This window comes from Marinobacter sp. CHS3-4 (assembly GCF_030053415.1).
Lineage (GTDB): Bacteria > Pseudomonadota > Gammaproteobacteria > Pseudomonadales > Oleiphilaceae > Marinobacter.
Genome location: NZ_JASGBJ010000002.1, coordinates 921,448 through 1,036,790 on the forward strand (window position 1 = coordinate 921,448; position 115,343 = coordinate 1,036,790).

A 115,343-nucleotide genomic window follows, 5' to 3' on the forward strand; every position below is an offset into this window, starting at 1 on the left:
GGGCGCATTATAAAGAGGCGGCCTGCCATGTCAACGATTTTTCTGAAAAAACTTCGGCGATGTCCGCCTGTTCACATGGCATCAACCATCGCGTCCTTGCCCTGCGCGGTTTTGCGGTATTCGATGGGCGTCATCCCCGACCAGCGTTTGAAGGCACGATAAAAAGTACTGGGTTCCGAGAACCCCGTGAGATAGACAATCTCATCAATGGATTCGTCGGTTGTCGCCAGCAGCTGACGAGCCAGCCGGTAACGAAAATCCGCCAGTACCTGGTTAAAACTGGTCTCTGCTTCTGTCAGACGAGTACGCAGGGTTCTGGATTTGATACCCAGGCGCTCGGCCACCGAATCCAGGGTGACTTCGCCGCTGTCCAGCAGCTCGGCCACAATGCGCTCCACCTGCCCCACAATGTCTTTTTTCTCCAGCCGGGCCACCTGCTCGCTGGCAAAGCGCTCGTGCAGGTCCAGCAGTTCTGGCTCGGCGTGAGGCGATGGGTGTGCCAGGAAATTGGCCGGGAAGTACAGGCGGTTCTCTTTGGCCCCAAACACCACGTCACAACCCAGAATGTCCTGAACGTGATCCTTGCCCCGCTGCCGGTCGTGCTCGAATTCAATCCGTGACGGGTAGAAGCGGTCTTCGGTGATGGATTTGAAAAACGTGATCAGGCCCTGAACAAAGCATTCATTGAAGTGCTGAAGACGGCTGACTTCATCCGACGCGGTATCCAGGACCATGCAGGCCTCTTCGCCTTCGATGAAGAAGTCGGTCTTGGCGGCGTCGCTGAGGAGACGCTGATAGTTCTGAGCACGGCGCAGGCCCTCACCGAAGGTGGGGCTGCTTAGAAACAGATACTCAAGAACCTGACCATTATAGGCCGGGAGCAGCTGGCCAAGATGCAGGCCAACATCGGGGTCGCCAGAGACATCTTCAACCACTTGCCAGAAATACAGTTGCGCACTGTGGGGCGTTCGCAGTTGCTCGGTGTATACGTAATCTTCGTCTACTCCAAGCCGGGCAAAGATGGCGTCGGTATCGATACCTTTTTTCTTCATGGCTCGATAAATCAGGCGCAGCATTACGCCGGCATCGCGAAGTTCCTGCATAGCATCCCGCTTTATAGTTGTTAATGAATCGGCTTGGCCGGCGCAACATGCTGCACTGCAAGCCAGGTCAATGCTCATGCTGGCCGGGTTTGCCAGACTATGAGACCTTGTTCTCAAGTTACCCGTAATTAGAGCATATCAGGCCACTGTCGCACAGGTGTACAAGGAGCTGTAACAAAATGACTCAGAACGCAAAATACCATAATCAACCACCGGGGCTGCTTTCGATGTACGGCAAGGCGCTGCTGCCCAAGCGGGAACAGTCTGAAATCACCAAGCTGCCAGACGTTTCAGCCCAGCTGATCGGTGTCACAACCGGCGGCGGCGATCTGAAGCAATACCGTAAGGTATGCGGCTTTGCCCCCACGCGCGCCGTGCCTGCCACCTGGCCACACATCCTGGCGTTTCCGCTTCACCTGAAGGTGTTGACCGACCCGAGCATTCCCTTCCCTTTGCTGGGCCTGGTGCACCTGCGCAACCGCATTGTGCAGCACCGTCCCATTGGCGAGGGCGAAATGCTGGATCTGGATGTCCGTCTTGGCGAGGCGGTCAGAACGTCGAAGGGGCTGGAGTTTGATCTGATTACCGAGGCTCGATCAGCCGGGCGCCTGGTGTGGGAGGAAAACAGCACGACGCTGTTCCGCCAGCCGGAGCGGGACAACGGCAGCTCCCGCAAGCAGCCGCCGGAACTGGCAAAGTACGCCAACAGCGTCGACATCGATGTGCCGGAATCCACCGGGCGTCAGTACGCCGGTGTTTCCGGAGACCGCAACCCGATTCACCTGTATCCGCTGACCGCCAAGCTGTTCGGGTTTCCGCGGGCCATTGCCCATGGCATGTGGAGCAAAGCGCGGGTTCTGGCGCATCTGGAACAGCAGCAGGCATGGAAAAGCGGTGCCTTTGCGATGCATTGCGACTTCAAAAAGCCGCTGTTTCTGCCGGGCCAGGCTGTGTTGAACTGGGAGTCGGCCAAGAAGGGCCTGAACTACCAGTTGCTGAACGGCAAAGGCACGGCGCCGCATCTGAGCGGCCACGTGGAATGGCTGGATTAAACGCCGGAATCAGACCTCGACCGCTTCCGTCTTGGCGGCGGGCAAGGTGAAGAAGAAGCAGGCGCCTGGTGTTTCTGGCCGCTGATAGCCAATCTCGCCACCTTGCGCCTGAATCAGCGAGCGACACATCGGCAACCCGATGCCCATGCCGTCTGCCTTGGTGGTGAAAAACGGCAGGAACAGTTTGGCTTCGTCTTCGTCGGCCAGGCCGGTGCCGGAATCCGTCACCTCTACCCGCACGAACTTGCTGTCTGGCATGGTCACATTGACCCTGACCGGCTCGGACGATTGGGCACTGCGGGTGGCCTCCAGGGCATTGCGAATCAGGTTCAGGGCAACTTGCTGCACCTGAACCGGGTCTGCGTAGACTTCCTGAACATTGTCGGCCACCGTGACCTCAACGCCACCCTCGTTATTACGAATGTCCACTTCCGCAAACTGACGGGTATCTTCCAGCAAGCTGGTCAGCGACAACACTTCTTTGCCGGCGGCCGGTTTTTTCATGAATCCGCGGATACGGCGAATCACTTCACTGGCCCGATGAGACTGGGCTTCGATCTTTTCCAGAGTTTCCGCCAGCAACGGCAAATCCGGTTCGTCTTTGGAGATCATCCGCTTGGCGACGCGGGCGTAATTGGTGATAGCCGTCAGCGGCTGGTTTACTTCGTGGGCGACCCCGGCGGCCATTTCCCCCATGGTGGTCAGGCGGGAGACATGGGCCAGCTGGTCCCGTTGCTCCTGAACCATCGTGCGGGCATCGTCCAGGGCCTTTTCGTTTTCAAGCTCGGCGGTGATATCGCTGAACACCACAACAGCGCCGTACAGCTCATCGCCTTCCCGTTTGGGGGTTGAACAATACTCGGCGGGGAACCGGGTGCCATCAGCGCGCAGCATTTCCACACCACGCTGTTTCTCGGCCAGGCCCTGACAACAGGTCGCGTGGGCCGGCAAGTCGTCCAGTTTCTGCTCCGGGCGACCGAAATGCAGCTCGAAGAAGTTCTTGCCGATCAGCTCGTCAGCAGAGCTTCTGACGATCGTGGCCGCTGCCGGGTTGGCAAAGATAATGCGGCCTTCTTTGTTCAGGCCGTAGATGCCTTCGCTGATGGAATTCAGGATGCGGGCCTGATCGCTTTCAAGCTGCCGGTTACGGGCCTGAAGCTCACGTTCCAGCCGTGTCACCTGGGCGTGTGTTTTCACCCGGGCAATGACTTCCTGGGCCTGAAACGGCTTGGAGATATAGTCAGCACCGCCCAGGGAGAAGCCGCGCACTTTGGCGCCTACATCGTCCAGGGCAGACAGGAAGACCACGGCGCAGTCTGCGGTCACCGGGTCGGCTTTCAGGCGTTCGCACACCTGATAGCCGTCCAGCTCCGGCATCATGATATCCAGCAGAATCACTTCGGGTGTATGACGATGAGCAAGGTCCAGTGCCTTCTCACCGTCATTGGCGATCAAGAGGCGATAACCCTTGTCTTTCAGGGTTTCGTAGAGCACTTTCAGGTTCTGAGGGTTGTCATCAACAAGCAGAACCGTGATGTTTGTAATCTCCTGAGCAGGGTCAGTCATAGAACCTTGGCCGGTTGCGAGGATGTAACCATCATGCCGCCGGGATTACCGCGCGTCGATACGGTCCTTTACGGACAGAATCATGCGCACCAGATGCGCCAGGGAATGGGTGCCCATCTTGTGCATCACGCGGGAGCGGTGAATTTCCACCGTGCGCTGGCTGATTTCCAGCTCGATGGCAATCACCTTGTTGGCCTGCCCTTCAATCATTCGATCCATGATTTCATGCTCGCGGGGGGTCAGGCTCTTCACGCGGCGCAGGATTTCCTGCTTTTCGCCCAGCGTTTTGCGCTGTTCGATGTCCTGCTGCAACGCCGCCTCGATTTTCTCCAGCAGCGCTTCTTCCCGGTAGGGCTTCTGGATGAAGTCCACAGCGCCTTCTTTCATGGCATCCACAGCCATGGGAACGTCACCATGGCCGGTGACGAAAATGATGGGCAGGATGGAATGCTTGTCGTTCAGTTTCTTCTGCAGCTCCATTCCATCCATACCGGGCATACGAATATCGAGCACGATGCAGCCGGCCATGTCGTCAGAATAGTCTTTCAGAAACGCATTGGCGTTGTCGTAAGTCTTTACGGGCTTGCCGTCCGATTTCAGCAGCAACTCCAGTGAATCCCGCACTGCTTCGTCGTCTTCAACTACGTAAACCGTTTGCTGACTGTCCGTCATGGTTTCTGCTTCTCCTGTTCATGGCGCTCGTGTTCCTGGCGCTCGTGCTCTCGCATGTTTTCAAGCCGTTGCTGAATCATGCCAAAGACGCTCTGTTTTGGATAACGACCTTTCGCGTTTGCCTTGCCCGCCGGTTTGCCCAGCAACAGGGAAATGGCTTCTTCGGCGTGGGTAACAGAGTACACCGAGAACTGCCCATTGCGCACGGCCTGAACAACTTCCTCGTCCAGCATCAGGTTCTGAACATTGGTGGCAGGCACGATCACGCCTTGCGTGCCCGTGAATTCACCGGTCAGCCTGCAGGTAGCAAAGAACCCTTCCACCTTTTCGTTCACGCCACCAATGGGCTGAACTTCACCAAACTGGTTGACCGAGCCGGTCAATGCAAGATCCTGACGCACCGGCAGACCAGACAGCGCCGACACCAGGGCGCACATTTCCGCCAGCGAGGCACTGTCGCCATCGACTTCACCATAATTCTGCTCCATGGTCAGACTGGCCGACAGGTGCATGGGGTCGGTCACGGCAAAGCGGGAGGACAGCCAGGAGCTCAGAATCATCACCCCTTTGGAGTGGAGGTTGCCGCCCAGCTTTACGTCGCGCTCGATGTCCATCACACCGCCATCGCCATAGTAGCAGGTGGCCGTGATGCGGTTGGACAAACCAAATTCAAAACCGCCAGTCGATAATACGGACAGCGCATTGACCTGGCCCACACAGCTGCCCGAGGTGGATACCAGCGTTGTGCCATCGCGAATCGAATCGTAGAACTGATCCCTGATGCGGCTGCTTCGGTAACGGGCGCTTTCCAGTGCCTGATCCACGTGGCTGTTCTCGATCAGTTTGGCTTTGGCCTGCCGCGCCCAGAAATCCGATTCCCGCAGCAGATTGGCAATGTCTGCCGCATGCAAGGACAGCCTGTCCTGATGGTCTGCCATGCGCGCGCTGTGTTCTATGATGCGGGCGACCGCACGGTTGCTGCAGTGCAGCAGTTTTTTCTCTTCCACCAGGCTGGCAATGAACTTTGAATATAGAAGCTGGCTATCGTCCGTGCGCATCATTTCGTTTTCAAAATCGGCGGTCACCCGGAACAGCTCTGCGAATTCGGAATCGTATTCCTGCAGCAGCATCCAGGTCTCGCGGTCGCCAAACAGCACAATCTTGACGTCCAGCGGGATTTCCTCCGGCTCCAACGAGATGGTGCCAGACAGCGTCAGCTCCCGCTCGAGAGAGTTTATCTGCAGAGACCGTGACCGCAGCGCACGTTTGAGGCCGTCCCACACGAACGGCTGCTCCAGCACCTTGATGGCGTCCATCAGCAGATAGCCACCGTTGGCGCGGTGAATGCTGCCGGGGCGAATCAGTGAAAAGTCGGTAAAGACAGACCCTTTGAAGGTCACATTTTCCACATAACCAAACAGGTTGTGGTAGGTGGGGTTGTCTTCCACCACCACGGGCACCTCTTCCGTCTTCTGATGCACCAGCACATTCACCAGATATCGGCGGGGGGTTTTCTTGTCCAGAGAGGCGTAGGCGATAGCCGCCTGTTCCTCGTTCTCTTCCAGAAAGATGTCCAGGCTGTCGACCAGGTCTTTGCGAACCCCTTCCAGGTAGGTGACGACGTCTGGCTGATCGCTGTATTTGCTCACCAATTCGTCGATCTGGTGGCCGGAAATGCCATGCAGGGTCTCTTCGTTCAGGGCCTGCTGCGCCTCGGCGTATTCCTGTTCCCAGTCCGCGACCTTGCGAAGCGCCTGGCGGAGTTTTTTCTCCAGCTTGTTGATCTCGGCTTCGAATTTGTCTCGCTGTTCCTGCGTCAGGGCCTGGAAAGACTCCGCCGTGTGGGGCTCGTCGCCGTTCATGGCCACCAGCCGGTAGCCGCCGGGCGTGGTGATGTTCAGGCTGACTTTCTTTTTCTTCGCCTGGGCGCCGATCTTTTCCAGCTCTTCTTCCTGCCGTTGGGCAAACTCGCCCTTTAGCTGCTCGGCGCGCTCCAGGAAGCTGTCGCTGTCAAACGTCTGAGGCACCATCTTCATCAGGCGACTCATCAGCTTGTCCATGTCCTGCTTCAGCTCATTGCCCTTGCCCGCCGGCAGCTTGAGCACTTTGGGCACGCGAGGCTCTTCAAAGTTGGCCACGTAGCACCAGTCGTGGATCTGGTGTTCAAGATCAGCATGATGCTCAAGATAGCGAAGCATCATGGTGCGCTTGCCCAATCCGGGCCGGCCTACTGCGTAGACGTTGTAGCCACCGTGCGGCATCGCCAGAGCAAAGCTGACCGCTGACTGGGCGCGATTCTGGCCGACGATTTCCTCAAGGGGCTCCAGCTGCCGGGTGGTTCTGAATGGCAGGTCTTTCAATACACAGGCTTTGTATAACTGGTTAAGAGACAGTGGCTTCAAGATGGGGTCCTGTAGCTAGGGAAAACCAAACAATAATGGCCGATCATTGTAGAATCTGGGGGGGAGTCTGTCGCGCCTATTGCTTATGAAAGGCTAAAGATTGGGCGCATTGTGCCGTTATTTTAATCAAATGGTTTCATCTTTATCAGGACAGAAGCACTCAAGGAAACTCTAAAATGGACATTTACCGCAATCAGCCCCATGGCATATCGGTGCTGGAATCCATTCGCAAGCAGGGAACCCAGCGTACGCCCGCCGCCGAGGAATCGTCGGCCCCGCCGCGTCGGCCCTTGAATGACAGGCGCCTTCAGCCGGACCGTCGTCGTGCCCAGAGAGACTTTCAGGGCCCGGACCGTCGCAGGAACCGCAGCCGCCGCAGCACTGGTTTGCTGCACCCGCGCACACGAAAACCCGCGCCTATCGAAGACCGGCGTGGTCAGATTTTGACTACTCAGGCCTGATTTGCCTATTGAACACGGTGCAAATCAGACCACACTCTAGTGATAAATCCATCACATTTTAACGAATGGTCATTTTTCAGGCAGTTATTTGCCTACTAGACTTTGTTGCCCCAGCAGGAAAATGGGACAACAAAAAAGTACGCTCGGTATGGATGGAAACCAACGATCTATGAGTGATTCCACAAGCTGCGAAACAAGTGATCGCAGGATAAAAGACCGCTATACCGCCACCTGCCTTAAAGTAGAGCTGCAGGAGCGTGGTTTTTTTGGTCGTGGAAAGAATTCGACTGCGGTGACCTGCCTTGATATGAACCGTTACGGCATGGCCGTGCTCTGCCCACGCCCCGTGGAGCCAGGTGCTCGCCTGTTCTTGAGCTTTGACGGCAAGTACATCCGCGAATCGCGGGTGGCCGCCCGGGTCGTTACCTGCCAACCGTTTCAGACCGGATACCGGGTCAGCATCCAATTCAGTTACTGCTTCGAGAGAAAAGGCTACTCCCGCACCGTAGACAACGCCCTGTCACGCATTGAAGGCTTCTACAACCGCTACGCGGGCTGACGCAGCCACCTGAACTGCCTATATACTGGGTCATTATCTGAATTTTTGGAGTCAGACCTGGCATGGCGTTCAACATTGTATTCCCGATCTTTCCCGGCATTACCCAATTGGATTTCACCGGTGCGGCCCAGATGCTGACTTATGTACCTGATGTTCAGCTGTGCGTGGTCACAGAGCATGGCGAGCCGGTTGAAACAGACTCAGGTTTCGATTTGATGCCACGATTCAGCTTTGGCAACTGCCCAAAGGCCGATATGGTCTGTGTGCCCGGCGGCGCAGGCGTGTTTGAAGCGGTCAATAACGACGCGCTGGTTGAATTTGTGGCCGATCAATGCCGAAACGCCCGGTACATCACGTCTGTTTGCACCGGCGCTTTCATTCTGGGTGCGGCCGGACAACTGGAGGGCAAGAAGGCGACCACTCACTGGGGCTACACCTCTGCGCTTGAGCAATGCGGGGCGACGTTTACCGAGGGGCGCGTTGTGATCGACGGCAATCTGATCACCGCTGGTGGCGTCACCTCCGGTATTGATTTCAGCCTGGCGGTCATTGGTGAAGTCTGGGATGACACCCTGGCCAAATCGATACAACTGCGCATGGAGTACAACCCCCACCCTCCGTTTGTGGGCGGTCACCCATCCCTGAGCGAACCCGGGGTGCTTGCTAAAGTTCAACCTTTCTACGACAAGGCCCTGGCCAGAATGCAGGAAGCTCTGTCCGCAAGAAAATCACGGCTGAACTGATTCGATATCCCTAGAAGAGGCCGGCATCCAGGCTGGCCGCCATGGTCATCCCCAGCTCTTCGCACTGGCTTTCGAATTCATCCCGATAGTCACCGCGACAGATCAGCGGTTCCTGTGCCAGGCGCCAGCGTAATCCTGTGGTGATGGACTCGATGGCCCGATGGGTGCCCGTGCCGTCGAGGCCGGCACGAATGTAATAAGCGAAGGGAAGTGCCTCAGTTTCCTCGATAACGCTGTAGTAGGTTCGATCGAAAAAATCCTTCAAAGCCCCATTCATGTAACCCAGGTTTTCGGTGGTTCCCAGTATGATGGCATCGCAGGCAAGCACATCCTCCGGCCCCGCATCCAATGGCGCCAGCACCTTCACCTCCACCTGTTCAATATCCTCATGCTGTGCGCCCCGGGCAACCGCATCCCGGAGCTTCTGGGTGTTGGGAGAGGGTGCATGAGCGACAATCAGTAGTTGCTTGGTGTCCGCCATAATCAAACTTCAACCTTCCAAAACCGTCACGACGATGAGCTTGTCTCAAGCTCCTTTCGCAACATGAACTTCTGAATTTTGCCGGTGGACGTGGTCGGCAACGGGCCGAACACGACTTTCTTGGGCACTTTGAAACGGCTAATTTTCTCGCTGCAGAAGCTAATCAAATCGCTTTCCGTCAGGTCGCTGCCCGCGCGCAGCTGAACAAAAGCCGCCGGCACCTCTCCCCACTTCTGATCCTCCATGGCCACCACGGCGGCCAGTTCAACGTCGGCATGGCGCTGAATGGCTTCTTCCACTTCCAACGACGAGATATTCTCGCCACCGGAAATGATCACGTCTTTCAGCCGGTCGCGAATTTTCAGATAACCGTCCGCTTCCACCACCGCCAGGTCGCCGGAGTGGAACCAGCCCCCGGCAAAAGCCTCCTGGGTGGCTTGCTCATTGCGCAGGTATCCCTTCATCACAATGTTGCCCCGGAACATAACCTCGCCCATGGTTTTACCGTCCGGCGGAACCGGCTCCATGGTGGATGGGTCAAGAACCGCCACACCCTCTTCCAGTGGGTAGGTCACTCCCTGGCGACCGTTCAGACGCACGCGTTCTTCCAGAGTGCATTGCTCCCACTCTTCCTGTTTGGCGCAAACTGTCGCAGGGCCATAGGTTTCCGTCAGGCCGTAGACGTGGGTGAGTTCAACACCGATCTTCTCCATCCTTTCAAACACCGAGGCCGGCGGCGCAGCACCCGCAATCAATCCAGACACAGGGTGATCGAAAACCTCACCTGCTGCGATGGCAGCGTCAGCGATGGTGGCGTGAACCACCGGCGCGCCGCAGTAATGGCTGACCTTATGTTGCCGGATCAGTTTGAGAATCTGACCCGCATCCACCCGCCGCAAGCAGACACTGGTGCCACCGATGGCTGCCATGGTCCAGGGAAAGCACCAGCCGTTGCAATGGAACATGGGCAGCGTCCACAAATAAGTCACATTCCGGGGCAGGCTCCACGACAACACATTGCTGACGGCGTTCAGGTAGGCACCGCGATGATGGGTAACCACGCCCTTGGGCTTGCCGGTTGTGCCGGAGGTGTATCCCAGGGCAATGGCGTCCCATTCGTCCTCCGGTAACTGCCAGTTCTGTGACTCCGGCTGCTTTGCCAGAAGTGCTTCGTATTCCAGGTCGCCCAGCCTTCTTTCATCGCCCTGGCTGGCATCCGGTACATTGATAATGACGGGCGCCTCGCCCTCCATCATCGACAGCGCCTTTTCAGCCACATCGCAGAATTCCGTATCAACCAGCACCAAGCGCGAGCGGCTGTGATCGAGAATGTAGGCAACGGTGGCCGGGTCCAGGCGAATATTAATGGCGTTGAGCACCGCCCCGACCATTGGCACGGCAAAATGCGCTTCGAAAATGGCCGGGACATTGGGCAGCAACACCGCAACGGTGTCGCCACGGGAGATACCGAAACTCTGCAACACGGAGGCAAGGCGACAACATCGGGAATAGGTCTGTTGCCAGCTATAACACTCATCGTTATAGATCACGGCCGGTTTGTTGGGATAAACGGCGGCAGCACGTCGAATAAAACTCAATGGCGACAAAGGCACATAGTTGGCCGCATTCTGATCCAACCCTACGTCGAACTGGCAGGTATCGCTCATCACCTCGCCCTCCTACTGTTCGGTCCCAGACCCAGGCGCTAATGGCCCGGCTGCTCCCAGGTGGGTTTACGTTTCTCGAGAAACGCATCAATGCCCTCGCCAACGTCGGGGGTCATCATGTTGTCGGCCATCACATTGCCTGCCAATTCATAGGCTTCCGCCAGCGTCATTTGGCGCTGCTTGTGGAACATGGCCTTGCCATAGCGTATGGCAGACGGGCTTTTGGCAAGAATCTTCTCAACCTTCTCTGCCACGGCAGCATCCAACTCAGAGTCGTCGACCACACCGCTCAACAACCCCCAGTCGAATGCGGTGTCTGCGTCAATAAAGTCGGCGGTCACCAGCATGTCGAAGGCGCGCTTTGCACTCACGTTCCGAGACAGGGCAACTGCGGGCGTCGAACAAAACAGGCCGACGTTGATGCCGGAAACCGCGAAACTGGCCGAACGCCCGGCAATGGCGAGATCACAGCTGGCCACCAACTGGCATCCTGCTGCTGTGGCCATACCCTGGACTTTTGCAATCACCGGCACGGGCAGGTTGACCAGGCTCTGCATCACCCGACTGCAATGCCGGAACAGGGATTGGTAATACCCGTGATCCGGATGCGCCCGCATCTCTTTTAAATCATGCCCGGCGCAAAACCCTTTCCCATTGGCCGCGATCACAACGCAACGCACCGCCGGATCTTCAGCAATGCTGTCCAATTGGTCCTGCAATGCCGTCAGCAAGGTTTCGGAAAGCGTATTGAATTTTTTCGGGCGATTGAGGGTCAGATAAACGGCACCACCTTCGTCTTTGCGAAGTAGCTCGTTTTCAACGGCGCTCACGTCATTCATAGGTCGTCTCCGCCATGTATCGTTTCAACACACCTGATTCAGGCTAATTGCTACAAAGATAGTTGATCATCGCGGCGATGTTGATCGAATAACAGACAAAATTATTGCGGGCTACAAGTAGAGAGCGGGCTATGAATCTGGGATGCGGGAAGGGAATCCGGCCCTGCCCCAACATCACAGGATGAGGTCAGGCGCAGGGCCGTGGAGGAAGGTTTTAGAGCAGCTCTTCGTTCGCCTCTTCAGGCGCCTTTTCTGCTGCTGCTTCTTTACTGACAGGCTTGGGCATCAGCTTATCCCGAACGCTGGTCTCAATCTCGTTGGCCAGATCCAGGTTTTCTTCCAGGAACTTGCAGGCGTTCGCCTTACCCTGGCCAATCTTGTCACCTTTGTAGGCGTACCAGGCGCCGGACTTGTCCACAAAGCCTTCTTTCACACCCATGTCCAGCACTTCGGCCATGTGGTAAATGCCCTTGCCGTACATAATCTGGAATTCCGCCTGTTTGAACGGCGGCGACACTTTGTTTTTGACCACCTTCACCCGGGTTTCGTTACCCACCACTTCGTCGCCATCCTTCACCGAACCGATACGGCGAATATCCAGTCGAACGGAGCAGTAAAATTTCAGCGCGTTGCCACCGGTGGTGGTTTCGGGGCTGCCGAACATGACGCCGATCTTCATCCGGATCTGGTTGATGAACACCAACAGGCAATTGGCGTGTTTGACGTTACCGGTCAGCTTACGCAACGCCTGTGACATCAGGCGGGCCTGCAAGCCAACGTGGCTGTCGCCCATCTCGCCTTCAATTTCCGCCTTCGGCGTCAGAGCGGCCACCGAGTCGACAATGATGACATCCACGGCGTTGGAGCGAACCAGCATGTCGGCAATTTCCAGAGCCTGCTCACCGGTGTCTGGCTGTGATACCAGCAGCTCGTCCACGTTCACGCCCAGCTTTTCAGCGTAGATCGGATCCAGCGCGTGCTCTGCGTCTACGAAGGCGCAGGTCTTGCCATCTTTCTGTGCTTCGGCAATCACCTGCAGAGTCAGGGTTGTCTTACCGGAACTCTCAGGGCCGTAGATCTCAACAATACGACCGTAGGGTAAACCGCCAATACCCAGAGCCACATCCAGCCCGAGGGAGCCGGTAGAGACCGCAGGAAGTGCTTCGCGGGGCTGATCCCCCATCTTCATAACGGCGCCTTTGCCGAATTGACGTTCAATCTGGCTGAGCGCAGCGTTAAGCGCTTTTTTGCGGTTATCTTCCATTGTTCAATACCCTCATCTGTACAGCGTTGCCTGTATATTTAAACAGTATTAAAACACAAGCCAAACCGAAGGCCAACCCCTGCATTCAACGAACGGCCAGATAGGCCTCTACCCCCTGCAGAGCGAACAGCACAGCCTGGCGCCGAACCTCGTCGCGGTCGCCGCTGAAGTGCTCCACAACGGCTTCTGTGTCTGACGGGGAATTACCCCAGGCAAACCACACAGTACCGACCGGTTTGTCTTCCGTGCCGCCATCCGGGCCCGCTACGCCACTGATCGAAACGGCCACGTCCGCCCCCGTGGTGGCCAGTGCGCCTGCCACCATTTCGCGCACCACTGGCTCGCTGACGGCTCCATGGTTCTCCAGAGACGCTTCGGTTACCCCCAACAATTCCCGCTTGGCGTCGTTGCTGTAGGTCACCAGGCCGGCCAGTGTGTAAGCCGATGAACCGGCCCGGTCGGTCAACACTTTGGCAACCCAACCGCCGGTACAGCTCTCGGCCGTGGCAATCGTCTGCTTGCGGTCGATCAGTACTCTTGCAAGACTGTCTGCGGCTTCACGTAACTCTTCATCGGTGAGTGACATAAGGCTCTCTTCACCCCCTTCCGTTTCATCATGGCGAGTATTTTCTTACAATCGCTGCCTTTACTGAAAGACTTTCACCCCAAGACCTGGACCCGGAACCACTCATGTCAGCAGCCCAGACCGATCTGACCCAGCATACGCCCATGATGCGGCAGTACCTCAAGATCAAGGGCGAGCACCCCAACGAGCTGGTGTTCTACCGCATGGGTGACTTCTATGAGCTGTTCTACGACGACGCACGCAAGGCCGCCGAGTTGATGGACATTACGCTGACCGCCCGCGGCCAGTCAGGTGGCAGCCCGATACCCATGGCCGGTATCCCGTACCATTCCGCTGAGGGTTACATTGCACGTCTGGTTCGGGCTGGTCAATCCATCGCCATTTGTGAGCAAATTGGCGATCCGGCGACCAGCAAGGGGCCGGTTGAGCGGCAGGTAGTGCGGATTGTTACCCCCGGCACCCTGAGTGACGATGCGTTTCTGGAAGACCGCCGCGACAACTTGCTGGTCGCCATTTATAACCGTCAGGAGCGCTTCGGTTTTGCGTCACTGGACATTTCCAGCGGCCGTTTTACGGTTTCCGAACTCGACGATATGGAAGGTCTGCAGGGCGAACTTCAACGCCTGCGCCCGGCTGAGATCCTGATCAGTGAGGATTTCCCGTTCCAGGAAGTTCTGGAAGGGTACAGCGGCATTCGCCGCCAGGGCCCCTGGCTGTTCGAATCGGACACCGCCCATAGAGTGCTGACTCAACAGTTTCAGGTTCGCGACCTGACCGGTTTCGGCTGCGACGACCTCACGCTGGCCATCTGTGCCGCAGGTTGCCTGCTGCAATACGCCAAAGAAACGCAGCGCACGGCCCTGCCCCATATTCGCAAAATCCGCCGTGAACGCCGCGAAGAGGCGGTGATCATGGACGCCGCCAGCCGCAGAAACCTGGAAATTGACACCAACCTGATGGGCGGCACCCAGCACACTCTTGCCTGGGTGATGGATAAAACCGCGACCGCCATGGGTGGCCGTCAACTGAGGCGATGGCTGAACCGGCCGCTGCGCGACGTGAGTATTGTGGAGCAACGTCAGCAGGCTGTGTCTGCGCTGCTCGACGGATTCCACTACGAACCTGTACACGACCTTTTGAAAGCCGTCGGCGATATCGAACGTGTGCTGTCCCGCGTGGCCCTTCGCTCCGCCCGACCACGGGATCTTGCACGCCTGCGGGATGCGTTTCAGGTTCTGCCGGATCTTCAGAAAGCCCTGACACCGGTTAATTCCCATCAGATCGTTAAACTGGCGACCACCATCAGCGAGTATCCGGAACTGGCCGATAGGCTGGAGCGGGCAATCATCGATAACCCGCCTGTGGTGATTCGTGACGGTGGCGTGATTCGCGAGGGTTTTGACGAAGAACTGGACGAGTTGCGCAACATCAGCGAGAACGCCGGGCAGTTTCTGCTGGATGTGGAAACCCGCGAGCGCGAACGCACCGGCATTACCACCCTGAAAGTCGGCTACAACCGTGTGCACGGTTATTACATCGAAATCACCCGGGCCCAATCTGGCCAGGCGCCGGCAGACTACATTCGCCGCCAGACCCTGAAGAACGCCGAGCGTTTTATTACGCCCGAACTCAAGGAATTTGAAGACAAGGCTCTGAGCGCCAAAAGCCGCGCCCTGGCCCGGGAAAAAGCCCTCTACGACGAAGTGCTGGAAACCGTGGCCGAACAATTGGCGCCACTGCAGGATGCCGCTCAGGCACTGGCCGAACTGGACGTGCTCAGCAATTTCGCCGAGCGAGCCACCAGCCTGCGATTCAACCCGCCGGAATTCAGCGAATCACCCGGCTTTGATATTGAAGAAGGCCGGCACCCGGTGGTGGAACAACTACTGAGCGACCCGTTCGTACCCAACGATCTGCTGATGGACGACCAGCGCCGCATGCTTGTCATTACCGGCCCGAACATGGGCGGTAAATCGACCTACATGCGCCAGGCGGCACTGATCGCACTGCTGGCCTACACCGGGAGCTTTGTACCGGCAAATCGCGTAGTCATCGGGCCGGTGGATCGCATTTTCACACGCATGGGCTCGTCGGATGACATTGCAGGCGGTCGGTCTACCTTCATGGTGGAAATGACCGAAACCGCCAACATTCTTCACAACGCCACCGAGCACAGCCTGGTGTTAATGGACGAAGTAGGCCGTGGCACCAGCACCTTTGACGGGCTGTCGCTGGCCTGGGCCACAGCGGAGCACCTGGCCAAGCAGATTCGCTGTTACACGCTGTTTGCCACGCATTACTTTGAGCTGACGCAACTGGCCGACGAACTGACCCACGCAGTCAACGTGCACCTGACCGCCACCGAGCACGATGACACCATCGTGTTCCTGCACAATGTGCATGATGGCCCGGCCAGCCAGAGTTACGGCCTGCAGGTCGCCAAACTGGCAGGCGTACCGCAGGATGTCATTCGCCACGCCAAGGAGCAGCTGGCGCACCTGGAAGGAAATGCCACACCCACGGCGCCCATGCGGCAAACCAGCCAGGCGCCTTCAAACCCAGCACCGTCTACCTCGCCTGCGGCGATGCAGGGCGACATGTTTTCGGCCCTGGAGCCCAGTAAAGTCGAAGAGGCGCTCTCAAAGCTGGACCTGGATGACCTGACGCCAAGAGAAGCACTGAACCGGCTTTACGAACTGAGAGAGCTGCTGGGGAGCAGATAAGCCCTTCCAGCGCTTGCGGTACTGCGGGGGCCTCCCTACAATATCGCGCAATTATTCTTACACTGATGAGACTGATGACTGAATCAGGGGACTGACCATGACCTTTGTCGTTACTGATAACTGCATTAAGTGCAAATACACGGACTGCGTAGAAGTTTGCCCGGTAGACTGCTTCTATGAAGGGCCCAACTTCCTGGTAATCGATCCTGATGAGTGCATCGACTGCGCCCTGTGCGAGCCAGAATGCCCTGCGGAAGCCATATTCTCGGAAGACGAATTACCGGCAGGCCAGGAGCAGTTTATCGAGATCAACGCGGATCTTGCGGGTAAGTGGGAAAACATCACCGAGAAGAAAGACCCGCTGCCAGACGCAGAAGAGTGGGACGGCAAACCGGATAAGCTGCAATATCTGGAGCGCTAAGCCGGCCCGTCCAACCCCAGCTTGAGGCCAATTGCAACGAAAAAGCCGCCCGTCAGTCCGCTGAGGGCGCGCTTCACACCCTGCCCCACCTCAAGCTGGCTGGATTTTAGTATCAGACCCGCCACTGTGCACTGCCAGATCATCGCGATTACAAAATGAAGCCCCGCCAGGAACATTGACTGCAAGAACGCAGAGCCCGCCGGATCGATAAACTGTGGCAGCAACGCCATGTAGAAGAGCGCGGTTTTCGGATTCAGAAGATTCGATAACAGGCCTTCCCGGAACGCAACCTTGCCAGACACCCCCCCGGATGCATCCGACTGCTCGGGCAGAGCCTCCTGCTGGCTACTGCCTCGCCGTGACATTGCCTGTCGAAATGACATGATCCCCAGCCAGATCAGATAGATGGCGCCCGCCCACTTGAGCACGGTGAACGCCCAGGCGGTTTCGACCAACAGTATAGAGATGCCCAACGCCGAAAGGGTGGCATGAATAAACAGGCCGCAGCAGATACCCAGACTGGTAACGAAGCCGTCACCCAGGCCACCACGCCCGGTGTTTCGCATGACAAGCAAAGTGTCCACGCCGGGCGTCAGGGTCAGCAGTGTAATGGCCAGTAGATAGGCCCACAGCAATTCAACAGGTATCCACATTCAGCTCAGCCCTCTTGCAAGAGGAGTTTCCGTGCCGCCGCTGAATGGTAAAAGGGAGTCAGACGGCGACGAACCAGTGCCTCAAGGTACCCCTCCTCGCGAAGAACGTCTATCACGGGTATCGCGTAGCCTTCCAGTTCCGCCATCACCAGGTGTTTGTCCACCCCCACCTCATTGAGCAGGTCGAGCACCGGCCGGTCGCCGTATAGCTCGAACAGATGGGTAACAACGGCCTCGACACAGCCTTCGAAGTAAGGCGTCTTGCGGAACTGTAGCCAGAACTCGTAACCGAGAACCACGAACTCCTGCAGTTGAATATCCCCCAGCCCTTCCTGCAGCTCCTCGATGGTTCGGTCTTCCAGCGAAACCCACACCGCCATCACACTGTCCCGCAGCTCATCGTCCGTCAGGGATTTGTGCAGGAACTGCTCGCTGCGGCTGATCAGCCCCGGCAAACTGTCGGAAAGCCAGGTTTTGAAACGACGCTCGAAGGTTTCATCCAGTCCCGGCACGGCTTTGTTGGCCATGCGCTTGCCGAACTTCATCATCGAGCCCACGCCGGGCACGCTCTTGGTGATCACGTTGTCTTCGTAGAGGTAATTCACCACTCCCTGATAGACCAGGTTGGACACCAGCTCCTGGTAAACAGGATGGGCCATGATTTCGCTGATGGCGCGCTCACGCTGTTGTTTCAGTTCAAGTGCTTCTTCAAGAAAACCCGTTGCCTGCTCGCGGGTGATGATCTGGCTTAACGTGGTGGTTTTCTGAACCGGCGCGTTCAGCACTTCCGTCGCCATATCCCCCGCAAGCTCAGGGATGCCCGAGCCCAGGTCCATATCCACCACAGTCCGGCGGATCAGACCCATCACATGGTCAACCGATGTAATACGACCCAGCGTCACCTCGCTGGCGTACTGAAACAGCTCGTCCACTTCTTCTTTCAGAAACTTGCGCAGTTTGGCGCCTTTCAGTGAAGCCAGCTCGTGTTTCACATGGGCTTCCAGCAGGTTTTCTGCGAGGTCGGTGTTGGCCTTGGTCATGAACGACGTCCTGAATCGTGAATGTGTGCAACTGGCCTGAGGACCATTGAAAACAGGCTAACACCGGCATGGTCTGATTGCGTTTGCCGCAGGAGCAGGATTTTTAGGAAAGGCGGCCAAGGGCGAAAACCATGTTCGCGCCCTGGCCTGTCAGACATCACTGGTAGTCATTGAAATGGTGTGGCTCGGCAGCAAGGGCCAGGCACAAACTACCCGGACCCACATAAATACTGCTGGTAATGCCCATCTGCGACAGCAACAGTTCCACGCCGTTCTCTTCACAGGCATCGCGCAAGCGGTTCAGCCCCGGCAACGCCTCGATCTCGGTCCAGCTCATGCCGCAAGACAGACTGATGTAGGGCGTGAGCAACCCGGCCTCCAGTCGGCCGATCGCGTAATTCATGACCTTTTCGACGGCCACGTCAAAGCTTCGGGTTTTAGCCACCGGTTTGCCTTCAACGCCCTGGCCAAAAACCACTGGTGTAATGTTCAACGTTTTCCCCAGAAAAGCACCGAACGCCGAGACGCTTTTGTCACCCCTGCGGCGGGCGCGTTCGCGAACGTAGTGCAGATCCCGTGGAATCACACAGGTGTAAATCTTACCCGTGAAGCTGTCGACTTCGTTGCGTAGCGCATTCTTGGAGAGCTTCTGATCAATCAGCTTCAGGGTGTGCGCGGCCAGCAAGCCCTGCCCGGCAAAGATTTGCTTGCTGTCGATGACTCGCATGGAAAACTTGCCGGGGCGGCCGGCTTGCTCTCGCGCCGGCTGATAGTGGGCCATAACGCTGTTCATGGCTTCGGTGGCATTGTCGAACACCAGACTTCGGCTTTTTGCCACGGTTTCGCAAATAGCGACGTCATATTCCGTGATGATCTTTTCCATGAACAGGTCGTGAATCTGAGTCGCAGAAAAGGCCTGAGTCTCCGCCGTGTGGCCTTTATCAAGCAATCCGCTGCTGTAAAACTCCTGGGTTCTGACCGGGTCGTGATCATCAATATAAGTTTCGCCATCGATCACCGCTGTGACGGGCATGATGAATATATCGTTCTTTCGGGTGAACTCGTGTGGTAAATCACAGGCAGAGTCCACGATCAGGCCAACTCGCATAATCGCCTCCATTGCCAAAAAGGGGGCTGGTAAGAGCCCCCTTGAGACAATTGCTCTTTATTGTTGTATGAGACTTACTGTTTTAACTCAAGATCGCTTAGATTTTTATCGATCAGGTCACGATTATCGTGTTGCCAGGGATGAAATCCCTTTTTCAGGTAGGCCATGAAGTCAGGAAAGCACTTTCTGATGACGCCGGGCTTGCCCCACAGAAAGTTCATACCGCTTGCCCAGGTGCTCAGGCTCCAGAGCTTGCCGTCTGCCTTTAGCAAGCTGCAGGTGTTCAGGAAGGTGTATTTGAAAAAATTCCAGGTTACGAATAGAAAGACAATACGACGGAGTTTTTCGTTGCCGATGCAATGCTGGTACACATCGAAGGCCACAGATTTGTGCTCGGTTTCTTCAATGGCGTGCCAGCGCCACAACCTGGCCATCTCTGGCGTTGCGTCTTTCATCCACTCCGGGTGCTTCAGAATCGCATTGGCCAGAACCGCAGTGTAGTGCTCGGCGGCACAGGTACCAGCCAGCTGGCGACTCGGTGGCAGATTACCCACCCAATTCATGTGCTTTCGGAAACGCTCGTCAAGCGCCTCAATGTCGTATCCGCGGGCTTTCAACGCATCGTTGTAGTGTTTGTGCTCGCGACTGTGGAGGGCTTCCTGACCAATAAACCCACGAATCTCCTCGCTGAGTTTGGGGTCTGTCACCTTGTCGCGGTAAAGCCTGACCGCGTTGATGAACTGCTGTTCGCCATCGGGAAACTGGAGTGAAAGCGCATTAAAGAAAGCCGTGCGAAACACGTCGCCGCCGTACCAGAGTGTCTTTAGGTCATTATCCACGTCGAAATGCAGATGCCGGGGCGACACCGACACGCCTGACGGGGTTGAACTGATGGTCATACAGCCTCCTGTTCTTGTCGTTATGATTCTAAGGGCCGGAAGAACTGTTATTAAAAATCATGTTCATTTTTCGAACAATCTCAGCTTACCGCCACCAACGTCCGAAAAGAAAGGCTCTGGCGAATGCTGCGGAAACATTGTCACTTAATGACATCTTTGTTCAGAATAGGCATCCATTTAACACCGCCGGACAGACACCATGCGTTATCCCCTCTATCAGCTTGATGCTTTCACGAACCAACTGTTCAGGGGCAATCCCGCGGCGGTCATGCCACTGGAAGACATACTTCCGGACGACACCATGCTTGCCCTGGCCGCCGAAAATAATCTTTCGGAAACGGCCTTTTTTGTGAAGTTGCCTGAAGGCGAGGATGCGGACTTTCATATCCGCTGGTTTACCCCGGGCACGGAAGTACCTCTGTGCGGGCACGCCACGCTGGCTTCGGCCTGGGTCATTTTCAACCTGATGGACTGGCCCAAGGATACCGTTTGGTTTCGTTCAAAAAGTGGTCCGCTGGGTGTGTCCCGCGCTGACGACGATTGGCTGACACTGGATTTCCCCAACTTGCCATTCCAGGAGTGTGATACACCGTCTGAGGTGAAAGATGCCCTGGAAAACGCGCCTGCCCGAGCTTTTTACGTTCCGAACGACACAAATTACATGATTGTGATGGACGACGAGGCATCCGTAAGAGCTGCCCAGCCGGACATGCGCGCGCTGAAATCCCTGGGCAACCAGGGCCTGATTATTACCGCGGCCGGTGATGAGTGTGATTTCGTCAGCCGGTATTTCGCCCCCGGGGCGGGTATCGACGAGGATCCGGTCACCGGTTCCATCCACAGCGTTCTGGTTCCCTACTGGTCGAGCAAGCTGGGCAAGAACAATCTGGAAGCGAGGCAGGTTTCCGAACGGGGCGGTCTGCTCCGGTGCGAGTTGAAAGGGGAACGGGTAGCGATTTCCGGCCAGGCCGTGCTTTATATGGAAGGTAACGTTCACCTGCCATGAACCCGGTGAACGCTGCCAATCACTATGATGTTGTCGTTATCGGTGCCGGCGCCGCCGGGCTGATGTGCGCAGCCACAGCGGGCTATCGCGGTCAACGCGTGCTGGTGCTGGACCACGCCAATAAGCCGGGCAAAAAGATCCTGATGTCTGGCGGTGGCCGCTGCAATTTCACCAACCTGAACAGCACGCCCGCGAATTTTTTGTCGGATAACCCCCACTACTGCATATCCGCACTCAAACGCTATACACCGCAGGATTTCCTGGAACTGGTAGATCGCCACGGGATCGAGCACGAGGAAAAAGCGGCGGGGCAACTTTTCTGCAAAGACAGCGCCAAAGACATCCTCAACATGCTGCTGACCGAGTGCGACTGGGCTGGCGCTGAAATCCGAATGAAAACCAGTGTCGAATCGGTGTCCCCGTTGGAGCAGGGTTACGCTCTGACAACGTCGGCCGGCGACTTGCGCTGCAGATCCCTGGTGATCGCCTCTGGCGGGCTGTCGATCCCCACCATGGGCGCCAGCGGCTTTGGCTATGACATTGCCAGGCAGTTCGGTCTGAAAATTCTGCCCACCCGCGCCGGGCTCGTGCCTTTCACTCTTCAGCCACAGCTGAAAGAACAGTTGTCTCCCCTGTCTGGCGTCAGCTGCCCGGTGGACGTGCATTGCGGCAAGTTCCACTTTCTGGAACCCATGCTGGTGACCCACCGCGGTTTGAGCGGCCCATGCATGCTCCAGATTTCGAGCTATTGGTCACCGGGCGATACGCTTGCTGTGGACCTTTTGCCTGGGCGGAATGTGCAGGAAGATCTGTACCAACTCCGCAAGGAAAAGCCCCAGTCCACCGTGCAGAATTACCTGATGCAACATCTGCCAAAACGGTTTGCACAGGCTTTCGCCGAAATGCATGACTGGTCTGGCCCGCTGCAGGGTTTCAAGAACCACGATCTGGACGCCGCGGCCGAAACACTCAGCGGTTGGCGAATCAAACCGGCTGGAACAGAAGGTTATCGAACCGCGGAAGTCACCCTAGGTGGCGTCGATACCCGCCAATTGTCGTCTAAAACCATGGCGGTGCTTGATCGCCCCGACCTTTACTTCATAGGCGAAGTGGTCGACGTCACCGGGCACCTGGGCGGGCATAATTTCCAGTGGGCATGGGCGTCGGGTGTGGCGGCAGGTATGGATGCATAAGAGTTTTGCCAGAACACAACGTCTTGTTACATCCGATAGCACTCTGTTGATCTTATGTGCATAAGTCATACATTCGGTCCACGCGAAATCAACACCCCGAGCATCCAGAGCGTGTAGCGTGAGTGTGTGGGCCTGGTTCGCGGCGTCTACCAGGCATTGAACGCGAACAGCGAAACGGGGTGAAAATCGATGAGAAAATTCCAAAGACACCTGCAACTAGGCTGCGCCCTGGTTGCCAGCGCCGGGCTTCTGGTCGCCTGCGGCGGTTCCAGTTCGGGCGATTCCTCAGCAACAGGCAGCAGCTCGGTTGCATACAGCGGCCCAGGCTCGAAATGGGACGTCACTCTGGAAGACAGCGGGGATTTCACCATTGAACGAAGGACTTCGCCAGTCGACCCAGTCATCCTGACCGTTGAAGGCACTTATGAGCGGCTCGATTCGGGCTTCGTATCACTTGAAGTGGGTTCCGCCAACGGCACTGATGCACCCAACCCGGGAGATATGGCTTGGGCGCTCGAAGTGCCTGGCTATGCGTTCCTGCTTAAGCCCATTGATGGCGATCAGGTTATTGCCATGGTCACGGCCGGTGAGTGCCCGACAACCGATATCGATGCAAACTGGGTCATGGTGAAAAAAAGGGCCGGCTCCGATGCTACCTCACAGAGTGAAGACTATTTCGGCACCTTTGAATTTGACGTCTCTACTTCAACACCCAGTTTGCCGGTAAAGCGGTCTTTGGACACCGGCTTCCCCAATGTCACTGAAGGCGGTATATCCGGCGGCGGCAGCTGTGAAGACGGTTTGATGCTGGTTGGCGAAATGCCAGACGTCGCGGCCATGTATCTGACCCAGAGCGGTGGTGCGATTGTGCAAACTGATATTGCCGATGAAGCAAATTCTAGCTTCGTATTCGGACTCAGCGCGGATGCAGTCGAGGGCTCGAACTTGGATGGCGATTTCGCCGGTATGTTGTTTGACGACACCATGGCCGATGGCAGCAAGATTAATCCGGTGTCGTTGAGCTGCGAGTCCGGTGTGTGCACGGGTGCTCTTGTGACAGACATTGAGACAGGCAGCCTCAGTTCCGACACCGTGACCGTAACCTTCACCGGTCTTGCAGGCGAAGACTTTATTTCCGGCACCATTGAGGATTCAGACAGCAACAGCGGTAACCTCGTCTGTATGGCGGATCAGAACGCAGCAGGCTCTGGCAAAACCATCGTCAGCTGCGTTGGACAGTCACCGGGCGACAATACGCAGATGTTCAACGTCATGTTTGTCAGCCGGTGATAGAAAAAGGACGACGCCCCTTCGGCGTCGTCCTTTTTTTCGTGCGTAGATTCGGGAGGTGTCCGACTTAACGCAGTACAACCGTGGGGGAATCTTCTCGGCTCTCAGCGTGGTTGTGGTGAGAGTGTAAAACTATATGACACTCTCATATACTCAACTGAAAGGCTTCTTACCTACCTGTTTTTCCAAGATTTTCTGACTTTACTTTGCGCTTTCCCGTTTAAGGAAGCCCTACTGCCCCACCGAAACACATCAATCAACATTTTCCCAAGCCATTGTTTTATAGGGACAAATGTATTTATTGAACTTTAAGCGTTTCTGGCCCGCTTTATGCAAATTCACACATGACAAATTGAAAAATGCGGGCACGATAAACGTCCGCCGATTGTCTGAGCCTCACCCTGTTCGGCTGTCAGGTGGTGCTTCAAGCAACCAGCATTCATAGGGAATGAATCATGGTTACCACAAACAGCTATTTTTCAATAAGTTGCGCCAGGGTGAATGGTTCTCTCCAGACCACCTTTGCAACAACTTTGCCCCACCAGCCTCGTATTCAAAACTCCAGAGCGTCAACCAGAATCGCCAACAGTGGTTCGGCTTGCCTGTATAAAAATCTGACGTCTCTGGCAATCAACGGAGAAATGAAATGAAAACAGCAAACGTATTCCGTTCTGTTGTCGGAGCAATACTCCTGTCTGCCAGTGCCGCGGTTGTGAACGCGATGCCGATGGTCAGCGTTGATCCGGAAACATCCTTTGGATCTGTCGGCGACACCCTGTTCGTTGACTTGCTCTGGGATGGCGATGGCAGCCAGTACATCGGAGACTGGGATATCGATCTGACCTATGACCCGACGGTGGTGTCTTATTCGGGTAGCGAGTTCCACTTTGGCGTGGACTCATTTGGCTGCTTTATTTGCGGCGATGACAGCGTCCCCGGGCTGATCGACCTTTACGAAGTTTCCTTTGATTTCCCGGCTGATCTGATCGCCAATCAGGATTCGCTGGGCAAAACCTTCAAACTCGCCACCCTGAAATTCACTGGCATTGCCGACGGGATCTCACCCTTGCTGTTTTCTGGCCTGCAAACGTTCGGCGATGAAAACGGAGACCCGTTCACCCCGGTGTTGGCAAACGGTCGAATCTGCATTGGCAATGTAGATTGCCCGGTTGACGTGCCCGAACCAACGACGCTGTCCATATTCCTGATCGGCCTTGCAGGCCTTGCCCTGCGCAGAAAGCGCGGGTCAGGTTTAAACGTCGCGTAACACGAAGCAAGAGATAAAGGCGGGTTTGCTGTCCCGCAGGCAATCCAAGGATTGGACAACAGTCAGGCAGTCGCTGTCCAAATAACTGGTTTTAGAAAAATCCAGTGAGGACACACTATGTTTCCGAAAGCACTCAAATCAGTGTGCCATGCGTCAGTCACCGCTTTTCTGGCTGTGATTATGACCACCGCATGCTCCACTGCTCCAAGCGACTCAGTTTCGACCGAGTCAGAGAAGTTGCTCTTTGTTGGCCATGCAGATGGCGATCTGGATATCTATCTGACGGACCTGGATTCCGGCAAAACAGAAAAGCTTACTCAAAACGACCGCGACGACGCGCAGCCCGTGTGGTCACCCGATGGTCAACGCATCGCCTACGCCTCATCAGAACATGGACTCTACGAGATCTATGTCATGAACAGCGATGGGTCAGAAAAGCGAAGAATCACAAACAACAATTATCTGGATATGACCCCGGCGTGGAGTGCAGATGGCAGACATCTCCTCTACGTGTCTGCCCGCAATGGGCCACAACAGATTTACCGGTATTCGCTGGACATTGGTTCCGAAGAGCAGATTACCCACAGTGAAACCGGTGTCTCCATACCAAAAGTGTCGCCCGATAATCGACACATCGCGTTTCTTGAATTCGACAGCGGTAAACAGCGCCTGAGAAAAATGTCATTTGATGGCAGTCAGCAAGAAAAGCTCGACGATGAGTTCAACATCATCAGTTTTAACTGGTCTCCGGATTCCCAACAGATTGCTTATGCAGGCCGGAAAAGCCGCCAGATCAACCTTTTTGTGATCGGTGTCAATTCCCTGGATCGACGTCAGCTCACTAATACGCGATGGGCAGACAATCATCCGGTCTGGATGCCGGATGGCCAGGGGCTGATTTTCCTGAGCGCGCGCGATTCCATGGACCGCGCACAGATCTACAAGCTCGACCTCGGCACCCCGGATAGGCCGGTCAGGTTGTCTGACTCTGGCAAAGAGGAAATGCATGTATCGGTGTCGCAGCAAGGCCGGTCTCTGGCGTTCGTTCGCTTTGAGAACCGTTTTTTTCACACTTACTTAATGGATCTTTCAACCCTAGAAACAAAGAAAATCGCGCCGGACCACTCCCGCGCTCATTTAACCCCGGCTATCAGGCCTCACAGCTGAAAGGTCGATTTACAACCTCTCGGTGCCTGAAAGCACAGGACGATAGCCGTATCCGTCGTTCGATCACCAACAATCAATATGATGGATAGACCAATGAAACACTTACTCAAAACAGCAATGGCACTGGCGGTGTCACTACCTCTGTCAGCACAGGCAACGGATTTTGTGATCACTAACGATGCTGACTTTGCACTCGGAACACTACAGAGCCTCAATTTCGACGCACCAAACAGTGATCAGCTTCAGATCAGTCAGACCCTCTCGACCTTCCCAGTGCTATGGATAGCCAATGCCGGTGAAGATACGGTTTCCAGAATCGACACCGACAATGACTGCGAAACGGCCCGTTATGAAACCTGGTTCAATGCCGGCATAACCGGTGCCTTTGGGGGGCCCGCTCCGTCACGCACCGCGGTGGACGCAGACGGCAATGTATTCGTTGCCAACCGGCATTTTGATCGCAAAAACGTTGCAGTTCTGAAAATTTTGCTCGAAGGCGGAATTGATCGAAATGGCAATGGCATTATTGACACGTCAGCCGACACCAACGGGGACTGCGTCATTCAACCTGGGGAGATGATTCCCCTTGTAGACACTAATGGCAACGGCGTTCTGGAAGACAGCGAACTGGCAGACGAGCGGGTCGCGTTTATTGAGCAGATTCCCAACACTACCGGGCATCTGGGACGGTCCCTGTGTATCGACAACGAAGGCGATATCTGGGCAGGCACTTTCTCCCCAGGCAACTACTATGAGCTCTCCCCCGTGGATGGCACGGTCATGAACGGCCCAATCTCGACGGGCACAAGCAACTACGGCTGCGTGGTCGACTCTGACGGCATTCTATTCGGGGCATCGCTTGGCGGCAGCATGCCTATTGTGGACACCAACACGAAAACGCTTCTGGGTGTAAGGAATCACGGCCTTGATTACGGCATTGCTGCTGGCAATGGAAAAATCTACAAGGGTCGGGCGGGATCTCCGTACCTGATCTACAACCCGAATAGCGGCCCAGGCGAACCTGATGGCAATCCGGTGACCGGTACGTTCAGCACGCCTCCCGTGTCTGCAAGCAATAGTCTGGGCATCGGCGTTGACGGTAACGGCGACGTTATCCAGGGCAACACCATCGTTCGCAAATACGATGGCGACACCGACACATTAATCTGGGAAACGTTTAACCCAAGTGGCAACAGTAATACCCGAGGCATTATCGCCGACAGTTCCAACAACATCTGGGCTGTCAACTTGAACGCCAACAACGTCACCAAGTTTCGCGGCACCGACGGCCAATTTCTGAACACCGTGCCCGTCGGCAACGGGCCTTACACCTACAGTGACGCCACCGGCATTGGCTTCCAGATTGCCAACCCCAACGGCACATTTATCAGGGTTGTAGATGGTGGTGCAGCGGATACCGAGTGGGATGTCGTTCGCTGGAATACCGAGCCGGAGGGTTCGGTGCCAGCAGGTGGCTCGATCAGTGTCGAGGCGCGGTCAGCCAATACAGTTGGCGGTCTCAGCCTCGAAGCCTATGCCCCGGTAAGCAATGGCGCCACAGGTCTCGGACTGATGGGACAGTTCATTCAACTCCGGGCGGTGCTCACTCCGGGCACCGATCAAACCAGCCCAGTGTTGTCTGATATTGTGGTCAGCAGTGTTTCAGTACAGACCTGTGACCAGGACGGGGATGGCGATGTTGATCGCAATGATATCGGCATCATCTCCGCCGCACGCAACACCACTGCTCTTCCGGGCGACCCGAGGGACATCGATGGCAATGGCATCATCGACGTTAACGATGCCCGCCAATGCGCGGTCCAGTGCACCCGTTCAAGGTGTGCTCCATAACACCTGAATCGGAAGATAAAAAGACCGGCTTTCTGCCGGTCTTTTTACCTGCGTCCACCATCTGGAGGTATTTACCATGAGAATCATCAATGTGGGGGCATTCGTTCTGGCGTCGACGGCCATGCTTGCATCGGGTTTTTTTCTGCTATTTGGCCAACCGTCCGGGGAGTTTATGATCACCTCCCCAGATTCGGCCTCCAAATCAGAGCCATTTGCACAGAGCGCGAACTCTTCAGCCAGAGAACCACTTCCTTCTGCACAGCAGAACACAAATCACGCAACGATGAAGGCTGGCAGCGACGCAGCAGTTGATATCGGGGAAAGCAGTTTCGAAAACCTAACAAATGATTCGCCAGCCACCGTTCCACCCGATAATTACGTTGAGACCTATCTGACCAGTTCTGAACTTAACGCCCTTCACACCCAGTTACTGAGCAGTTTCACCAGCCACATGCAATCAGACATGACCCAGTCTATCCGCGTGAATACACTTGGCCTTGACCGCTCGCAGCGACACCAGGTTTTCCTTGAACCTGAGGATGAAATCATTCTGATAAATGACACTCCAGTGGCGGACCTGGCCAGTGACCCTGCAGTCGGCTCCATGTTGGCCGGGCCTGCCATGAAACTTGCCGTTCAGCGCGGCGCAGAAGTTTTCGAGGTCCAGCTCAGCTCTTATTAGTGGATTACTCCGCGGCCCGACACTGAGTAAGACCGGCTTCAAAATGGCTCATCATCATGACACCGGTGAACTTAAAGTATTCACAAAACTCTCATATTGACGAGAGTGATTTGTGGTTCAATACTCGGCCTTCAATCCTTGCACCGTGAAAGGCATGACTCATGAGAATCGTCGCGTTCTACAGCCCAAAAGGCGGAGTCGGGAAAACAGCGTCGGCCGTCAACATCGCCTACCTGGCCAGCGCAGACCACCTAACAACCCTGCTCTGGGATATGGATCCACAGGGCGCAGCCAGTTTCTACCTGTCTGGAGCCACCCGTACCAAGGGTAAAAAGATCGGCAAGCTGCTGGATGGCCGGGAACCCATTGCGGATTTCATCGAGGAAAATGTCTATCCAAACCTGGACCTTTTGCCCGCCCACCCCAGCTTCCGACATTTTGACTTGAAGCTGGAGGAAGACGGACGGAGCAGTCCGCTGAAGGAGATTCTGGCGCCGCTGTCCGAGGACACCAGCCTGGTGATCCTTGATTGTCCACCGGGCCAGTCACGGCTGACGGAGCACGTCCTCAAAATCGCGGATCTGGTGTATGTGCCTCTGGTGCCCACCTGGCTGTCTCTGAACAGCTGGGGCCAATTCAAAGAGCTGGTGAAAGATAAAAAATTGGGGAGCAAGAAACTGCGTCCGTTTTTTACGCTGGTGGACCGGCGCAAAAACCTGCACAAAGACCTGGTCGATCGCAACGAGGAGCTGTTTGACCACCCCTCAAGAGCCATCATCTCCTATTCCAGCGCGGTGGAAAAAATGGGGGAAAAAGGCCAACCCCTGGAAATTCTGGCCCCGAATTCCCAGCCTGCCGCAGGATACCGCCAGATCTGGAAGGAAATGAAGAAAGAGCTATGGCGCTGATCAGATGTTCATATCGCCATAGCAGCGAGGCCGGAAACTGACTTTCTAAAAGTGAGGGTGTTAGGCCTTAGCTTTTCTTCGAGAAAAAACCAAGCCAACTAAACCTAAACCTAGTAAGCCGAGCGAAGCAGGTTCTGGGACACGACCAGCGATAATGTCAGCCTTGGCAACATCATTGTATGCGCCACTAAGAAGAGAAAGAGAGGAAGTAGAACCAGACCGAGTAAAATCATAGCCAATCCAGCCATAGATAGAACCAGCTGTTAAAAAGCCCAGGTAACCACTATGACTGCTCCCCCAAACACCAGCCGTGGAGCCATCAACCAGGATCGTATCCCAGTCCGAACTTGCACTAAACTCTGTACCAAAGTTAGCGACACCAATCGTTTCACCTGCCGCATATGAATCCAGGAAATAATACCCCAGTATCTGAGTTGAGGTGGTCGAAAATGTGCCAGATCCCGGGAGCTGGAAATCGAAATATTCGCCATTAAACCCTGGGTCAATAGTGAAGGAACCAGCGCCACCCAAACCAATTGTCGTAGCTGGCAAGTCAGCAACACCGCCTTGCGAATAAGTTTGATTGATATCAAACGAAACAATTCCAGCGTTAGCGACTGTACAAACCAATGACAATAACGCCCCGCAAAAAATCCTTTTCATGCCATTCTCCATAGCTGAAATCTATTTGAATCGCATATGCATGCAGATATCATACCAAAACCATATCTGATTGTTTTAATGTAATTTACTCGTTCAATTTTCTAAAAAATACTCTGACCTGTAAAAAAACCGGACACTTTTCCGTCTCCAAACGCACCTCTTCCCATCTTTACGATCACCTGACTCACGACAGCTGAAGAAAGGTGTTCCGACCAGTGTCCTGCGTACTTCCTCAGTACTTGGGGCAGCCAGGGTAAAGCTGGAGCCCGCCAGTTCGCCAAGCTCCCCACCGGCAATGTAACGTCCCACCTCATGCATGTTCCACGACACCATATTGTCCGCTTTACCGCCGTCGGAGGCGCTGTCTTCGTGAGCTCACATCTGGGTGCTTGCAACCGTCAGGCACAGGCACCAGATCATCAAGATCGATCTCAATTTCATTGGAACTCTCCTTGAATACAGGTTGTAGCGCGCCGTGTTCCTGTCAAAATGTCAGGTTCTTGTTTTCTTCGATAAGCAAGCTTTGATGGATAAAACGTCGTGACCCCACAGCATTTTGAAATACACGTCAGTCATACCGGTGTTGCGGTGGACCTGATCGCCGAGGCCACCGGGCTTTCAAAGCAGAAAGTGAAAGATGCCATGACCAAGGGTGCCTGCTGGTGGTCAAAAGGAAAAAAGCGGGTGCGTTTGCGCAAGGCCAAACAGGATGTTCATGCCGGTCAGCATGTTGAGCTGTACTACGACGATCGTATCCTGGCGCTGGAGCCGGCAGCCGCCGAGCTGATTTTCGAGGGGCCGCGTTATTCGGTCTGGTACAAACCGCAGGGACTACACACGCAAGGGACTCAGTGGGGTGATCACTGCAGCTTGCTGCGGGTGGCAGAGAAACACCGAAATCGACCCTGTTTTCTTATCCATCGACTGGATGCAGATGCGGCCGGTTTGGTGCTGATTGCTCATGACGGCAAAGCGGCGAGCGTGCTTTCTGAGCGCTTTGTCAGCCGCAAGGTAAAGAAGATCTATCGCGCATTGGTAAAGGGAGAATTAAATGCGGACAGCCAGGAAGTTCGCGAGCCAGTCGATGGCAAAGCCGCACTGAGCACACTGAAGACGCTGGCAGTTCTCACAGAAGAAGACGCGACCCTGGTTGAAGTGAACATTGAAACGGGCAGAAAACACCAGATCCGTAAGCACCTTGCGCATCTGGGCCATCCGATTATCGGGGATCGCCTGTATGGGAATGCATCGGCCGGCGGACTCAAACTGGCGGCAGTCAAGCTAGGGTTTGATTGTCCTTTTGCGCGCCAGAGGCAGGTCTTTGAACTCAGCCCTTCTCGACTCGGCGAGCTGGGCCTGATGACGCCGGGTGAAGAAAGTGTTTAGCGATTCGCCATTCTGCGCAGGGTTAGGTCGCAAAGCGAGCATTCAGTTGAACAAACGGGTCCAGACGCCCTTGCTGTCCGTCAACCAAACGCCGAAGATTGCCATCGCCTCGCCGTCACTGTTTGCCGACACGTGTGGCTCGAAATCCCCATAGTCGTCGCCTACGACCGGCAGCTCAATGGCGCTTGCCCAGCCGGCTTGCGACCGGTATCGGTTAAACCAGAGTTTGCTGTTCCCGCTGTCTTGGTCTTCATAGGACCAGAAGAGCACGGCATTTCCGCTATCATCGATGGCCACGTCATAGTCGTAATAGTTAATGCTTGAGTATTCGAAGGTTTCTTCGGCGCCCCAACCTTCTCCGGGTGTGTAAACTTTGCTGCGGAACTGAGTGAGTTCAGTGGCTAGCTCGAATTTTTGCCAGACAACCATGGTCATTCCGCTGCTGTTAATAGTCACAGCAGGACTGACGGCCCAGACATCGTGATTTTCAAGAAGTAGCTCTTCTTGCCAACCGGTATCTACGTCATATCGGTTGGACCAGAGATTAACATTTGCACCCTCGTCCTGAAGCCACACAACGACCGCATCGCCACCTTCATCCATGGCGATTTGCAGGGATTTTTGGTGATTAGCAGCTCCTGTCTCCAGGCCTTCTATAAGGGTCGCGGCGCCCCAGCCATCCCCGGCCACGAAGCGGTTTGCGTAGACACTGTCACGGGCACCATCGAATTGTCGCCAGACAGCAATGGCATTGCCGCTCCCATCCACGCCGACGTCTACGTTGAGAGGATCGCCAGTACCTTGTTCAATGAGTTCCGGCAGGCTCCAGCCCACACCTGGAGTGTAATAGCTCGCATAAAGGTTTAAGTTTTCAGAAGGGCCCTGGGACCACACAGCCACCGCGCTGCCATTGGCGCTCAGAGCAACGCGAGGTTCACCTGAACGATCCGCTAGCGAGCTGACCTTTTCCGGGTCGTCCCAGGTTTCTGTGGAGCTGACGTAACGGCGAGCCCAGATATCCGATTGGCCCTGGCGCCAGATAACAATGGCATTGCCATCCTTGTCGGTCGCCAATTCGGGAGGCATCCAATTCGAGCTGATCTCTATTTGCACGGGCACAGGCGTGCCCCAGTCGTTTTCGACGGTGTAGTGGTTAGCCCAAACCTGGCTGGTACTCATCATGCCGTCCAGCGTCAGTTCGCTCCAAATAGCAATTGCTGAACCATCGTTGTGGTAGGCGATCTGATGATGGGCGTAGTTCCGGACGTCGCCACTTACCACTTGCTCGGAGCTGGCGCTCAAAGACCCATCGGCGGTGGTGAAGCTCCACGAGTAGTCGCTGCTCAACGCGTTGCCGGAAAGGTCTGTGATGTCGGTGCCGAGAGTCGCTGTATAGGTGGTCAACATGGCCAGCGCTTCATCGGGCGTGAAGGTGGCCTGATTGGTCAGGGCGTTAAAGGTGACATTGCCCGCTAGGGGGGAGCTCCTCTCCAGGCGGAAGCTGGATTCTGAAACCGTCGTGGCAAAGAGGTCCTCACTGAAATCAGCGGTCACAGCGACAGAGCGGGAGACGTCAATGGAGCCAGCGACGGGTAAAACACCGCTTACCTCGGGTAAGCTATTATCGGTGTCCGCCGTGTCACCGCCGTCACTCCTACCGCCGCCACAACCGGCCAGCGCAAGAGCGATGGCCGAGCCGAGAATAAGAGACCGCTTCATACCTTCCAATCCTCTGATAAAACTTATGAACTGCACTTACTGACGGATGGTCACTGTGCCGCCACTTTGAATGTCGCTGGTTTCCAGCATCACCGGCATGCCATCGGCGGTTCTGGCCACTTCCACACTGGACAAACTGACGGTGAAGGACTTCTCCACCGTCGTCTCGCCTGTGTTGCCGGAGTCGTTGGACGACCCGCCGGAGCCACCGCCACCACAGCCCACGAGTGCGAGTGCCAGGCCGGTGATCTTTAGAGCTGTTTTAACGTTGTTCATGAATGTGTCTCCGTTAGAACTCATAGGTCACCAGGAAGCGGGTTTCGCCCACCGGCAGTGGCCAGGCTTCGGTCAGTGTCAGCGTGAGCAGGCCACCGGCCAGCTCGAAGGTGCCTTCGCTGATCAGCTCGCTGGCATCAGGCACACCGTCCTCGTTGTCATCGCGGTACAGCCGCACCATCGAGATATCGGTGGCCGGGTCCAGGTCGCCGCCGCCGGCCAGGGTAAAGGCGCGCACTTCGTTGCCGGTTTCGGCGCTGTTCAAGGCGAAGGACAGCACCACCTGCTCACCGTTGGCACCATCAAGGACTTTGTCGGTGCCATTGCCAGCGGCCGGATCGGCCATACTGATGTGATCTTCCGCATCCATGACCCCGTTGTTGTCATCATCGGTGTCGGCGTTGTCGCCAATGGAATCGCCGTCAGCGTCCGCCCATTCAGTATCATCCAGCGGGAACGCATCGGCGCCATCGACCACACCGTCGTTGTCATCGTCCGGATCGGCGTTATTGCCAATGGTGTCACCGTCAGTGTCCACGGATTCGGTGGCGTCGTCCGGGAAGGCGTCGGCGTTATCGCCAACGCCGTCGTCGTCCGTATCGGCGATCTCAGTCGGGTCAAACGGGAAGGCATCGTCTGGATCTGCCGTACCATCGGCATCAAAGTCACCGAAGGGGTCGTACTCGATGGCGCCGATGTCCAGCTCTTTGTAGAGCGGGCCGTCCGGATGGTCCGGGTTGTAGATACCGTCAATGCGCTCGTTGCCGAGGAAGTCGAGCGTGTGACCGTCCGGGTCACCCATAAAGCCGGCGTCGATAGTCGCGCTGCCAGGCACCGGGCGGAAGTCGTTGTAGTCTGGGTCTGCCAGGTACACCCAGCCACTCGAGGTGACGCCGCAGGCGCTGTCTTCCACCCAGCTGTGATCGCGCCGGGTCCAGGTGGTGACCTCGCAGGAAGCCGTCCCGGTTGACCCATGAAGGATCAGGCTGTTGTACAGATCAGCCGTCCCTTCGCCCTGCACACGCAGGGAGCCGCCCTGGTGATCCACCACGGTGCTGCTGAATAGCTGCAAGCGGCCGTCGGCCATATCGATGGCGGGGAAGTCGCCCGAGGTCCGGGCCAGCACGCTGTTCTCCAGCGTATAGCTGCCGAGTTCTGAGCCAAGGGCCGGCGCAGTAGTGTCCGCGATTAATGAGAACTCAATGAGCGCCCAGCGGCCATTGGTGATGTTCACTACACTGCCTTCGCCAACCAGGTTGTTCCTGTCCAGATCCACGCTGGCGTAATCGATAGAACCGCCGGTCAGCGTCAGGCCAGACAGATGAAGGAACTGGGTACCCGGCAGGTGCTCGGGCATCACCACCCGGAACAGCTCGCCGGTGCCATTGCCGTCAATGGTGACCGCACGGTTGCCGTCGATCTTCATGCCCTTAGTGACCAGCAATGGGCTTTCCAGCGTGATGGTCATGGGCCCGTTGAAGCTGATCACGTTCAGGTCCGAGAACTGATCGTTGGCACACAGGTTGGTCGTGGCCTCGCGCAGGGTGCCAGGACCACTGTCGGCGTTGCTGGTGACGGTGATGGCGGTGCTGGTGCAGGCCACAAACGGGGCTTCGTCGGCGGCGTTGTCCACGCCGTCGCCATCGATATCCAGGTCATCGCCATCGTGGGTGCCGTCACCATCGGTGTCGGCCCAGTCCCGATTCAGGTCATCGGTGGGGCTGGGGTCTTCACCGTCGGGAAAGGCATCATCATCGGTGTTGCTGTCCAGCGGGTCGGTTATGAACCCGTCCTCGCCCAGGGTTGTTTCTTCGATGTCACTCAGGCCGTCGTTGTCGTCATCGGTGTCGGCGTTGTTGCCAATGCCGTCGCCGTCGGTATCCAGCCATTCGGTATCATCGTAGGGGAAGGCATCGGAGCTGTCGGCTTTGTGATCACCGTCGTCATCCCAGTCCTGGCTATTGGCCACACCGTCACCATCGAAATCATCATCGTACGTGAGGTGGGCTGAGCAGACGGTTTCGCCGGTGACGTCCAGCGTGGCTGGCGTGACGCAGTAGCGAATATCCGTGCCGACGGCCATGGCGCCGTCAAAGGTATTCTCGGTCGCACCCGTTATGTCCACCCAACTGCCACCGCTAACGCGGCTCTGCCACTGATGTGTGCTAACAGGCTGGTTGCCATTGGCATCGGAGAAGCTGTACGAACCGGCTAGAATATCGCCGCTGATGGGCACCGGCTGCAACGACTGGATGTACACATCCGACGCCACTGGCGCGACGGACACTTTGTACCACTTGGAGCATGTTTCAACGGTTTCGGAAACATCGTCTTCAACAATGTCCCGAGTCATACAGAAGGCCAGCCACCGCCCCTGGTCAGCAAAGGTGGCCTGGTACCCAAACTCGTTGCTGGCTAAGGTGATGGGGTTGCTGCCGTCAGCACTTTCCGAGCGTACCCAGCGGAAATCGGTGGCTTCCACGCCCCAGGGCACATTGGCAAACAGGTAGTCGTCCGGTCGCAACAGGCCCGTCAGCGGTGCGGCTTTGGGTGGAAATTGGGTTGGATTCCACCATTTTCCATTGTCGGGGTGGGGTATTGCGAACCAAGCCTGGTGACCGCTGCTCCAGCTGTTTGTTGCGCCGTGATAACTCTCGGTTCCAATATAGCCAACCGTGCTCGCGTGGATCTGCCAGATGTCCCAGTTGTTTGAATCGGGTAACCATTGGGCCTGGTCAAACGTATCCTGATCGTTTCTATGCCGGCTTGGCCACCAGCCAATCTGGTCCGGGAGATCATAATTCAGGTAGCTGGCAAGCCGGTCGGCCGCCCATGCTGGCGGCTGGATGCGTTGCTGCCAGGTCTGGGAGTCGACTTTCGACCAATCGACATCGCCAAATATCTTCTGACTGATGCTGGTGTCGTCAAGGAAGAGGACGGTCCAGAAAGTAGCAGAATTAATGGCGTCAAGATTACTGTAATCGAAACCATTTGAATCCGTCACCCAGTGGGCGATTTCCCACGCCAGATTCTCCCCCCCCAGAATAGTGGGGTCAGTCACTGCAAAATCGGTACAGGCGGTGGAGACACCGTCAAACAGGCAGGTATCGTAGTGGTTGACGGTGAGCCACAACCACCAGTCAGACCAGGGGAAATAAAGGTCCCAACCCCGGGCCACGTTAATATTGGCGTGCATGCGCGCCAGCGCGCCCTGGATTTTTCCGCCGGTGTACTGGTTGTCAGGGGCAAGCAGTGAGGTAGCCACCTCGTCACGCCAGTAATCAAAATGGGGATGAGCCTCACTCCCCCACTCTGAGTCTTCCTTGTCCATCCAGTAGCTTCGCACCAGCTGCATGGGCTCGAAGTCCGCGTCCACATAAGGCAGGCGGGGGGTGTTGAAAATGCCCCGGCTGAAGGTATCCACCGGTGGCGTCATAAACGCACAGAAATCATCGACATCGTCGTCCGCGCCACAGCCGGACTTGTTCAGCAGCGGGCTGGTTGCAGCGCCGTGGTAGCGGTTGTGGAAATAGCTCAAATCGGTCACGAATGGATTGCCATGGCGGATACTGATACCGATCCGCTCAATCTGGAAGCCCCGATCCATGCTGGTGACGTTGCCCAGCACCATGAAGCCCACACGGCCGGCGAGCACCTTGCCAGAGGCGGCAGCCTCGGTATCGGCATCCTGCATCAGGCGCAGGTTCAGGCTGCTGAAGCTGTCAGAGCCGTTTACCAGGGTGGCTCCCATATACAGTGAACCGGCGGAAACGCCGTTGAAATTGCCCTCGCTCAGACGCTTTAACAGCGGACGCTGCAGCTGCACGACGGTGGTGGCGTCGTTAAAGCTGGCCCCGAGCTCAAAGCTCTTGCCGGCAAAGTCGGTGTCTTTCAGTTCGGTGGAAGAGACCAGCAGTACACGGCCGTCGGCCAGTCGGTGCCAGCCTTCCTCGGCGACAAAGTAATCGACGGTGACGCCTTCCAGATCCGCGCTTTCAAAGCCCGGCGTGGTGCGCACCACGAATTTGAAGGTGTTGCCTTTCATCAGCGGCGCCATCGGGACCACTGACACGCCGGCGTTGACCGATGGGTCGCGCACCTGCAGGAAGATCGCCGGGCGGTAGTAGGCCCGTTCGGTGATGAGATCCTCGATGGCATTGCCGGCGCCGATGGTAAAGGACCCCACTTCGCCGGGTATCCCTAGCAGTGCTGGCTCACCGCTAATCTCTATGTAATTGGCCACCACGTTGCTGGTGGCGCTGCCATCACTGCTCACATAGGCCCACTGATCGCTGCCATTTTCCACTACAAAGCCGGGGACTGCGGGGTTGAGTGCCTGAGCGAAAATGCGATTCTCGCCCGTGATGTAAGCACCAGCGTTGGCCGGGGTGCTGGAAAGCAAACCGCCAAGGCCGTAGGAGGTGATGGAGGATGCGTGGGCGAGAGTGGTCATCACCATGCCCAGAACGAGCAGGCCGAGCGCCTTCCCTGACTGCAATTTCATACTGCATTTACCTTTGCGTGATAGCGCGCCTACAGGAGATCGGAACTGCCGGTCTCGCGCACAGATCGGTTTGGTGCCTGGGATGGTCGCGTTTGAAAATAACCGTGCGTTTTGCCATCCAGTTTTCAGTCAGTCGGATGGCATCAGCATTAGAGGTGAGGCCGGAAGTACCGGGGGTCGCAGTGAAGCAAGTTCCGTAAAACGAAAGACCGCGGGTTCTGTCAGAGTGACCGAGGCGTCACTTTAACATAAACATGGAGCGGAAAAACCGCAAAATTCTGTGAAAAATGGCGACTTTGTGACCAGTTTCCTCGGTTTAGAGATTATGTTGTTCGGCCCCCAAAACTCGCAGTCGTAGACCGATTCGACCAACAACAATGTCCAGAACAGCAGACCTCATCGCAGGATCACCAAAGGCGTTTTGGCGGTCTCCAGCATGGTGGTCGTGGTACTGCCGACCAGGAAACGACGGATCGTCGAGTGGCCGTAAGCCCCCATCACCAGCAGGTCAATGTCGTGCTCTTCCTGGTAGCCGTGAAGCGCAGGCTCCACGTCGCCAGCACGAATGGCCAGGGTAATGTCGGCACTGACACCCGCCAGCATTTTTTCCGCCTTTTTCAGTTGTTCCCAACGGTCTGCCGTATCAGGACCCACCATCACCAGGTGGAGGGGCAGACGTTCCAGAACACCACTACCCTTGAGCAGTTCGATGCCTTTGAAAGCCGTTGCGCTGCCGTCGAACGCGAACATGGCGCTTTCCGGCTTTTTGAAGTTATCTGGCACCAGCAGAACGGGGCGATGGATACTGCGAATCACGGTCTCAAGCTGGCTACCGATGTGGATATCCCGGTCGGAACTGCTTTCACCATGCAACCCCATCACCAACAGGCGTGTCTGACTCTCAAGAGCCTGCACGGATTCGGTAAGGTCACCATGACGCTGGCGCTTGGTCACGTCTTTGACGTCTGATTCGTTTACCCTTCGTTCGGCTTCATCCAACAAATGATGGCCATGTTCCAGCGCCAGTTTGGCACGCTTGCGGTCGAGTTCTGCCAGCTCGTCCATCAGCAACTCGCGGCTGCCCAGGCCAATGCTGCCCGCCAGATCCGGTTCGATCGGGTAACGGGCCTCGTCCAGCACGTGTAACAGGGTTAAAGGGGTTTCCATGTGGTGACTCGCCCAGGCCGCGTAATCGCATACGGCGGGCGCGGCACGGGAACCATCTATGCAGGCCACAATTCGGAACATGTCGTCCTCGAGCTGGTTGTTGTTTGTCATGTCAGTGCCCCATCAGCTGGTCAACGGCTTCCGGTTTGTCGTGCACACCGAAGCGGTCCACGATGGTGGCACTGGCTTCATTCAGGCCGATCACTTCCACTTCAGCGCCCTCACGGCGGAATTTCAGCACCGCCTTATCAAGCGCCCCAACGGCCGTAATATCCCAGAAATGAGCGCGGCTCAGATCTATCACCACATTATCTACCGCTTCCTTGAAATCAAAGGATTCGGTGAATTTTTCTGAGGAGCTGAAGAACACCTGCCCTACCACAGTGTAGGTGCGCGTGTCGGTCTTCTCATCCAGGTCCGAGGTTACCAGCATGAAATGGCCGACCTTGTTCGCAAAGAACAGCGATGCCAGCAGTACCCCGGCCAGAACACCGAACGCCAGGTTATGGGTAGCGACGACGACGATAACGGTCACCACCATGACGATATTGGTCGACAATGGATGTTCCCGCAGGTTCTTGATGGACGCCCAGCTAAAGGTACCGATGGATACCATGATCATCACCGCCACCAGGGCCGCCATGGGAATCTGGACCAGCCACTGATCCAGTACCAGGACCATGATCAACAGAAAGACACCGGCCGTCAGTGTGGACAGTCGTCCCCGACCGCCGGACTTGATGTTGATAATAGACTGACCAATCATCGCGCAACCGGCCATGCCGCCCAGTAATCCGGAACCAATGTTGGCAATGCCCTGGCCACGACACTCGCGGTTGCGGTCACTGGTGGTGTCTGTCAGGTCGTCCACGATGGTTGCCGTCATCATGGATTCCAGCAGGCCGACTACCGCCAGCCCAACGGAATAAGGCAGGATGATCTGCAAGGTTTCGAAATTCAGAGGCACATCCGGCCACAGAAAAATCGGCAAGGTATCCGGAAGTTCGCCCATATCTCCGACGGTGCGAATGTCCAGATTCAGCCACATGGCCACGCCCGTCATGGAAATGATGCACACCAGCGGCGACGGCAGAATCCGACCTACCACCGGCAACAACGGAAACAGATAGATGATCGCCAGGCCTGCGGCCGTCATGGCATAAACGTGCCAGGTCACGTTGGTCAGCTCCGGCAGCTGCGCCATGAAAATCAGAATTGCCAGCGCATTCACAAAGCCGGTGACTACCGATCGCGACACAAAGCGCATCAGGCCACCGAGCTTGAAGTAACCGGCCAGAATCTGCAGTACACCCGTCAGCAGGGTCGCTGCCAGCAGGTATTCCAGGCCATGCTCCTTCACCAGAGTGACCATCAACAGCGCCATGGCGCCGGTTGCGGCGGAAATCATGCCGGGTCGGCCACCCACGAACGCAATCACCACCGCGATACAGAACGAGGCATAAAGGCCAACTTTGGGATCGACCCCGGCGATGATAGAAAAGGCAATGGCCTCGGGGATCAGGGCCAGGGCAACCACGATGCCGGCCAGAAGATCGCCTCTGATATTTGAAAGCCAGTCGGCTTTGAGCTTGTTAACCATAAACTTGATGTCCGTTGGTGTTCGTCAGAACAGGGCTATAGCCAGCCGAATTTCCGATAAAGGCAGGGGAAGTAACACGCGGAGGGACTGTCACGATTTCAGTTACTGCAGGCATTCGGACGGCTGACTGATAAAGGCGGCGAAGCTTATCAGAAGCACGCTTTAAAAGTAAGGCGAAGCCCGGACCCCATAGGCCGGGCTAAGGGAAATCACGCAGGTGCCAGGCTAATCACACCATGGGCCCCTGCAGACCATTGGAGGCCAGATGAATGGCAATCCCCGCCATCATGGTGCCAATGGCGCCGTCGATAAATCGCCAGGCTAATGGCCGCGCCAGCCAGGGAGACAGCGCAGCACCCGCAAGCCCAAGCGCGCTGAACCAGAGCACCGACGCTGTGCTGGCGCCTGCGAAAAACGCCACCTGGCTGCCCTGCTGAGCGCCAATGGAGGGAATCAGCAACAACGTGTCCAGATAAACCTGTGGGTTCAACAGCGTCACTGCGAGCGTGGTCATCACCACCGCTTTAAAGCTGGTTTCAGCCCGGCTCTCCGGATCCAGCCCCTGTCTGCCACGAATCACATTGAAAAACGCGACCGCGGCAAGCCAGGTCAGAAAGGCAACACCCAGCCAGCGCAACGCTTCCATTGCCTCGGGCACCGCCAGTAGGGCCGCACTGACCCCCAGCATGCCCAGGGTAAACAGAAGAATGTCCGCACTCATGCAAATGCCAACGCAAGTCCAGTGATGCTCACGGCGAATCGCCTGCCCCAGTATGTAAGCATTCTGGGCACCGATAGCGATGATGATTCCGCCGCACACAATCAGACCGGTAAGAAAACTTGTTAGCACTGCTCTCTCCTTCGTCAGGAAGCTGTCGTTCAATTTGAGTGGAAGCTTACCCAGACAGCGCTATACTTAAAAATCATATTCGTTATGCCCCATAAGATTTTCTAATGATTGATTACAAACTCATTCAAGCACTGGCAGCCGTGGTGGAAAATGGGGGGTTTGAACGCGCGGGTGACGCCCTGGGGCTGACCCAGTCGGCGGTGTCCCAACGAATCAAATCTCTCGAAGTCCGGCTGGGACTGCCAGTCATGACCCGACATCCGGAGCTCAGGCCAACACCAGCCGGCCAGAAACTGCTGAATCATTTCCAACAGGTTCAGTTGCTGGAAAGAGATCTGACCCGCAACATACCGTCTCTGGCGGAAGAGACCACGCGCCTGCGCATTGCGATCAATGCGGACAGCGTGTCCACCTGGTGGGCAACCGCCGTCGCCGAGTTTTTCCGGGAAGAAGGCGTGCTGATGGATCTGGTTATCGAAGATCAGGACGTTGGCCTGAGGCGAATGCGGGAAGGCGATGTAGCAGCCTGCCTGTGCAGCAGCCCGCAACCCGTTGCGGGCGCGCGGGCGGTACCGCTGGGCAGCATCACCTACCGGGCGCTGGCCACAGAGCAATACATTCAGCATTATTTCGCGGATGGCATCAGCACCGAAGCCCTGGCGGTGGCGCCCGCCATTGTCTACGGCCCCAACGATCAGCTTCAGCACCGTTTCCTGCAGAGCTTCGGCTACCATGGCAGCTTCCGCTTTCATCTCTGTCCGTCATCAGAGGGTTTCGTGAGATTTGCCACAGCAGGCATAGGCTACGGTATGATTCCGGAAATACAGGCCCGACACTGGCTAAAAAACAATCTGCTGGTGGATCTGGCGCCAGAACACGCGTTGAACGTGCCCCTGTACTGGCATTTCTGGCGTCACAGTGGGGACCTTTTACAAACCCTGACACGGCTACTGGAAAGGAAAACAGAAGAGATACAGCAATGGACGATATAGCCGTCAATTTCCTGGACAATCATGCCACTGCAATCAATTTGCTCATCGCTTTGCTGCTGGGCGCTGTCGTTGGTCTGGAGCGCGGCTGGGGAAGCCGAAACAAAGCGCCAGGTGAGCGAATCGCCGGCATTCGCACCTTTGCCCTGATCGGTTTGATGGGCGGTTTTGCAGCGCTTCTGGCAGAGCAAATCACGCCCTGGGTGTTTCCCGCCATGCTCATTGGGCTGATCGCCATTGCGTTGGTGGCGTTCAATCAACAGGTGGAAAACTCCCGCAATGTGAGTATCACCGGCATTGTCGGTATGGTGCTGACGTTTTGCTATGGCGCCGTTGCGGTGGTGGTTGACCCGATTTTGGCGATCGCGGCGGCAGTGATCACCGCCATTATTCTGGACAACAAAGCAGAAATACACGGCGTGGTCGCCCGTTTGCAGGAGCATGAGCTGGACGCCGCATTAAAATTGCTGGCCATTTCGGTGGTGCTGCTGCCGCTGTTGCCCGATGAGGGACATGGCCCCGGCGATGTACTGAACCCCAGGGCGATCTGGTGGATGGTGGTGTTAATCGCATCGGTATCGTTCGTCGGTTACTTTGCGGTAAAGATTTTCGGAACGGGGCGCGGCATTCTGTTTACCAGCGTATTCGCCGGGCTAAGCTCCTCCACCGCACTGACACTGCACTACGCCCGGCAATCCAATCAGTCGCCCGAGCTTTGCCCTCAACTGGCCAGCGGCATCCTGATTGCCTGCGGCACCATGTTCCCCCGCATCCTGGTCTATTGTCTGCTGATTAACCCGGCCCTGCTCGCAGACCTTTGGCTGCCGGTTGTCGCCATGAGCCTGTGCCTGTTTGGTCCCGCCGCCGTTATCTGGAAACGAAACCAGCAACGATTATTGAAAAGCCCGTCACTGGCAACGCAGAACCCGCTTGAACTTACATCGGCCCTGACGTTCGGTGCGCTGTTAACGCTGATTCTGCTGCTCGGCCAGCTGGTGCAGGAGTGGGCAGGAAACGCAGGTATCCTGGCGCTGGCGGCGGCGTCCGGCATTGCGGACGTTGATGCCATTACTCTGTCACTGTCGCGGATGTCTCAGAACACTCTGTCCCACGACCTTGCGATCATCGGTATTGTTGTCGCAGCAACGGTCAATAACCTGGTCAAGACAGGCATGGCAGGAGCCATTGGTGACCGGGCTCTGGGGCTGCAAGTAGCCGGCCCCATGGTGCTGTCGCTCGTGGTAGGCCTCACTGCGGCCATTGCGCTGTAACCCGCTACCTGGCTTTGCGAAAGGTGAGGTTGTAGCGGCAGGCGCCCGTCAAAGGATGCTCGACAGATTTGAGCGTCAGTACCCCGTGATACCTCAATCGTGACGGCCCGCCCCAGACAACCACGTCGCCATGTTCCAGGGGTATTTTCTGCGGCCGGTCGCTTCTGCGCAGTCCGCCAAACTGAAACACGATAGGAGAACCCAGCGACACCGAGACGATCGGCTGTTCGAAATCTTCTTCGTCTTTATCCTGATGCAAACCCATTTTTGCGCCGGGCAAGTACCGGTTTATCAGGCACGCATCCGGATCAAAATCGGGGTATCCCGCCTGTTCGGCGGCCGCTCTGGCAAGGTCCCTCAGAACAGCCGGCATGTCAGGCCAGGGACGGTCGGTCAGCGGGTCAGTTGTCTGATATCGGTAGCCCTTTCTGTCCGTCACCCAACCCCAGCTTCCACAGCAGACCATGGCTGCCGACATGGTGTGGCCGCCAGGCGTCTGCATCTGGCGCAGAGGCGCCTGCCTGGCCACCTGTTCGATGGCATCGAGCAGTTCCCGAGCATCAGAGCTGGCAAATCGACGAAGAACAACCGCCCCATCTTCCAGGGGCTCTTCCCAGGGCTCGGCTGTGTCAGAGAACAAATCCGGCGTCACCCCACCCTCCTTAAAACGGTCTTTTGAAAACAGGTACGTTGGCGAGAACTACGGCGCAATTGACGACTAGTCATGAAATTTTGGCACTCACGGGCTACGTTTAATTGACATACCCACTGACCGCCGCAAAGGATCATCATGCCCAGTCGCCGTTCACCGGCCCAGTTTTCGCTCGCAGTGCTCATTGCGTCAACCATCAGCCTCGGCATGCTGATTCTCGCCATCGTACTGGTCGGTCAGAGTTTCCGCGGAATGGAAACGGCCAAATTGAAAGCCGCCAGCGCGGCCGCTCACCAGTTGGCCATCAGTGTAGACGACCGCATTCAGGCCATCATCCAGCCACCCGCAACCGCGCTGACCATCCTCAGCCACGATTCCATTGCCTGGGCCAACACGATCGGCAAGCGGCTGGATCGCTTGCCGATGATGGCGGACGTGCTTACCGGTAGCAACATCGTGAGCGCTGTTTACGTGGGATACGACAACGGCGACTTTTTCCTGTTACGCGTACTGCCCGACGGCGAGCGAACCGAATATACCAATGCGCCACCGGGCTCTCGATACCTGCTGCAGACTATTACCACTGAAAACCCACAGGCCAAAACTCGCGAATATTTCTTTTATAACCGGCGATGGGAGCTGCTCGCCAGACAGGTCCCGGAAGATTATGACTACGACCCTCGCTTGCGAGGCTGGTTTCAGGCTGCCACGGAGCCCGGCCGTAACTATTTGTCGCCTCCCTACGAGTTTTTTACCACTGGCGAGACCGGGCTGACTCTGTCCCGAAGGTCATCGTCTGCGATGGGTGCGGTATTCGGCATTGATGTCACGATCACTGACCTGAACGGACAGCTAGAGAATCTGCGGCAAACGCCGGGGACCGAGATCGCCATTTTGAGTGATCGCGGAGACCTTCTGGCGCATACGGGTTCGGTCAATGGGCAGCCGGCCCCTATCCTTGCCGAATTATTGGAGAGAACCCGATCATCACAAAGCACATCAGACACGCGCTATTTCGAAGTGGAAGACAGACAGTGGTGGGGTGAAACCGAGCCCCTCTATTCTCTGGATCAGAAAGATCATCTGATTGCCGTGGCCATACCGTCAGACGAACTGCTTGCCGATGTGTGGGCGACGCTCAAACAGCAAACGGTTCTGGCCAGTGCCATCGCTCTGATTCTACTGGGTACTGGCTGGATTCTCGGCCGACAACTGGGTAGGCCATTGGAGCTGCTCGCGGACAGAGTGGGCGCGTTATCAAAGTTCCAGTTCTCCACCTCTCTAAAGTTGAATTCCCACATTCGCGAAGCCCGTCACCTGAGCGGCGCGTTGGACGATATGGCCAGCACGATACGAAGCTTCCAGAACATCACCACTGTGCTCAATCGCGGACAGGATTTGAACCAGCTTCTCCATGACGTCTTGCAACAGATCGTACAAATCATCGGCCAGAAACGTGGCGCTGTGTATCTGGCCAACGGTCAGGAGCAAAAACTGGTGCTATCGGTGGATCAGGGACTGGCGCCACCGGCTGAAATCACCGGCATTGGAGGGGAGGATGACGACAGTGACGTGATCCAGGCCATGCGTGCGCAATGCAGTGGTCACCCGGTTTTCGCCATCCTGCGCAACCGAAGCCGAAAGCTGATCGGTGCCCTGGTGATTGAAATGGAGCGCGGTGACCAGACCCAGCTGACCGACGAGCTGATCGTGTTTGTGGATGAGATTGCCGGCTCCGCGGCCGTTGCCATCGAAACCCGGGAACTGATCGAAACCCAGCAGGCACTCCTGGAGGGCTTTATTCGCCTGGTGGCAGGCGCCATCGACGCCAAATCCCCTTATACCGGAGGGCATTGCGAGCGAGTACCGAGGCTGGCACAAATGATGGTGGACGAGGCTATCGTCAGCAACGCCAAACCCTTCGCCAATTTCAGCATGACCGACGACGAAATGTACGAATTCCATCTGGCAGCCTGGCTGCACGACTGCGGCAAGATCACCAGCCCGGAATACGTTGTAGACAAAGGCGTGAAGCTGGAGACCATCTATAACCGCATTCACGAAATTCGAACCCGCTTCGAGGTGCTTCACCGCGATGCTGAAATACGGTATCTACAGCGATGCCTGAGTGGTGACGATCCGGACCAGGCAGCACAAGACCGGGATGCCGAGCAACAAGCACTGCAGGAGGAATTTCAGACAGTCGCAAACGCCAATACCGGTGGCGAGTTTATGGACGACAAAGACATCGACGCCCTGCACGCCATCGCTCGCAGAAGCTGGCAAAGACATTTCAGTGACCGCCTGGGGCTGTCTTCCGATGAGCAGGAAGCCATAGGCACTCTTCCTGAAACGCCCCTGCCTGCCGCTGAAACACTGCTGGCAGACCAACCTCATCATGTTCGCCCCTGGGGGGACAGACGACCACCGGTCACCCGCGATGACCCGGCCAACCGTTGGGGCTTCGACATGGATCTTCCCGAACACGCAGCCAACGGCGGAGAACTCTATAACCTTACCATTCGGCGGGGTACTCTAACCCCGGAAGAACGATTCCGGATCAACGACCACATCGTTCAGACCATCTGCATGTTAGGCTCTCTGCCATTACCCGACTGGCTGGCTCGCGTGCCCCACCTGGCCGGAACCCATCATGAGAGGATGGACGGCAAGGGATATCCCTGCCGACTGACTGGCGAACAGATGGGCGTTCCTGAACGCATCATGGCGATAGCGGACGTGTTCGAGGCATTAACCGCCGTCGATCGCCCCTACAAGGAAGGAAAAACGCTGACTCAGTCGCTCACCATCATGAAGCACATGGTGAATGAAGGACACCTGGACCGTGACGTTTTCCATTTGTTCATCCAGTCAGGTACTTATCGGCGTTATGCTGAGCAGTTCCTGCGACCAGATCAGCAGGACAACGTAGACGAAAGCCAGTTTTTGGACTGAAACCCTTCCTATTGATAAGGACACAACCATGTTCGGCCTGTTTATCGGCGGTTTGATCGGCTATATGTTCGCGCGCCTTCCCGGATTCCTGATCGGCGCGGCTGCCGGTGTTTTCCTGACCCGCCTAATAAAACAACGCCTCTGGCAGAAAATCAGCCAGGTTCAGACTGGCTTCCTGGAATCCGTCTTCGCCGTCATGGGGGCACTCTGTAAGGCCGATGGCGTGGTCACCAGAGACGAGATTCAGGTGGCTGAGAAGTTATTCGAGCAATTCCGATTGTCCGGTGAAAGCCGGGAGCGAGCCAAAGCTGCCTTTAACCGGGGCAAAGCCGACGACTTTGACCTGGATGCAGAGCTTCAGCATTTTCTGAGCATCAGCGGCAGACAACCAGCGCTGCTGCAGATGTTTCTTCAGGTTCAGGTATCTGCCGTCGCCGCAGATGGGGTTATCCATCCGGCGGAACATGAAATGTTGCTGCGAGTGGCACGGGGGCTTGGACTGCCCGAGTCACAGGTGGAGCAGCTGGAAGCCATGCTGAGAGGGTCGCAGGGCGGCCAGGCTGGCGGCGGTGGTCAACAATCAACCGCCAGCCAATTGGAGAACGCCTACAAAGTACTTGGAGTGTCCTCGTCGGACAGTGACGCGGACATCAAAAAGGCCTATCGCAAACTGATGAGCGAAAACCATCCGGACAAACTGGCAGGTCGTGGATTGCCCGAAAGCATGCGGGAAATGGCCGAGCAAAAAACCCGGGAAATCAGCCACGCCTACGACGTCATAAAAGCGGCCCGCCAGAACGGGTAACTCACAGCCAGCGAGGAACCTTCTGGCGATACTGGAGGTAGGCATCGCCGAATAAGCCGGCCAGTGCACGCTCTTCGACTCTTGCCTGCCGCATCATAACGGCAACGCCGGTAATCAGGCACACCAGCGAGAAAACAGAGGGAAAGGCCAGGAAAAAACCGAGCTGCCCCAGCATCACCGTCATGAATACCGGATTCCTGGTGCGGGCGTAAGGCCCCGCAGTAAGCAGATGCTGGTTCTGGTCGGGATCGACTCCCGAACGCCATTGTTCGTGCATATAGGCCTGAAAATAATTCACCAGGCCAAAGGCCAGGATCAGGAACAGCATCCCCGTTACCAGAACCGGCCAATAATAAAGCCATTCAAACACCCCAAACCAGGCATCAATATCCACAAATATCCGGGCCACCACCGCGGACAGAATCGCCGCCCGGAACAGATTGAATAACTGCCGATTCCACCAGCCCGATGAACCTTTGCTGCCATAGTTGATGTAGGAAAAGCCGTTTCTCGCATGCAGCCCAAGGCTGCGCGCGGTAAATTGCACGCCAATCATCAGAAAAAAGATCCCGAGAAAGTTACGCACAAGCGGCTCGGCGAATGCCTGCATTGATTGTTCGAACATGAAACTCACTTACTGGATTACCCGATATGACATATCGCTACATTAGCAGTTTAGCTAGAGTACCCTTAAAATTTTGCTGAGGATGCTCATTACAGATGGCTGCAAACACTGGACAACCGTCATTTCACACCTTTCGCGACGACGCTCTGGGACAGTATGACGCAACGGAGCTCGCAGATCTCCTCAAGCAGGGAAAACGGACATCCGAAGAGCTTATTATAGCCAGTCTTGAACGCGCAAGACTGGCCCAGCCCCAATTAAACGCTCTGGTCACACCGATTGCAGAAGGGCCTGAGGCCTTGTCAAAACTGATGGCTGGCACGCCAGAATCGGCGTCAGCCCGGTTCACTGGCATCCCCACTGCGATCAAGGACAACACCGATGTCCAGAAGTTCCCGACCACCCAGGGAACGGACGCCCTCCAGGCCAGACCAGCCCAACGCACAAGCCCCTTCGCAGACCAATTACTGGCCCAGGGCCTGGTTTGCATTGGCAAAACCACGTTGCCGGAATTTGGCTTCAATGCCACAACGGAGCCCGCTCACAGAGAGCCCACACGCAACCCCTGGCATACGGGTTACTCCACTGGCGCTTCATCGGGCGGATCCGCGGCACTGGTTGCGGCCGGCGTTTTGCCCATTGCACACGCCAACGATGGCGGCGGTTCCATTCGAATACCCGCCGCGTGCTGCGGCCTGGTTGGCCTGAAGCCTTCCCGTGGCAGACTGGTGGACAATGACGCTGCTAAATCGCTGCCCATCAATATCGTGGCGGACGGAGTGGTCACCCGAAGCGTTCGGGACACCGCCAATTTTTATCACGACGCCGAGCACTACTATCGCAATCCCAGGCTTCCTTCCATCGGTCTGGTAGAAAAAGCCGCCGACAAGCCCTTGAGAATTGGCCTGATTCTGGACTCTATCAATGGCAAACGCACAGACGATGAAACCCGCCAGGCTGTAGAATCCACAGCCAAATCTCTGGCGGAGATGGGCCATCACGTCGAAGAGATGCCCATGCCCGTGCCAGATACATTCCCGGCAGACTTTGCGCTCTATTGGGGGATGCTGGCTTTTGGCGTGCGCCAGAATGGCAAGCGACTGTTCCAGGCCCCGTTCGACCGGAAAAAGGTGGATGGCCTGACCGTCGGACTGGACAAAGCCTTCAAAAAGCGGTTTTACCGATTGCCAGCCGCCCTCTGGCGATTGCGACGTTCCTATCACGACTATGCCCGGGCAATGGCCGGTTTTGATGCGGTATTGACACCGGTTCTGGGCCATACCACGCCGGAAATCGGTTACCTGAGCCCCAACGTGCCTTTTGAGGAGCTGTTTGAAAGGCTGTTCAGCTATGTCAGCTTCACCCCTCTGGCGAACACCACCGGCGCGCCAGCCATCGCTTTACCGGGTGGGCAGACGTCCAACGGGTTGCCCATTGGCATCCAATTGATGGGAAAACATGGGGGCGAGAAAACGCTGCTGGAGCTGGCCTTCGGGCTGGAAGAGGCCCAGCCTTGGCCAACAATACCGCAGCGTGAAAGCAGCGCCGAGTCTTTAGACCGGGTTGTCTGAAGCCACCGGCTGAATATCCGACCGGGATATGACCCGATTGCGCCCGGCGCCTTTTGCTTCGTAGAGTGCCTCGTCGGCTTTTGCGAACATACTCTTGGTGGCATCGGCCCGCTCTGGACAGCCCGCGCATATACCAACACTGACCGTCAGGTGGAGTATTTCATCGGAGACCCGAAAACCGGTTTCTTCGATTTTTTTGCGAATCTTTTCCGCGACACGAATGGCGCCCTCTTCCGGCGTTTCCGGCAATAGCACCACGAACTCTTCCCCTCCGTAGCGAGCCGCCAGATCCTGAGTTCGGGTAACGTATTCACCAATGCAACCCGCCACCATTTGCAGACAGTCATCCCCGACCAGATGACCGTAGGTGTCGTTAAACTTCTTGAAGTGATCGATATCCAGAATCAGTAACGACAGTGGCTGGCCGAACCGGAATGCCTTAACCACCATGGATTTGAAGATCCGGTCGAAATACCCACGATTCTTCAGGCCAGTCAGGGCATCGGTAGAGCTCAATTCCTGTAAACGCTCGTTCAGGGATTCGAGATCCTGAGTGCGCTCCTGCACGCGTTGTTCAAGAAGAGTATTGGCCTCCTGCTGAACCTGCAGCGATTTGGCCTGAGCAATGCGAGCCTTGCGCTCCTCCGCCAGTAACTTCTGCTGGGCTTCGAAAGCACGCTTTTTCTCCTGATTCAAACGGTCCGCCAGGGCAACCGACAGCAAAATCACACCGATGGCCGAACCCACCTGGGTCGCATTCTCTGTCAGAAAGTTTCTCGGCAGCAGGGTGAACTTGTTGAAAGCCAGTACTATTCCGCCGGATAGCATAAAAAACCAGGCAACGGCATAGTATTTCGCAGCCGGATCCTGTTTTAACCACCTGACCACGCCCAACAACAGCAGGATGCTGCATACAAGGGCTGCGAGTAGGATGGTTGGCAGAATCATATACTTGTAGGGCACCAGGACACTGGCCGCTGCAAAGCTTCCCGAAATAAGCATCAAAGCGGCCATGACCCGGTTCAGAATCGGGTGATTGGATCGATGCACGGTCAGAAAACGCAGACTGAACGCCACGCCAAAGAACAGCGTCAGATTCAGGAACACCACGATCGCCCGATCATTCCACCAGGTGGCGTCCTGCCAGAGATATTGATAGCTCACGCCGTGAAGGCTGGCCAGGAATAGCGGCATTGCGGCAATGTAGCCCACGTAATAGAGAAAGCTGCGTTCGCCCACCGCCCGATAGACAAACAGGTTGTACAGAATCATCACCAGTACGATGCCGTAATACAGCCCCTCAAACAGGCTGCGGGCCTGCTCCGCTTCGAAAAACGCGTCCCTGTCCCAGAGCACCAGCGGCACCTGCATGGAGCTGGTGGTGTCCACACGCAGGTACACTGTCCGCGGGTAACCCGGCGTCAGGGTCAGCGGTACCAGAAAGTTACGGTGATGGATCAGCCGCTGGTCGAACGGTTTGCTGTCGCCCAGTTCATGGAATTCGAGTAGCCGACCCTGTTGCAGCATGTACAGTTCAATGTGATCCAAAACTGGGTAGGCTATTTCGAGATACAGGGACTGAAAGGCGGGCGTACCGTTGGTCATCTGGAAACGAAACCAGTAAACATCGTCACCGTAACCCAGGTTGATGCTCTGGCTGCCGTTTCTCTGCCAGGCAGACTCCGGCAACTGCCGCACTTCTTCCAGCGACTTTGGGCCGCTTTGCTCCAGCCAGAACTCTACTTCTTTGGCCATCTCGATTCGCTCAACGCCTTCTTTCCACACGGCGCCATCGGCCTGCGCCAGGGCGGGCAGGACGAACAACAGGCAAATCACCAGAAAGCTCTGGCACAATCTCAGCAATTGTTGATTCAGGCTGCGCAAAAGTGAATCCCTGTTCATGTTTTGGCTCCATTATGGTCCAGAACATTGTCGAACGCCTGCCGCATTAAGAAATGAAGCAATGACACAACAAAACTTCACATTCAGGGCCGGGGATTCTTGTGGCCGTTATGTCATTGATTGCCCGATGAGGCCAGAGACCTGACTCGCGCTCCAACTCGATTACCCAGTACAAGCAGGGACGGCGTCAGCAACAAAGTTAGTATGGTGGCAAACGCCAATCCCCCTGCAATGGCACTGGACAGTTGGGTCCACCATTGCGTTGAAGGTGCTCCGATGCCGAGCGAGGGAGTCAGCAAATCCACGTTGACGCCCAGCACCATCGGCATCAGCCCCAGAATCGTGGTCACGGCGGTCAACAATACCGGCCTTAGACGCAGGCAGCCAGTTTCCAGCGCCGCATCAAAAGCACTGAACCCTTCCTTTCGCATCTGGTTAAAGGTATCGATCAGGATAATGTTGTTATTCACCACGATGCCTGCCAGCGCAATGATGCCCATGCCCACCATCACAATGCCGAAAGACTGGCCATTCAATAGCAAGCCCAGCAACACACCGGCGGTCGACAGAACAATGGCAGAGAGGATCAGCATGGTCTGATAGAGGGAATTGAATTGAGTCACGAGAATCAACAGCATCAGCCCGATGGCCACCATGAAGGCCGAAGACAGGAAATTCGCAGCCTGTTTCTGATCCTCGTTTTCACCGGCGAAGCTGATGGTGATGCCTTCCGGTGTTTCAGGCATCTTCTGCTGCAATTCCTTCAGCAAGGCGCTGGCCTGGCGGTCCGGCTCCACGTCGGATTTGACGGTAACCGTGCGCTGCCCATCCACCCGGACAATACTGCCAATTTTGTCGCCCGGCTCCAGCTTCACAAATTGCGACAATGGCACTTGCCCCCGGGAGGTTTGAATCGTCTGACGCTGAAACTGGTCCAATTCACGCCAGTTGTTGGGGACGCGCACCACGATATCGACTTCATCCCGGACATCTTCCGGCCGATAGGTAGCAAGCACCAGGCCGTTGGTGACCAACCTGACTGCGCTGCCCACGCCAAGAACGTCAGAACCAAAGCGGGCCGCGGCTTCACGATCCACATTCAGCCGCCATTCGATACCAGGCAGGCTGCGATCGTCCTCTACGTCGACGAAACCACCCATCTCATTCATCTGGTCTTTCACCTGATCGACGTATCGATCCAGCTTTTCGATATCCAGGCCGCTGATCTTCAATTCAATAGGCTTGCCGTCCGCGGGCCCGCCTTCCTGCTTGCGAAATTCCAATTGGATGCCGGGAATGTCTGCCGTGCGCTCTCTCAGGTCTTCCAGAATCTGCGTTGCCGGGCGACGCTCGTTCCAGTCGGTGAACTGGAACTGCAGTACGCCAATGACGTCCGGGGCCATGCGGTTTCCGGCGGCAATCATCGAACGGGCGTAAAGTGCTTTCACTTCGGGCAAGCCCTGCAACCGCTGTTCGACGTCTCGAACAATTTCATCTCGCTCCCAGACAGACAGGTCGCCACGGGCTCGCACCTGAACCTGGGCGGAATCTGGTTCTACGCTGGGGAAAAACTCGACGCCATGGTTGAATTTGTAATAGGCGCCGTAAATCAGGGCCACCACGCCCAACACGCCAACCAGGGTCAGCCATGGCGATGCCAGTAAGGTGGCCAGGGCTTTCCGGTACAGTTTCCCCATCCTGCCCTGCTTTACCGTCGCCCGTGTCCGCTTTCCGCCACTCAGGCTGCCCAATACCGGCAGAAACACCAACGCCATGGCCAGCGAGGCCAGCAAGCAGATGATCACCGTCATTGGAAGAAACTTCATGAATTCGCCGACCACCCCGGGCCAAAACAGCAGCGGCAGAAATACCACCAGTGTCGTGGCGGTCGAGGCAATGATCGGCCATGCCATTCTTGATGCGGCTTCGCCCCAGGCCCTGGAAACTTTCTGGCCCTCGCTGAGGTTTCTATCCGCCAGTTCCGACACCACAATGGCGCCGTCCACCAGCATGCCCGCCACCAGAATCAGGCTGAACAGGACAACGATATTAAGCGTCAGCCCCATCCCCCAGATCACCAGAATACCGGTCAGGAACGCCCCGGGGATGGTCAACCCCACCAGAAAGGCGGATCGTGGGCCCATGAAGGCAATGATCAATACAATCACCAGTACAATGGCGGTGAGCACGTTGTTCAACAGGTCGCTGAGGATGTCACGCACCTCGCCCGACTGATCCATGATGTAGCGAACTTCCAGCTCTTCCGGCAGCTGGTCCTCAGCGGCCCGCATCAGGCCTTTGACCTTTTCAACAGTTTCAATGATGTTGGCGCCAGTACGCTTGGATACTTCCAGAACCAGGGCAGGCTCGCCATTGATGCGTGCAAACCCACGCGGATCTTTGAATGTGCGCTGCAGCATGGCGACATCACCAAAGGTGACGACGGTGTCGCCGTCTACCTTGATGGGCATCGTCATCACATCTTCGATGGTTTCGATCACCCCGGGCACCTTCATGGTCATGCGCCCGGCACCGGTATCCAGACTGCCCGCAGCCACCAACTGGTTATTGCGTGTGACCAGCTGGCCAAGGGTGTCGTAATCCACGCCATAGCTTTCCAGTACCTGTGGATCGACCACCACTTCCAGAAGGTCTTCCCGGTCGCCGCCAATTTCGACTTCTAGCACTTCCGGAATACCTTCTATGGCATCCTGCAGTCGGCGGGCGACAGTCACCAGTTCCCGCTCTGACAGCGGCCCCGAGAGTCCGACGGACAGAACCGGAAACAAAGCCACGTTGATTTCGTTGACGCGCGGTTCATCCGCTTCCTGCGGCAGCTTGCTTCGCGCCGTATCAACGTTTTCCCGAACATCCTGAAGAGCTTTGTCCGGATCAAACCCCGCATCGAATTCCAGCATCACCGAGGCATGTCCTTCGGAAGCGGTGGAGCGCATTTCCTTGATACCCTCCAGCGATCGCAGTTCCTGCTCCATGGGGCGGATCAACAGTCGCTCGGAGTCTTCCGGGCTGATGCCGTCCAGCGTCATGGACACGTAAATCATGGGAATGGTGATGTCAGGGTTGGCTTCTTTCGGAATCAACTGGAAGGCTGCAACGCCCCCGATGATCAGGAATAACAGGGTCAGAAAGGTGGTGCGGCTTCTGTCCAGCGCGGCAAAAATAAGCGTGCGCATGGCGATCAGCCCCGCTCAGTGTTGGCGGCAACAGGCTGCACTTTCTGGCCCACCGACACGAAACCGGCCCCGCGGGTGATCAGCTGAATTTCATCCGGCAGACCGGTAACCCAGGCTCCCTCGGTGGTGATGTTCAATAGTCTGACGGTCGTAAACACGACTTCGTCGTTGCCGTTGACATGGCGAATACCCGGACGCCCATCGTCTCCGAGGCTCAGAAACGCAGGCGACAAAAAGATGGCTTCCACCTCTGGAAGCGCAATGCGCAAAGTTGCACTGCCACCGGCAACCCGTTTGCGTTCAGGGTTATCGACCTCGATCTCAACCGCAAAACTGCGGGTGTCCGTGTTGGCGGCGCTGGCAACGAACGTCACCTGCCCATTCAGGGTGTCGCCGTCCAGGGTCTGAATGGCAACGGGCTGGCCCGGTTTCACCTGACTGACGGACTGTTGCGGCACCTGACCAGTGGCTTTCAACCGGTCTATCTCTACCAGTTCAAACAAGGGCGAACCTACCTGAACCAGATCGCCCTCTTCCACAGACTTGCGATTAATAGTGCCGGCAAACGGCGCTTGTGGCGTCAGATAGTCAATTGCCAGTTGTGCTTCAGCCAGTTCGGCTCTGGCAGTCGCAAGCTCGCTCTGCAGAGCCAGTATTTGAGATTCAGAGGTCAGATCTTTTGCCCGCAGACGCTGAGCCGCTGCCAGGTCTGCCTGCAGCTTTCGCAATCGTGACTGCCACCGCTCTACCACCTCGGGCCGGCCATCGTCCGACAACCTGGCCAGAACCTGACCTTTTTCAACCCGGTCCCCCAGACTGACTTGCAACGACTCAACCGTGCCCGGAAGCCTGGCAGAAATAGCCAGGGACCTGGCAGGTTCAATCTGCCCTTGCAGCAGCAACCCCGGCTGGTAGAGGCGGGCCTGTCGTTCTTCTACCTGCACTCTGGGAAGCTTGGCCTCGTCGGCCTGCACGGCGTCGGGCGCTTTACTTTCCGCCTCTTTGACATCGCCGCTGGCAATCCAGAACACGAGCGCTACCACCAGGAAAAGAGACAGCCCAATGGAACCCAGTTTTTCTTTTGTCATGACTCGCTCGCAGAAGGGAAACTAAAAATTGGTTGCAACCGGTTAAAAACGTGGGTTAGATTCTACACATAATTATTCAATAGATTCAGAGCCGTTGCAGATTTTATGAATCTCATTTCAGTGATTGTACTAGTGAAGGTCGTCCTGGTGGTCGTGGTGCCATCCGGGGGCTTTTGCGTGGACAACCGAGTGAGATAGCGACAACTCGACAAGACACCAGAAAGCCCCCGGAACCGAAAGGTCCGGGGGCTTTTTTTTGCACTGATGAAAGACGAGAAGGACACCTAGCCCATGAACGGCGCACAACACATTCTGGATGCATTCCATCGTCACAGTATCGACACGGTTTTCGGCTACCCCGGCGGCTGCATCATGCCGCTATACGATGCGCTGGTAGACGATGTGGTGGTGGAGCACGTGCTGTGTCGCCATGAACAGGGTTGCGCCTTGGCAGCTGACGGCTACGCCAGAGCAAGCGGAAAGACGGGTGTATGCATTGCCACTTCGGGCCCGGGTGCCACTAACCTCATCACCGGTGTGGCCAATGCCCATCGTGACTCCATACCCATGCTGGTGATCACCGGGCAGGTACCGTCTGGCCTGATTGGCACCGATGCGTTTCAGGAAACCGACGTTCTGGGCATGACGCTCGGCATCGTCAAACACAGCTATCTGGTCACCGATGCTGACGAGATTCCGGACGTCATGGAAGAAGCCATCCAACTGGCCAACTCAGGTCGCCCCGGGCCGGTATGGATTGATGTTCCCAAGGACGTCTTGCTGCAGCAGGTCACAGCCAGCGCCGACCAAACGACCAGGCCATCAGCGGCGCACTGCCCTGACCTGACGCAAGCCATCCAGATGCTGCGCGACGCGAGGCGGCCTTTGCTCTACAGCGGCGGAGGCGTCAGCCTGGCCCACTGCGAACAACCTTTCCGCCGGTTCGCAACCACGTCAGCCATGCCTGCGGTCGTCACACTCAAAGGGATCGGTAACGCCGGCAAACACAATCCCGACAATCTGGGCATGCTGGGCATGCACGGTTCCCTGGCAGCCAACCGCGCGGTGGATGAATGCGATCTTTTGTTGGTCGTCGGCGCCCGCTTGGATGACCGTGCCACCGGAAAGCTGGACGAGTTCGCTCCCAACGCCCGCATGATTCATATCGATGCGGATAGCGCGGAACTGAACAAATTGCGCCCGGCTGACGTGTGCTTACGAGGCCCACTGGACCAGATCTTAGAGGGCCTGACCCGGGCAATAGAGTCGCACCCGCTGGCCATTGATGACTGGCGCAAACAATGTCGCCAGTGGCGCACCACCGGTGGCTTTTCGGCTGCGGATAACGAAGAACCGCTGTCTGCCATCACCGGGCCAGCATTTACCCGCCAGCTTTCCCGTATTGCGCCGGATGATGCGGTTATCGCCTGCGACGTTGGCCAGCACCAGATGTGGGTGGCTCAGCATTACGAATTCGACCACCCACGGCACCATCTGACCAGCGGCGGCCTGGGCACCATGGGCTTCGGGCTGCCCGCTGCCATCGGCGCACAGTTCGCTAACCGCAACAGCACGGTGATCAACGTGACCGGCGATGGCTCGTTCATGATGAACGCCCAGGAATTGGCGACCATCCGCCGTTATCGCCTGCCACTGAAAATCATCGTTTTGGACAATCAGTGCCTGGGCATGGTGCGCCAGCAACAAGAGCTGTTTTACGACAACCGCGAAAGCCAGATCGACCTGGACGACAATCCGGATTTCGTCGCCATGGCCCGGGCTTTCGATATACCGGCGCTGCACATCGAACGCACCGACCAGATTCGCCGTGGCATCGAAACCATCTTGGCCTTCGACGGGCCCATGCTGCTGCACGTGGCCATCGCCCGGGAAGAAAACGTCTGGCCCATCGTTAAACCCGGTTCGGGCAATCGCGAAATGATTGATGAATCTCAACAAACAACCAGAAAAACCAGGGAGCAAGTTGCATGAACGCGCAAAGTAAACAAACGCAACCGAGCTACAACTTGAACTGCCGAATGGCCTTCGAACCGGCCGCACTGGAACGCCTTTGCCAGGTTGTCCGAATCCGCGGCTTCCGCATTGCGAACATGGCGGTAGACAGCGTGGGTGAACACCTGGACATCAACCTGATCCTCGAGGGCAGCCGGCCCATCGCCATGCTTCAGTCTCAATTGGAAAAGCTGCACACGGTGGTTGAGGTTGCCCTGGCGGAGGCGCCTTTGGTTCGGTCTCGGGTTGGCTGATTTTGGAGGTTGGCCTTTGTAGCCTGAGGGTATGGGTGTGGGTCGGGGGGGGGGACCCATTTCTTCTGGGAAAAAGAACTCGCTGCGCTCAGACACCTTTGTTCCCGGCAGAAAAGGGTTCCCACCCCCTCCCGACAGACTTTTTAAGATAACGCTCTGGTCGGTAAAGCAAATGTTTAACAAAGCGAACCTTGCTGACTTAGGTTTCGCACCCGTTGTTCTATCGTTTTGCCTTTGTTCTTGTCTCTGTCTTTATCTTTAACGAGAGATATCCATTGGTTTGCTCGGCGCGTGGAGGGTTTTGGATTTTTGCCGGAAAAAGGTGTCTGAGCGCAGCGAGTTCTTTTTCCGGCAAAAATCCAAAACCCTCCACGCAAGCCCGCCCCCCAAAACCAATCCTGCAAAAAAAAGAAAGCCCACCCCAAAGCCAAAGGCCCCAGCGGTGGGCAAGTTCCCGGATTTAAGGCAGCATTACCAGGATTTATAAGGCAGGAATTTACCGTTCATGGTGATCACGACACGATCACCCTTCGGGTTCTCTTCCTTGTCGATGTCCATAGAGAAGTCGATAGCACTCATGATGCCGTCGCCGAACTTCTCATGGATCAGTTCCTTGATGGTGTCGCCATACACGCCGACCACTTCGTACAAGCGGTAAATCAGCGGATCCTGCGGGACTGAATCGCCCCAGGCTTTCTTCGGGCAAACCTGCAGCATTTCTGCCACAGACTTATCCAGACCCAGTGTCTCGCAGGTCGCAAAAGCTTTATCTTCAGACATGCTGTTCATGCCCAAGCACGCCGATGTGGCGAATACCGGGGACATGCCAATGGCCTCGCCCAGCGCTTCCCAGGAAACGCCTTTGGTGGCTTTTGCTTCCAGGATTTTTGCGGTCATCAGCTCTTTCGTCATCATCCTTCGTTCCTCCTCTTCGTCATCTATTCAGCAACTGAATGCAGAATACATGCTCTATTGTGGTGCACATTTGATCGATAACTCGCTTTCTGCGATCGATCCTGTTTGACTTTCTTCATTGGCCACTACCTGTATCGCATTGTTCGTGCCAGATTCCAGAAAAACCTAGAACTCTGTTTTTATTGTATTTTTTGAATACCTATTTCATTACCAGCTCACGATATTTCGTTATTTACGATTTTTCGGGAGCCAAATGACGATTTTTCGTGTTTTGGCATGACTCTTGGATCCCCTGAATCCAATGATCTTCTCCCAGCATCAAGGAGCCCCATGTCTAACCTGAGCGCAGCAGATCCGACCATGCCCCTCCAAACCGACACTCAGTGGATCGACCAATTGCCCGAAGCGGCAATGCTGGTGGATGTAAAGAGTGATCGAATCACCAGTGCCAACAGCGCGATGGGCGGTTTGACGGGCATCGAACAGGAGGCGTTGATCGGCTCGTCCTGCGCCCGGCTTTTCGAAGGCCAGCGTCCGCAATTGATCGCCTTTACGGAAGAAACCCTGTTCAAAGGCAGAGCCTGGAGCGGCGACTTTCACCTTAGCCACCAGGATGGGCATTCCATCGGGCTGGAGATTTCTTCCTCCAGAGCTGAACCCGCAGACCCTCAACAGGTGATATTTCTGTTGCGCGATCGCCGGCAGTTAAGAGACCTTCGTGAGCGTCAGGAAGCCAATCACTACCACCGTGGTGGACTGTTGGAGTGGCGGCGGGTTCAGGAACTGTTCAAAGACATGGAGCGCGAGAACCAGCTGATTCTTCATGCCGTAGGTGAAGGCATCTACGGCGTCGATGCAGAGGGACGAACCACATTCGTAAATCCGGCGGCAGAGCAAATGCTGGGGTGGCGGAGCGATGAACTGATGGGCCGGGTGACGCACCGAGTGGTACACCACTCTCACGAAGACGGATCTTTGTTTCCATTGAAGGAATGTCCAATCTACGCCGCTTTTCAGGACGGCAACGTTCGGCAAATCGGCGAGGACTGGTTCTGGCGCAAAGACGGTTCCGGGTTTCCGGTGGAGTACACCAGCACGCCCATTATGGATAACGGCCATCCAGTGGGTGCGGTAGTGGTATTCCGGGACATTTCCCAGCGCCGGGAAGCCCAGAAAGAACTTCATCAAGCGCTGGAGGAAGTTGAAACTCTGAAAGATAAGCTGGAGATCGAAAATGCCTATCTTCAGGAAGAACTGAGCGCCGAATACTACTTTCACGAGATCGTCGGCCAGAGCGACGCGGTCAAGGGCATTGTTCGCCGTATTGGTCTGGTGGCTCCAACCGATGCCAACGTTCTGATCACCGGTGAATCGGGGACCGGCAAGGAGTTGATCGCAAGGGCCATTCATCAGTCCAGCGATCGCCGTGACCGGCCGCTGATCCGCGTCAACTGCGCGGCCATCCCCAGGGATCTTTTCGAGAGCGAGTTCTTTGGGCACGTCAAAGGTGCCTTTACCGGTGCCTTCAGCGAGCGGATTGGTCGATTTGAACTGGCCGATGGTGGCACGCTGTTTCTGGACGAGGTAGGCGAAATTCCGCTGGAGTTGCAGGGCAAACTGTTGCGGGTGTTGCAGGACCAACAGTTTGAGCGGGTCGGCGACAACCGTACCCGTGCAGTGAATGTGCGAGTCATCGCTGCCACCAACCGGGAGCTGAAAGCCGAAGTCAACGAAAAGCGGTTCCGCGAAGATCTGTATTTCCGCCTGAATGTATTCCCGATCGAATCCGTGCCTCTGCGACGGAGGGTCGAGGACATTCCAATGCTGGCCCAGGAATTCTTGGAGCGCGCCTGCGTCAAGTTCAACCGTCCCAGACGGCTACTGAGAAAAACCGAGGTGGAAAAACTGAAGCACTACCACTGGCCGGGAAACGTCAGAGAATTGGAAAACGTGATTGAGCGACGAGTAATTACGGCCGACGGCGAGCTGGATCTGGATCTGACCGGGCGAGACCAGGGGGCCGATTCACATGGATCTGAGGATCAGCCACCAGCACGCCACTCCGGTTCACAGGTTATGACCGAGCAGGAGATGCAGGACCTTGAGAAAACCAATCTGATACGGGCTTTGACGGCCGCCGCCGGCCGCGTGTCAGGCGACGACGGGGCGGCCGCCATGTTGGGCGTCAAGCCAACAACTCTGGCCTCAAGACTGAAAAAATTGGAACTTGATCCAGCAACCTTCAGGAACCGGCCGTAAGGATATGGACCAGATCGCTACAATCCTCCATCGGATCATCGCAATTCACAACGATGTCGGAGTGGGCAATCACGTAGCTTCTTCCGGTGATTGTGTTCTCCACCACGTCAAGGTCGCCCTCATGTCGAACGGCTTTGAATTCGCCCACAAATCCCGTTTCCCTCAATGATACTGTTTCAAGGCAGTCGCCCGGCTTGATCAGACCCTCATAATTCATCAGCGCCAATCGCGCAGAGGTCCCCGTGCCTGTCGTGCTGCGACAGATCACGCCGGGATGGACGTACGTAGTGGAGCGGGATCGATAGTAATGGTCACCCACCGTTTCGATCGGCCCCATGAAATGCAGAAACGGCAACGGGCCCACATCGCCCAGGGAATAGTGGGAGTAACTACGCTGTGCCCGAATGGCCTCGACAATTGCGTGGGCGCATTCGGTCAGTTTCCGCTCTTCGTCCAGCGTCAGCGCGAACCCCAGCTCAGTGGCATCTACCAGACAATAGAAGCCACCGCTATAGGCAATGCTGTAGGTCACCGTACCGATACCGGGGACGTCCACAGTGTCTTTGTACGTATCGATGTAGCTGGGCAACCCTGCGCAGGTAATGGATTCAACAACGCCATCAGTGACGACCGCATCGATGTTGACCAGGCCAGCCGGAGATTCCAACACAAAGCTCTGCTTGCCCTCCTGCTTCTGAACAATCCCGCACTCCAGCACAGCTGTCGCTGTGCAGATGGTGTTCGAGCCGGAGTAGATCGGATATCCCATCACTTCCATGATGATATAACCGGCCACGGCTCGGGAATCGGTGGGCGGCACCAGCAGATCCACCGACATCTCAGGAATGCCGTGGGGCTCCTCCAGCAGACACCGGCGCAGGCCATCGGCGTGATCTCGCAGGTATTCCATCTGCGCCCGGACCGTATCACCGGGCAGCGGTTTGATGCCTCCGGTGACCATTCGGCTGACATCACCGCCGGCGTGAGTGTCCATGACTCTGAACGTGAGTGGCTTTTTCATGCCCCGCCTCCCAGAGCAAAACGCGCCCCATGTTCTTCCCACTGGGCGTCCGGCACCACCACGATTTTCCCCAGGTAGTGGCTGCCACGATCGGTGAAGTAACGCTCACATTCATGCAGCTCTGACAGCCGGAAGGCGGCGTGCAGCACTGGCTTCAGCTCGCCATCGCGAATCCAGGCAATCAGCTGCTCGGCCTCTTCCCGGGTTCCGTGGGAAACGCCGAAGATCTGCACCTGATAGAGGTAGATCCGGGTCCACATGATTTCACTGAGGTTGCCGGCGCTGGCACCGGCAATGCTCAGGCGCGGGTAATCCGCTCGGTCTTTCATATTGAAAATCATGGCGTCGATGAAACAGTCGGTCATGGTGCCACCCGCCAGATCCATCACCGCGTCAAACGGATGCCCGCCGGTGACGGCTTTTACCTGATCAACGAAGTTGTCCATGTCCGAGCGGTCCAGAACCGCCTCGGCGCCCAGACTCATCAACGCTTCGGACTTGTCGGCCTGGCTAAGCGCATAGGGAATAGCCCCCATGATCCGGCACATCTGGATCAGGGCCGTTCCGACCCCACCGCTGGCACCGGTCACCAGAATCCGCTCTCCGGCCTTGACCCGTGCAGAAGTCAGCATGTGCAGACCGGTCTGGTAGGAGCACATGCCCATGGAAGCCAGCTCGGCGTCCGCCAGTTCCGGGTTTGGCACGTGGTGAAACTGGTCGGAAGGCACCGCGATGTATTCCGCGTAACCGCCATCGGCACCATGGCCGTAATAATCCGGCGTCAGGTTGATATCACGGCGATCATCAGCGTAGAGATTGAAATCCAATAGCCCACGCTGGCCGATCCGGCTTTCCTCGACCCCGTCGCCAACCGCAACCACATGACCCACCACATCGGCTCCTTGAATGCGGGGAAAGGTCAGTGTGGGCGACCCACCCATGGCAAAAGAGGTCACATCGCCCTTGTCTTTTGTGGGGTACAGACCCTCGCGGGCCTTGCGATCGGTGTTGTTTTTAGCAGTGGCAGTGATCTGCGCCAGAACCTGACCAGGACCCGGCCGGGGGACAGGTACAGTATCTTTATACTCGAGTTTCTCGACGCCGCCGTGGCCGGTCAGCAGCATCGCGCTCATGGTTTCTGGAATCATTGAAACTACCTCTACCGTAAACTGATTCCGAGAGAATAGGAGAGATTTCGCAAGCTGTCAGTTTCCCAACCTGTCCCCGTAAGCGTCTTTTTTCGAAGCGGTTAACCAGATACTCTGGCGACACAGGATACGACCCATAAAAACGAATTTGCTCACAGAGATTCCTAATATATGGCCAGCTATACCATTGAAATTAAAGATACTTTCGATTTGCCGCGCGAGCAGGTATTCGCTGTTTTTGCGGACCATGAGACATTCGGTAAATTACTCGGCGCCCCGATCAAGCGAGTAAGGGATAGCGATCAGGCTGACCCCAATGGCATTGGCTCTGTGCGGAAAATCGGAATTGGCCCGCTGGGCATCGAAGAGACGGTGGTTGGATTCGAGCCGGAGTCACTGATCGAATACACCATCACGAGCGCCAGCCCACTCCGTCATCACATGGGCCGGATCCGCTTCGATAATGATTCCAACGGCCATGCCCGTGTCCGCTACACCATCACCTTTGAGGATCTGGTGCCATTCACCGGGGGGCTGATTCAGAAGGCGCTTGAACAGGCCATCCGGAAAGGGGTACAGCGGGTTCCAAAATTTGTCTGAGGGCAATGTGACGGGGTGCTGTCTGATACCCATCCCGCACCGCCAAATAAGTCTGTTACCTACCCGGCATGTCGAGTAAAATCCGCTGTTTTGAAAACAAGATCGAGGCAGTACCATGGGCAGAGCCTACCAGAACCGCAAAGACTCCATGGCCAAGACGGCCGCTGCAAAAACCAAGGTTTACAGCAAGTACGGACGCGAGATTTATGTCTGCGCGAAATCCGGAGGGCCTGACCCGGACGCCAATCTGTCTCTGCGCGGTCTGATTGACCGGGCGAAGAAAGACCAGGTACCTGCCCACGTTATTGAGAAAGCCATCGAGAAGGCAAAAGGTGGCGCCGGTGAAGACTTCTCCCCCGCCCGTTACGAAGGCTTTGGCCCGGGTAACTGCATGGCCATCGTCGACTGTCTGACCGACAACCCCAACCGTACCTTTGGCGATGTTCGCCTTGCCTTCACCAAGACCAAGTGCAAAATCGGCACTCAGGGAAGCGTCAGCCACATGTTTGACCACTGCGCCATCTTCGCGTTCAAGGGCGAAGACGAGGAAGCGGTGCTGGAGGCTCTGATGGCTCAGGACGTCGACGTCACCGACATTGAGTGCGAAGACGGCATGATCACCGTCTTTGCCCCCAATACCGAGTACGCCAAGGCCAGGCAGGCTCTGCAGGAATCCTTCGAAGGCATCGATTTCGAAGTGGACGAGATTCAGTTCCTCCCCCAGACCACCACCAAGGTAGAGGGCGACGATGTTGAGCTGTTCGAGAAGTTCATGGACATGCTGAATGACCTGGATGACGTCCAGAACGTCTATCACAACGCCGTTTTTGAGGACTGATGACTGCCCGCCTGATCGTACTGAAAACCGGAGACACCCTACCGCCGATCAAGGAAACCTATGGCGACTTCGACCGCTGGTTTTTGGACGGATTGTCGGATCAGCTAGATCGGCAGGTTGTGGACGTCACTCGCGATCCCCTGCCGGGAACGCCTCGACATTGGGATGGCATCGTGGTCACCGGCTCGCCCGCCATGGTCAGTGATCGTGCTGGATGGAGCGAAGCGGCAGCCGCGTGGTTGGCCGAAGCCGTTGAGGCTGATGTGCCGGTACTGGGAGTCTGCTACGGCCACCAGCTTCTGGCTCATGCGCTCGGGGGCAAGGTGGGATACCATCCTCAGGGCCGCGAATCTGGCACCTACCCGGTTCAAAGGCATGGGGCGTCGGATGGCGATGCGCTGTTTGATGGCATGCCGCAGACGTTTCAGGCCCAGTTGACCCACCGGCAATCTGTTCTGGAATTGCCTCCAACTGCGGTGTTGATTGCCAGCAACGACTTTGAGCCTCACCAGGCTTTTCGTGTCGGACAACGCGCCTGGGGCGTACAGTTCCATCCGGAATTCACCGCGGACATTATGCGCGCCTACCTGAAAGCACAGACCCCGGATCTGGTGAAGGAGGGACTCTCACCAGACGAGCTGATCGCTCAGGTCACAGACGCGCCTCACGCCGGCTCATTGCTCAAGCGTTTTTCCGACATCGTTATGGCAAACCGCTGATTCCTGTCAGTCCAGAATGTAGGCGGTCTTTTCCATCGCGTTTTCTTCTTCATCAACAAACCGGAACTCGTTCCAGCCAATCCGCACCAGATCGTTGCTATTCAATCGCTGGCGTTCGTTGACCCTGAGGTCATTCACGAACGTGCCGTTGGTGCTGTCTTTGTCTGTGATGTAGTAGTCCACCGTACCTTCCAGATAGGCATTCGGCATCCGCTCGATCACGGCGTGGTGCCCGCTGACAGAAATCTCATCGATACGGATATCGTTGTCGGCGCGGCGGCCGACATGAACCTCGGTTTTTTCCAGCTCAAACGTGTTGACCACGACGCTGTCTACCAGTTGCGAAAAAGTTGCCATACTGTAAACACCCCCTCCTTCACTTCATTCTGCCGCCAATAACACAACAGACACATTGTCTTTCGCCTGTTTTTCCAGGCTCTCGGTTACCAGCGCTCTTACCGCCAGGTGCACCGACGCTGAACGATCAATTACTTCAGGCCAGAGCTCTTCTTCCAGAGCCCCGGTCAAGCCATCAGAACAAAGCAACAGTCTGTCGCCCGGTTCCAATCTCACTTCTGCCAGGGTAGCGGTAGCATCAGACGCACCCAGCGCGCGGGTAAGAACATTGCGAAAAGGCACGTTGGGAACTTCTTCTTCCCGTATGCTGCCATCTTCTACCATGTTCTGAACCACGGTATCGTCCCGCGTCAGGCATGTGAGGCCGCCATCGCGATACCGATAACAGCGGGAATCACCAATATGGGCCAAGGACGCCTGCTGACCGTGCACCCAGGCAATCACAATCGTTGTGCCCATCTTGTCCAGATTTGGCTCCTGACGTTTTCGCGCATCGATTCGCTCGCTGGCCTGATCCAGGGCCGATTGCATCAACCGTTCCCGGGACGAATGCTGGCTTTCTGCCTCGGCTTTCTTGATGGCGGGGCCCAGTAACTCCATCACGGTGTCAACCGCAATGCGACTGGCGACCTCACCGCCCTGGTAACCGCCCATGCCATCGGCGACGATCAGGAGCGCCTGACCAGAGGCACTGTCGATCAACCAGTCTATGGCATCCTGATTGGCGCTTCTTACGCAGCCAATATCGGTCTGGCCTGCCGCTTGCAAATGCATCAGCTTACCTCCTCGGTTTCCCGGGTGGCCTGTCGACGCAATGCCTCGGCCATGGTGGCGGCATTGGCAAAACGTTTGTCAGGTTCACGCTGAATGGCTTTGTTGATCAGCCTCACGACGCCGTTGGGCAGCTCTTTATTGAACTCCCGCACGCTGCGTGGACGCTTGTTCAGAATCTGGTAGGTTAATGCAGCCAGGGTATCGCCCTGGAACGGCGTTTCGCCAGACACCAGTTTATAGAGCGTGATCCCGAGGCTGTAAGTATCCGATGCTCCGGTCACTTTCTGACCCTTCAACTGCTCTGGCGACATATACAGAGGACTGCCCATCACGCTGCCGGTGCGAGTCCGGGAGTCGTCGGATATCTTGGCAATGCCAAAGTCGGTAATCTTGATATCGCCGCTATCCGGATTGTAGATGATGTTACCGGGTTTGATGTCGCGATGAATGATGTTCTGCCGGTGGGCGTAATCCAGGGCATCAGCAACGCTGGCCATAATGGCCAGCACGGTGTTGAGCGGCAGAAGCCGGCCCGGCTTACCGTAGTCGCTCAGCGGACGGCCCTGGGCATAATCCATGGCAATGAAAGCCAGGTCCGCTTCCTCTCCGACGTCATACACCGTCACGATAGCCGGATGGCTCAAACGTCCCGCAGCCTCTGCTTCACGAAAAAAGCGGGACTTGAGGTCATTGAGCTCCGAGGCGTCAAAGGCATCGTAACTCAGCGTTTTGATTGCCACTGTGCGGGCAATTTTGGGGTCTTTACCCAGATACACCACGCCCATGGCGCCACGACCGATTTCCCGCTCAATTTCGTAGCGCCCCAACGTCGGACGGCTTACGCTCTGTTCCGGCAGTACCAGAGTACGGGTGCTATCGAAACCAGCACCACCCACCGCTCCTGTCTCTGCCGCCATGGATTCCAGCGCCGCCAGACGTTTGGTGGCGTCGCGATAGGAGCGCCTGGCAGACACGATCTGGCGGAAGGTTTCGGTGGCTTTGTCGTACTGGCGTTTGCGTTCCTGAGTGATCGCGATGTCGTATTGAAGTTCCAGAATGGTCTCGTCAGGCGGACAATCCGCCAGCACTTCCAGCGCATCGTCCGGGTTGCCCTGGCGCAACAGCAACTTGCTCAGTCGCGAACGTGCATCCACCACATTCCGGGTCAATTCTTCGATGGTTCGGTGAGGCTGAAGCCAGAACAGCATCAACAGGTAGCCTGCCACCAGTAAGGTGACCACTTCACCAAGGGGCAGCCAGGCGCTCTGATAGAACATCAGCGCTGATTGCAGCACCACAATACCACCCGCCAGAAGCAGAACCAGCGGAAACGCCACGGCCCCGCCCAACCTTGGCACCGCCAGCACCAGAAATAGGGCCACGGCCATGAGTGAACCGCGTATCGCTGCAGCAGACCAAGCGGGCTCCCTCAGTCCCCGTGCATCGATAACCTCTGCCACGGCGCTGGGCTGAATAATATTCAAGACTGCCCCGGACGCACCACCGGAAGTATCACCCAGAACACTGAGCAGCAGCCGGTCCACATAACTCACGACAGGCAGGGCATCCCCAGTGATGGCAAGCACGACGGCAGCAACCACCACCAGCAACCGAAGGCTAAATATTCTCTGAAAAACAAAACGTAGCGAATTCACAGCGATCCATATCAGGTTCTTGCCAGGTTTCAGTCTAGAAACTGGCGGAGCCGAGGGATAGAACAAGGCACCGCCTTTTTTGTAAGTGTTTGTTCACCTGGGAACCGATTCACGAGATGACCAGGAACCCGTCTGAATGAAGGGTATGTAACTTACGTAAGGCCTTTGCTGACGTATAGTTCGGATTTGAAGGGAAACGGCTTTGGGAACGGGAACCTCACAATGACACTTAAGTTATTCTTTGGGCTGGTGTTGGTGCTCATCGTAGGAACCGGCCTTTATCACTCGTTGAAACCTCTCCCGACAGGGATTGCCTACGAAGGCTCGATGCATCCGCTGATAGAGCCTCGACTGCTGACCGACCGTACCCTTCATTTCGGCAATGAAGCGCCGCGATTGAATCATGAGATCTTTGACCACGCACTGAAAATGATTGGTTCTGCCCATCAGTTCATTCTGGTCGACATGTTTCTGTACAACAGCACGGGGGGCAGTGGCGAAGACCGCAAACGCCCTAACGGCGATACTCACCTCAAAAGTCGCCCGCTGGCCGATCAGCTGACGGATGCTCTGATCAGACAGAAAGAGGCCTTCCCTGCACTTCAGGCAATGGTTATTACAGATCCGCTGAATACCTTGTACGGTGGCGTGGAATCAGAACACTTCCAGCGCCTCGAGTCTGCCGGCATTCCCGTTATCGAGACCCGACTGACACCACTTCGGGACAGCAACCCTACCTGGTCCGCACTCTGGCGCCTGTGCTGTCAGTGGTTTGGCAATTCGGCGCAATCCGGCTGGCTACCCAACCCGATCGGCGATGAGCCGGTTACTCTCCGCAGCTATTTAAGCCTGCTCAACTTCAAAGCGAACCATCGCAAAGTTCTGATCGCCGATCAGCAGAACCACTTCAGGGCTCTGGTCTCTTCCGCCAACCCTCACGATGGCAGCAGCCAGCACAGCAACATCGGATTGAGCTTTCAGGGCCCGGCGGTGGCGGATCTGCTGCGAAGCGAGCGGGCCGTTCTGGTGATGTCTGGTGCACCAACACAGGCTGTCGATAACGCATTGGGCGAAATCTCGGAAACCGCGGAAGCCTCGGATGCCCGTATCCAGATCCTGACGGAATCAGCCATCCGCGATGCCACTCTGGAAATGGTCACAATGGCGGAATCGGGTGATCAACTTGATTTGGCAATGTTCTATCTATCTCATCGGGGCATTTTGACCAGCCTGATCAAAGCCAGCCGCCGAGGTGTTCATGTACGAGTACTGCTGGACGCCAACCACGACGCCTTCGGTCGGGAGAAAAGCGGCGTCCCGAACCGTCAGGCCGCCATGGAACTACATAACAATGGCGTAGACGTACGCTGGTGCAATACGCGGGGCGAGCAATGCCATAGCAAGCTGCTTTTGCGGCAAGATCGGGATGGACAGGCCAGTATGCTGCTCGGGTCGGCCAACTTCACCCGGCGCAATCTCGACGACCTGAACCTTGAAACCGATGTGCAGGTTCTGGCCTATCGAAGCCACCCCACCATAGCCAAGGCCGACCTGTTCTTTGAAGAGCAGTGGAACAACGGCCCTGGAAATCCCGCTGTGATGAGCTTGCCATACAAAGCCTGGGCAGATCATTCCCGGGTACGTTACTGGCAATACCGGTTCATGGAAGCGACGGGGCTATCTACGTTTTGAGCTTCTGAAACAGCGCAACATCCTTGGCCGGCACCTCCAGCGTCCAACGGTATTGGTCGGCCAGCCACTGCAAGGTGGATTGGCGATAAAACACCACATGAGTGGGATCGCGCCGATAATGCCAATTGGCAAATCGGCTGTCCTCGGTCTGAAAACAGGTCATGATCCCCAGCCAGCCACCGGGCTTGATCAAGTCATCCAACTGACGAAAAACCTGTGCCGGCTGATGCAGATGCTCCACCACTTCCGTGCAGGTCACAAAATCGTACTGTCGCTCCAGCGGCGTGGTATCCGGATAGAAGTAGGGATCGTACAAGGACATCACCATACCGGCTTCTTCCAGCATGGTCGCCAGGGCGGGGCCCGGGCCACAGCCGAAGTCCAGCCCTCTGGAACCGGTCGGTACGCGAGCCTCAAGTGGCCCGGTCAGTCGGGAGAGAAAGCGACGGTAGCCGGAATCGTGCGGGTCGTTGTTGTGAAGCGCATAGACCGCGCGCTCATCGTCGGAATTCAGTCGACACTCGGGTGCCATCAGGGTCGCCATGCACACAGGGCAACGGTTGTAACGAATGGACTTTATCGTCTGAAACAGAGACGGCTGCCCCTGTTCGCACACCGGGCAACGATCCGTCAAAGCCAGAGCCAACCCATTACAGCGCACCCAGAAAAATGGCCACCAGGATCGCAATCACCAGCAGAAAGCCGATGGCGTAGCGGTCAGCCCGGTCAGTGACGTCTTTGGCAGAAGGTTCATCTGGTTGATTGGCCTCATACTGAGCGATCAGATCACGGGCTTTCGGGTAATCGTCGTCCTCGACGTGCACATTGGTGAAACCGGCGGCTCCGATTTCACCCATGGCACCTTGCAGGTAATGACCACCCACATGGGTCTCGATTCCCTGCGCGTGCAACATGCCAGCAACGATGTGGGCTTCCGCAATATCGCGAGCGCGGTAGGCTATCTGCATGGCAGCACTCCTTCCATCAGATCTTGACCTTACCACGCAGGGCCTTGGTTTTTCCTTTCTGGGTTTTGCTATCCAGTCGACGGCGTTTAGAGGCTTTCGTGGGACGAGTCGGTCGGCGGGCCTTTTGTTGTCGTGCCGCACTCTGAATGAGTTCCCGAAGCCTCTCCAGAGCGTCTTCCCGGTTCAGCTCGAGGGTGCGAAAAGACTGCGCCTTGATCACAATCACCCCCTCTTTACTGATGCGCTGGTCCGAGAGCTTCATCAACCGCTCCTTATAGAACGGCGGCAGGCTGGAGTTGGGAATATCAAAGCGCAGGTGCACGGCAGACGCCACCTTGTTGACGTTCTGCCCGCCAGCACCCTGCGCGCGAATCTGTGACAGATCGATTTCCCAGTCACCCAGGGTGACAGAACTCGAGATCCTTAACATAACTATCCATTAGAAACTTCGTTGTGCTCCATTATGCCCGTCTGAATCAGTCATGGGGAATCGGATCCTCGCTTCGGTCCCAACCTACCAGGCCCAAGGTGGCAATCACGCCGATCAACAGGCCAATCCAGGGCTCAAAGAATGCCAGGGACGCACCGATCAGCACGACCGTACCTCGGGAAGCGTTCTCCCGCGGAATGGACATGGCTATGTAGGCGCAGGCAAAGCCGGTCAGCACCAGCGTGAGGGACAGCGCGATGCCCAATAGCGGCTTGAGCCCGGTCAGCAGCGGTACCAGGAAGTAAATGAACGGCAACCCCATCAAATAGTAGGACGCCATGCCGCTGTGCAGACTGTTCATGGCTGCCGGACCCTGCTTCCAACGTTGCACGACAATCACGTGGACGCCTGTCCACACTGCGCCCTGTGTCGGGAAGAAGGGCGCCAGAATCGCCATGACTCCGTTGCGGATGGCCAGCGAAAAGTGGGTGCGGTTCAGGTTAATGTCGATGTGCTCGTCTTTACGCGCCGCCATACCGTCGCGCAGCACTTCGTTGCCGGTGACGATGTCGCCAAACAGAATGATGTAAGCGATCAACGCCAATGGCACACTCTGGGCAATCATTTCCATGGTCGGCCAGCCATTGACCAAAGGCGATGCTTTGGCAAACGCCTCACCAATTGGCGGGATCATGAATCCCCACTGAATATCGAAAGACACTTCGCCGACAAACGGGCCTACCGCGGCCGCGATCAGAAAGCCGGGCAATAATCCGAGAGCCCCGAGCATCATGAAAAAGCGATTTCGCGCTTTCAGTTTCTGCATGGGGATGGAGAAGGTAAAAATCAGGCAAACCGCACAGGCCAGCGTGGTGGCAATCGGTTGTTCAAGAAGGAATTTGTCCGCGTCGTCGATGAACACACGCTTCAGGGCAGCGATCGAGGCGCCCAGAATAATGCCAGCTTTCAAGGTATCTGGCAGCCAAATAACAAATCGTCGCCCCAGCCCCGTTATACCCAGCATAAACACCAACGCGGTAAATACGAGGGTAAGCGCCGTCATGGCCTGAAATCGGCTGGAAGGGTCTTCATAGCCCCCGATCACAAAGGCCAGAATCAGCGGCAGTGCCGGGGTGATCCAGCCACCAGCATAGGGCTCGCCAAACACGATCACAGCCGAGGCGATCAGGAAGGCATGAACCATGGATAACGCAACGGCTTCTTCAAAACTGAATCCGAAATAGGCCGTCATCACAGGCACCAGCGCCAGACCGGTGGCCGCCGACACCAGCAGCCCCTGGAGGAACTCGGACATGCACAGTTTGGTGTGATAGAAGGGAAGTCGGAAGGTAAACGGGCCCCATCGCCAGCCCGGCAATTCTTGTCGTTCAGCCATTATGGATCACCACCGGTTGTTATCTTTGTAGTGACCTGATTATGGGAACAGTCTGGTTATTCCGCGAATCAATTTTGCTGATTTACCTACATAAACCACAGTTATTCATTCACCGGACTTCTGATTACCCCAGATACGTGCAACAGCGCTGTCGCTGCCCAGCACGGCCACCACGGCGCACACCAGACTGATTACGAAAAAGACCACAACGGGAAACAGAGCGCCAAAGGTGCCGGTGATCATCACGAAAAACAGGGTCGCCATGGACAGCACGAAGAACAGGAAGCCCACGGCGAACAGAATCTTGCGATGGGAAGGACGGTAACCCTCCGAACTGCCTCCTTTTTCAAAAAAACAAAGGATGGGCCAGAACAGTTTGATGAATTTGTCTTTCATCAGGAATTGCCTCTTGAATCAATGGATGCCGAATCTTTCAGGGTGCCGCCGCAGTGCGTAAAGCGCGATCATATCGTACACACCGTGCCACACCATCACCAGTAACAGGCTGTCCGTCAGCCAATAGACGATACCCAGAACAAGCCCCAGCCCGGTGGCAATCAAAAAGTAAACGAAAGACAGGTAGTGCACCAGGCCAAAGGCCATTGCCGCAAGAACGATGGCAAACGCGTCATTGAGGTGACGAGTCATCCAGCCTTGCAAGGCGCCCCGGAAAAGTAGTTCTTCCCCCACGCCCGCAAGCAACGACAGCGCAGCAAGTACCCACCAACCGTAATCGTTGGCAAAGGATTGCAATTGGCGCATGTGCTCGGACAGCAGATCCTGCATGGGGCCGGCCGCCCGCGATAGGCCGCTGAGCGCTACAAAGGTGACGAGGCTGCCAGCAATCCCCAAACCGGCATCAACGGCCCATCCATGCTGGCTAGTCAACGCATCGACGCCCAGCAACCAGACCGCAAGAGCGCCGACAACGGCAATGCTGCCCTGGAAGCCCAGGGCAGCCGCCGTCGATATTTTTCTAGTATCCTGAGGCACCGTAAAAGCCGCCCCCTACCAGGGCAGCTCTTCTCCGTTGCTGTGCCAGAAGCTGCCGGTGTTCTGCAGATCAAGGGCATCAATTCGCGCGGCCAAACCTTTCGCGGATTCTTCCGGCGAAATCAGACCGCCAAAATTTACCATGCGCGTTTTAACATAGCCCGGATGTAACTGCGCAACGGCAATACCTCGGGGTTTCAGGTCCATCGCCAGGGATTTTCCAAAGGCATTCAATGCCGCTTTGGACGCCCGATAACCATAACGACCTCCCGAATCGTTATCAGCAATTGACCCCATTCGGCTGGTGATGTTGGCGATTTTTCCACCTTCCGGAATCTTTGCCACAAGCGCCTCAGCTACTCGCAAAGGCGCGTAGGCGTTGATTTCCATCTGCGTTCGAATCGAATCGAAATCGATGCTGCCCAGTTTCTCATCCTGAAGCAGGCCAGCGTTATTGATCAGCAGATCGATTGATGTATCCGCAAGCCCGCTGACGAGCGTCTTTATGCCCTCATCAGTGGTGACATCGACGCCATCGATCACACGAGTCGCAATCGCATCCAACTCACTGGAGCTTTCACGACAAACACCTATGACAGACCATCCCCTCTCGGCGTACAGCTTGCTAAGCTCCAGACCAATGCCTCTATTGGCACCTGAAATGACAACCGTTTTACTGTTGGACATAGCCCCTCCGTCTATCATGCGAACGACAACCCGTTGAGAATTTCATAAGCTGGCACCCAATTCGGGTGCTGGCAGTTGAAAGTCAAACAACCATAAATCAATACGATGCCGGAGATCACTCATGCAAACAAATCCGATAAAAATCGCCATCTTCGGCGCTGGCAGTATTGGTTGCTACATCGGCGGCCGTCTGATGTCCGCCGGTGCCGATGTCACCATGATTGGTCGCCCCCGAATGCAGGAGACCTTCCAAAGCCATCCCCTCAAGGTGACCGATTACGAGGGTTTTGAAAGTGGACAGAGCCTCACCGGCGATCAGTACACGACGTCTGCTGACGCCGCTGCGGAGACAGACCTTGTGCTAGTCACGGTCAAGTCTGCGGCCACTCGAGAGGCCGGGGAAGCATTGGCGCCCTTCGTAAAACCCGGCGTTCCCGTTGTCAGTTTTCAAAACGGCATCTCCAATGCCGAGCGGCTGCGTGACACTATGCCAGAAGCCACAGTGATCGCTGGCATGGTGCCATTCAATGTGCTGCAGCAATCACCCGGGCATTTTCACCAGGGCACTGAAGGTCATCTGATGGCGGCGGCGGATCCGGCCCTGGAACCCGCCCTGCCCTGGTTCAACAACGCAGGCCTGCCACTGGAACTGCGAGACGACATTGAATCCGTCATGTGGTCCAAGCTTTTGTTGAACCTGAATAACCCCGTTAACGCGCTCTCCGGCGTCCCCCTTCTGGAAGAACTCTCCCAGCGTGACTACCGCCTGGCACTGGCGATGGCGCAGAAAGAAACACTCAGACTACTCAAACAGGCGGGCATTCCAACCGTTAAGCTGACCGGACTCCCCAACGCGCTGATTCCGGTCCTGATGTCTGCACCCAACTGGATTTTTACCCGAGTGGCCAAACAGATGCTGACCATTGACCCGGTAGCCAGGTCATCCATGTGGGAAGACCTTCAGGCCGGGCGTCCCACAGAAATCGACTGGATCAATGGCGAAGTCGTCAAACTCGCCGAATCCTTGGGTTTGAAGGCGCCGGTTAATCAAAAACTGGTGGAATTGATGCATGAACAGGAACAAAACCCCCGGCCCTGGGCACCAGAATCGCTTTTGAATACTCTCAAACAAGCCTGAGCGCCAGTGGCAAAAACGTGAGTTAGCAACTAAATTTCATCGGTAGCCTGAACCACTCAGGCTGGTTCCACCGTACCTCCTTGCGCTACCTGAAAAGTCGACAACGATAAATATAGGCTATAGGACTGGTGACTAAAACTAAATTGTGACAATCGCGACCCACTGCTATAACTGAAATATCTCAGCGGTGAACGTCCAGATTAAGTGCATAGCGTGCTCTGTAACGGCGTTGACCCAAACCTGCAATCGACGTCTGAGATAGGTAGTTCAAAACAACCAATCAAGATCGGAGAGAGTTATGGGCGGTAACGATAGCGCCGGAAAATGCCCGGTAATGCACGGCTCAAACACGCAAGAACACGGAGATGTGAAGGCGTGGTGGCCGGAAAATCTGAATCTCGAAATCCTTCATCAGCACGACACCAAATCCAACCCGATGGGCGATGATTTTGACTATCGGGAAGAAGTCAAAAAGCTCGACTACGAAGCCCTTGAAAAAGACATGCACGACCTGTTGACCAACAGCCAGGACTGGTGGCCTGCTGACTGGGGTCATTATGGTGGCTTGATGATTCGTCTGGCATGGCACGCGGCTGGTACGTATCGCCTGGCGGACGGTCGTGGTGGTGCCGGAACCGGCAACCAGCGTTTTGCTCCACTTAACTCCTGGCCAGACAACGGGAACCTGGACAAGGCGCGCCGCCTGCTTTGGCCCCTTAAAAAGAAGTATGGCAAAAAGATCAGCTGGGCCGACCTGTTCATTCTGGCTGGCAACATTGCCTATGAATCCATGGGCCTGAAAACTTTCGGCTTCTCCTATGGCCGCGCCGATATATGGCACCCCGAGGAAGACATTTACTGGGGTGCGGAAAAAGAGTGGCTGGCCCCGTCAGATAGTCGTTACGAAGACGTCAACAAGCCCGACACCATGGAGAACCCGCTGGCCGCCGTTCAAATGGGTCTGATCTACGTCAACCCCGAAGGTGTGAACGGTAACCCCGATCCTCAAAAGACGGCGGAGCAGATTCGCACCACCTTTGCTCGCATGGCAATGAACGACGAGGAAACTGCCGCCCTGACGGCTGGCGGTCATACCGTCGGTAAGGCACATGGTAACGGTGATGCAGAGGCGCTTGGTCCAGAGCCGGAAGGCTCTGATGTCGAAACCCAGGGTTTCGGCTGGATGAACCCCAACCTGGATGGCAAAGCCACAAATGCGGTGACCTCTGGTATTGAAGGCGCCTGGACCACCAACCCGACCAAATTCGATATGGGTTATTTTGACCTGTTGTTCGGTTACGAGTGGCAGCTCACCAAGAGTCCGGCCGGTGCCAACCAGTATGAACCGATCGACATCAAAGAAGAGCACATGCCGGTTGACCCGACCGACATGAAAACGCGCGTCAGGCCGATGATGACCGACGCCGACATGGCGATGAAGGTCGACCCGAAGTACCGCGCGATCTGCGAAAAGTTCATGGCCGATCCGGCCTACTTTCAGGATTGCTTCGCCCGCGCCTGGTTCAAGCTGACGCACCGTGACATGGGCCCGAAAGCCCGTTACATCGGCCCGGATGTACCTGATGAAGACCTGATCTGGCAGGATCCGGTTCCTCAGGGTGAGACCAACTACATCGAGGAAGTGGTTAAAGAAAAGATCGAAGAAGCAGGCCTCAGCCTCAACGAATTGATCACCACTGCCTGGGACAGTGCCCGTACCTATCGTGGTTCAGACATGCGCGGTGGTGCCAACGGTGCGCGCATTCGCCTGGCACCGCAGAAAGACTGGGAAGGCAACGAGCCTGACCGTCTGGCCAAGGTTCTCAAGGTCTACGAGAAGATTTCCGCCGACACGGGTGCCAGCGTTGCTGACGTCATCGTTCTGGGCGGTAACCTGGGCATTGAGAAAGCCGCCAAAGCCGCCGGCCATGACTTACACGTGCCGTTCCTGAAGGGTCGTGGCGACGCCACCGACGCCCAGACAGACGCAGAGTCGTTCGAGCCGCTGGAGCCGCTGGCCGATGGCTTCCGTAACTGGCAGAAGAAGGACTATGTGGTCAAGCCGGAAGAAATGCTTCTGGACCGTGCTCAGCTGATGGGCCTGACCGCACCTGAGATGACAGTTCTGCTCGGTGGCATGCGGGTATTAGGTACCAACTTCGGCGACACCAAGCACGGCGTGTTCACGGATCGCGTTGGCCAGTTGACCAACGATTTCTTTGTGAACCTCACCGACATGGCAAACCGTTGGGAGCCCACTGGCAAGAACTCCTACAACATCGTGGATCGCAAGAGCGGCAATACCAAGTTCACCGCGACCCGTGTTGACCTGGTGTTCGGTTCCAACTCGATCCTGCGAGCATATGCAGAGGTGTATGCCCAGGACGACAGCGAAGAGAAGTTTGTCAACGACTTCGTCGCAGCCTGGACCAAAGTGATGAACGCGGACCGCTTCGACGTGGCCTGATCGCTCACACTTCACCAGGAAACAAAGCGTGGCCGGAACCGGTCACGCTTTTTTTTGTGCTTGCGGTAGACCATACTTGTCAAGAGGCATCAGAATGCTGGCGCTTGCGGCCAGTGTTTCTATGGGACATAAGCAGGACAATGTTGACTCCGGCAGCGTGCACCTCACAGATGTACCAGCTTTCAAAACGCCTGATTGCTCTGATGAGTTGGTCAGCAGGCTTCTTTTTTATCACGTTCACCACGGCAATGGCCGAGATTCGCTGCAAGAATCTCGTGGTGAGCGGCAACCCGGAATACCCCCCACTGCTCTGGCAGGATCGTGATGATCCCGGCAGCCTGATCGGTGTCGTTCCTGCCTTGCTAAAAGAAATTGTGGAGCCAATGGGTGTGACCGTCGAGGTGCGTCATGTCGGTAGCTGGGCAAGGGTTCAACACCAGGCCCGGGCCGGCGAACTGGACATGGTGGCTGGCGCTTTCATGACCAGTGAACGCTTCACCTACATGGATTACATTCTGCCGCCCATCCTGCAGCTTCCGACCACGGTATGGGTGCCGGCTGGTCAGGAGTTCCTTTACCGTCACTGGCCTGACCTGCTGGGTAAAACCGGTAGCACGCTTATCGACAACAGCTTTGGCCAGAACTTTGACCGCTACGCCGACGAAAACCTGAATATCGTTCCGGTTCGATCAATCAGGCAGTCTTTTCTGATGGCTCAGGCAGGCCGCGTGGATTACGTGCTTTATGAAAAGCTCCAAGGCCAGGCAAAACTGGCCCGGGAAGGAAAAGAGGGTCAATTCACCGCGCTTGAGCCACCCATCAGCTCAGAGGGACTTTTTTTTACCTTCCCGAAAAAGTCTCCCTGCAATAACTTCGATTTCCGAGAGGCAGTCGCCGACAAACTCTACAAACTGGTCCAGGACGGACGTGTCGAAGAATTGATCGCCGAATACAACCAGCAGTACGTGCTGAGAAATTAATTCTTGTCACCGGCGATCATAATTTTCTATAAGGTTCATGACACTGGACTCGATTTTAATCAGTTACGATAACCACCCTTCACCAGAAAAGAAGCGCCCAATCTTGAAACGCCTTATTCATGTGATCAGCTCATCTGCTCTTTTGCTTATCTTGCCGCTCACTGCTGCAATGGCCGATAGCCGCTGTAACACGCTTATCGTGAGTGGAAATCGAGAAGCTCCACCGTTTTTATGGCAAGACCGTGACAACCCGGATCACCTCATTGGTATTGTACCCGACCTGCTGAAAGAGATTCTTGAGCCTCTAGGAGTGACTGCTGACGTGCGGCATGTGGGCAATTGGGCCAGGGTGCAGTATCTCGCCAAAGCAGGTGACCTGGATATGGTGGCTGGCGCGTTCATGAGCAGCGAGCGTTTCGGATATATGGATTATATCCTGCCACCGATTTTTCAGCTTCCAACATCGGTATGGGTGCCCGCTGGCGAGGAGTTCGTTTACCGGCACTGGCCCGACTTACTGGACAAAAAAGGCTCCACCTTAATCGACAATAGTTTCGGTCAGAACTTCGACCATTACGCCGAGGAGAATCTGAACATCTTTGGCACCCCATCCATCCAACAATCCTTTCTGATGGCTCAGGCAGGCAGAGTGGACTACGTGCTTTTCGAAAAGTTTCAAGGTCGCGCAATGCTTGCCCGCGAAGGCAAAGCAGATCAGTTCACAGCGCTTGAACCGCCGATTAGCTCTGAGGGTGTGTTTTTCACCTTTCCCAAAAAGTCTCCCTGCAACAGTGATGACTTCCGAGAGGCCGTAGCGGACGTTCTCTACAAGCTGGTCAAAGACGGACGAGTGGAGGAGCTGATTACCGAATACAAGCAGCGCAAGGCTATTGGAGACTAATCCGGTTCTGATTGCGGCGGCGTCCAGACCGGAACATCTTCCCTCTTGGGATCGTCCCAGTCTGTCTGCATCGCGGAACTGAGGGCTTCTTCAAGCTTCATGAACAGTTCGCCGTATCGGGGGCTAAAGCTTATGCCCTCCTCAATTTCCTGCCAGGCTTCGTACAACTCGTCTTCGTGGGCGGATTCGTTGTCATAGAATGCCCAGGTCATCTGTTTCGCCCGCAACGGATGCACTCCCATGGCGGTTAACGCGTGACCACCCAGTTCCAGAGCAGAATGGTAGGTTTCCCGAACAACGTCGTCGGCGCCAGCACCTCGCAACTGGTAGCCGTGTCCCCGATCAAACGCCCTTGCCAGCACCCAAACACCGGGATAGAACTTTTTCACGTGCTCCACCATCTTGACCGACCGCTCCCGATCATCAATGGCTACAACCAACAGTCTGGCCTGGGCAATTCCTGCAGTCTCCAGCAGTTCAGGGCGACTGGCATCGCCGAAATAGCTTTTGATCTGGATCCGCCTGACGTTTTCAATTTGCTGTATTTCGTGGTCCAGCACGACGATCGGGATGTTGTTCGCCCGCAGAAGACGGCAGACAATCTGACCAAACCGGCCCACGCCCGCCACAATCACCGGAGCTGCCTCGTCAATGCTGTCTGCCTCCGGCTCGTTTGTCCTGCGTCTGTACCGGGGAAGCACAACCTGGTCATACAGAATGAAGAGCGCCGGCGTCAGGAACATTGAGAGCGCCACGACCAGCGATAGAACCTGGGAAAGATCCACAGGTATGACCTGATTCTGAACAGCGTAAGTCAGCAGTACAAATCCGAATTCACCGGCCTGGGCCAGGCCAAGGGTAAACAGCCACCCATTGCTGCCCTTGATGCGAAATAACAGCGCAAGGCCCAGGAGAATCAGGGCTTTTACCAGCAAAACAACTGCCGCCAGAGACAGTACCACGCCCCACTGCTGCGCCAGCACGTCGAAATTGATACCGGCGCCCACGGTAATGAAGAATAACCCCAGCAACAGCCCCTTGAACGGCTCGATGTTGGCCTCCAGTTCATGGCGGAACTCACTGTTGGCCAGCACCACACCGGCCAGGAAGGCGCCCAGTGCGGGCGAGAGGTTGACCAGGCTCATCAGCGCAGCGATACCGATTACCAGCATTAACGCCGTGGCCGTAAACACCTCACGAAGGCCAGACTGAACCACATACCGGAACAGGGGCCGACTCAGAAAATAGCCACCCACAATCACCAGCGCGACCGCCAGAACAACCACGCCGCCATGTGCCCAGACGGGCAGGCCATCAACCAGGCTGAGATCGGCGCTGTGAGAACCGCTAGAGGCGCTGGTATCCATCAATCCCGGCAAGGCCAGCAAGGGTATGATGGCCAGCATGGGAATGACGGCGATGTCCTGGAACAGCAGCACCGAAAAGGCACTTCGGCCTCCCTCGGTGCGTGCCAGACCTTTTTCATTCAGCGTCTGCAATACGATGGCGGTGGAGGACAGCGCAAACACAAAGCCCACCGTCAGCGCCGTTTGCCAGACCAAACCAAGCCAGAGAGCAAAGGCCATTCCTGCCAGCGCCGTCAGCGACACTTGCAGACCACCAAGCCCGAGCAACCGCGCCCGCATTGCCCACAGTGCTTTTGGATCCAGTTCCATGCCAACCAAAAACAACATCATGACCACGCCGAATTCAGCAAAATGCTGGATGGTGGTTGTTTCCTGGCCTACCAGGCCGGTGACCGGGCCAATAACGACACCGGCCACAAGATAGCCGAGCACCGAGCCCAACCCGAATCGCTTTGCCAATGGAACCGCGATGACCGCCGCCGCCAGATAGATAAACGCCTGAACGAAATACGCTGTCACTAAACCTGCTCCTGCTTGGGGTTAAATCGTCTTTTTTTCAGGGCCCAGCGCAAAATCAACGGCGCTTTGTGCGTGCAACTCAGTGGTATCGTACAGCGCCACGTCGGTGTCCGAGTCGTTGATGAGTAATCCAATTTCGGTGCAGCCCAGAATAACCCCCTGTGCGCCCCATTCACGAAGCCGATCCACCGTGCCCAGGAAGGACGTTCTAGAAGATTCCTTAAAAACGCCCTGACATAGCTCGTCGAATATCACCGCGTGCACCTGGTCCCTTTCATCGGAAGGAGGCACAAGAACACTAATGCCTTTGGCCTCGAGCTTCTCTACACAGAAGGCCTGCTCCATGGTGAATCGGGTGCCCAGCAGGCCAACGCAATCCCTGCCATCAGCCAGAATGGCGTCTCCAACCGCATCCATGATGTGCAACAGCGGGATATCGATGCTCCCAGCGATCTGCGGAGCAACTTTATGCATGGTATTTGTGCCGATCAGCAGACAATCGGCACCCGCCTGCTCAACAGAACGAGCGGCGTCACTGAGTATACGGGCGGCTGCGTCCCATTCGTCGGCCTTTTGCAATTCGGCAATTTCTGCAAAGTCGACGCTGTAAAGAAGAATCCGGGCCGAATGAAGCCCACCCAATTGACGACGCACCTTTTCATTCAAAAGACGATAGTAGGTCTGTGTGGATTCCCAGCTCATGCCTCCCAGCAATCCAATTACTTTCATTGGCAACATAAAGAAACGATCCTGTTCATTGGCCTTCGGGTATATTAGCGCTACTCTGACCCTGTATATTAACCAACATAACAAGGTTTCCACGTTTGAGCCGATTTGGTAACCCCGCAATAGCCAACGCGTCGATGCAATTCGACGTCGCCATCGCCGACTTCGCCCGTGCCCGCCGCTCTGACAATACAGCCTCGAGCATCGGTTTGCTCGAGCGAGCGCGCCAGCTGATGCTCCTGCCTGGGGGCTTCGACGTTCTCTATCGACGGGTGAAAACGCTGGAAGGCGCAGGGATCTTTGGTACCAGCGATTGGTCCAAGCCCGAATTGCTGAAACCGGCGTTAGCCCGGCAGTCGCTTCGCGCGGCAGGGGCCACCACCACGGTGGTGGAAATCATCAGCGAACTTCGAATGCTGGCGGTTGTTCGGGGTGATTTTTTTCACCCCGGGATCTCTTCTGAGCAGGCCTCTCACTTTCTGACCCAGGTCATGGCGCTGAATCTGGACTTGCTATCCGGTTCGTTGTCAGAAGCTGATCGAGAGCGCCCCAAACAGCTTGGTGTGATCGTTCAATCCCTGTACCAATACCTGGTCGATCATCTGGGCTATGCGAGCCTTCTGGACAGCCTGGTTGGAGAGGTCTGGCGTCTGCTTCAACAGCGCCCTATTCAGGTGGACAGCATTCGGGAAATGATTGGGCAGATCGCGGCCTGCCTGTACGACCCGTCGCTTGATACGGCCGGCAATATCAACGCCTCATTGCTGGTTCAGACACTGTTTGCGCCGACGCCCGCCAGTGCCGAAGATCCCGGCCTGGAGGTCTATCGCCAACGGCTGGAAGACATGGATCGGGAAGCCCTGATCAGCGAGGCAGAATGCTTTTCCCGGGTTATGGGTGAAACCGGTCTGGCGTCACCGTATCACGCGGTCATGCTGCGATTTTTAAGGGAGCAGGATGCCGATGATCTGATCCCCAAGGCGCTTGGCCTTACCATGACCGGGCAAGACGACTATTTCTGTTACACCGCTCTGGTTAAGGCGCTGATCGACGAGGCTATTTTTCCGGAAACCTGCCAGTCCGTGTATGGGTTAGCCATGATGTTGGAGCGGGGATCGCTGTTCACAAGCCCGGTCGCACAGTCTCTGTGGCGTCAGATTAACCTGCGTGTGTCGGATGAAAACCGCGAACTGATCCGTTCCGTCTTCGGTGACGCTCACCCGCCCCGCCGATTTTTGCTGGCGGGTGTACTGAATCTTCTGGGCCAACCTCTCGGCGTGGGCCAGGGCAACAATCCAACCTGCCAATCTGCCATCGGTCTGTCCCTGTGGGCAGACCACGAGGCGGATTATCTGTTGCAACTGTTAGCCTGGGCGGCCCGAGACAACGAAATTCTGATTCGCTTTGAAGGCGATGAAGTTTCCTCCAAAAACCTGGAACCCGGCCTGGTGAAAGAAGTCCCCGTGGACGTAGACCCGGTGTCTCTCATCCTGATTCCTCACCTGGACAGGATTTACGGCGAGATGTGGCGGCGCTGCAGCGAAAGGGACGACGACGCTCACCGCTGGATCAACCCGGAGTTCTACGGGTGGTGGGTGAATCACGGTTTTCGGGTAGCGACCAATGTGATCACCGGCGAAATCGAGGACTACGACGGTTTTATTCGCCATTTCTACGCCAGCTATCATCCTTACTACAACGACAGTATGCCTCTGACCCATCCGCAGCCGGCCGGCATTGCCGTTACCGACAGTGCAGCAAGGTTTGTGGGTCGACATGCCATCGTTATCCGCAGAGTCTGCCTGAGCCCTCATAATGATATGCGGGTGTATTTCTTCAACCCCAACAATGACAGCGGTCAGGATTGGGGACAGGGAATCAACTGCTCAACCCGAGGCAATGGCGAAATTCACGGCGAAGCCTCGCTGCCTATTGCTGAATTCGCGTCCAGGCTCTACGCATTTCACTACGATAAGCTGGAACTCGGCGACATCAGCGCCATCCCGGAAGAGGAAATTGCCAAGGTTTCCGAACTTGCGTTTGGTAGTTGGGCCACTGACGACAACGAACCCTGATGGCAAGATTGTTCTTAAAGCGAGTTGTCTTCGCCTGCCTGATCCTGATGCTATGGCAAACCGCGTCGGGTCAAACGCCTATTACTGTCAGCGGAAATGAGGACGGCACTTTAAAAACCGGGCGCTCAGCCGTCTTGCACGATAAGAGCGGCACATTGTCCATAGTGGGCGCCGAGCAGGCGCTGGGACAGGGGAAGTTCTCCGCTTTGAAAAGCGCTGGTTCGACGCGCCTTAAACCCGGCGCTCACTGGAGCTACTTCCAACTCCGAAATACGGAAGCAAAGCCGGTTTCACTGCACCTTGAATACGTAGATCACCAGCTGATCGACCTGGATGCCTTTGCGCGGGCGACAGACACCGGCGACTGGTCACAGATCGCTGCCCTGTCGATGGAGAAGCCGTTCGGTCATCGGCTTGTGGAACACAACCGGTTTGTGGTGCCCGTCACTCTGGAAGCAAACCAGACAAAGGAGTTTCTGGTTCGATTCGGCTCCAGAGAGCGTGGTTATGCGTTTCCGAGTATGCGGATCTGGTCACCGGACAACCTGGAAATGCAGTATGTCCGGGAATCCACCATGATCAGTTTCCTGTTTGGCGGTTTTTTCCTGATGGGGCTCTTTGCCCTGATCGCGGGCTCAGTCGCGCGAAACAAACTGCTGCTGATCTATTCGCTTTACGCGTTTTCGAAAATCACCTGTTGGGCAACGATTCTGGGCTACACCCATCAGTTCGTGCTGCGCGAATCTTTCCATTGGCAACTCATGTCGATCGGTGGTGCTGTGACTATTCTGCTGGGCCACATCTTTGCCAGGACTTTCCTTCAGACGCGCCAATACACCCCGCGCCTGGACTATCTGGTTTTAGCCATGATTGCCAATGCCGGTCTACTGCTGATCGCAGCCGTGTTCCAGGTGAAAGCTGTGGCGCTGGTCACCATTACTCTGGCACTGCTGATGTATCCGGTGATCGCAGTGATTGCAATGCTCCGTTGGCGACAGGGGCAGGCCGAAGCCGGCATTTTTGCGATCGCCTGGAGTTTCCTGGTCGCTGGGCTGATCATGCAGGCGCTGAGGGATCTGGGCGTGGTAGAACACAGCTTGCTTAATTACTACTGGCCGCCGGTGGCATCCTTCACAGAAATGCTGACCGTCATGTTCGCACTTGGCTACAAGATGCGACGCCTGTACCAGGATAAGGAGCTGACTGAGCAGCGCTATCTGGACCATCTGGTGAAGTCGAAATCCGAACTGGAAACCGAGGTTCGCAACCGCACCAGAGAATTGGAACAGGCGAAAAGGATCGCGGAACAGGAAGCTCGGACAGACTCACTTACCGGCATTCTGAACCGTCGAAGTTTTCTGGAGGATGCCCGGCTTCGGCTGAAACTGGCGAAAAGAAATCAGAAACCCTGCTGCCTGTTCATGTTCGATCTGGATCATTTCAAACAGATCAACGATACGCGTGGCCATGGCGTAGGTGATGCAGTGCTCTGTAAATTCACCGAAACGGTCACCAAAAGCATCCGCGAGACCGATGTATTCGGCCGGCTTGGCGGGGAAGAGTTTGCGCTTTTGGTGGAAGAGCCGGAGAACGCTGCCAGGGCGCTGGCCGAACGCTTACGCGCCGACACCGCGCACATCAACATGCTGGCCAACAACCACGAAGTGCATGTCACCACGAGCATCGGCCTGGCTTTTTCTGACGCGGACTCAACCGTGGAGAAACTGCTTCAGCAGGCCGACGAAGCCATGTATCGCGCCAAGCTCGAAGGCCGCAACCGAGTGGTTGCCGCCAGTCAGTGATCCATAGCACCCATGGACTTCACCTGCACCTTGATGTTGACTGCATCGGCACCGTCAAAAAACACGGTCATAGCAACGCTTTCATTGCGAACCAGTCCGCGGTCCAGATCTTCCAACATAAAATGGTAGCCCCTGGGCTCAAGCGACACCGATTCGCCTGCGGGTATGGTCAGGCCGCCTTCAACCAGTCGCATGGTCACCATGTCACCATCCACCTTGCTCTGGTGTAAGGTGACATCCCCGGCTTTGGTCACTTCTGCATCCGTGAGTGTGACATCGGAGTCGCCGTTGTTGGCGATATTCATATAGGCAACCGCTTTAGAGACACCGGGCGGCGTTTCCCGGCTCCAGGGATCGGTGATCGTGATGCTGCCATTGGTGAAGCTGCCCGCTATTGTGGCGCTAGCAACAAGACTCAGAATGATCGCCGTCACTATGCTGGTAAACGCCTTCATGTAACCTCTCTTTTGTTCAGGGTTTGATGAGCGCATCAATCAGTGCGCCAAGAAATCGGGAAGCTTCTCCGCCGGTGACTGCCCGGTGGTCAAAGGTAACCGACAATGGCAGTACCCGTCGAACGGCTGGCTTTCCTTTATGAGGAACCACTTTCTCCCGGATGGCCCCGGCGCCAACGATGGCGACCTGTGGCGGAGAGACAATCGGATTGGCGTATTGGCCGGTCATGGTTCCAAAATTGGAAAGCGTTATGGTAGCACCCTGCATCTCTGCCGGCGGAATCTTTCTGGTGGCGACAGCGTCTCTCAGATTCTGAAGGCCCTCCCGCAGATTCGCCATCGATCGATGATTCACATCCCGAAGCACCGGCACGAACAGTCCTTCTGGCGTATCCACCGCGATGCCCACATGAACTTCTTCCTTAAGGCGACGACTCAAGGTGTCACCGTCAAACCAGCAGTTCATCACTGGTGACGCTTCGCAAGCCGAGGCAATGCCCTGCACCAGCCGCATGGTGATATCAGTGCCTGATTTCCAGTCACCAATGTCGACGTCCTCAAATATGGACACCGGCACCACCTGCGCGTGCGATGCTGCCATGTTTTTCGCCATGGTTCGGCGTGTGCCCCGAAGGGATTCCGCATCCGGTAGAGAGCGGGAACGATAGCTGGCTCGATTCGCCCGCGCCCGTTTGCTGGATTCCGCAGCGCCAACAATGAAGCTGTCCTTCTGGGTTCCGGTGTCGGCTCTTTTCAGTTCGCCCACGACCGTGCCACTGTCGTCGCCCTCACCTTCATAGGCCATCAGCGGTTCACCGGTATGAATGATGTCACCGGGCTGACCGAACAGTTTGGCGACCACCCCGGCCTCGGGCGAAGGCACCTCCACAATGGCTTTCGCAGTTTCAACACTGACCAGTACCTGATCAACAGTCACTTCATCTCCTACCTTGACGTGCCATTCGACAATCTCGGCCTCGGGCAGCCCTTCGCCAAGGTCGGGAAGTTTGAAATGTTTCATAGCGCGATCACCCTCCTGGCCGCCTCAACAATGTCGTCCACCTGAGGCAGGTAGGCCTGTTCGTTCCGGTAGTAAGGCATAACCGTGTCGTAGCCCGTCACTCTGGCAACGGGTGCTTTCAGCTCCAGATAGGCGCCTTCAGCGATGGATGCCGCCACTTCAGCCCCCACGCCGCCATTGCGGCAGGCCTCATGAACGATGACAGCACGGCCGGTCTTGCTGACGGAACACAACAGGGTTTCCCGATCCAACGGGCTGATGGTGCCAACGTCGATGACCTCCGCCGACACCGACTGTTCCGACAGCACATCGGCCGCCTGAAGGGTTTCCAGCATGGACGCGCCCCAACTGATGAGCGTGACGTCACTGCCTTCACGCAGCGTGAAACAGGTGTCCAGCGGAATGGCTTCGCCATTGTTTTCCACGCTCTGGGTCACCGCCCGGTAAATCCGCTTTGGTTCCAGGAAAATGACAGGGTCCGGATTACGAATCGCGGCCAGCAATTGGCCGTAGGCACGTTGAGGTGAACTGGGGATCACCACCCGCAGACCTGGAATATGGGCGAACAGGGCTTCGGTGCTTTCGGAGTGATGCTCCGGAGCGTGAATACCGCCGCCAAACGGTGCCCGATAGACCAATGGGCAATGCAGCCGTCCGCGGGTCCGGTTCCGCATGCGGGAAGCATGACTGATGATCTGCTCCATACCGGAGTATATAAATCCCATGAACTGAAACTCAGCGACCGGCTTCAGGCCCTGAGTGGCCATACCAATGGCGGTGCCGGCAATCAGGTTTTCCGCCAGCGGCGTGTCCATCACGCGCTTGAAACCAAACTGCTCCTTTAAGCCCGCCGTTGCCCGGAACACGCCGCCGTTGGTGGCGATATCCTCGCCGAGGACCACCACGGAGTCGTCATGTGCCATCTCCCATTGCAGCGCCATATTGACCGCTTCCACCAGGGTGACATCGCGGGTCTCGCTCTCTGTTCTTGCTGTTGAAGAGTTCATGCCGCACCTCCCCGATATTTATCGGCGATGCGTTCCCGCTGGGACTTGAGGGATTCCGGGAGCGTCTCGAATAGGTAGTCCAGCATGGCAGTGGGCGGCTCGGCCTCGGTGGCAAGATAAGCCTGAACCGCGTGATCCACGGTCGCCTTGCAGTCAGACTGCAATTTCTGTTCTTTCTCCGGCGTCCAGAAACCAGCTTCGTGGAGATAGTTCTGCAGACGCTTGATACCGTCCTTTTCCCAGGCCTGTTTCAGATCCTCAGACGAGCGATAACGAGTCGCATCATCAGCCGTGGTGTGATCGCCCAGGCGGTAGGTGATCGCCTCGATCACCGCGCCGCCCTTGCCGGCCCTTGCCCGCTCCAGGGCACTGTCTAGCGCTTCAATCACCGCAAAATAATCATTACCGTCGACAATGTGGCCCGGCAGCCCGGCACCAATGGCTTTCTGCGCAATGGTCTCCGCACCGGTCTGGATGCTGCGTGGCGTAGAAATGGCCCATTGATTGTTGATGACCATAAACACCACAGGAAGATGCCAGGCACCAGCCAGGTTGATGCTTTCGGAAAAATCCCCTTTTGACGTGCCGCCATCACCCACGCAACAGACCACGGCACGGGCTTCATCGCGGATCCTCATGGCGGCGCCAACACCCACCGCATGACAGCACTGGGTGGCAATGGGCACAGAAATCGGCAAATCTTCCGGACAGTTCTTCCACGCGCTGCCCCGTTCGTCACCGCCCCAATAGAGCAGCAATTCGGTCAACGAAACGCCGCGCAGAATGTGGGCAGCCTGGTCCCGGTAATAGGGCGCAAACACGTCATTGGCGGCCATACTCTGACCGATGGCAGTGCCAATCACCTCGTGCCCGAGCACAGACGGATAGGTGCCGCATTTTCCGGTGCGCTGCAGCGCGATGGCTTTGGAATCGAAGGTGCGAGTCAGCACCATGTTGCGGTAGGCGGCCAATACCCGTTCGGTATTCTCGGCCTGAGGTGGCAGGTCGCCCAGTGGTGCGCCCTGATCGTCCAGATAGCAGGTGCTATCCACACGGAACTCGTGGATTGTCTTCATCCCATTCTCCCCGCCCTGCCTTTGGATAAAAGGACCTGCTGCGCTATTGGCAGCCCGCTTGTGGCAGACTCACCGGCAGCATCAAGGCTGATCGTTTTGTTGTTTTGCGTGGGTTACACGCTTTCGGGATCGTCAGGACACACGGTGTTTACCGTTTGTGTGCCCTGATTAACTTTTAGACGAAAAAAAGAGGATGAGCAAACAGGATTTCAATGAGCTTCAAGGAGACACTCTTGCCAGGATCTCCGGAGAATCTGACAAAGGTAGCGCCAGAATCACGCCCTCATTGGACGACGGGAAAATCCCCGTCAAGGCCGTAGTATTCACCTGATGAGACACCAGGATTACGGGTGCCCCGCCACCCAGAGCGTTCACGTTGGTAATGGTCTGGCGAGTCTGTTCAGACGCTCTGCTGCGGTCGCGGAAAAACGAGTTCAGCGAAGGCATAGGTTCTACAGGCCCCATACTCATACCCCTGGCTGTATCCATACAACGACACCACTGGCTACTGAATACCCGTGCCTCCGTGATGCCATGTTCTGCAAGAAACGGCTTCCAGGCCTGAGCCTGTTCGTGCCCGGTTTCATTCAGGTTCCGTTGGGTGCTGCAGTCACCCAGCTCAAAGTTAGCCGGGTCACCCGTTCCGGGTGCAAGGGCATGACGCATCATCAGAATCGCATCACCGTTACGCAACGCCTCCCACGCGGACACGTCGTCGGCCTGACTGACACGCGGCGCCATAAAGATCGCGCTCATCACGACCAGTAGGCAAGCGGCAGATACTATCCGGAATTTCATTTTTCAATCTCCCCAGAGCTTTAAAACAAATACGCGGAATCCGATTACCAGGCTCACTGCAACCCACGTTAAACTGCGCAAAACAGCCAACACCAAGGAATCAACATGCCGATTTGGGTCGACGCCGACGCCTGCCCCGTTCCTATTCGGGAGATACTCTGCCGCGCCGCCACCCGCTGGCAGGTTCAAACCACGTTCATTGCCAACCACGCCATCAATCTGCCACCCAGCCCGTACATCAAACGCCAGCAGGTACTCCACGGCTTCGACGTGGCTGACAACGAAATCATGGAACAACTCAGCAAGGGCGATCTGGTCATCACTCAGGACATTCCGCTGGCCGCGGAAGCCATCGAGAAGGGTGCAGACGTGTTTAATCCTCGCGGTCAGGCGTTTACCAGAGAAAACATTCGCCAGCGCCTCGCCATGCGCAACTTCATGGAAGAAATGCGCAGCGCCGGCCAGGTCACCGGAGGGCCGGCGCCATTCAGCCAGACCGACCGTAAGGAATTTGCGGACAAGCTCGACCGCTGGCTGCAGAAGAATCAGAAGCGTTCATGATCTGATTCATTGATCAAATTGGTGATAATGATTCTCTTTGATTCAGATAGAGAAGCCTTTAACCTTTCCGGCTCTTTTCAGATCGACGGTTAACAGGTTTTCCTCATGTCTCAGACCACCAGTTTCTCTGCCCTGTTCAGGCTGTTGAAATACGCCAGAGGCTACCGACGCCAGATCATCTGGGCCAGCACCTGCTCCATCATCAACAAATTGTTCGATATTGCCCCGGAAATCCTGATCGGCGTGGCGATCGACGTGGTGGTGAATCAGGAGGAAAGCTTTGTTGCAGGCCTGGGCTTCGAAACCGCTCAGGATCAGATTACCGTACTCGCTATCCTGACGTTCTTTATCTGGGCCGGTGAATCCCTGTTCGAATACCTGTACCAGATTGCCTGGCGTAACCTGGCCCAGCGGCTGCAATCGGATCTTAGACAGGATGCCTACGAGCACACCCAGAAGCTGGACATGAGTTTTTTCGAATCCCGCAGTTCAGGTCAGCTGGTGGCCATCATGAACGACGACGTCAACCAGCTGGAGCGATTCCTGGATGGCGGTGCCAATGCCATGATCCAGGTTCTGGTAACCGTCGTGGCCGTGGGTGCGGTGTTCTTCGTACTGTCGCCGCTGATCGCTCTGCTGGCCTTCACGCCAATCCCGCTCATTATATGGGGAGCGTTTTTCTTCCAGCGCAAAGCCGGACCACTGTATGCCGACGTGCGTGACAAAGTCGGCGATCTTTCCAGCCGTCTGGCCAACAACCTTGGGGGCATTGCCACCATCAAAAGCTTTACCGCGGAAGAGCGCGAGGCAAAGCGCCTGAAAGACAGCAGTGAAGCCTACGTGGAGGCAAACCGCCGCGCCATACGAGTCAGTTCTGCGTTTATCCCGGTCATCCGGATGGCGATATTGGCGGGTTTTCTGGCCACCTTTACTGTCGGGGGCATGATGGCTCTGAAAGGCACACTGAATGTGGGTGCGTATGGTGTCCTGGTGTTTCTGACCCAGCGTCTGCTCTGGCCGCTGACCGGTCTGGCGGAAGTCATCGATCTGTTCGAACGGGCCATGGCCAGCACCCGTCGCATACTGGACCTGCTGACCGAGCCGGTGACCGTAAAGGATCAGGGCAACCAGACACTCCCAGAACCTGTCCGTGGTCGGGTGGACATCGACAAGGTCAGCTTCCGCTATCCATCCAGCGGAGCCGGCATTGAAGACATCTCGCTGCAGGTACCGGCAGGAAATACTCTGGCACTGGTGGGAGCCACCGGCTCTGGCAAATCCACACTGATCAAACTGCTGCTCAGATTCCATGACCCCGATACCGGCCAGATTCGGATCGACGGCCACCCCATTCGCGATGTCACTCTGTTATCCCTCCGTCAGGCTATTGGACTGGTCAGCCAGGATGTATATCTGTTTGAAGGCAGCATCCGCGAAAACCTGATGCTTGGTCGCCCGGATGCCACCGAAGCTGAGCTGATTCAGGCTGCGACCACCGCGGAAGCCTGGTCCTTCATCGAGGCACTGCCCAGGGGTCTGGACACAGCCGTCGGCGAGAGAGGGATGCGGCTGTCTGGCGGCCAGCGCCAGCGGCTGTCACTGGCGAGAGCACTGCTCAAAGATCCGCCCATTCTGGTTCTGGACGAAGCCACCAGTGCTGTCGACAACGAAACCGAAGCTGCCATTCAACGCTCGCTCAAACGCATTGGCCACAACCGTACGGTGATTATGATTGCCCACCGGCTGTCTACGATTGTCGACGCCGATACCATAGCCGTCATCGCTAATGGCAGGGTTGTGGAAACAGGCACTCATTCACAGCTTCTCAGCAGCGGCGGCCCCTATTCAGCCCAATGGCAGGTGCAGACGGGACAGGCCTGATCGGCAGCGACCGCATTAGTTACTGACAGGTTCAAACACACGGCAGGTCATCCGGTATGGAAACGGACTCCTATAATAGGTGTGGAAGTTCCGTTTCACTGGGTATTTGGGAGACCTTCATGCTAAGCGTCAGGACCCTCATCTTGTTATCCGGCCTGGCTCTGGTTCCGCAGGCCGTGGCCGAAACCACCTTTTCATCCGATCTCGCAGATTTCCAGCTCCAGACCGTTGCCGAGGGGCTGGATCATCCGTGGAGTCTCGCCTTTCTTCCGGATGGCTCGCAACTTGTTACCGAACGCGAGGGACAGCTTCGACTGATCAAAAACGGACAGCTTCAATCCGAGCCTGTTCCGGGCGTGCCCGATCTTGTTGTCTCAGGACAGGGTGGTTTGCTGGATGTCATCCTGCATCCGGATTTCGCCAACAACCAAACCCTGTTCCTGAGCTATGCGCACAGCAATCTGCGCGAGGGCATGACGACCCGTGTTGCACGTGCCACGTTTGATGGGCAGTCACTGAAGAACGTTGACGTCATTTTCGAGGCACTGCCGCGCAGCAACACCAGCCGCCATTTTGCCGGACGCATGGAGTTCGATAATAACGGGTACCTCTATGTTTCGGTAGGCGACCGCGGCGACATGGAACGTGCTCAGGATACTGCAGACGATGCCGGTGGGGTTCATCGAATCACCATCAACGGGGAGCCCGCGCCCGATAACCCTTTTATCGGCGACGGAGCGGTCAATGATACCTTCTTCACCTACGGCAACCGCAACATCCAGGGCATGACCCAACATCCCGACACCGGCGATATATGGACGCATGAGCATGGCCCAAAAGGCGGGGACGAGGTGAACGTTCTCCGTGCCGGGGCCAATTATGGCTGGCCGAAGGTCACCTACGGCATTGGCTATTCTGGCCTTCCAATCACCAACAAAACGACCATGCCCGGTATCGAAGATCCGCTGCATTACTGGGATCCATCAATCGCGCCGTCAGGCATGGCTTTTTATACCGGAGATTTGTTTCCGAATTGGCAGGGTGACTTGTTCGTAGGCGCGTTGAAAATGCGCAAACTGGTGCGTCTGCGCTTTGACGCTAATGATGTGGTGGCCGAAGAGGATCTGCTACAGGATCTGAACGAACGCATTCGAGACGTGCGCATGGGCCCGGACGGTGCTCTCTGGCTACTGACCGATTCCAGCAACGGCAAGGTTTACCGCCTGGTACCGGCCAACTGAACACCGGTCCAGGAAATCAGTGGGGGTCGTTGGTGCGCTCGGTTTTCTCAAACTGCGGAATTTGATCGGTAATTTCGAACCAGTCCGATTTTGAGCCCACGAATACGTGCTGAGCCGGCCCCTTTTGCAAGGGTTCGTTGATCACACCCACTCTGAGTCGCAGGATGCCGGGAATGGCGTCTACCCGGCTGTAGAGTTGGCTGCCGCAGTTACTGCAGAAGGCTCTGTATTTACCGGGCCGAGACTCGTACTCGCGAATGCTCTCGTCGCCGGAAAGCAACTGAAAACGCAGCTTCTGAATCGGTGCACTGGCCGAAAAGGCGCTTCCGTGAGTCCGACGGCACTGGCTACAGTGACACAGCGCAATGGGACCCAGGGGACCATCGTACTTGAAGCTAACGTTACCGCACAGGCATTGCCCGGTGAGCATGACGATTCCTTTCTGATTCGGTTGCGAGAGTGGAAAGCGGAGTATGATAACGGTCGACCACTTGAAGAACCAGCGGCCAGCATCCACTTAACGTTATAGCGCGTAGGTTCGTTGCAAGCTTTTACAGGAGGACAGAATGTCACAGAACACCATTCCCCCGATCGGCATGGGCACCTTCCGCCTGAAAGGTGACGATGCCAGGGATGCCGTTAAAAGCGCCCTCTCACTCGGTTACCGTCACATTGATACCGCCCAGATGTACGACAATGAAACGGAAGTGGGCGATGGCATTACCTCCAGCGGCATTCCACGGCGTGAAATCTTTCTGACCACCAAGGTGTGGCACGACCAGCTGGAGCGCAGCGACCTGATCAACAGCCTGCACGACAGCCTGGCACGACTGAAAACCGACCACGTGGACCTGACCCTGATCCACTGGCCGTCACCCGATGACGCAGTGCCGATGGAGGAATACCTGGGGGCCCTTCGGGATGCACAGCGAGAAGGCCTGACCAAGCATATCGGCGTGTCCAACTTCACCTGTGCCCAGATGGACCAGGCGGTGAGCATTCTTGGCGAAGGGGTCATTCTGACCAACCAGGTGGAAGTACATCCCTTTCTGGCCAATCGCAAAGTAGTGGATCACGCCCAGAAACTGGGCATCACCGTGACTGGGTATATGCCTTTGGCCGTAGGCAAAGTGATGGAAGACGACACCTTGATTCGCATTGCCGAAGCCCGGAATCTGACCCCGGCGCAGGTGGCGCTTGCCTGGGTTGCCGCTCGCGGCGTGGTGGTGATTCCCTCGTCCACCCGTGCCACCCATCAGAAGGCCAACCTGCAGGCACTGGACGTGGAACTAACGGCCGACGAAATTGCGGTCATTGATCAGTTGGACCGCAACGAGCGCATTGCTAATCCCGGCTTTGCGCCCGACTGGGACTGAGCCAGATCGCGATAACCACCAGTACCAGCGTGGCCACTGGGAATATCAGCAAAACTTTCAGCTGAAGCCCCCAATAAGTGGCCGCGCTGAACAAAGCCCAGAAAACGGGAATCACCAGATAGAGCCACCTCGCAAGGCCTGTGAACAGAGCGCTTACGAGCACACCCGCAGCCACCGTTGTGCCAGGTGCAAGCCCGAACAGCGCCAGCGCCCGCCACTCCCCGGACAGCTCAACGGTTAACCACGGCAGACCGACCACCGCTATCACCCAGAGCGTGGCCGCCGAATACGGCAGCCTGGGCAAGGAGTCCGCAGAAAGCTTAACCGCCAGAAAGCCGACGAGGACCGCCTGAGCCACGAATGCCCAGCCAAACCACACGGCAGGCCAATTAATCGGGCCAAAATAGCTCACAAGAAAAGCGAAGCCCGACGTTCCCCAGGCACAGGCCAGTAAAAACAGCCCGACACGCCTGGACGCCGATCGCTGATGACTCAGCAATAAAGGAAGCGCCAGAGCCGCGAAGACCGCGAGCAGAGTCCAGGGCCACAGATCCTGGTTGATCCGTTCAAACAGCCGGAGAAACACTTGCGGCCCGAACATGACGAAATCCTGTAGCGCGTAACTCTGCCACTCAACGCCGCCATCAAGGGCCATTCACAGTGACCTCACATAGTCCGCCATCTGCCGACGCTGAGCCGGATCGGGCAAGGAACCATAGAGCGCCCCCATGTTTTCCTTCATGTGTTCGACTTTCGATGTGGCTGGAATGGCGCAAGTAACCGCCGGGTGGGAAATGATGTACTTCAGAAAGTATTCAGCCCAATTGCTAACACCGGCCTCAGCAGCCCAGCCAGGCAAACGCTCGGACTGAAATCGACGGAACAGCGCCCCACCCTGGAACGGGCGGTTTACAATCACAGCTATTCGCTTTTCTTGCGCCAGCGGCAGCAACTCTTCCTCAGCCTCACGATCCAGCAGGTTGTAGGTTAACTGCACAAAATCCAGGGGTTCGGATTCCATGATGCGCGCGAACTCCCGGTGCCGGCGTCCGTGGGAGGTGGTGATACCGATGTATCGCACCTCACCGTTCGCTTTCATGGATTTGAGAGTTTCCAGATGCCCCTGCCAGCCCAGGAGGTTGTGTACCTGCAGAAGGTCGAACCGCTCTACGCCCCATCGACGGCTAGACCTGGTGGCCTCGGACCGGGTTTCGGACTCGTCTCCGGTCCAGATTTTGGTTGCCGCAAACACGCGATCTCTGGCGTTCAGTTCTGCCAGGGCTTCTCCCATCACGTCGGCCGCGGAGCCATACATGGGAGAGCCATCCACCAGCGTTCCGCCGCGATCAAAAAACGTCTTCAGCACTTGCGTGCGCTGATCCACCAGTTGTGGATCGCCTCCGACGTTAAAGGTAATCCAGGTGCCCATACCAATGGCTGGCAGTGCTTCCCCGGTTGTCGGAATACGGCGGGTGATGGGCGAATCAGTGGTGTTCTCTGCAAATGCAATGCGTTGAAAGGCCAGTGGCTGAGCCAGCGCGACACCACCCAGGCCCAGCCCCATCAGAAATCTGCGTCTATCAAGAAGGCGCGACATAGATTCTCCAGTGATTGCAGACTCCTGGACTGACACTCCCTACGGCGATTCAGTTCCCGTACTGTTGGTTCAGGTATTTGAGTATCCGTGCCGACTCAAACAACCGCTCACCCGTATTCGGATCTTCGAGATAAGGAACCTGTACCCGTTTGTGAATCTGGAAAAATTCATCCCGTTTACCGCCGGGAATGGGTGTGTAGGGGCCGGGCTTGATTCGCTGCTTTGCCGGGCCAAGCTCGGTCCAGTGCTCTTTTCCCAGGTTGTGCAGCGTGTAGGGAATTTCCAGCTCGCACAGTCGTTCTCTCACTAGCCTGGAGTAGGGGCTGCCCTCGAAGCTCCATAGATGCAACGGCTGCCCGACAGCTTTGGCCGGGCTGGCTCGCAGGCCACGCAAGGCACTGGCCGCCGAAGCCAGTGAACCGAGTGCGGGCTGATGAACCTTGCCCCGATAGTATTTAGGAACCGGGCGTTTGGCGTAGGTCTGAAAGAGATACTCGATGATCGCTTCCGATTCATAGAGCACGGTACCGGTATTTTCATCCGACAACAGCGGGAACTGTTGTTTGCCACCGAGGGCTTCGGCCTCGCTGCGAAACTTATGGCCTCCTTTCGGGCACGGACGAATTTCCACGTCCAGGTGCAGCGCCGTCAGCGCTTCCCGAACCCGTCGGCAGTATGGGCAGGCTTCCATGTCATAAAGCACCAGCGGTTTTTCAGGTTGAACAACCGGCCGCACCACCAGGCAACCCCGCCATGCGGTCAGAGAAGAGGTCGCTACCGAGCCCAGTACGTTCAGGTTATGGGTAATCGCATTGATCATGAATCTATCCTTTTACACAAAGTAACAAAACCGCAATACAAACAAGGTTCCTACTGGCATTTTTTAACGTCATGTAGAGCCAATCCACATAGTACGCTGAACCAATATGGGCTATTGTTAACCTAAATCGACTTGTCAGGCCAACCCATGACGACGCCAGCAGCCAAAAACCGCTCTATTATGGAGTCACGAAGCGCTTTTCGCGCTTTTGGAGGACAGTCTGCAAAAGCGCGTTTCAACCGTGTTGCGCTTTCTATCGCCCTAACACTGGGCATGGGCTTTACATCGTTTGCGACCGCAGAAGACGCTACGCCCTCAGCCCCGGCAAAATCGATCAAAACCTGGAGCAGCCAGGTAAAAGACTACGCAGAGCGGTCATTAAACAGCGACGAAGCTCTGAGCATGGCTGCCATCCCACTGAATGGACCAGGCATCGAGCAGTACATCAATGCTGACCAGCTGATGAGCCCCGGTTCCATCATGAAACTGTTGACCACCTACGCGGCGCTGGAGCTGTTAGGGCCAAGTTACCACTGGGAAACCCGCTTTCTGACAGATGGTTCATTGCAAGGCGATACACTGGACGGCAATCTGTATGTCGATATGGGTGGCGACCCCAAGCTAACCATCGAACGACTCTGGACCGTGCTCAGCGAGCTTCGCGGTATGGGCATCAGCCATATTAACGGTGACCTGGTGCTGGATGGCGATGTATTTCAGCTGTCGGACGAAGCACCCTCCTTCAAGGACAATGGCGACAATCCCAACGCCCCGTTTCTGGTTCAGCCATCCCCTTACCTCAGCAACCTGAACCTGATTCACTTTCAGGTGCGTTCCGACGAGCGCGGCACGCAGGCGTGGAGTGCCCCGAATCTGCCCGAAGTCATTCTGGATAACCGGGTGACTTCCAGTGCCGAGGCGCCCTGCCCGCCTCGCCGTTATTTCGAGTGGGAGCCGGTCTTTCACGACGACGGCCGAGTTACTGTCCGGGTAAACGGTGAACTGCCAAAAGGCTGCCGCACCTCTGCCTATCTGTCGCTTCTCCCTCATGAGCAATACACCGCCTCCATGATTCGTTCATTGCTGACGGATATGAACATTGAGCTGAAGGGCGAGAACCGGCTAGAGGCGACACCTGAAGACGCCCGCCTGCTGCTGACCACCTCGTCGCCCGATCTCGTGGCGATGGTTCGGGACATCAATAAGTGGAGCAGCAACGTAATGGCGCGTCAGCTTTTGCTGACCATTGGCGCTGCCAACCGTCTCGAGGAAGACAACGACGACCGCGTAGCCGGTATTCGGGCCATCGAGGAATGGCTGAGCGCCAAGGGCATCAACACAGCCGGTCTGGTCATTGAAAATGGCGCCGGTCTGACAAGGGAAGGCCGCATTACCGCGCGCCAGGGCGCTCAGATTCTCCAGCACGCCTGGAACAGCCCGTTTTCTGCAGACCTGATGGCCTCCCTTCCACTAATCGGCATGGACGGCACCATGGCCCGACGGCTTCGTGATACCGGCATGGATGGCGAAGGCCGAATCAAGACCGGTTATCTGGAAAACGTGCGTTCCATTGCCGGCTATACCCGCGACGACACCGACACCACCTGGGCCGTTGTCGGCATGGTCAACAACAATCCGGCCTGGAACGGTCAAGCAGTGCTCGACCGCATTCTCTACTCGCTGCACTTCCGACCGCCGACGGGCACTACCCTCTCTCGCGCCCAATCCAACACTGCGATTCAATAGACATAAAAAAGCCCCGGGGTTTCCGGGGCAAGACTCTTCTCAACGCTCAAATAAAACCACTTTGTAGTACGAAGAACATGTCGCTTTCGGATCACTTGTGTCCCCATCCGATCAGCCTTATGGTTCGTAAAGATCGGTATCCGTTCCAGAGGCGCACGCCATGTTTCAATCCTTATTCAACCGGCTGGTCATCGTCCTGATTTTCCTCCTATCGCTGGCAGGTTGCAGCTCCACAAAGCTGGCCTACCGTTACGCTGACTGGGGTATTGTCTGGTGGGTTGAAGACTACATACCGATGACGGATGAGCAGGAAGCACAGCTGGAGAAAGACATTGTTGAACTGCGTCAATGGCATTGCAGTTCCGAGCTACCTCGTTATTCTTCCTGGCTCTCAGAGCTCAAGCAGGACGTCCGTTCTGGCGAACTGCAACGCGACACGGTGGCCCATCATCAGGAGCAGCTGTTTTCTTTTTTCCTGCCTATTGCTGACCGGGCAAAACCCGCTGCATCGCGCCTGTTGGCAAGCCTGACTGACGATCAGGTCGAAGCCCTCGCCAACAACATGGACGAAAGCCAGCAGAAGCTGGAAGAAGAATTCCTGAAGGAGGATCCGAAACAGACCCGCCAGGCACGCGCAGAAAGAACGCAGGAACGCGTGGAACGTTGGCTGGGCGATCTGAATGAACAACAGGTGACCATTGTCGAAAAATGGTCGGAAAATCGGGGCCGGCAGACAGAGATATGGCTGGAGGGTCGCCGCAATTGGCAAAAGGCGTTACTCGAAACGTTGGACCAACGGGAAGAGGCGGCTTTTAAAGACCAGGTCGCCTATCTTATTGATAACAACGCCGAGGTACGCGGCCCACGCTATCAACAGATGATGAACGAAAGCCGTGTGGCTATGGCCGAGCTGATGACGTCGTTGCTCGAGCGTGCAGACCCGGAGCAACTGGATTTTCTGCTGGACCGCGCATCAACGCTGCGCGGCGACTTCAATACCCTCGCCTGCAATGACGAGAGTATTGAAGAGGGGCGTACGGAACAGGTCGGCCAACTTTGAGCATCCGATCTTAAATAGTCAGATACCCACCATCCACATTAATACAGGTACCGGTGGTGTAGCTGGAGGCCCCGGACGCGAGATACAGCACCGTTCCAGCCATTTCTTCCGGATCGGCTACCCGCTTCATGGGTATATGGGCCATCGCCTGCTTCTTGATAGATTCGTTGCTGGTCAGCGCACTGGCAAATTTGGTATCGGTCAGACCCGGCAGCAGCGCGTTAACACGCACCTTCTGCTGACCAAGCTCCATCGCAAACGAGCGCGTCATAGAGATCACTGCCGCCTTGGTGACAGAATAGATTCCCTGGTAATGTCCCGGATTCACCCCGTTGACGGATGCCACGTTGATGATGGACCCACCCCCCGCTTTTTTCATCATCTGGGCGCCGCGGGCGCACATGAAGAAATAGCCCCGAATATTCACATCCACGGTCTTGTGATAAGCGCCAAGGTCCGTGTCTTCGATCGGGCCAAAATAAGGGTTGGCGGCCGCATTGTTCACCAACACGTCGAGCTTGCCGTGGGTGGTCTGGATGTGCTCCCAGATCGCTTCGATCTGATCCATCTCGCCGATGTGGCAGGCATAAGCTTCAGCACTGCCACCGTCTTCGCGGATGCTGCTGGCCACCGCTTCGCAACCCTCGATTTTACGGCTGCTGACAATCACATGGGCGCCATAAGCCGCCAGGGTGCGAGCTATGCTCTCACCAATACCGCGGCTTGCACCGGTGATGAGGGCAACTTTGCCCGTCATATCGAACAGATCAGGTTTGCTCATGACATACCTCAAAGACTGATAGTTTGTTTTATCGGAAAGTGATCAGAGACGGATCTTCCGCCTCCAGGTGACTGTAATTATTAAACACTGCGAGGGTGCGACGCGCCCCGGAGTAGAGGACCCGGGAGACACTGGAGTTGGCGATCACACTGTTCATCTCGAGGGTTTTACGATCATCCAGATTTAAAAGATGTCGGGCGATCACCGCAATGGGTCCGCCGGAAGTAGAGACCAGAACATCACCGCCGTCGACGTACTCGATCAGCTCGTCCAGCGCAGTGATGACGCGGGACTGAAACGCAGACCAGCTCTCGGCATACTCATCCGAATGCTCACCGCTCACCCAGCGTCCCATCGCCTGCTCGAACACCTGCTGGAACGCGGTGGCCGGTTTCGGAAAAGCGGCAAGATCCCGGGCCATTCGGTCCCGGTCGGCCCACTCGGGACGGAACCGCTCAACAACTTCGGTGTGGTCGAACTCGTTGAACCCTTCCACAGCCTGCATGCTGGGCAGGCTGTCGCCATAACCACCTGTAATGGCCTCAACGGTTTCCCGATGACGCTCCATGTTGCCGCCAAACACGGCGGTCGGGGCAACTTTGCCCTTCAGCCAACGACCGAGCACCCGGCCCTGCTCCCAGCCTTTCGCTGACAGCTGATCGTAGTTTTCCTTGCCAAAGCTGGCCTGGCCATGGCGAATCAGATAGATGGTCGCCATTACAGATCGCTCGCTTCAATCAGCCGCTGACAGCGTTTCTCCAGATAGTTGGCCGCATGACCGAAGGCAGCAAACCGCTTGTCTTTGGTCTGACCGTGGTAGAACCGGTAGTAAATCTGCTGAACGATCACCGCAAGGCGGAACAGGCCATAGATTTCATAGAAATCGAAGTTGTCGATCTTCAGCCCGGATTTCTCCGCGTAGTAAGCGACCACTTCCTTGCGAGTCAGCATGCCTGGCTGATGCGTCGGCTGGCGACGCAGCATCTGGAACGGGCCTTCATCATCCGCCTGAATCCAATAAGCCAGGCTGTTGCCCAGATCCATCAATGGGTCACCGATGGTGGCCATTTCCCAATCCAGCACACCCACCACTTCGAACGGGTTATCCGGGTTCAGCACCACGTTGTCGAAGCGGTAGTCGTTGTGGATAACCACCTGGGCGACGTCTTCCGGCATTTTATCTTCCAGCCAGCCCATCACCTGCTCGAAATCACCGACGTCGTCTGTTTTGGCCTTGCGAAAGCGGTCGCTCCAACCGCGAATCTGGCGCTCAACATAACCCGCGCCCTTACCCAGTTTGTCCAGCCCGGTGGCCTTGGCATCCACTTGATGAAGATCCACCAGCTTGTCGATCACGTTCAGGCATAGCTTGCGGGTGTCAGCCTCGCTGAGTTCCAGGTCTTTGGGGAAATCCTGGCGCAGAATGATGCCTTTCAGCCGCTCCATCACGTAAAAATCGCAACCGAGTACATCATGATCGTCACAGATCGCGACAATGTCGGGGACGTAAGGGTAGACCGGCTTCAGCGCACGCATCACCTTCGCTTCCCTCAGCATATCGTGAGCGGACTTGGCAATTTTTCCGAACGGCGGGCGGCGCAGAACGTAGGATCGTTCGCCGTAATCCACCTGATAGGTCAGGTTGGAGGCACCACCGGGGTATTGCTTGATCTCCGGGCTGCCCTCCAGATCCGGAATGGCCTGCTTCATGAAGCGGTCAACGACGGCAACATCCAGTTCTTCACCTTCACGAATATCGACCGCCTGATCAATCTGAGTCATTAAGGACTCTCCTCTTTTCTTGCTTTTTATCCGGTGTTGGCCAGATAGAAGTTAAGCAGCACCGCCCATCTTTTTCATCCAACGCTTGCTTTCCTTCTGCATCAACCAGTCAAACGCCTTGGGTGCGTGGCGTTTGAGCACCCACATCCGGCGTTCTCTGGCGTGTGGCAGCACCCAGAAGTCACCGTTTTTAACGGCCCGGAAAACGTCGTCGGCGACGTCTTCGGCGGTGATGTCAGAACGCTTCATCAGCTTGTTGATGTTCTGCTGAACACCGGGAATTTCGGAGCGCATGGTGCTGGCGAGGTTGGTCTGGAAAAACGCAGGACAGACGCAACTGACGTGAATACCGCTATAACGAAGCTCTTGGCTCAGGGTTTCCGACAGCGCTATGACACCGGCTTTGGACACGTTGTAGCTGTTCATCAACGGCGCCAGCATCAGGCCCGCCATGGAGGCCACGTTCACAAACGCACCAGCGCCCTGCTTCTTGAACTGCGGCGTGAAGGCTTTGCAACCACGAACGACGCCCAGCACGTTGATGTCCATGATCCATTCCCAGTCAGCCATGGTGGTGTCTTCGATGGAGCCTGCCGAGGCAACGCCGGCGTTGTTGACGACCACGTCTACACCGCCCCATTTGTTGGTGAGCTCATCGCAGATTTGTTCCAGATCGGTCAGACGCCGCACGTCACACTCGACGAAGTAACCCTCGCCGCCTGCGTTGTTCAACTCCTGCTCAACCAGCACACCCTGATCCGGGTTAATGTCCCCGATACAGACTTTGGCGCCTTCCTTCGCGTACCGTAATGCAATCGCGCGGCCCAGGCCACTGGCGCCGCCGGTAATAAATACTCGTTGTGTCATATTGGCCTATTCCTCGATTATAAATTCTGAGTTCGCCTTAGCTTCGCCCTGGCGTGAAAATCACAGGCCGTTCTCAGCTTCGATACTTGGCCAACTCAAGACGAGTCACCATCGCCCGGTGGACCTCGTCCGGGCCATCCGCCAGCCGCAGAACCCGCGCGTAGGCGAACAGCTGGGTCAGCGGGAAGTCTTCATCACTGACGCCTGCCCCACCATGAATCTGAATCGCGTCGTCGACAATCTGCTGCAGCATGTTCGGAATGACCGCTTTGATCATGGACACTTCCTGCAGCGCGCCAGAAATACCCTTGGTGTCCAACGCCCAGGCGCATTTCAGCGTCAGCAGACGAGCCTGCTCAATGTTCATACGGGCGTTGGCAATAATGTCGACATTACCGCCCAGCTTCGCAATCGGGCGACCAAAGGCTTCGCGACTGGTGGCCCGCTTGATCAGCAATTCAAGCGTGCGTTCCGCCGCGCCGATCGCCCGCATGCAGTGATGTACGCGGCCAGGACCAAGGCGGCCCTGTGCGATTTCAAACCCACGACCCGGTCCGGCAATAAAAGCACTTTTCGGAAGTCGCACGTTGTCGAACTTCACAACACCATGGCCATAGGGCTCGTCGTAGGCACCAAACACCGGCAGCATGCGTTCAACCGTAACACCCGGGGTATCCAGCGGCACCAATACCATGGAATGACGACGGTGTTTGTGGCCATCGGGATCTGTCAGCCCCATAAAGATGGCAACTTTGCAGTCCGGGTGGCCAACCCCGGTGCTCCACCATTTGCGACCATTGAGAACCACCTCATCGCCTTCGACAATTGCGGTAGCTTCCATATTGGTTGCGTCAGAGGAGGCGACGGCTGGCTCAGTCATACAAAAGGCAGAGCGAACTTCGCCGCTTTGCAGTTTCGGCAACCATTGGGCTTTCTGCTCTTCCGAGCCGTAGTGAATCAGTACTTCCATATTGCCGGTATCCGGCGCATTGCAGTTGAAGATCTCGGGTGCAATAAAGCTTCGCCCGGTCTCTTCTGCAATCAGGGCATAGTCCGAGTTCAGCAAGCCACAACCATGCTCTTCATCCGGAAAGAACATGTTCCAAAGACCTTCAGCTTTTGCCTTGGCTTTCAGCTCTTTAATGATCGGCAGTACCACCCAGCGGTTTTCCTGAGCCATCAGCTCGCGATGGTATTCTTCCTCTATCGGGAAAATCTCTTTCTCCATAAAGGCTTTGACGCGCTTCAGGTAATCCTGGCCCTTTTCAGAAATCGTAAAATCCATCGGGGTGTCCTCACGGTTTTGGTCAATATGGAAACAGTCTAGATTTGTCTATACTATTACGCGACTGAATTTTTCTTATCTTCCATCATAAAGAATAGTAATTCTTGGAGGGATAACACGTGGCGTTGAACCGGCTGGATCTGAACCTGCTGCATGTATTCGATACGATTTATCGCGAAGGTAGCCTGACGCGTGCGGCAAAGGCATTGCACCTGACCCAACCGGCCGTGAGTCATTCCCTGTCACGGCTTCGGGAGCATTTCGACGACCCACTGTTCAGCCGCCAGGGAAATCAGATGGTGCCCACCCCACTGGCCCGGCGCTTTCTGGAATCCATGCGGCCGGGGCTGACTCAGATCCAGAGTTCGGTTAATCAGTTTCACGCCTTTGACCCCGCCAGTCAGAGGAAAACCTATTCTCTGGCCCTGAGGGACATACTGGAATCCACCTTTTTGCCACAGCTGATGCAACGCCTGGAAGGCTATCCTGAACTGGAAATCAGCAGCCAGAGAATTCCCAGGCGTGACATGGAAACCCAGCTAGCCGCTGGCAAGCTGGATTTTGCGGTAGATGTGTTGCTGCCTGTCAGCAATCAGACGGCCCACGAACGCTTGCGCAGAGATCGGCTGGTGGTGCTGGCCCGGTCGGGCCATCCGCTGGCACAGGGCCCGATGACAATGGATGGGTATCTGGAAGCCAAGCACGTGCTGGTATCCTCCCGTACTGAAGGTCCGGGCATTGAGGATTTCGAGCTGTCGAGGTTGGGCGTTCAAAGAGAGATCCGGCTACGTTGCCAGCACTACTACGCCGCCTGTCGGGTGGTGGAAGCGTCAGACCTGCTACTGACCATGCCGGAGATCTACGCCAGAATTATTGCAGAGCGCGCCGATATCTCCATTCTGACACCACCGGTGGACCTGCCAGATATCGACGTGCACCTGTATTGGCACAAAGCCTATGAAAAAGAGCCCGCGTTGATCTGGTTCAGGGACCAGCTGAAGGAGATTGCGTGAGCGGGGTCAGTAAGCTCCAACCAGTTTAAGGAATCCCAGAAACCCAGCGGCTGTCAGCAGCAGGGATGCGGAGACGATGCCAAACCCCCACCATATAGCCGCAACGTCGGACACCGGCGCATCATGCCCGCGAAGTGTGCGATAGAACGCCCAGGGACCCAGCAGAAAAGCACCCGCAACCACAAACACCAGCCCGATACTGATACCTGCGAATGTCCAGGTGGCCAATACCGTCGCCCGGTCAGAAACCTGCTCCGTCACGCCGTGATGCTCCAGGAATTTCTTGCAGAAAAACCAGACCAGGCCATAGAGCGCGACAACAAAAATCAGGCCACCGATGATCGTGATCAGGCGATACAGCAAAAGAAACCCCTCAATGTCAGTAAAGTACAGTCGTCAGTCAGGAAAAACCGGCTCCGGAAGCGTCTCGAATCCCGGTTTTGCAAACAGATACCCCTGATACAGAGAAATGCCCTGCGACCTGAGCCAGAAGTATTCCTGTGGCGTTTCCACGCCTTCGGCAAGTACCTTACCACCAAGTTGGCTCATCATTGTCATGATACCGGCAACGATCGCCTGTTTGTTGGCTTCTTTATCAATGTCCCGAACCAACTCCATATCCAGCTTCAGAATATCAGGCGGACTGGCCATCAGGATGTTATACCGTGAGTACCCGGTACCAAAATCGTCCAGTGCAGTCTGGAAACCCATTTTCTGGTAGGCGCGAATAATATCCACGTAGTGATCGATCGATCCCAGCTCCTCGGTTTCGATCAGTTCGAAAATAAGTTTACGGGTATCGAAATCAGCGGCTTTTGCGGCGGCCAGAGTCGTTCGGATGCAATACTCTGCCTGATACACGGCGTTAGGCATGAAGTTGATGCTTAGTAGCGCTTCCATCCCCAGCCGCGCCGCCAGCTTCACAGCTTTCACCCTGCAAACCTGATCGAACGAATAACGATTTTGCTCATTCACCTTTGATAGAACACTCCACGCCCCACCTCCGTCTGCACCCCTGACCAGGGCTTCGTAGGCATAGACGTTCTTGGTCTCGGCATCCACAATAGGCTGAAAAGCGAAAGTGAAATCGAAGCCCAGGCCCGCACCGCACTCACACTGCTCACAATGAGACTCATCAAACAGGGTTGAAGGGAACTCAGAAGGGCCTGTTAGACCGATTTTATCCACGGCTACTCCAAAATTTTTTGCGTCAACGACCAGCCATTTATGACCTTTTACATGCAACTATAGAGAATAGAGCCAACTTAACAAATGCAGTGCTGTTAAATCTTGTGGAAACCCAGCTTCACACAGCTACACTCAACCACACTCACTATTTACGTACGTTATGGTCTCAAGGAGTAATGGTATGCCGAAAACCTTCCGCATTGCCGTCACCCCCGGTGATGGAATCGGCCCTGAAGTCGTTGCCGAGGCAGTGCGCTGCCTGGAGCTGCTGAAATCCAGGCATAACCTGCCCCTGGACTGGACCAGTCTGCCCTGGCCTTCCCATGCTTGGCACGAAGAACACGGTGAATCCATGCCTTCAGACGCACTTGAGCAGTTGAAGGCCTACGATGCCATTCTGCTTGGCGCCCTGGGGGACCCAGGACCCGTATCGAATCCTGACCGCTACCTGCTACCCGACAGCATTTCCCTGGCGCCACTGCTGGACATGCGCAAAGGCTTTGATCAATGGGTGTGCGAACGCCCTGCCAGATTGCTGCCGGGCGCTCGCCAGTATCTGGCTGACGACCGAGCGAAAGACATTGACATGCTGGTGATTCGTGAAAACAGCGAAGGCGAATACGTCAGCCAGGGTGGCCGCCTTCGCAAGGGAACCCCTGACGAGGTCGCCACACAAATGGAGGTGTTTACTCGCCACGCTACCGATCGCATTATTCGTTATGGCTTTGAACAGGCCAGAAAACGGGCGAGCGATCGGGCCGCTGAAGGCAGCCCACGGCAGTTTAAAACCCTCGACGGAAAAACCTGTGAAAGCCAGGTTTGCATCATCACCAAGCGCAACGCGCTGCGCCATTGGGGTGACATGTACAGCGAAGCCTTTGAGGAAATGGCGAAAGAATACCCGGATGTGGCTACGCACCACGAGTTGGTGGACGCGGCGTGCATGAAGTTCGTCCAGTGCCCCTGGGCCTTTGACGTAGTAGTCGCCAGCAACCTGCAGGGGGATATTCTGACGGATCTAGCAGCCGTGCTGTCTGGCGGCATGGGCGTAGCGCCGTCCTGCAACCTGAACCCGGACGACCCGGACATGCCCTCTATGTTCGAGCCCACCCACGGCAGCGCGCCAGACATTGCGGGCGAAGGACTGGCTGACCCTACGGCCATGTTGTTCACGGCAGCGAGAATGCTGGAATGGCTGGGCCGCCAGGAACCGTCACTCGATGCGGCCGGCAAGGCGCTCTACGATGCGGTTGCGGCGGATCTGGCAGAGAATTCGGGTAGCCAACGCGGTACCCGAGAGATTGGCGATGCAGTCTGTAGCAGGATCAAGCAGGCAGGCTAGCGCCTACTCTGCCATCACAAACTCAAGCCGGCCTGGTGCTACTCGAATATCCAGTGGCACCAGGCCAAACATTTTCTGGGTAGGATCGCTCTCATCCAACCGGTAGACCGGCATGGTCTCAAGCATCTGGGCGACCACTCGCATCACATTATCGGTCACCGGCTTCAGATCGCCTTTGAAGAATGACGATTCCACACTGCTCTCCAACAACTGGAGCCGCCGGATATAAACCGCCTTCTCTTTGCTGTCATAAACCGGCGAGCCCTCCACTTTCAGGGCAATGTCTACCGGCAACTTCACCATCAGGGCATTGAGGGATACCTGCCCAGCCACATCAATCACTGCGACGTCGCGCCCATCCGGTCCGAGGGTGATGTTCGCATCTTTCAGGGACAAAGCCAGTGGAGAGCCGCTTTGGAGCTGCTGGCGATCAAAGTCCGCTACTGCGTCTTTGAGATGCCGCTCAATGGTCGCCTCGGACACTGAGTAAGGTGAAAAACTGGCACACCCACCTATCAGAGAAAACACAAGAAAAGCCGTCAGATAACGCAGCAGCGCGTTTCCCTCGAACAAATCGTGAAAAGCACGGACGCGATCAGTCATTTTCAGCCCAAACATTAACGGAGGGAACGAGGTTTTCATCCAGCGTTACGTGAACCACGATCGGCTGGCAACATACCTGGCAGTCTTCTACATACTCCTGATCCGGCACTGATGGATCCACGCTGATATCCAGCGTCTCCCAGCAGTACGGGCATTGCACCAGTACCGAATCCAGGGCGGACATGGGCCTAGAACTGCTGTTTCGCCATCCAGGGGATGACGCGGTCAAAGGCTTCTTCAAGTTTCTCGCAGGTGGTTGAGAAACTGATCCGTACGGCGTTGGTGCAATGCTCGCCAAAGGCGTCACCGGGAACCATGCACACGCCGGTTTCTTTCAGCATGCGCAGACAGATATCCGATCCGTCCACATGGGGCGGAAGATCAGGAAATGCAAAGAATGCCCCACCCGGTTTATAACCGGTGAGGTAAGGTGTCTGCTCTACGAGCTCAACCGTCTTGTCACGACGTTCCCGATAGATATCCACCATATCCTTCACGCATTGCTGATCACCGGTCAGTGCAGCCACCCCGGCAAACTGGGACGGTGTGTTAGCGACAGACGTGGTGAACATGTGGAACCGGCGAAGGGACTTGATGGCCGCCTGGCTGGAAATCACCCATCCGACACGCAGGCCCGCCATGCTGTAGGTTTTTGAAAAACTGCTGATGCACATGATGTTGTCCAGATCCATCGAACAGTTCAGCACGCTGGCAAAGTCTTCGTCGTCAAAAATCAGGTGGTCATACACCTCATCGGCATAGACCTGAATGCCGCGATAGGCACATTCCTCGAGAATTGTCTCAACAGTGCTACGAGGATAGACCGCCCCCGTCGGGTTGTTCGGATTGTTCAATATCAAAGCAAAAGTGCGCGAACCCATGGCGCGGATCACTTCGTCCGGATCAAGCTGGTGGTTGTTTTCCGCACGGGTAGGAACAAATTTCACTTCACCGCCATTCATACGAATCAGCGGCGCATACAGCAGGAACGAAGGATCCGTCACGATGAACTGACGGCCCGGCGCCGACGTCGCCGAAATGGCCAGGTACATCGCCTCAGTGGCACCACTGGTAATTAAGATGTTGTCCCGGGTCAGCTTGCGATTGTATCGCTTGCCGTAATAATCCCGCAGCGCCACCAACAGCTCGGGAAGCCCCGCATCCATGGTGTAACCGGTTTGGCCAGCGTTAAGGGCATCAATGTACGCCTCGATGACATGGGGCGGCGTGGGCAGGTCAGGCTGACCAATGGAAAGGTGAATAACATCCTTCATGGTGGCCGCCATGTTGACCATCCGGCGAATCCCGGGCACTGGGACTGCCTGCATGGCAGGGTTCCAGCTTGCCTTGGACTTGCGGTACCTGACTTTCCGCGGCTTCGCCTGACCGGTTTCTTTATTGACGGCTCCAGCCATAAACACCTCCTGGGCGGGGAGTAAAACAATGAGTCAACTCGCAGGTTAGCCAGTATGCCCAAGCCGTACAAGAGAAAAATCCGAAACATTTCAGCCCGCAAAAAAAATGCTCTAAAAGCAGTCAAATCTGACCTGCGACCTTTGGCTAAGGTGGCTTCTGGTTGACCCCTGACGGGCTTGATACCAGACTGTGGTCTTGATCCGGATACCAGTCTCAGTGGAGGACAGATGACTCAACATACCAAGCCGGTCGTAACCGTTTTGACAGCACCTGGAGAGCAAGAACCTCCCGGAATGGATGCGCTGAGGGCGCGGGCTGAGGTTCGAATGGCCTGGGACGAAGCCACGCTGAATGACACCCTCCCTGGCACCAACGTGATGATGGTTACGGATTTCCGCACCGAGGCCCTGGCTGCCGCCTGGCCATCCGCCGACAAGCTGGAATGGATACATGCTACCAGCGCAGGCGTGGACGCGCTGATGTTTCCCGAGCTGATCGAAGGCAATGTGACGGTAACCAATGCTCGTGGCATCTTCGATCGCACCATTGCTGAGTACGTACTCTGCACCATTTTGATGTTCGCGAAAGACTTCCCCAATTCCATGAAGCTACAGGCGAATCATCAGTGGAAGCACCGGGATACCGAGCGCGCAGAAGGCCAGCAAGTGCTGGTGGTAGGTGCTGGCTCGATTGGCGGGCAGATCGGCCGACTCTGCAAAGCGATTGGGCTTAAACCGCATGGCATGGCACGCACTCCTCGTCATGACGACAACTTCGTCGCAGTGCACGGCAACGATGAACTGACCGAACAGCTCGGACTGGCAGATTTCGTGGTGATCGCCGCGCCCCTGACGCCTCAAACCGAGGGATTATTTAACACCGAAACATTCAAGGCCATGAAATCTTCAGCGCGCCTGATCAACATTGGACGCGGTCCGGTGGTAAAAACCGACGACCTTGTCGAAGCTCTGAAGACCGGCGAGATTGCCGGCGCCGCGCTCGACGTCTTTGAAGAAGAGCCTCTGCCCTCCGATCACCCACTCTGGGATATGGACAATGTCATCATGACAGCCCACATGTGCGGGGACTTCATTGGCTGGAAACGAGCACTGACCGATCAGTTCCTGGACAACCTGGACCGCTGGCACAAGGGCCAGGAACTGTTCAATCTGGTGGACAAAAAACTGGGCTACGCCAGCAAAGGCTGACGCTTATCCCGCCTTATACTGCTGCTGTAACGGCAGCAGGTTGAACACCTTTTCTGGCCGATTTGGGTCCACCAGCTCGGTCGCCGACTTGTAAACGCGCGGCGTTGAGTAAAGGAGTCTCAGCGCCGTGCCGTGAGGAATGGCCACGTAACGCTCAGGATACTGGCTTTCCAGCCACTGCCTTACCCTCGGAGCCTTGTTGGACGCCATTTTAGGAAAGAAATGGTGTTCAACATGATGACTGAACCTGAAATGCAGACGATCCATCAACCACCGACTGCGAAGACTCATGGAATTATCCAGCGGATTGTTGGTTGGCGTCTGCGGACGCAGAAAATGGTTAGTCAGGATATAACCCTGCCCAAGCGCATTGGCCACCATGAATGGAATCACCACCGTGAATACCGCCAGCGGCCCTGACAACGCCGCCAGAGCGAGCCAACCGGCGACGCACACCATCGACTGAACAATGGCCTTACGGCGATCAAACCCTTTGAACTGTTTACGTTTCTTAGCCTGAAACCACAGTACCAACTGCGCGTGAAACGTAAAGGAATATACCAGGAAGAGATAGCTGTACCAGGAGCCGGATCCAGGTGCCAGGCGGGTAAATTTTTTCTGCCTGGGGTCCGCATTGTATCGACGCAATGTTCCGAAGCTGTCCGGGTCTGCATCACCCATGTTGGTATTACCGTGATGCACGACGTTGTGCCATTTACGCCAGAATTCCGGCGGCACCACAAAGGGGCCGAACCCAAGCCAGCCAAAGAAGTTCTGCCAGCGTTTGCTCATACCAAGGGCGCCATGCAGCACTTCGTGAGCCAGGAACGCCTGGCACCCGATGCTATGACCCACCAGAACCGCCAGCCCCAGATTCCAGTACCAGGCCAACCCTGCTGTCAGGATCAGCGCCAGCCCACCCCAGATCATTATCTGTAGCGGCAGAAACCAGACGATCCTCCATGTTTGAGCCTTGAACGTATCCGACGGTAATTCTTTGCGCATCCTGTCCCTGATGTCGCGCTCATCAGGCGCGCCAAACGCCGATGCCGCGATTGACTCAGGCTTTACAGCAGCATTCATGGTTCATCCTTTTATATTTCAGAGTACATATGTACGCTGAATTTATAGTATGAAATCCCGTATTACAAGGTATTTTTATTGGATAATGAAATTTCAATAAGTCACTAGAGTACGCCTGTGTTTTTTATGGGCAAAAAAAACGGGAACAGTGTTCCCGTTTTCCTGGCTAGCACACATTTCGCGCTCTTCAGCTACCCGAGAGCGACGTATCCGAAGGATCGATCTCCATCTGCTGAATCGCAATGACCGCCTGGGTTCGATTTCGCACGCCAAGCTTGCGGAACACGGCGGTAATATGTGCCTTGATGGTTGCCTCTGACACATCCAGATCGTAGGCAATCTGTTTATTGAGCAGACCTTCTGCCAGCATTCCCAGCACCCGGAACTGCTGCGGCGTCAGCGACGCCAGCTTCTCCGAGAAATCCGTCGTATCAGATTGCATCTGCTCAAGCTTGTCGGCCACGCCGTCTGGAAGCCACACATCGCCTTCAAGCACTGCCTGAATAGCTTCCGTGATGGTTGGTAGCGGCGCAGACTTGGGTATAAAGCCAGATGCGCCATAGTCAATTGACCGGCGCATCACCTGCATTTCCTCGGAACCAGAAACCACCACAACCGGCAG

General features: G+C 56.2%; 103 protein-coding genes (1 of these 103 running past the window's edge). 42 read left to right on the forward strand and 61 right to left on the reverse strand.

The genetic code is table 11. The annotated features are described in order from the left end of the window. Positions 1–71 precede the first annotated feature (71 nt). Positions 72–1,103 (reverse strand): AraC family transcriptional regulator, encoded by a 1,032-nt coding sequence (locus QLQ17_RS12170; protein ID WP_283209846.1) that lies wholly within the window; start codon positions 1,101–1,103, stop codon positions 72–74. A 179-nt stretch (positions 1,104–1,282) separates the two neighbouring features. Between QLQ17_RS12170 and QLQ17_RS12175 the strand changes: the two genes are divergently transcribed. After that, positions 1,283–2,155 carry a MaoC/PaaZ C-terminal domain-containing protein gene (locus QLQ17_RS12175; protein ID WP_283209847.1) on the forward strand — a complete coding sequence of 291 codons (873 nt, stop codon included), beginning with the start codon at positions 1,283–1,285 and terminating at the stop codon, positions 2,153–2,155. A gap of 9 nt (positions 2,156–2,164) precedes the next feature. Here QLQ17_RS12175 and QLQ17_RS12180 read toward each other — a convergent pair whose 3' ends face one another. Genes QLQ17_RS12180 through QLQ17_RS12190 form a run of 3 tightly spaced genes read right to left on the reverse strand, consistent with a single transcriptional unit; the run spans position 2,165 to position 6,795 of the window. Next, entirely contained in the window at positions 2,165–3,721 is a 1,557-nt protein-coding gene (locus QLQ17_RS12180) for an ATP-binding response regulator (protein ID WP_283209848.1), read from the reverse strand. Between the two features lie 45 nt (positions 3,722–3,766). After that, entirely contained in the window at positions 3,767–4,393 is a 627-nt protein-coding gene (fixJ, locus tag QLQ17_RS12185; RefSeq protein WP_283209849.1) for a response regulator FixJ, read from the reverse strand. After that, positions 4,390–6,795, reverse strand: coding sequence for a Lon protease family protein (locus QLQ17_RS12190; protein WP_283209850.1), 2,406 nt, complete (start codon positions 6,793–6,795; stop codon positions 4,390–4,392). The genes fixJ and QLQ17_RS12190 overlap by 4 nt, the downstream gene beginning before the upstream one ends. Positions 6,796–6,971: 176 nt before the next feature. Between QLQ17_RS12190 and QLQ17_RS12195 the strand changes: the two genes are divergently transcribed. The 3 genes from QLQ17_RS12195 to QLQ17_RS12205 all read left to right on the forward strand — a co-directional run bounded on the left by QLQ17_RS12195 (position 6,972) and on the right by QLQ17_RS12205 (position 8,558). Beyond that, positions 6,972–7,256 (forward strand): hypothetical protein, encoded by a 285-nt coding sequence (locus tag QLQ17_RS12195; RefSeq protein ID WP_283209851.1) that lies wholly within the window; start codon positions 6,972–6,974, stop codon positions 7,254–7,256. Positions 7,257–7,425: 169 nt separating this feature from the next. Beyond that, positions 7,426–7,815, forward strand: a complete 390-nt coding sequence (locus tag QLQ17_RS12200) for a PilZ domain-containing protein (protein ID WP_283209852.1) — start codon at positions 7,426–7,428, stop codon at positions 7,813–7,815. Positions 7,816–7,877: 62 nt separating this feature from the next. Continuing rightward, positions 7,878–8,558, forward strand: coding sequence for a DJ-1/PfpI family protein (locus tag QLQ17_RS12205; protein ID WP_283209853.1), 681 nt, complete (start codon positions 7,878–7,880; stop codon positions 8,556–8,558). Between the two features lie 10 nt (positions 8,559–8,568). Here the strand turns inward: QLQ17_RS12205 and QLQ17_RS12210 are convergent, their stop codons facing one another. The 5 genes from QLQ17_RS12210 to pncC form a co-directional block, all read right to left on the reverse strand. Further along, positions 8,569–9,039, reverse strand: coding sequence for a flavodoxin family protein (locus tag QLQ17_RS12210; RefSeq protein WP_283209854.1), 471 nt, complete (start codon positions 9,037–9,039; stop codon positions 8,569–8,571). A 26-nt stretch (positions 9,040–9,065) separates the two neighbouring features. Continuing rightward, on the reverse strand, positions 9,066–10,706 hold the full coding sequence (locus tag QLQ17_RS12215) for an acyl-CoA synthetase (RefSeq protein WP_283209855.1): 1,641 nt from the start codon (positions 10,704–10,706) through the stop codon (positions 9,066–9,068). A gap of 38 nt (positions 10,707–10,744) precedes the next feature. Next, a complete protein-coding gene (locus QLQ17_RS12220) occupies positions 10,745–11,545 on the reverse strand; it encodes an enoyl-CoA hydratase (RefSeq protein ID WP_349306794.1) in 801 nt (266 codons plus the stop codon). Between the two features lie 214 nt (positions 11,546–11,759). Next, positions 11,760–12,809: a recombinase RecA gene (recA, locus tag QLQ17_RS12225; RefSeq protein WP_283209856.1), complete on the reverse strand. Its 1,050-nt coding sequence runs from the start codon at positions 12,807–12,809 to the stop codon at positions 11,760–11,762. Positions 12,810–12,894: 85 nt separating this feature from the next. Further along, positions 12,895–13,395, reverse strand: a complete 501-nt coding sequence (gene pncC / locus QLQ17_RS12230) for a nicotinamide-nucleotide amidase (RefSeq protein ID WP_283209857.1) — start codon at positions 13,393–13,395, stop codon at positions 12,895–12,897. A gap of 104 nt (positions 13,396–13,499) precedes the next feature. On the opposite strand from pncC, the gene mutS reads away from it, so the two are divergent. Both mutS and fdxA read left to right on the forward strand, forming a co-directional pair. Then, positions 13,500–16,118 (forward strand): DNA mismatch repair protein MutS, encoded by a 2,619-nt coding sequence (gene mutS, locus QLQ17_RS12235; protein WP_283209858.1) that lies wholly within the window; start codon positions 13,500–13,502, stop codon positions 16,116–16,118. Between the two features lie 97 nt (positions 16,119–16,215). Continuing rightward, a complete protein-coding gene (gene fdxA / locus QLQ17_RS12240) occupies positions 16,216–16,539 on the forward strand; it encodes a ferredoxin FdxA (RefSeq protein WP_283209859.1) in 324 nt (107 codons plus the stop codon). On the opposite strand, the gene QLQ17_RS12245 is transcribed toward fdxA, so the two are convergent. The 4 genes from QLQ17_RS12245 to QLQ17_RS12260 form a co-directional block, all read right to left on the reverse strand. Beyond that, positions 16,536–17,192 (reverse strand): LysE family translocator, encoded by a 657-nt coding sequence (locus QLQ17_RS12245; protein ID WP_283209860.1) that lies wholly within the window; start codon positions 17,190–17,192, stop codon positions 16,536–16,538. The genes fdxA and QLQ17_RS12245 overlap by 4 nt on opposite strands. A gap of 5 nt (positions 17,193–17,197) precedes the next feature. After that, complete coding sequence (locus QLQ17_RS12250; protein WP_283209861.1) at positions 17,198–18,232, reverse strand: hypothetical protein; 1,035 nt, start codon at positions 18,230–18,232, stop codon at positions 17,198–17,200. Positions 18,233–18,389: 157 nt separating this feature from the next. Continuing rightward, on the reverse strand, positions 18,390–19,340 hold the full coding sequence (locus tag QLQ17_RS12255; RefSeq protein ID WP_283209862.1) for a DegV family protein: 951 nt from the start codon (positions 19,338–19,340) through the stop codon (positions 18,390–18,392). Between the two features lie 74 nt (positions 19,341–19,414). Further along, entirely contained in the window at positions 19,415–20,239 is an 825-nt protein-coding gene (locus tag QLQ17_RS12260) for a metal-dependent hydrolase (protein ID WP_283209863.1), read from the reverse strand. A gap of 199 nt (positions 20,240–20,438) precedes the next feature. On the opposite strand from QLQ17_RS12260, the gene QLQ17_RS12265 reads away from it, so the two are divergent. From QLQ17_RS12265 to QLQ17_RS12300, 8 genes are all read left to right on the forward strand, one after another. Continuing rightward, positions 20,439–21,245 carry a PhzF family phenazine biosynthesis protein gene (locus QLQ17_RS12265; protein ID WP_283209864.1) on the forward strand — a complete coding sequence of 269 codons (807 nt, stop codon included), beginning with the start codon at positions 20,439–20,441 and terminating at the stop codon, positions 21,243–21,245. Next, positions 21,242–22,438, forward strand: coding sequence for a BaiN/RdsA family NAD(P)/FAD-dependent oxidoreductase (locus tag QLQ17_RS12270; protein ID WP_283209865.1), 1,197 nt, complete (start codon positions 21,242–21,244; stop codon positions 22,436–22,438). Before QLQ17_RS12265 ends, QLQ17_RS12270 begins: the two co-directional genes overlap by 4 nt. Positions 22,439–22,627: 189 nt before the next feature. Continuing rightward, positions 22,628–23,728, forward strand: coding sequence for a hypothetical protein (locus tag QLQ17_RS12275; protein WP_283209866.1), 1,101 nt, complete (start codon positions 22,628–22,630; stop codon positions 23,726–23,728). A 646-nt stretch (positions 23,729–24,374) separates the two neighbouring features. Then, a complete protein-coding gene (locus QLQ17_RS12280) occupies positions 24,375–24,995 on the forward strand; it encodes a PEP-CTERM sorting domain-containing protein (protein WP_283209867.1) in 621 nt (206 codons plus the stop codon). A 117-nt stretch (positions 24,996–25,112) separates the two neighbouring features. Further along, complete coding sequence (locus QLQ17_RS12285) at positions 25,113–26,162, forward strand: TolB family protein (protein ID WP_283209868.1); 1,050 nt, start codon at positions 25,113–25,115, stop codon at positions 26,160–26,162. Positions 26,163–26,255: 93 nt separating this feature from the next. Further along, entirely contained in the window at positions 26,256–28,013 is a 1,758-nt protein-coding gene (locus tag QLQ17_RS12290; RefSeq protein WP_283209869.1) for a hypothetical protein, read from the forward strand. A 76-nt stretch (positions 28,014–28,089) separates the two neighbouring features. Beyond that, positions 28,090–28,695 carry a S41 family peptidase gene (locus tag QLQ17_RS12295; protein WP_283209870.1) on the forward strand — a complete coding sequence of 202 codons (606 nt, stop codon included), beginning with the start codon at positions 28,090–28,092 and terminating at the stop codon, positions 28,693–28,695. A gap of 161 nt (positions 28,696–28,856) precedes the next feature. Then, positions 28,857–29,603 carry a ParA family protein gene (locus QLQ17_RS12300; protein ID WP_283209871.1) on the forward strand — a complete coding sequence of 249 codons (747 nt, stop codon included), beginning with the start codon at positions 28,857–28,859 and terminating at the stop codon, positions 29,601–29,603. A gap of 60 nt (positions 29,604–29,663) precedes the next feature. On the opposite strand, the gene QLQ17_RS12305 is transcribed toward QLQ17_RS12300, so the two are convergent. Further along, positions 29,664–30,266: a PEP-CTERM sorting domain-containing protein gene (locus tag QLQ17_RS12305; RefSeq protein ID WP_283209872.1), complete on the reverse strand. Its 603-nt coding sequence runs from the start codon at positions 30,264–30,266 to the stop codon at positions 29,664–29,666. Positions 30,267–30,806: 540 nt separating this feature from the next. On the opposite strand from QLQ17_RS12305, the gene QLQ17_RS12310 reads away from it, so the two are divergent. Continuing rightward, complete coding sequence (locus tag QLQ17_RS12310; RefSeq protein WP_283209873.1) at positions 30,807–31,652, forward strand: RluA family pseudouridine synthase; 846 nt, start codon at positions 30,807–30,809, stop codon at positions 31,650–31,652. 42 nt (positions 31,653–31,694) lie between these two features. Here QLQ17_RS12310 and QLQ17_RS12315 read toward each other — a convergent pair whose 3' ends face one another. The 6 genes from QLQ17_RS12315 to QLQ17_RS12340 form a co-directional block, all read right to left on the reverse strand. Continuing rightward, entirely contained in the window at positions 31,695–33,371 is a 1,677-nt protein-coding gene (locus tag QLQ17_RS12315) for an Ig-like domain-containing domain (RefSeq protein ID WP_283209874.1), read from the reverse strand. Positions 33,372–33,407: 36 nt separating this feature from the next. Beyond that, positions 33,408–33,647: a hypothetical protein gene (locus QLQ17_RS12320; RefSeq protein ID WP_283209875.1), complete on the reverse strand. Its 240-nt coding sequence runs from the start codon at positions 33,645–33,647 to the stop codon at positions 33,408–33,410. A 13-nt stretch (positions 33,648–33,660) separates the two neighbouring features. Further along, the gene (locus tag QLQ17_RS12325) at positions 33,661–38,151 is read right to left on the reverse strand and encodes a hypothetical protein (RefSeq protein ID WP_283209876.1); all 4,491 of its coding nucleotides are present in this window, start codon (positions 38,149–38,151) and stop codon (positions 33,661–33,663) included. A 396-nt stretch (positions 38,152–38,547) separates the two neighbouring features. Further along, positions 38,548–39,429 (reverse strand): universal stress protein, encoded by an 882-nt coding sequence (locus QLQ17_RS12330; RefSeq protein WP_502867377.1) that lies wholly within the window; start codon positions 39,427–39,429, stop codon positions 38,548–38,550. Between the two features lies 1 nt (position 39,430). Continuing rightward, positions 39,431–40,918 carry a SulP family inorganic anion transporter gene (locus QLQ17_RS12335; RefSeq protein ID WP_283209877.1) on the reverse strand — a complete coding sequence of 496 codons (1,488 nt, stop codon included), beginning with the start codon at positions 40,916–40,918 and terminating at the stop codon, positions 39,431–39,433. Positions 40,919–41,147: 229 nt separating this feature from the next. Beyond that, positions 41,148–41,768 (reverse strand): LysE/ArgO family amino acid transporter, encoded by a 621-nt coding sequence (locus tag QLQ17_RS12340; protein ID WP_283209878.1) that lies wholly within the window; start codon positions 41,766–41,768, stop codon positions 41,148–41,150. Positions 41,769–41,872: 104 nt separating this feature from the next. On the opposite strand from QLQ17_RS12340, the gene QLQ17_RS12345 reads away from it, so the two are divergent. Both QLQ17_RS12345 and QLQ17_RS12350 read left to right on the forward strand, forming a co-directional pair. Further along, entirely contained in the window at positions 41,873–42,760 is an 888-nt protein-coding gene (locus tag QLQ17_RS12345; protein WP_283209879.1) for a LysR family transcriptional regulator ArgP, read from the forward strand. Beyond that, complete coding sequence (locus QLQ17_RS12350; protein ID WP_283209880.1) at positions 42,748–44,028, forward strand: MgtC/SapB family protein; 1,281 nt, start codon at positions 42,748–42,750, stop codon at positions 44,026–44,028. Before QLQ17_RS12345 ends, QLQ17_RS12350 begins: the two co-directional genes overlap by 13 nt. Positions 44,029–44,032: 4 nt before the next feature. Here QLQ17_RS12350 and alkB read toward each other — a convergent pair whose 3' ends face one another. Continuing rightward, positions 44,033–44,680, reverse strand: a complete 648-nt coding sequence (alkB, locus tag QLQ17_RS12355) for a DNA oxidative demethylase AlkB (RefSeq protein WP_283209881.1) — start codon at positions 44,678–44,680, stop codon at positions 44,033–44,035. 138 nt (positions 44,681–44,818) lie between these two features. On the opposite strand from alkB, the gene QLQ17_RS12360 reads away from it, so the two are divergent. Then, positions 44,819–47,635: an HD domain-containing phosphohydrolase gene (locus QLQ17_RS12360; protein ID WP_283209882.1), complete on the forward strand. Its 2,817-nt coding sequence runs from the start codon at positions 44,819–44,821 to the stop codon at positions 47,633–47,635. Between the two features lie 28 nt (positions 47,636–47,663). Then, complete coding sequence (gene djlA, locus QLQ17_RS12365; protein WP_283209883.1) at positions 47,664–48,440, forward strand: co-chaperone DjlA; 777 nt, start codon at positions 47,664–47,666, stop codon at positions 48,438–48,440. A gap of 1 nt (position 48,441) precedes the next feature. On the opposite strand, the gene QLQ17_RS12370 is transcribed toward djlA, so the two are convergent. Further along, on the reverse strand, positions 48,442–49,065 hold the full coding sequence (locus QLQ17_RS12370; protein WP_283209884.1) for a methyltransferase family protein: 624 nt from the start codon (positions 49,063–49,065) through the stop codon (positions 48,442–48,444). 95 nt (positions 49,066–49,160) lie between these two features. On the opposite strand from QLQ17_RS12370, the gene QLQ17_RS12375 reads away from it, so the two are divergent. Further along, entirely contained in the window at positions 49,161–50,636 is a 1,476-nt protein-coding gene (locus QLQ17_RS12375) for an amidase (RefSeq protein WP_283209885.1), read from the forward strand. Here the strand turns inward: QLQ17_RS12375 and QLQ17_RS12380 are convergent. The 3 genes from QLQ17_RS12380 to QLQ17_RS12390 all read right to left on the reverse strand — a co-directional run bounded on the left by QLQ17_RS12380 (position 50,619) and on the right by QLQ17_RS12390 (position 56,820). Further along, the gene (locus tag QLQ17_RS12380) at positions 50,619–52,538 is read right to left on the reverse strand and encodes a sensor domain-containing diguanylate cyclase (protein ID WP_283209886.1); all 1,920 of its coding nucleotides are present in this window, start codon (positions 52,536–52,538) and stop codon (positions 50,619–50,621) included. The genes QLQ17_RS12375 and QLQ17_RS12380 overlap by 18 nt on opposite strands. A gap of 113 nt (positions 52,539–52,651) precedes the next feature. Next, complete coding sequence (locus QLQ17_RS12385) at positions 52,652–55,732, reverse strand: efflux RND transporter permease subunit (RefSeq protein WP_283209887.1); 3,081 nt, start codon at positions 55,730–55,732, stop codon at positions 52,652–52,654. Between the two features lie 5 nt (positions 55,733–55,737). After that, complete coding sequence (locus QLQ17_RS12390) at positions 55,738–56,820, reverse strand: efflux RND transporter periplasmic adaptor subunit (protein WP_283209888.1); 1,083 nt, start codon at positions 56,818–56,820, stop codon at positions 55,738–55,740. 291 nt (positions 56,821–57,111) lie between these two features. On the opposite strand from QLQ17_RS12390, the gene ilvG reads away from it, so the two are divergent. After that, complete coding sequence (ilvG, locus tag QLQ17_RS12395; RefSeq protein ID WP_283209889.1) at positions 57,112–58,812, forward strand: acetolactate synthase 2 catalytic subunit; 1,701 nt, start codon at positions 57,112–57,114, stop codon at positions 58,810–58,812. After that, positions 58,809–59,087, forward strand: coding sequence for an ACT domain-containing protein (locus tag QLQ17_RS12400; protein WP_283209890.1), 279 nt, complete (start codon positions 58,809–58,811; stop codon positions 59,085–59,087). The genes ilvG and QLQ17_RS12400 overlap by 4 nt, the downstream gene beginning before the upstream one ends. Positions 59,088–59,558: 471 nt before the next feature. Here QLQ17_RS12400 and cynS read toward each other — a convergent pair whose 3' ends face one another. Continuing rightward, positions 59,559–60,002, reverse strand: a complete 444-nt coding sequence (gene cynS / locus QLQ17_RS12405) for a cyanase (RefSeq protein ID WP_283209891.1) — start codon at positions 60,000–60,002, stop codon at positions 59,559–59,561. Between the two features lie 330 nt (positions 60,003–60,332). On the opposite strand from cynS, the gene QLQ17_RS12410 reads away from it, so the two are divergent. Further along, complete coding sequence (locus tag QLQ17_RS12410) at positions 60,333–62,261, forward strand: sigma 54-interacting transcriptional regulator (protein ID WP_283209892.1); 1,929 nt, start codon at positions 60,333–60,335, stop codon at positions 62,259–62,261. Here the strand turns inward: QLQ17_RS12410 and QLQ17_RS12415 are convergent. Together QLQ17_RS12415 and QLQ17_RS12420 are read right to left on the reverse strand one after the other, a co-directional pair. After that, positions 62,245–63,282, reverse strand: a complete 1,038-nt coding sequence (locus QLQ17_RS12415) for a proline racemase family protein (RefSeq protein WP_283209893.1) — start codon at positions 63,280–63,282, stop codon at positions 62,245–62,247. The two genes, QLQ17_RS12410 and QLQ17_RS12415, sit on opposite strands and share 17 nt — an antisense overlap. Beyond that, positions 63,279–64,430, reverse strand: a complete 1,152-nt coding sequence (locus QLQ17_RS12420; protein ID WP_283209894.1) for a zinc-binding dehydrogenase — start codon at positions 64,428–64,430, stop codon at positions 63,279–63,281. The genes QLQ17_RS12415 and QLQ17_RS12420 overlap by 4 nt, the downstream gene beginning before the upstream one ends. Before the next feature lie 171 nt (positions 64,431–64,601). Here QLQ17_RS12420 and QLQ17_RS12425 point away from each other — a divergent pair, with 171 nt between their 5' ends. The 3 genes from QLQ17_RS12425 (at position 64,602) to QLQ17_RS12435 (ending at position 66,587) form a co-directional block, all read left to right on the forward strand. Continuing rightward, positions 64,602–65,030, forward strand: coding sequence for an SRPBCC family protein (locus tag QLQ17_RS12425; protein WP_283209895.1), 429 nt, complete (start codon positions 64,602–64,604; stop codon positions 65,028–65,030). Positions 65,031–65,145: 115 nt separating this feature from the next. Continuing rightward, positions 65,146–65,868, forward strand: a complete 723-nt coding sequence (locus QLQ17_RS12430; RefSeq protein ID WP_283209896.1) for a YebC/PmpR family DNA-binding transcriptional regulator — start codon at positions 65,146–65,148, stop codon at positions 65,866–65,868. Continuing rightward, positions 65,868–66,587 (forward strand): glutamine amidotransferase, encoded by a 720-nt coding sequence (locus tag QLQ17_RS12435; protein WP_283209897.1) that lies wholly within the window; start codon positions 65,868–65,870, stop codon positions 66,585–66,587. The genes QLQ17_RS12430 and QLQ17_RS12435 overlap by 1 nt, the downstream gene beginning before the upstream one ends. A gap of 6 nt (positions 66,588–66,593) precedes the next feature. On the opposite strand, the gene QLQ17_RS12440 is transcribed toward QLQ17_RS12435, so the two are convergent. From QLQ17_RS12440 to QLQ17_RS12450, 3 genes are read right to left on the reverse strand one after another with little or no spacing between them, the layout of a single operon-like run. Then, a complete protein-coding gene (locus QLQ17_RS12440) occupies positions 66,594–66,944 on the reverse strand; it encodes an FHA domain-containing protein (RefSeq protein WP_283209898.1) in 351 nt (116 codons plus the stop codon). Positions 66,945–66,968: 24 nt separating this feature from the next. Next, positions 66,969–67,718 (reverse strand): PP2C family protein-serine/threonine phosphatase, encoded by a 750-nt coding sequence (locus QLQ17_RS12445; RefSeq protein ID WP_283209899.1) that lies wholly within the window; start codon positions 67,716–67,718, stop codon positions 66,969–66,971. Next, positions 67,718–69,373, reverse strand: coding sequence for a serine/threonine-protein kinase (locus QLQ17_RS12450; protein ID WP_283209900.1), 1,656 nt, complete (start codon positions 69,371–69,373; stop codon positions 67,718–67,720). The genes QLQ17_RS12445 and QLQ17_RS12450 overlap by 1 nt, the downstream gene beginning before the upstream one ends. A 222-nt stretch (positions 69,374–69,595) precedes the next feature. Between QLQ17_RS12450 and QLQ17_RS12455 the strand changes: the two genes are divergently transcribed. Then, positions 69,596–71,065, forward strand: a complete 1,470-nt coding sequence (locus QLQ17_RS12455; protein WP_283209901.1) for a phospholipase D family protein — start codon at positions 69,596–69,598, stop codon at positions 71,063–71,065. Here the strand turns inward: QLQ17_RS12455 and QLQ17_RS12460 are convergent. The 7 genes from QLQ17_RS12460 to QLQ17_RS12490 all read right to left on the reverse strand — a co-directional run bounded on the left by QLQ17_RS12460 (position 71,055) and on the right by QLQ17_RS12490 (position 75,539). Beyond that, positions 71,055–71,711 (reverse strand): class I SAM-dependent methyltransferase, encoded by a 657-nt coding sequence (locus tag QLQ17_RS12460; protein WP_502867378.1) that lies wholly within the window; start codon positions 71,709–71,711, stop codon positions 71,055–71,057. The genes QLQ17_RS12455 and QLQ17_RS12460 overlap by 11 nt on opposite strands. A gap of 4 nt (positions 71,712–71,715) precedes the next feature. Next, positions 71,716–72,033, reverse strand: a complete 318-nt coding sequence (locus tag QLQ17_RS12465; protein ID WP_283209903.1) for a putative signal transducing protein — start codon at positions 72,031–72,033, stop codon at positions 71,716–71,718. A gap of 16 nt (positions 72,034–72,049) precedes the next feature. Next, positions 72,050–72,463, reverse strand: a complete 414-nt coding sequence (gene arfB, locus QLQ17_RS12470) for an alternative ribosome rescue aminoacyl-tRNA hydrolase ArfB (RefSeq protein ID WP_283209904.1) — start codon at positions 72,461–72,463, stop codon at positions 72,050–72,052. Between the two features lie 46 nt (positions 72,464–72,509). After that, positions 72,510–73,859, reverse strand: coding sequence for a hypothetical protein (locus QLQ17_RS12475; RefSeq protein WP_283209905.1), 1,350 nt, complete (start codon positions 73,857–73,859; stop codon positions 72,510–72,512). 105 nt (positions 73,860–73,964) lie between these two features. Continuing rightward, a complete protein-coding gene (locus QLQ17_RS12480) occupies positions 73,965–74,255 on the reverse strand; it encodes a DUF2721 domain-containing protein (RefSeq protein ID WP_283209906.1) in 291 nt (96 codons plus the stop codon). 18 nt (positions 74,256–74,273) lie between these two features. Beyond that, entirely contained in the window at positions 74,274–74,852 is a 579-nt protein-coding gene (locus tag QLQ17_RS12485) for a CPBP family intramembrane glutamic endopeptidase (protein WP_283209907.1), read from the reverse strand. A gap of 15 nt (positions 74,853–74,867) precedes the next feature. Continuing rightward, positions 74,868–75,539 (reverse strand): SDR family oxidoreductase, encoded by a 672-nt coding sequence (locus tag QLQ17_RS12490; RefSeq protein WP_283209908.1) that lies wholly within the window; start codon positions 75,537–75,539, stop codon positions 74,868–74,870. A 121-nt stretch (positions 75,540–75,660) separates the two neighbouring features. Between QLQ17_RS12490 and QLQ17_RS12495 the strand changes: the two genes are divergently transcribed. From QLQ17_RS12495 to QLQ17_RS12510, 4 genes are all read left to right on the forward strand, one after another. Continuing rightward, positions 75,661–76,677, forward strand: a complete 1,017-nt coding sequence (locus QLQ17_RS12495) for a 2-dehydropantoate 2-reductase (RefSeq protein ID WP_283209909.1) — start codon at positions 75,661–75,663, stop codon at positions 76,675–76,677. A 298-nt stretch (positions 76,678–76,975) separates the two neighbouring features. Beyond that, positions 76,976–79,144, forward strand: coding sequence for a catalase/peroxidase HPI (gene katG / locus QLQ17_RS12500; RefSeq protein WP_283209910.1), 2,169 nt, complete (start codon positions 76,976–76,978; stop codon positions 79,142–79,144). A 203-nt stretch (positions 79,145–79,347) separates the two neighbouring features. Further along, positions 79,348–80,124, forward strand: coding sequence for a substrate-binding periplasmic protein (locus QLQ17_RS12505; protein ID WP_283209911.1), 777 nt, complete (start codon positions 79,348–79,350; stop codon positions 80,122–80,124). 199 nt (positions 80,125–80,323) lie between these two features. Further along, a complete protein-coding gene (locus QLQ17_RS12510) occupies positions 80,324–81,025 on the forward strand; it encodes a substrate-binding periplasmic protein (RefSeq protein ID WP_283209912.1) in 702 nt (233 codons plus the stop codon). Here QLQ17_RS12510 and QLQ17_RS12515 read toward each other — a convergent pair. Then, positions 81,022–82,911 (reverse strand): monovalent cation:proton antiporter-2 (CPA2) family protein, encoded by a 1,890-nt coding sequence (locus QLQ17_RS12515; RefSeq protein ID WP_283209913.1) that lies wholly within the window; start codon positions 82,909–82,911, stop codon positions 81,022–81,024. The two genes, QLQ17_RS12510 and QLQ17_RS12515, sit on opposite strands and share 4 nt — an antisense overlap. Positions 82,912–82,932: 21 nt before the next feature. Next, positions 82,933–83,640 (reverse strand): aspartate/glutamate racemase family protein, encoded by a 708-nt coding sequence (locus tag QLQ17_RS12520; RefSeq protein ID WP_283210162.1) that lies wholly within the window; start codon positions 83,638–83,640, stop codon positions 82,933–82,935. Positions 83,641–83,774: 134 nt separating this feature from the next. On the opposite strand from QLQ17_RS12520, the gene QLQ17_RS12525 reads away from it, so the two are divergent. Together QLQ17_RS12525 and QLQ17_RS12530 are read left to right on the forward strand one after the other, a co-directional pair. After that, positions 83,775–85,712, forward strand: coding sequence for a hypothetical protein (locus tag QLQ17_RS12525; protein ID WP_502867386.1), 1,938 nt, complete (start codon positions 83,775–83,777; stop codon positions 85,710–85,712). Then, positions 85,712–87,514, forward strand: a complete 1,803-nt coding sequence (locus QLQ17_RS12530; protein ID WP_283209915.1) for a sensor domain-containing diguanylate cyclase — start codon at positions 85,712–85,714, stop codon at positions 87,512–87,514. The genes QLQ17_RS12525 and QLQ17_RS12530 overlap by 1 nt, the downstream gene beginning before the upstream one ends. On the opposite strand, the gene QLQ17_RS12535 is transcribed toward QLQ17_RS12530, so the two are convergent. The 5 genes from QLQ17_RS12535 to QLQ17_RS12555 all read right to left on the reverse strand — a co-directional run bounded on the left by QLQ17_RS12535 (position 87,508) and on the right by QLQ17_RS12555 (position 91,829). Further along, complete coding sequence (locus QLQ17_RS12535; protein WP_283209916.1) at positions 87,508–87,969, reverse strand: copper chaperone PCu(A)C; 462 nt, start codon at positions 87,967–87,969, stop codon at positions 87,508–87,510. The genes QLQ17_RS12530 and QLQ17_RS12535 overlap by 7 nt on opposite strands. A gap of 16 nt (positions 87,970–87,985) precedes the next feature. After that, on the reverse strand, positions 87,986–88,990 hold the full coding sequence (locus tag QLQ17_RS12540; RefSeq protein WP_283209917.1) for a dihydrolipoamide acetyltransferase family protein: 1,005 nt from the start codon (positions 88,988–88,990) through the stop codon (positions 87,986–87,988). Beyond that, the gene (locus tag QLQ17_RS12545; RefSeq protein WP_283209918.1) at positions 88,987–89,997 is read right to left on the reverse strand and encodes an alpha-ketoacid dehydrogenase subunit beta; all 1,011 of its coding nucleotides are present in this window, start codon (positions 89,995–89,997) and stop codon (positions 88,987–88,989) included. Before QLQ17_RS12545 ends, QLQ17_RS12540 begins: the two co-directional genes overlap by 4 nt. Next, positions 89,994–91,073: a pyruvate dehydrogenase (acetyl-transferring) E1 component subunit alpha gene (gene pdhA, locus QLQ17_RS12550; protein ID WP_283209919.1), complete on the reverse strand. Its 1,080-nt coding sequence runs from the start codon at positions 91,071–91,073 to the stop codon at positions 89,994–89,996. The genes QLQ17_RS12545 and pdhA overlap by 4 nt, the downstream gene beginning before the upstream one ends. A gap of 219 nt (positions 91,074–91,292) precedes the next feature. Further along, the gene (locus tag QLQ17_RS12555; RefSeq protein WP_283210163.1) at positions 91,293–91,829 is read right to left on the reverse strand and encodes a histidine phosphatase family protein; all 537 of its coding nucleotides are present in this window, start codon (positions 91,827–91,829) and stop codon (positions 91,293–91,295) included. Positions 91,830–91,976: 147 nt separating this feature from the next. Between QLQ17_RS12555 and QLQ17_RS12560 the strand changes: the two genes are divergently transcribed. The 3 genes from QLQ17_RS12560 to QLQ17_RS12570 all read left to right on the forward strand — a co-directional run bounded on the left by QLQ17_RS12560 (position 91,977) and on the right by QLQ17_RS12570 (position 95,554). Beyond that, positions 91,977–92,432, forward strand: coding sequence for a YaiI/YqxD family protein (locus QLQ17_RS12560; protein WP_283209920.1), 456 nt, complete (start codon positions 91,977–91,979; stop codon positions 92,430–92,432). Positions 92,433–92,537: 105 nt separating this feature from the next. Then, positions 92,538–94,313, forward strand: a complete 1,776-nt coding sequence (locus tag QLQ17_RS12565; RefSeq protein ID WP_283209921.1) for an ABC transporter ATP-binding protein — start codon at positions 92,538–92,540, stop codon at positions 94,311–94,313. Positions 94,314–94,432: 119 nt separating this feature from the next. Further along, positions 94,433–95,554 carry a PQQ-dependent sugar dehydrogenase gene (locus QLQ17_RS12570; protein WP_283209922.1) on the forward strand — a complete coding sequence of 374 codons (1,122 nt, stop codon included), beginning with the start codon at positions 94,433–94,435 and terminating at the stop codon, positions 95,552–95,554. Between the two features lie 16 nt (positions 95,555–95,570). Here QLQ17_RS12570 and QLQ17_RS12575 read toward each other — a convergent pair whose 3' ends face one another. Continuing rightward, a complete protein-coding gene (locus QLQ17_RS12575) occupies positions 95,571–95,984 on the reverse strand; it encodes a GFA family protein (RefSeq protein ID WP_283209923.1) in 414 nt (137 codons plus the stop codon). Positions 95,985–96,120: 136 nt separating this feature from the next. On the opposite strand from QLQ17_RS12575, the gene dkgB reads away from it, so the two are divergent. Further along, a complete protein-coding gene (gene dkgB, locus QLQ17_RS12580) occupies positions 96,121–96,930 on the forward strand; it encodes a 2,5-didehydrogluconate reductase DkgB (protein WP_283209924.1) in 810 nt (269 codons plus the stop codon). On the opposite strand, the gene QLQ17_RS12585 is transcribed toward dkgB, so the two are convergent. Genes QLQ17_RS12585 through QLQ17_RS12595 form a run of 3 tightly spaced genes read right to left on the reverse strand, consistent with a single transcriptional unit; the run spans position 96,899 to position 99,347 of the window. Next, the gene (locus QLQ17_RS12585) at positions 96,899–97,585 is read right to left on the reverse strand and encodes a DUF6064 family protein (protein WP_283209925.1); all 687 of its coding nucleotides are present in this window, start codon (positions 97,583–97,585) and stop codon (positions 96,899–96,901) included. The genes dkgB and QLQ17_RS12585 overlap by 32 nt on opposite strands. Beyond that, positions 97,586–98,527 (reverse strand): aldo/keto reductase, encoded by a 942-nt coding sequence (locus tag QLQ17_RS12590; protein ID WP_283209926.1) that lies wholly within the window; start codon positions 98,525–98,527, stop codon positions 97,586–97,588. It abuts the gene before it with no gap. Between the two features lie 49 nt (positions 98,528–98,576). Next, positions 98,577–99,347 carry a glutathione S-transferase N-terminal domain-containing protein gene (locus QLQ17_RS12595; RefSeq protein ID WP_283209927.1) on the reverse strand — a complete coding sequence of 257 codons (771 nt, stop codon included), beginning with the start codon at positions 99,345–99,347 and terminating at the stop codon, positions 98,577–98,579. Between the two features lie 147 nt (positions 99,348–99,494). On the opposite strand from QLQ17_RS12595, the gene dacB reads away from it, so the two are divergent. Then, a complete protein-coding gene (gene dacB, locus QLQ17_RS12600) occupies positions 99,495–101,093 on the forward strand; it encodes a D-alanyl-D-alanine carboxypeptidase/D-alanyl-D-alanine endopeptidase (RefSeq protein WP_502867379.1) in 1,599 nt (532 codons plus the stop codon). A gap of 160 nt (positions 101,094–101,253) precedes the next feature. After that, positions 101,254–102,153, forward strand: a complete 900-nt coding sequence (locus QLQ17_RS12605; protein ID WP_283209928.1) for a DUF6279 family lipoprotein — start codon at positions 101,254–101,256, stop codon at positions 102,151–102,153. Between the two features lie 10 nt (positions 102,154–102,163). Here the strand turns inward: QLQ17_RS12605 and QLQ17_RS12610 are convergent, their stop codons facing one another. The 5 genes from QLQ17_RS12610 to QLQ17_RS12630 all read right to left on the reverse strand — a co-directional run bounded on the left by QLQ17_RS12610 (position 102,164) and on the right by QLQ17_RS12630 (position 106,868). Beyond that, positions 102,164–102,934, reverse strand: coding sequence for an SDR family oxidoreductase (locus QLQ17_RS12610; protein ID WP_283209929.1), 771 nt, complete (start codon positions 102,932–102,934; stop codon positions 102,164–102,166). A gap of 28 nt (positions 102,935–102,962) precedes the next feature. Further along, entirely contained in the window at positions 102,963–103,652 is a 690-nt protein-coding gene (locus QLQ17_RS12615) for a histidine phosphatase family protein (RefSeq protein WP_283209930.1), read from the reverse strand. After that, a complete protein-coding gene (locus QLQ17_RS12620; protein WP_283209931.1) occupies positions 103,652–104,716 on the reverse strand; it encodes a phosphotransferase family protein in 1,065 nt (354 codons plus the stop codon). Before QLQ17_RS12620 ends, QLQ17_RS12615 begins: the two co-directional genes overlap by 1 nt. Before the next feature lie 51 nt (positions 104,717–104,767). Beyond that, on the reverse strand, positions 104,768–105,583 hold the full coding sequence (locus tag QLQ17_RS12625; protein ID WP_283209932.1) for an SDR family oxidoreductase: 816 nt from the start codon (positions 105,581–105,583) through the stop codon (positions 104,768–104,770). A gap of 73 nt (positions 105,584–105,656) precedes the next feature. Continuing rightward, a complete protein-coding gene (locus QLQ17_RS12630) occupies positions 105,657–106,868 on the reverse strand; it encodes an acyl-CoA dehydrogenase family protein (protein ID WP_283209933.1) in 1,212 nt (403 codons plus the stop codon). Between the two features lie 119 nt (positions 106,869–106,987). Here QLQ17_RS12630 and QLQ17_RS12635 point away from each other — a divergent pair, with 119 nt between their 5' ends. Beyond that, complete coding sequence (locus QLQ17_RS12635) at positions 106,988–107,881, forward strand: LysR family transcriptional regulator (protein ID WP_283209934.1); 894 nt, start codon at positions 106,988–106,990, stop codon at positions 107,879–107,881. A 6-nt stretch (positions 107,882–107,887) separates the two neighbouring features. Here the strand turns inward: QLQ17_RS12635 and QLQ17_RS12640 are convergent, their stop codons facing one another. Together QLQ17_RS12640 and QLQ17_RS12645 are read right to left on the reverse strand one after the other, a co-directional pair. Continuing rightward, complete coding sequence (locus QLQ17_RS12640) at positions 107,888–108,244, reverse strand: hypothetical protein (RefSeq protein ID WP_283209935.1); 357 nt, start codon at positions 108,242–108,244, stop codon at positions 107,888–107,890. A gap of 33 nt (positions 108,245–108,277) precedes the next feature. Beyond that, complete coding sequence (locus tag QLQ17_RS12645; protein WP_283210165.1) at positions 108,278–109,060, reverse strand: EAL domain-containing protein; 783 nt, start codon at positions 109,058–109,060, stop codon at positions 108,278–108,280. Between the two features lie 190 nt (positions 109,061–109,250). On the opposite strand from QLQ17_RS12645, the gene QLQ17_RS12650 reads away from it, so the two are divergent. Then, positions 109,251–110,411, forward strand: coding sequence for an isocitrate/isopropylmalate dehydrogenase family protein (locus QLQ17_RS12650; RefSeq protein WP_283209936.1), 1,161 nt, complete (start codon positions 109,251–109,253; stop codon positions 110,409–110,411). A 3-nt stretch (positions 110,412–110,414) separates the two neighbouring features. On the opposite strand, the gene QLQ17_RS12655 is transcribed toward QLQ17_RS12650, so the two are convergent. The 3 genes from QLQ17_RS12655 to QLQ17_RS12665 are packed head-to-tail and all read right to left on the reverse strand — an operon-like array spanning position 110,415 to position 112,429. Beyond that, positions 110,415–111,014: a YceB family lipoprotein gene (locus QLQ17_RS12655; protein WP_283209937.1), complete on the reverse strand. Its 600-nt coding sequence runs from the start codon at positions 111,012–111,014 to the stop codon at positions 110,415–110,417. Further along, a complete protein-coding gene (locus QLQ17_RS12660; RefSeq protein WP_283209938.1) occupies positions 111,007–111,198 on the reverse strand; it encodes a CPXCG motif-containing cysteine-rich protein in 192 nt (63 codons plus the stop codon). The genes QLQ17_RS12655 and QLQ17_RS12660 overlap by 8 nt, the downstream gene beginning before the upstream one ends. Before the next feature lie 4 nt (positions 111,199–111,202). Further along, entirely contained in the window at positions 111,203–112,429 is a 1,227-nt protein-coding gene (locus tag QLQ17_RS12665; RefSeq protein WP_283209939.1) for a pyridoxal phosphate-dependent aminotransferase, read from the reverse strand. Positions 112,430–112,657: 228 nt separating this feature from the next. Between QLQ17_RS12665 and QLQ17_RS12670 the strand changes: the two genes are divergently transcribed. Continuing rightward, entirely contained in the window at positions 112,658–113,638 is a 981-nt protein-coding gene (locus tag QLQ17_RS12670) for a D-2-hydroxyacid dehydrogenase (RefSeq protein ID WP_283209940.1), read from the forward strand. Between the two features lie 3 nt (positions 113,639–113,641). Here QLQ17_RS12670 and QLQ17_RS12675 read toward each other — a convergent pair whose 3' ends face one another. Together QLQ17_RS12675 and QLQ17_RS12680 are read right to left on the reverse strand one after the other, a co-directional pair. After that, positions 113,642–114,721, reverse strand: coding sequence for a fatty acid desaturase family protein (locus QLQ17_RS12675; RefSeq protein ID WP_283209941.1), 1,080 nt, complete (start codon positions 114,719–114,721; stop codon positions 113,642–113,644). Between the two features lie 187 nt (positions 114,722–114,908). Beyond that, positions 114,909–115,343: the 3' portion of a LuxR C-terminal-related transcriptional regulator gene (locus QLQ17_RS12680; RefSeq protein WP_283209942.1), read on the reverse strand. The gene runs 231 nt beyond the window's last position; only the last 435 of its 666 coding nucleotides appear in the window; its start codon lies off the right edge, out of view; it ends in the stop codon at positions 114,909–114,911.

Coding starts and splice junctions, on each gene's coding strand:
- QLQ17_RS12170 (WP_283209846.1), bottom strand. CDS start 1,103: ATGCAGGAACTTCGCGATGCCGGCGTAATGCTGCGCCTGATTTATCGA.
- QLQ17_RS12175 (WP_283209847.1), top strand. CDS start 1,283: ATGACTCAGAACGCAAAATACCATAATCAACCACCGGGGCTGCTTTCG.
- QLQ17_RS12180 (WP_283209848.1), bottom strand. CDS start 3,721: ATGACTGACCCTGCTCAGGAGATTACAAACATCACGGTTCTGCTTGTT.
- fixJ (WP_283209849.1), bottom strand. CDS start 4,393: ATGACGGACAGTCAGCAAACGGTTTACGTAGTTGAAGACGACGAAGCA.
- QLQ17_RS12195 (WP_283209851.1), top strand. CDS start 6,972: ATGGACATTTACCGCAATCAGCCCCATGGCATATCGGTGCTGGAATCC.
- QLQ17_RS12200 (WP_283209852.1), top strand. CDS start 7,426: ATGAGTGATTCCACAAGCTGCGAAACAAGTGATCGCAGGATAAAAGAC.
- QLQ17_RS12205 (WP_283209853.1), top strand. CDS start 7,878: ATGGCGTTCAACATTGTATTCCCGATCTTTCCCGGCATTACCCAATTG.
- QLQ17_RS12210 (WP_283209854.1), bottom strand. CDS start 9,039: ATGGCGGACACCAAGCAACTACTGATTGTCGCTCATGCACCCTCTCCC.
- QLQ17_RS12215 (WP_283209855.1), bottom strand. CDS start 10,706: ATGAGCGATACCTGCCAGTTCGACGTAGGGTTGGATCAGAATGCGGCC.
- QLQ17_RS12220 (WP_349306794.1), bottom strand. CDS start 11,545: ATGAATGACGTGAGCGCCGTTGAAAACGAGCTACTTCGCAAAGACGAA.
- recA (WP_283209856.1), bottom strand. CDS start 12,809: ATGGAAGATAACCGCAAAAAAGCGCTTAACGCTGCGCTCAGCCAGATT.
- pncC (WP_283209857.1), bottom strand. CDS start 13,395: ATGTCACTCACCGATGAAGAGTTACGTGAAGCCGCAGACAGTCTTGCA.
- mutS (WP_283209858.1), top strand. CDS start 13,500: ATGTCAGCAGCCCAGACCGATCTGACCCAGCATACGCCCATGATGCGG.
- fdxA (WP_283209859.1), top strand. CDS start 16,216: ATGACCTTTGTCGTTACTGATAACTGCATTAAGTGCAAATACACGGAC.
- QLQ17_RS12245 (WP_283209860.1), bottom strand. CDS start 17,192: ATGTGGATACCTGTTGAATTGCTGTGGGCCTATCTACTGGCCATTACA.
- QLQ17_RS12250 (WP_283209861.1), bottom strand. CDS start 18,232: ATGACCAAGGCCAACACCGACCTCGCAGAAAACCTGCTGGAAGCCCAT.
- QLQ17_RS12255 (WP_283209862.1), bottom strand. CDS start 19,340: ATGCGAGTTGGCCTGATCGTGGACTCTGCCTGTGATTTACCACACGAG.
- QLQ17_RS12260 (WP_283209863.1), bottom strand. CDS start 20,239: ATGACCATCAGTTCAACCCCGTCAGGCGTGTCGGTGTCGCCCCGGCAT.
- QLQ17_RS12265 (WP_283209864.1), top strand. CDS start 20,439: ATGCGTTATCCCCTCTATCAGCTTGATGCTTTCACGAACCAACTGTTC.
- QLQ17_RS12270 (WP_283209865.1), top strand. CDS start 21,242: ATGAACCCGGTGAACGCTGCCAATCACTATGATGTTGTCGTTATCGGT.
- QLQ17_RS12275 (WP_283209866.1), top strand. CDS start 22,628: ATGAGAAAATTCCAAAGACACCTGCAACTAGGCTGCGCCCTGGTTGCC.
- QLQ17_RS12280 (WP_283209867.1), top strand. CDS start 24,375: ATGAAAACAGCAAACGTATTCCGTTCTGTTGTCGGAGCAATACTCCTG.
- QLQ17_RS12285 (WP_283209868.1), top strand. CDS start 25,113: ATGTTTCCGAAAGCACTCAAATCAGTGTGCCATGCGTCAGTCACCGCT.
- QLQ17_RS12290 (WP_283209869.1), top strand. CDS start 26,256: ATGAAACACTTACTCAAAACAGCAATGGCACTGGCGGTGTCACTACCT.
- QLQ17_RS12295 (WP_283209870.1), top strand. CDS start 28,090: ATGAGAATCATCAATGTGGGGGCATTCGTTCTGGCGTCGACGGCCATG.
- QLQ17_RS12300 (WP_283209871.1), top strand. CDS start 28,857: ATGAGAATCGTCGCGTTCTACAGCCCAAAAGGCGGAGTCGGGAAAACA.
- QLQ17_RS12305 (WP_283209872.1), bottom strand. CDS start 30,266: ATGAAAAGGATTTTTTGCGGGGCGTTATTGTCATTGGTTTGTACAGTC.
- QLQ17_RS12315 (WP_283209874.1), bottom strand. CDS start 33,371: ATGAAGCGGTCTCTTATTCTCGGCTCGGCCATCGCTCTTGCGCTGGCC.
- QLQ17_RS12320 (WP_283209875.1), bottom strand. CDS start 33,647: ATGAACAACGTTAAAACAGCTCTAAAGATCACCGGCCTGGCACTCGCA.
- QLQ17_RS12325 (WP_283209876.1), bottom strand. CDS start 38,151: ATGAAATTGCAGTCAGGGAAGGCGCTCGGCCTGCTCGTTCTGGGCATG.
- QLQ17_RS12330 (WP_502867377.1), bottom strand. CDS start 39,429: ATGACAAACAACAACCAGCTCGAGGACGACATGTTCCGAATTGTGGCC.
- QLQ17_RS12335 (WP_283209877.1), bottom strand. CDS start 40,918: ATGGTTAACAAGCTCAAAGCCGACTGGCTTTCAAATATCAGAGGCGAT.
- QLQ17_RS12345 (WP_283209879.1), top strand. CDS start 41,873: ATGATTGATTACAAACTCATTCAAGCACTGGCAGCCGTGGTGGAAAAT.
- QLQ17_RS12350 (WP_283209880.1), top strand. CDS start 42,748: ATGGACGATATAGCCGTCAATTTCCTGGACAATCATGCCACTGCAATC.
- QLQ17_RS12360 (WP_283209882.1), top strand. CDS start 44,819: ATGCCCAGTCGCCGTTCACCGGCCCAGTTTTCGCTCGCAGTGCTCATT.
- djlA (WP_283209883.1), top strand. CDS start 47,664: ATGTTCGGCCTGTTTATCGGCGGTTTGATCGGCTATATGTTCGCGCGC.
- QLQ17_RS12370 (WP_283209884.1), bottom strand. CDS start 49,065: ATGTTCGAACAATCAATGCAGGCATTCGCCGAGCCGCTTGTGCGTAAC.
- QLQ17_RS12375 (WP_283209885.1), top strand. CDS start 49,161: ATGGCTGCAAACACTGGACAACCGTCATTTCACACCTTTCGCGACGAC.
- QLQ17_RS12380 (WP_283209886.1), bottom strand. CDS start 52,538: ATGAACAGGGATTCACTTTTGCGCAGCCTGAATCAACAATTGCTGAGA.
- QLQ17_RS12385 (WP_283209887.1), bottom strand. CDS start 55,732: ATGCGCACGCTTATTTTTGCCGCGCTGGACAGAAGCCGCACCACCTTT.
- QLQ17_RS12390 (WP_283209888.1), bottom strand. CDS start 56,820: ATGACAAAAGAAAAACTGGGTTCCATTGGGCTGTCTCTTTTCCTGGTG.
- ilvG (WP_283209889.1), top strand. CDS start 57,112: ATGAACGGCGCACAACACATTCTGGATGCATTCCATCGTCACAGTATC.
- QLQ17_RS12400 (WP_283209890.1), top strand. CDS start 58,809: ATGAACGCGCAAAGTAAACAAACGCAACCGAGCTACAACTTGAACTGC.
- cynS (WP_283209891.1), bottom strand. CDS start 60,002: ATGATGACGAAAGAGCTGATGACCGCAAAAATCCTGGAAGCAAAAGCC.
- QLQ17_RS12410 (WP_283209892.1), top strand. CDS start 60,333: ATGTCTAACCTGAGCGCAGCAGATCCGACCATGCCCCTCCAAACCGAC.
- QLQ17_RS12415 (WP_283209893.1), bottom strand. CDS start 63,282: ATGAAAAAGCCACTCACGTTCAGAGTCATGGACACTCACGCCGGCGGT.
- QLQ17_RS12420 (WP_283209894.1), bottom strand. CDS start 64,430: ATGATTCCAGAAACCATGAGCGCGATGCTGCTGACCGGCCACGGCGGC.
- QLQ17_RS12425 (WP_283209895.1), top strand. CDS start 64,602: ATGGCCAGCTATACCATTGAAATTAAAGATACTTTCGATTTGCCGCGC.
- QLQ17_RS12430 (WP_283209896.1), top strand. CDS start 65,146: ATGGGCAGAGCCTACCAGAACCGCAAAGACTCCATGGCCAAGACGGCC.
- QLQ17_RS12435 (WP_283209897.1), top strand. CDS start 65,868: ATGACTGCCCGCCTGATCGTACTGAAAACCGGAGACACCCTACCGCCG.
- QLQ17_RS12440 (WP_283209898.1), bottom strand. CDS start 66,944: ATGGCAACTTTTTCGCAACTGGTAGACAGCGTCGTGGTCAACACGTTT.
- QLQ17_RS12445 (WP_283209899.1), bottom strand. CDS start 67,718: ATGCATTTGCAAGCGGCAGGCCAGACCGATATTGGCTGCGTAAGAAGC.
- QLQ17_RS12455 (WP_283209901.1), top strand. CDS start 69,596: ATGACACTTAAGTTATTCTTTGGGCTGGTGTTGGTGCTCATCGTAGGA.
- QLQ17_RS12465 (WP_283209903.1), bottom strand. CDS start 72,033: ATGCAGATAGCCTACCGCGCTCGCGATATTGCGGAAGCCCACATCGTT.
- arfB (WP_283209904.1), bottom strand. CDS start 72,463: ATGTTAAGGATCTCGAGTTCTGTCACCCTGGGTGACTGGGAAATCGAT.
- QLQ17_RS12475 (WP_283209905.1), bottom strand. CDS start 73,859: ATGGCTGAACGACAAGAATTGCCGGGCTGGCGATGGGGCCCGTTTACC.
- QLQ17_RS12480 (WP_283209906.1), bottom strand. CDS start 74,255: ATGAAAGACAAATTCATCAAACTGTTCTGGCCCATCCTTTGTTTTTTT.
- QLQ17_RS12490 (WP_283209908.1), bottom strand. CDS start 75,539: ATGTCCAACAGTAAAACGGTTGTCATTTCAGGTGCCAATAGAGGCATT.
- QLQ17_RS12495 (WP_283209909.1), top strand. CDS start 75,661: ATGCAAACAAATCCGATAAAAATCGCCATCTTCGGCGCTGGCAGTATT.
- katG (WP_283209910.1), top strand. CDS start 76,976: ATGGGCGGTAACGATAGCGCCGGAAAATGCCCGGTAATGCACGGCTCA.
- QLQ17_RS12505 (WP_283209911.1), top strand. CDS start 79,348: ATGAGTTGGTCAGCAGGCTTCTTTTTTATCACGTTCACCACGGCAATG.
- QLQ17_RS12520 (WP_283210162.1), bottom strand. CDS start 83,640: ATGAAAGTAATTGGATTGCTGGGAGGCATGAGCTGGGAATCCACACAG.
- QLQ17_RS12525 (WP_502867386.1), top strand. CDS start 83,775: ATGCAATTCGACGTCGCCATCGCCGACTTCGCCCGTGCCCGCCGCTCT.
- QLQ17_RS12530 (WP_283209915.1), top strand. CDS start 85,712: ATGGCAAGATTGTTCTTAAAGCGAGTTGTCTTCGCCTGCCTGATCCTG.
- QLQ17_RS12535 (WP_283209916.1), bottom strand. CDS start 87,969: ATGAAGGCGTTTACCAGCATAGTGACGGCGATCATTCTGAGTCTTGTT.
- QLQ17_RS12540 (WP_283209917.1), bottom strand. CDS start 88,990: ATGAAACATTTCAAACTTCCCGACCTTGGCGAAGGGCTGCCCGAGGCC.
- QLQ17_RS12545 (WP_283209918.1), bottom strand. CDS start 89,997: ATGAACTCTTCAACAGCAAGAACAGAGAGCGAGACCCGCGATGTCACC.
- pdhA (WP_283209919.1), bottom strand. CDS start 91,073: ATGAAGACAATCCACGAGTTCCGTGTGGATAGCACCTGCTATCTGGAC.
- QLQ17_RS12555 (WP_283210163.1), bottom strand. CDS start 91,829: ATGAGCGCGATCTTTATGGCGCCGCGTGTCAGTCAGGCCGACGACGTG.
- QLQ17_RS12560 (WP_283209920.1), top strand. CDS start 91,977: ATGCCGATTTGGGTCGACGCCGACGCCTGCCCCGTTCCTATTCGGGAG.
- QLQ17_RS12565 (WP_283209921.1), top strand. CDS start 92,538: ATGTCTCAGACCACCAGTTTCTCTGCCCTGTTCAGGCTGTTGAAATAC.
- QLQ17_RS12570 (WP_283209922.1), top strand. CDS start 94,433: ATGCTAAGCGTCAGGACCCTCATCTTGTTATCCGGCCTGGCTCTGGTT.
- QLQ17_RS12575 (WP_283209923.1), bottom strand. CDS start 95,984: ATGCTCACCGGGCAATGCCTGTGCGGTAACGTTAGCTTCAAGTACGAT.
- dkgB (WP_283209924.1), top strand. CDS start 96,121: ATGTCACAGAACACCATTCCCCCGATCGGCATGGGCACCTTCCGCCTG.
- QLQ17_RS12585 (WP_283209925.1), bottom strand. CDS start 97,585: ATGGCCCTTGATGGCGGCGTTGAGTGGCAGAGTTACGCGCTACAGGAT.
- QLQ17_RS12590 (WP_283209926.1), bottom strand. CDS start 98,527: ATGTCGCGCCTTCTTGATAGACGCAGATTTCTGATGGGGCTGGGCCTG.
- QLQ17_RS12595 (WP_283209927.1), bottom strand. CDS start 99,347: ATGATCAATGCGATTACCCATAACCTGAACGTACTGGGCTCGGTAGCG.
- dacB (WP_502867379.1), top strand. CDS start 99,495: ATGACGACGCCAGCAGCCAAAAACCGCTCTATTATGGAGTCACGAAGC.
- QLQ17_RS12605 (WP_283209928.1), top strand. CDS start 101,254: ATGTTTCAATCCTTATTCAACCGGCTGGTCATCGTCCTGATTTTCCTC.
- QLQ17_RS12610 (WP_283209929.1), bottom strand. CDS start 102,934: ATGAGCAAACCTGATCTGTTCGATATGACGGGCAAAGTTGCCCTCATC.
- QLQ17_RS12615 (WP_283209930.1), bottom strand. CDS start 103,652: ATGGCGACCATCTATCTGATTCGCCATGGCCAGGCCAGCTTTGGCAAG.
- QLQ17_RS12620 (WP_283209931.1), bottom strand. CDS start 104,716: ATGACTCAGATTGATCAGGCGGTCGATATTCGTGAAGGTGAAGAACTG.
- QLQ17_RS12625 (WP_283209932.1), bottom strand. CDS start 105,583: ATGACACAACGAGTATTTATTACCGGCGGCGCCAGTGGCCTGGGCCGC.
- QLQ17_RS12630 (WP_283209933.1), bottom strand. CDS start 106,868: ATGGATTTTACGATTTCTGAAAAGGGCCAGGATTACCTGAAGCGCGTC.
- QLQ17_RS12650 (WP_283209936.1), top strand. CDS start 109,251: ATGCCGAAAACCTTCCGCATTGCCGTCACCCCCGGTGATGGAATCGGC.
- QLQ17_RS12655 (WP_283209937.1), bottom strand. CDS start 111,014: ATGACTGATCGCGTCCGTGCTTTTCACGATTTGTTCGAGGGAAACGCG.
- QLQ17_RS12660 (WP_283209938.1), bottom strand. CDS start 111,198: ATGTCCGCCCTGGATTCGGTACTGGTGCAATGCCCGTACTGCTGGGAG.
- QLQ17_RS12665 (WP_283209939.1), bottom strand. CDS start 112,429: ATGGCTGGAGCCGTCAATAAAGAAACCGGTCAGGCGAAGCCGCGGAAA.
- QLQ17_RS12670 (WP_283209940.1), top strand. CDS start 112,658: ATGACTCAACATACCAAGCCGGTCGTAACCGTTTTGACAGCACCTGGA.
- QLQ17_RS12675 (WP_283209941.1), bottom strand. CDS start 114,721: ATGAATGCTGCTGTAAAGCCTGAGTCAATCGCGGCATCGGCGTTTGGC.